Genomic DNA, 115,343 nt, shown 5'->3' on the forward strand with positions numbered 1-115,343 from the left:
AGCCTTGACGGCAGCACACCGGATCAAGCCTACTTCACCCCGCTGCCGCTCCGCACGGCAGCCTAACCCCGGCAGAGGCTCCACTTATCGACGCGGATATTCTGTTCAGACAACCGGGGCCAGCTCAGAGCTTGATGAGCTGTCCTGCCTTTTCACGGCACTCAACCATTCGAGGAAAGAGATCGCCGAAGGGGCATCTAGTGTGAAGGATCTGGTCGCGTCCGCCACATCTCAGATCAAGTTCCGGCACTTTAAACTCGATTTTGTTCGAATCGTCGGCGCTGACGACTTCGAAGACCTGGAGCAAGTCGAGCTCCCTTTCATAATTTTTGGCGCGGCAACGGCTCATGGTCTCAGGATCTTCGATAATATCTACGTTCCAGATCAAGATACTCTCGTGAAGGGTCCTTCGGATATCTGGATCGATCTGCCTGAACAGTCCTAGCCAGGCGACTATTCATCCATGACCTTGAGAAAGCTATCCGTTCCGGCCGTATCCCAAAGCGAGGGTCACTTATGAAGGTGTACTCGGCTTGATGTTGCCTCCAGCGCATAGCCATCTCTAACCAGCACTGAGAGCTCTCACCGATCCTTTGAGTAGATCGACTTGGAAAGTCAATACGATCCTTACTGCCCGACATGGTAGGGCGAGGCTAGCTGCACTGTGAGGTAGCCTGGTCGAGCGTCCCGTCGCAGCCAAGTGCTGCGGCAGCTCGAAGGCGACGAATCCCACCACGCCGTAAACTCTCGAGAGCAGAATCTGCAGAGATATCATGACAAGGCGATCGGAAGATTATAGAGCTGAGAATCCGTGTGTCATCCCGCTGAGCAAGCTGGATGTAAGCGAGGGCAAGCGCTTTCAAGACGACAGCATGTGGGCTTGTTTTGAGCGGTTGCGAAAGGAAGATCCCGTTCACTACTGTCACGACAGCGCTCATGGTCCATATTGGTCCGTGACGAAATACCGGGATATCGTAGCCGTAGACACAAACCACAAAGCGTTCTCGTCCGAACAAGGTGTTACTATTGTCGACGTGCCTGGCGAGCACTGGACCCCGAGCTTCATCAAGATGGGGCCTCCCAAGCACGCCGAGCAGCGCAATTCCGTCGGCCCGATCGTCGGGCCGGAAAGCTTGACGAACCTCGAAAGCTTGATCCGGTCTCGGGTCAGGGCGATTCTCGCAGACTTGCCGCGCAATGAGGCCTTCAACTGGGTGGACATGGTGTCCATAGAGTTGACGACGCAAATGCTCGCCACGCTGTTCGATTTTCCATTTGAGGATCGGCGACTGCTGACCTATTGGTCAGACGTCGCTGTTACAGCTCCGAAAGCAGGCCATGCAATCGACAGCTGGGACAAACGAAGCACCATCTTGTCCGAGTGCCTGGAGTACTTCACCCGGCTTTGGAACGAGCGCATCAAAGCCGAGCCGCGCCTCGACCTGATTTCCCTGATGGCGCATTCGCCTGCCACACGCCAGATGGAGCCGAGTGAGTTTCTCGGAAATCTGATTCTGTTGATCGTTGGCGGGAATGACACCACGCGCAACTCGATTACCGGCGGCCTCCTCTTCATGAGTCAATATCCCTCCGAGCTGCGAAAGCTAAATGACAATCCCAAGCTCGTCTCGAGTGCCGTGTCCGAGATTATTCGGTACCAAACGCCAATCGCACATATGCGCCGTACCGCCGCGATCGACAGCATCGTAGGCGGAAAACAGATCAGGAAAGGCGACAAGGTCGTCATGTGGTACATCTCCGGTAACAGGGACGAAGAGATCATTGAGGACGCCGACAATTTCATGATCGACCGCAAAAATGTGAGGCAGCATCTCTCGTTCGGATTCGGCATCCATCGCTGTCTTGGTCGACATCTTGCGGAACTGCAGTTGAGAGTCCTCTGGGAAGAGATCTTGTCTGCGCAATTGGGGTTCGAGGTTGTCGGCGAACCCGAGCGGATTGCGTCTAACTTCGTGCACGGCTATTCCGCTCTTCCCGTGCAGATTGCAGCCTAGGCAAAAATTGTTCTGCTCACGCAGGCGGCGGAGCGGGCTTGCCCTGAACCATCTTTGGTTTCTGCAAGCAGCGCAGCTGGGGTGATCGACGGAAACAATGCTGCATGTCGGAAGCTAATTACCGGCCCGGCAAACGCTTGGAAAGACCTGCGAAGCGATAGGTGAGGCGCGCGTCTCCGCCAGCGCTTGGCATGCCGAAAATTGAACCTCAACGGCTACTCCGATACAGGTCTCCGGGCCACCCTCGAATCGCCGAAACCATAGAGAGCAATGACCTTGATGTTGAAAATTGTAGCTGTGGCAGCAATTTTCCTTGGAGAAGCTCTTTCGATATTCGCCGAGTTAATTGCCTCAAGGCAATTCGGAAAGGCTGGTGGCGATCTGGCGATGCTTTGGCCGATGTTTCTCCTGGTATGCTTGGGTGGCATCCTGCTCGTTCTCGGATACGCGCTGGGCTACATGCATCTGAAGAATATTTGGATCATTGTCGCGATATCGGTGGGAGCGATCCTGGTCGTGGAACCGATGCTCACGGTTCTGCTCTTCAGAGACGTGCCGACCGCCGGTTCGCTGATTGGGCTGGTTCTCGGTGCGTTTGGTGTGCTCGCTGCGATGTTTCTATGAAGGTGATCTCACCGGACCCGGATGGGCGCCGCACTTTTACGAAATGCAGCCTGAGGATCTGTGGGAGGTCATTTCAGCTGGTTGGGACGAGGAGAAATATCGATGCTGATCGTCCTTCAGCATCTCGTCATCGGTGTACGGCCGCTAGATTGTTAAGCTCTTATGTCGAAGTCCCCTTACCGTTAGTAGGACGCGCGTGGCGAGCGTAGGTTTGCCATATAAGCTGGCCATTTCTGCTTGACCATAATTCGCCGATTAGGCCCCGACTGTTCTCCCGGCTACCAACGTTTGGGGACGACTTGCCTCAGTCGGTGTGGACGGAGCTAACGGCAGAGGGGCGACGCTCGTAGCGGATCGCGTCGAGGCCAGGGCACCTCAGCCGCGGTTACGTCGCGGCTGCTTACACGGACGCAGTTACCCGCATCGCTCTCTTCAGCGACATTGGAGCTGCGATGGAAAGGAACTTCAGGTGACATTGGCCTTCTTGTGCATCCGAAAGAACGGTTTTTGGTCAGCTAGTCGTCAGTCAGGCGGTCTATCCAGACGGGCTGCACATTCATGACTTTCATCGGAGACGAAGTATGACAGGGATTGGCCGAGCTCGCACATCCGAGGTGGAAACCACAGGAGCCGGCAGCAGCGGGGACGTAAGCGGTTCGAGCCCGGAGCCTAGCCTCCTCCTTTCAGGACGCAGTCAGTCCTTCGATGCCGTCATCGAGCGGATGCGCTCTGGGACTCAGGACAGAACCTCGGTGCTTGGCAAGCCAACTTCGGATCTGGCAGCGCCAACGCGCATCGAGATCAAGGCAGCAAGGCAAAAAATGGACAGCCTGCTTGGGGAGCTTGAGGCTAGCCGTCGAGCGGCGACGCACGCCTAGAACCTGCCAGAGGCGCAAGAGCTGATCGATCAAGTCGTCACAGCAGGCTCAACAGTTCTGGAGTACTACGCGGATCTGCCGGCCAATGTGGCGCGTCGCATCCTGCCCGACGATCGGGCTCGTCGGCTCCGCGATGACACGCTGGAGGCGGCCGATCGATGTAACGAAGTGGCCACCCATATTATCTATGGGCTGGAGGAGAACAGAAAGAAAGCACTACGCGTGCTCCCGGGGATTAGAAACATTGGTACGCCTGCGCAGGTGAGCGACGCGTTTGCAAGCGTGGCGAACTACTATGCAGCCTGCATGGAATGGTGGGGAAAGAAGGTTTTGCGCTTGGAGCGGATGCAGTTTGTCTGGGCGGCTACTGCCAACTTGCCAAGTAGCACCCCCGAGATGCGCAAGGCCGAAGAGGCCGCACTAAGACTACAAACCGGCTGGGCTCTCAATATGAAGTGCATGTATCTGCAATCGCGGATCGCGCTCGCGGAGCTCTTGATTGAGGCGCGAGCGAGCGCGCTCGAGCCAGACGTGCGCGATGCTCTCATGGACGAGAGCGGGCGGGTGCGTCTGCTCGGGACCTTCGTTGAGGATGTTTTTCCGGCATTCGTCTCGACGAACCAAGCCGTTCTATACAGCGACGGAGCAGTGCTCGACGCGGGGCATCGCGCCGTTCTGGAAGGAGTCATGGAGCGGCTTTCGGAATTTGCGTCGGGGCTGAGCGGCATCGTTGCCAGTGAGGGGGACCGGAGCGGGAGTTGACCTTCCGCTGCAGTTGCTGGACGAGACTGTCGAAGGTGCGTGGGCGACAGCGAACGAGGTCATGCGGCTGCTGGCATTGCAGCCCACAACGCCGGTGACGATTGAACCGCCGGATTGGGCTGCGCTGCCTGAAAATGCCGGCGTCGTGGGCGAAGTCAATCCGCGTCGCAGAAAGGGCAAAGGAAGGCGCGCAGCGGCTGGAGGCGAGGGGAGCTCAACGGCCAGCTCATCCGAGCCGCAACTAGGCGGGCCCGATACCGCTACGGCTCCGACGCGCAAGGTTATCGTGCGCTCCGATCTCGGGACAAAGAGGATCGCCACCACCGAGGAAGCACGCACCTCTTCCGCAACCGAGCACCTCCAGATGTGGCAGGCGCCGCCGTCCAAGGAGGCACTGGCGGGATTACTTGAGCGATTGGACAAGCTGCTGCAGTTCGATCTGCCGTCTCAGCAAAAGAGCGTCTCGCAAACGCGCCAGATGAAGCCCGGCGCTCGGGCGAGAAGCTAGTCCGCTGAGCATTGCACACCGAAAACATGTACCCGACGCCGGCGGCGATCCGCTCGGATGTAACAGTGCTTTCACCTCTTTGCCCGCGGCAAGCTGGCGCGCAAGCCCTCGGCGGAGCTTCAACGGATCACGGACGGCTCGGTGGCACGGGAGCTGAGCATCACGGCCGCTTTGACGAATCGGATCGGCCGGTCCACAACAAAGTGGCCTGTTTGCTACTCTTGCATAAGGCTACGACGGCCCCTGCATCAAGCCTCCTTGGCCCCCAAAGATGCTGGGGCTGTCGTTCTTCCTCGAGCGTCTCAAGCCAAGTGGCGGCGTAGCTGCTTCGCCTCAACTGCAATGGCCGAGCGTGAAACTCGTCCTCCATGTCGTCGACGAGCCGCTCCTCAATTGCTGCGTGATCTTCGGGAGCACGTTCGCGGGTCAACCCGGCTCTCTCCTCGCGGCGCCATATGTGCGAGACCATGCAGGCCGACTGTCGCCTTGCTCGGACGATACTGTCAGATTCAACTTTAACTCGAGTGCTCCGCAGACATGCATCGACCACTCCGAGCTTCCAGCGTTCGATCAAGCAGATTGCAGGTTCCGCGCGGGCTAACATCGAAGCCCTACGGTGATGTCCGGACTTATCCATTCACTAGATAGATCTGATCAAGAAAATCAATTTTACCGCTTACAGCTTCCTCATATAGACCCGAGGAGGGTTGGGGCCAACCTAGGGAAGTGATTTCTCGGATGAAAAAGTCTGTGTTAGTGACAGCGAGCGCCTTCGCGCTTGCAACGGCGGCCGTGCCTCCTTTTGCTGCAACAGTTGTCGCGCAACCGGTCGCCGCCAGGGTGCATGTAGCCGATACTTCGTATCCTCAGTGCGCGGACGACCCGTTGGATGGTATCTGCGACCTGTTTTTTTGTTTGACCGATCCCTCGTGCGTGCGACACTGAGAACGGAAAACAACTCAAGCAGAGAATGAGGAGCGAGCCTCGTGCGGCCGCTTGCTCCAAGGTGGCCGCGTCCTCATGTCGTACGGTTGCAATGGCAGATGGTGCAGGCGCCATCTTATTCAAAGTGATTGCTCGCTTTCTGCCAGTCGGTGGCTACCGCGCAACCGCTGCATCGGCGAAGGTTGGGTAGACGGGAAAAGCCGGCTAAGAGCGCCACGCTGTGTTCCGCTGGGAGCCCCTGCGCGATCAAAACTGATCGAATCATAAGCATCTATTGCTTTTCCATGCCGCGCACATGGCCCTTCTTTTCGATGGTTCGCATTTCGGACGTCATGGTGTCCATTCTTCCCGCTATGCCAGGGTAGCCGTCGTGGCGTCAGGAAGGATCGTTTTTGGGTCTAAAATTGAGTGGCGCCGTCTCCGGCATCATGAGCATGGCAAAGAGCCCGGCTGCGCTCGCGAAAAGCATGTACCATGCGGGCACGAGTGCGCTCCCCGTAAGGTGGATCAGCCAGGTGACGATTGGTTGAGCTGTGCCTCCGAAAACCACTATCGCAAAAGCGTAGATCGTCGCGAAGGCGCCACCACGAATGTTCCTGGGCAACCCTTCGGCCATGCTCACGTAGAAGGCGCTATACGGAATCGTTCCGATCAGGGTGAGGGCGCCGAGGCCTCCTAGAAGTGCGAAGGCACTGCGGCTCTCCGCAATCCACAAGAATACCGGATAGGTCATCAGCAATGCAGTGACCTGCGGCCATATCATGATGAGACGACGGCCTGCGCGGTCGGCGAGCAGGCCGCCCAGCAGTGCTGCAGCAATTCCGACCGCATTGCTGATGAGCGTGGTACCAAAGGCGACGGGTGCGGAAACGTGGAGAGTGTTCATCGCGTAGGTGGTCATATATCCGGTAACATAAGTCGTGATCGTGCAGCTGGCCAAGATAACAAATCCCAAGCACATGATGCGGCGATCGGCACGCGATTGCCCTCCAGGCTCGGTGACCAGAACAGGCGCCTCGGGCCGGTGCAACGTTTCGGGCAGGACGCTCCGCAACCAAAGTCCAAACGGCAACGTAGCGGCACCGAGCAACAGCGCGATCCGCCATCCGTACGCATTGAGAGCTTCGCTTGTCATGGTGAGCGACAGTATTTCTCCAACCAACGCTCCGGCCGTCGCAGCTATCTGTTGGCTCGCGGGCTGAAAGGAGACAGCAAGACCGCGGGCCTCAGCGGGGGCCGCTTCCATCAAGTAGGCGGTCGTCGGACCCACTTCACCTCCGAGAGCAAAGCCTTGCAGCAAGCGTGCGAAGACGACCAGTGACGGAGCGGCAAGTCCTATTGTCTCATACGATGGCGTGATAGCTAACAATAGGACCGCGGCACTCATCATGGTAAAGCTGGCGGTCATCGCGGGCCGTCGGCCGGCCCGATCCGAATACGAGCCGAGCACGATGGCCCCGATCGGTCTGGTTACAAAACCAACGCCGAAGGTTGCGAGTGAAAGCATGAGGCTAGCGAACGAGTCGGTTGCCGGGAAGAACGCTTGGCCGATCTGTATCGCGAAAAAGCTGTAGGTCCCGAAGTCGTAGAATTCGAGAATATTGCCGATGGTTGCGCCCAACACGGCGCGGCTCGTCAAGCGTTCCTCTGCGGGATCGAGGACCGGCTCCAGCCTCTCTCGAGTAGATTGCCTCGACATCCTCGACCTAATCTGAAGCGCGATTCCGACCCAAAATTTTGGCCAGACAGGACGCACCGTTGCATTGCACTGCCCGCTCCCGTCCCTCACGGCCATTTCGTCATGCAACGTGGAGGCTGAAGCGTGTCACGACGAATCTCATCGTAACGTCTGCAATAAAAATGCCTGCGTCTCCGCCACCATTTAGCCCTTGATCTGATCGCTGGCCCGGCCGGCAAAGGCAAATATGCCAACCTGCTGCATCCGTGAGGTGGATGCAGACTTTTGCGCTGCTGTGGCGAGTGTGCGACAAAATTGACGAGCGTCGCACACGACTGACGACGACTCGAGCCATTCCGCCTCGGCCAGGTTACGTCCACTCCCTAAGGAGCCAATGGGCTAGGCCCTTCATCGTCTAGCATTACAGTTGCATTTTCATGGAGGTTCTGAATCCATGGGCGACCATGATTCGGGATCTGATGATTGGTGGTGCGTCGGTTGAGGATACGCTGACGCTGTGGGCTTCGTCGTTGCGAGATGCCAAGCAACGGATCCGTCGGCTGTTTACGCAGGAGCGGGTCGCGGCCTCGGCGGGGCAGTTTCTCGACGGACTGTTGGGCAACGAGCCGCGCAAGACGGGTTGGATGCGGGCGGAAGCGGCCGGCGATCCGGGCCCGTGGTGCCAGCAAGCGATCCTGGGCCGGGGGCAGTGGGACGCCGATGCGCTGCGCGACATTGTGCGTGAGTACGCGCTGGAAACGCTCGGCGATGAGGACGCGGTTCTGGTCATCGATGAGACCGGCTTTTTGAAACAGGGCAAGGCCTCGTGCGGGGTTGCACGCCAAGTACATCGGCTCGGCGGGCAAGATCACCAATTGACAGATCGGAGTGTTCGCCTCCTATGTGTCGCGACATGGCCATGCCTTCATCGACCGGGCGCTCTATCTGCCAAAGGAATGGATGGACGACCCCGCTCGCCTGAAGGCAGCGCATGTACCGAGCGATGTGGGCTTTGCGACGAAGCCCAAGATCGCGCGTCGAATGATCGCTCGCGCGATCGCCGCACAGGTGCCGTTCTCGTTCGTGGCCGCTGACAGCGTGTATGGCACGGGTGAGATCGAAACCCTGCTGCGCAAGGCGGGCAAAGGCTATGTTCTGGGTGTTGCTTCCAATCACGTGTTCCGTTCCTGGGGCAAGCAGCAGCCTGTCGCCGGCACCGCTTCCGCGATCGCGCAGAGCCTTCCCAAGAAGGCTTGGCGCCGCCTGCCGTCCGGCGAAGGGACCAAAGGCCCGCGCTGGCACGACTGGGCCTATCTTAAGCTGGCTGATCTTGACGCCAGCGAATACAACACGCCCTTGCCGGGGAATGGACGCGGGGTCTTCTGATCCGCCGCAATATTGCCGACGGCAGCTTGGCCTTCTTCTCCACATGGTGCCCCAAGGGCACCTCCATGCAGAAGCTGGTGTCGGTGGAAGGCCATCGCTGGGCCATCGAGGACAGCTTCGAAACCGCCAAGAACGAACTCGGCCTTGATCACAACGAAAGCCGCTACTGGCATGGCTGGCATCGCCATGTCTCACTCGTCATGCTGGCCTTCGCCATGATGGCCGTCATCCGTCACCGGGCCAACACCGGGCCATTGCTCAAAAAAACGCGACCGAAGCATCGTTCTTGATCCGCTGGTCGATCCAGGAAATCCGCCGCATCGCCATGAAGCTTGCCCAGCGGCGCATCTCGCACGCCCACATCCTCGCATGGTCGTCCTGGCGCAGGGCTCATCAGGCCAACGCGCGCAAAGCCCATCTCAGGCAAAAATTGCAACTGTAATGCTAGGGTCTGTACCTAATTAGCGAACTCTGATTCCCTCGGCCGAGTTGATTCGGTGCGAGGGACTTCGATGCGAAAAGGACTGTTCTGGCTCAACGACAAGTAGTGGGTTCGGATAAGACCGCATCTGCCAACGAACCAGACCGGGCCGACGCGCGATGACGATCGACGCATTATCAGCGGTATCATTCACATGCTTCAGTGCGGCGCACGCTGGCGCGATTGCCCGTCCGATTATGGTCCTTACACAACGATCTACAATCGTTTCAATCGCTGGGCCAAGCGCGGGCATTGGCAGGCGATCTTTGAAGCGCTCGCCCGCTGCGGCAAGGACGGCGTGACTTTGTCCATCGACTCCACCTCGATCAAGGCGCACCGCTCGGCGAGCGGCGGAAAAGGGGGGAGCATGGACAGGCGATCGGCCGTTCGCGTGGTGGGCGGACCACGAAAATCCACGCGCTGAGCGACCCTGATTGCAAACCTTGCGCGTTTCATCTCACTCCGGGTCAAGACGCAGATATTTCCGCAGCGTCAGCCCTTTTGAAACTCGCGCCGCCGATGTCTACCCTCATCGGAGACAAAGGCTACGACGGCGACGGCTTTCGCGCCGAAATCGTCAATCGCGGCGCAAAGCCGGTCATTCCAAACAAATCCAACAGGGTGACCCTCCACAGTTTCAGCAAGCGCGCCTATAAAGGGCGCAACGTTATCGAGCGCTGCTTCTGTCGGCTCAAGGATTTCAGGCGTGTCGCAACTCGGTATGACAAACTCGCCAGGAACTTTTTGGCTGCCATCCACCTCGCCGCCATCGTCGCCTATTGGATCAATTGAGTCTGAACCCTAGAGCTTCGTATTGTTCGCGCGTCACCGCAATGTCAACGATCGGGTTGTGAATCCAAAGTAGCGCGCCTTTAGGCAGACGAGTTGCAGAGAAACGTCCAATACCGCCAAACTGGTCTGGCTTCAAAATAGTTTCAACAATCAACATCGAAGAAATCTCCCAAAGTCACTAACACCGAGCAAGCTAACTGACGTGAGCGGCGAAATCTCCTGCACGAATTGGTAGGATCGTCTATCCGCGCCTTCCGAGTTCCTCGGGATTCGTTTCGGCTGCTTGGTCCGGATCGCCCTCCGCGGCACTGCCATCGTGGTGATGCTGGAAGGGGCTGCAGGTCGGTGGGATTCCGGGCAAAGATCCGCGCCGATCAAGCAGTCGAGTGATCGTGACCTGTGGACTCTCAGCGCGGCGGCACGCCGGACTTTCTCGCGACCCTGCAAGCCGCCGACAAGACCTTCATCAAGACCTTCAAGAGCAGGGTATTCCTCCGTTGAGGGCCGCCTTGTTTGACGGACGCGAACGCTGCAGGTCCTAGGGGTAATCCTAGGACAAGCGCTATGACGATTTCGCGGACAGAGGTGATCACATCGGTCGAGCGGCGGCGCCGGTGGTCGCAGGATGAGAAGGAGCGGCTTGTTGCAGCATCGCTCGAGCCCGGCGCATGGCTGGCCTTCATGTAAGCCAGCTGTTCAGGTGGCGCAAAGAGCTTTGCAAGCACGGTGAAGCGAGTATGGCGTCGTTCGTGCCGGTCGAGATTGGGCCGTCTGTGGCGCCCCGGGTGGTGGCCGAAGCGCCCTTGACGACGACGGCGGCGCGTCGACGGAAGAGCCTGGGCATCATCGAGATTGATCTTGGTAGCGGGCACCGCATCCGGGTCGATGGCGACGTTGATGGAGACGCGCTACGTCGCGTTCTCGATGCTTTGGTCCGCCGATGATCCCGGTTCCGACGGGCGCGCGCGTGTGGCTCGCGACAGGCTACACGGATATGCGACGAGGCTTTCCGTCGTTGGCCCTCCAGGTGCAGGAGGTGCTGCGCAAGGACCCGCTCAGCGGTCATCTGTTCGTCTTTCGCGGTCGCCGAAGCGATCTTTTGAAGCTGATCTGGCACGGTGTGCTGCAGAGCATGAAGGAGGTGAATAACCGAATTTAATGCGTACAGCTTTATGAGAGATGGAGGGTGGCCCTCCTGCATCGGCGTTTCAGGCGCAGATGCAAAACCACGACACTGTGGCTTCGCTTAAAAGGCGCGGTCATGAGCAAGTGCTGTAAAAGTTCCGGGTTTACGGGGCAGGTAAGTATCCAGAAGGCGAGCGAAAGCGAATCTTCCGATGACGCGTCGAAAATTACTAAGGCGTCGCCAAAATCAGGGGCGCGTGCCATCCCTGAGATCAATCCGTGAGGCGCCTGGATTACTGCGCGGTTGGTGACCGGCGTTTAGGGGACGCGATCTGGATACAGGCTCTTGTAGAGAACTGAAGGAACCAGTCGTTGTGATGCCAAGGGGAGAAGTTCAAGCGGCGCACACCGCGAGACGAGAGTACCGAAGCACAACACTGGGGCGGATCGGCTCGTAGTAGTGATGAAGGTGCTGTAATGGGACTGGAGCGAAGGGGCCGAAACAAGTGGGTTGCTCCCATATGCAACTGTGATGAGCAGGAGGACATGTGAGTGTAGACCTGACTCGGCTGATAAGCAGCTTAGCTGTCCGTAAGCTGACGCGGGCAAATAAAGGGAGAACTAAATTCGGTGAAACGACGGGGCGAGGCGCGCAGTCCGGCGCCGCGCTCGCCGGGGCGTCTTCATAAGTGTCGTCCGTGAAGAAGTCCAAGCCGTTGAGTGAGATTCGGTTCTTGGCCCCGCTGCGATACGAGATTGCAAGCTTTTCACGGCGGAAGGCCGGAAAGCCTGCAGATTAGCCAGCCGTGATTCCTTCGTAGCGGAGGCGCGCGATGCGACCGAAGAAGCCGGAAACGACGGGGGAAGGCGACCTGTTTCGCGCCAGGTTCGATCGGATCATCCACCTGAAGCACGAGCAAGGGTTTACTCGTTGCTTTCTTGAGGCGTTTCCGTGATCAGGATCTTTTCGATGCGGTGCGGCTTGGCATGGAACGCGACCAAACTCAGTGGCTCTGCTTCGCCACTCAGGGCGGATGAAGCCTGACCACGGGCCGATCTTGAGTAGTCGATTAATTGTAATTGCGAAGTTCGGTGTCATACATCCTCGTGCGCGTTAGACTCAGAGCAGGGGCCGAATGCGTCAATGCTTATTCGTTCCTGTGCCTTGCCAGAAAGAAAGTGGAGACATCGGCAGACATTATAACGACGAGCGGCCCCTGAGGGGTCGGCAGTCACCTCCGATTTTTTCTGCACTATCACCTCGCCGCAATCAGCCCGCAACGTGATGACGCTGTTCACAAACAGGAAGGGGCCGTGGCTGTTCGGCTCAACAAGGAGCCGCTAAGCGATGGCGCCCGCAAGTTCGTTGGGGCCGGCAGTGCTTATCCGCACCGCCCTGAGCCCCACTAAGCTCGCAAGAGTCGCTCAAGCAAGCTATGGTCCATCACCAAGTCCGCTACCTGAGCTATCTGGAGCGGCCCCTGACGTAGCGACTGTTCCGGGTGTCTACATCTGTGGATGGTGGATGAGCCGAACGTCGTTCGGTCCTCCCGGCCCCAAGAGGGCCGTGTAACGCTCGCCGCGAATGTCGTATTGCTTCATCGGCTGCGCTGCGTCCGGCAAGAGGCCCCAGTGGCCGAGCCTCGAGATCATCGTGATTGGGGCGGGTTGTGTGCCGTGCGAAAAGCCCTCAGGAACGGCGAATGATGCGGCGTAAATCTCGCGGGCCGCGGCCGGCGTCGTCTCAGCTCTGACGGACGCCGGAGCGGCTTGCTCCATCGTCTCTGCAAGCGGTGCTGGCGAGGACCGATTCGCCGGCTGTGCGCTCGGCTGCGAAACGCTTTCCGGTCGAGATCCGAAATGAATGGTTGCGCCTGATAGATTGAGTGGAGAGCCGCCCCTCATCGCCGCCGCGGGTACGAACAGCGCCGTGAAGCGGTCGTTATGAACTATGAACGGAGCGCGTGGGCTGTCCTGGCTCGGCGGGACGGTGCTACCCTCATGCGCAGCTGACGTGCGCTGGTCGTCCTGCCGCGAGTTGACGGAACGAACGGCCGCTCCTGAATCCAAGGGGTGGTCATGAGGGGCGGTTGCCTCGAGAGACGACGATGAGCCGGCGTTTCCCAGCATCGCCCACAGCAGATCCTGGTCGTAGTCTTCCGCAGGAAGGATCAACGGACCGCTGGCCCGAAACAGTGTGCCGGCGTCTTCAATCAGCTCGCGAGCGGCTGAATTGCTAGGGTCGGTGGGCTGGCGCTCAATGGCATCGCCTTCCGTCTGGCTTAGTGTCCTCTGCCTCTTCGTAGGCCTCAACTGGCCGGTGTAGCCCTCGCCCATCAGGGCAGCGGCGTCCTCGCGTCCGATGACTGCCTGTTCGGAATGAGAACCGTCGGCCCTCTGGTGCTCAAGTCCCAAGGCCTCGGCGAGCCTGAGGCCTTCTTCAGACAGATGAGGATAGTAGGGATCAGGAGAAACCGGATCCTCTGCGACGGTAGAGGTACCAAGCTGAGGCACTTCATCCAAGTACGGCTCAAACTCCGCTTGCTGCTGTTGCGCTTGCGGCACCGCGGCGTTGTAAGCAGAGAACTCTGGGTCGAATGGGTTGATGCGGTTAAATGGGTCCATGTCCCCCTCGGTTCAAATGTTTCGCTCTCTAGTTCTCGCTCTATTAGGACCAGCTGTCGACAAGCTGACGCACTCAGAGAATTCGGTGAGCCAAATGGGCCTGCCCGATCTCCACACTTTGCTCGAGAAACGCGGCAAGATGCCGGATTGCGCTTTATGTGGCACGCCTTGCCGCAATTCGCGGTATCCTGCTGGATCGAGGCCGGCCTGAACTAAAAGCAGTTCGAAACTTTGCCGGCCATAGCAGTCTTTAGGTCAAGGACCTCTGCGGCCATCTGTTCAAATCGGACGACCACAATACTCGCTGGACATGGTTGCGAGAAGTCCATTTGAGTGAAAGGCATAAGGGGTCTTCGGATCGCTCATCGATATGCCGCACTGGGCGGCGGCATTCACCGGGTGTCTGATCCGCGTGAGTACCTATATCAAACGGATCGATCGCAATGATCAAACACTCATGAACATGGTGAGCGGCTCGGCAACGGCGTCGTGTTCAGCAACTTGGCTTTCTTGCGTAGCGACGTTCGGACGGCGTATCACTTGCCGAACTGTGCCGCACGGCGCACGGCAGGAAATGCGAAGCTTCATCCCGCGCTGGATTATTCGCGCCTCGTCTCAAGATGGCGGCTCTTCATTCCGTCGACCTGGGTTCGCGGAGGCAGACATTAATCGGCAAGCGCCCAATTCTTGCTGTCGCAGGACAGAGCTCGCTCGTTCCGCATGTTGTCGAAAAGGACTGCGTTCTCGGCTGATTTATCGCCGGCGTCCGCGCGCATGAGGAACTCGCCGAAGGCTAGGTCTTCAAGGGCGGTACCTGTCTGAAAACATGCTTATAAAGCGGGTGTTCGCGGAGGTGGCGCCTGGGTCTATGACGAAAGCGGCATCGTGGTCCCGGTGGATCAGCAAGAATTCGAACTCTTCCAAAATCCGCGCGGCAAGCTCTCATGTCAAAGCAAGATCAGCTACAAGGGGCCCGTTTCACGCCCCGTCCACTTCCGCGAAATAAACTTGGTTCGACGGCTGACGAACGCATCCTCTTGCCGCCGGTGCCCGTCGATATCTTTCACCCTTATTCCGACATGCTTGAAGACGGCATCGAGGTCCTGGCCTACGACTACTTGAGGCGTTCGCGTAAACCTCAGCGCTTTGGCCGAGCGAACGCGCCCGCGCGATCTCTACGAGGTCCTGAATCTTTGTCTAACCGCCGGTCGAGCAGACAGAATGTTGTCTCGATCGAGCGACCTCCCCTTAAGGGCGCCATTAAATATCTCAGGCTGATCGCCTGCCTCTTCTATTGTGAGGCAGGGACTTATAGTGGCCGCCTCGCGACGTAACGGCAGGAATCGAATTAGAAGCTTTCACCCGTTCCGTCGGCGTAAGATAATCTGGACTTCGGCCCGCGCTTTCCGAACTGCAAGCGCGTCGAGATCAGATATATTCACTCGACCTCGTGGTATTCGGCCCGGTCGAAATCCGAGCCGAACAGCGCTGCTGCGGCGTCGTAGAGCGCGACCGTATTGACGGTTGACTGCATGGCTTACCAGGTGCGCAATGCCTCGATAGCCGATGCATCGGCTAGCAACTGACGGGATTTGGCAATCGAGCACCTCCAGCTTGGGCGCCTCACGCTTCGTGCCGCTCTCGATGTTCCGGTCGATTGTCATTTCTCTGCCTTCGCCGTCCTAGTTGGTCCGCCAGACTCTATGCGGTCGCTACCAGGCTGCCAGTCTGCGCCGTGTTGACGGATCATTTCGCGATGGGACCGTTTGACGAAGGCGCGCTCGGCGCAAAAGCCGGCGGTGACTGAAGCGGCTACCGCTAGGCCGCAGGCGACGTAGTCATCCAGCAAACTCCAAATTATGTTACTGCCGGCGACCACGACAAAAGTGAGTGCCATGACAGTATTTCGAAATGCTTTAACCATGCTTGTTCCCCCAGCCGATGGGCGAGGGATGCTAACATTGCAACCAGGACGTTCTGCGGCGTTTGAGGGGCATGATCGGTCGTATTTCTGCTAGATCAGCTTGTAGTTGCGCGCGATCTCGCGCGCGACTAGACGGCACTCAGCGGTGCGCCAGTTCGCGAGAGGAGGTCCTTCCCCGGCTTTAACTGCACGATGGTCCCATGTAGCCGCAGGCCAGACGAACGACTTGGAAAGAACTGGTGGCCGACACGGGATGTGATCACCGGCACCAGGGCTATATCGCGCCGAAGCAGCATCTGCAGCTCAGAGCAATTTACTGCAATTGCTGTTGGCGCAGTGGCCTCCGGCTGCGACGTTGGGCGTGGCTTGGTAAGACTCGTGGAAGGACCGGTTGCTCCGACGACATGTTAGGAGAGCCGAATGGTATGAGAGAAGCTTCGTCAATGACAAAGCCTCCGGACGGGGCTGAATTGGACAAAACTACAGGCTAATCTGCTGAAATCCTGCAATGTGAGGCTGCTGACCAAACGATCATAGCGCGCGAATCGCGCTAATATCGTGAGAGCGATGATGTTTTCGCGCGACGTGTAGCGATGATATCGAGGCGCGAACGCAGCGCGGGCGTCCAAAGTTCCGATGAGTTATCAAGGCCGGTGATGATGCGCGAGCAACGAATCCCATTCCGAATTTTATATGACGGCGAGTGCTTCATCTGCTCTCGAACTGTGACTGGCATCAGAAAGTTGCGTCAGACCGTTGCTGTCCCTGGGTTTGGCGTCGAGGTGGACTTGGCCGTTTATAGTGAAAACAACGCTCATCCAATCTCGAGCATGGAGAACGCGGCCATCCTTATCGCTATCCAGATGGTCTCGCGCGCCAGCCATGCTCGTGTTGCGCGGCGCCGCGCCGCCCCAGGCGCGTAGTTGTCTTTTGCTATGCTACCGTGGCCGCCAATGGTCAAAGGATGCGGCTTTTCCAATCTGCGCGAAGTTGGGCTTGGGAGTTTTGAGAGCTACCTAGGCCCAGCCATATTCGTGTGCATTTCTTTTCCGGAACGCCCTTCGAGCGCATCGCACCGTGCGATCATGGCCTTGATTTCCTGGGCGGTAAACGGTGTCATGTTCGCGCGTGCGGCATGGTCATTGAGCTGCTTGGCAGCACGCAAGGATGCGAACGGAAAACTGGCTAGATAGCGGTGAGAAACCTCTTGATCCTGTGTCTGTTGCCATAACATCGCTGGTGAAGCGCCGCGCCTTGTCCCATCGGAACGCCGCATGCAGCGTAGCATGAATGTGCAGGGCGTGAGCGCGTCCCGTTAGAAATTCGAAGAAGGTTCTGTCGCTGATTGGGCAGAAAACCTCACCGTCCTGCACCAGCTGTTGCTTCGAGGAAAGCAGATCAGACACTTCCCCACGCTGCGGGCGCAGCGCTTATCGCACCGCCGTTCGGCCAGTCGAGAGACCAGATCGTCGGTGCGATGGGAGATTGCGAAAGGTTGCGACAATGTGTCGTTATTCTGCAGCGAGTTGTCGTCTCTATTGAGGCAGCCACTCAAGACGCGCCTGTGACGAGCGGCGGGATCAATAGAGCATTTGAACCAGCTACTGATGCAAAAGCGCGAGCAGTTGGCCAGGATCGCCCCTTCGGAGCTGGCTTCGCGGGGCCTGAACATGCGCCTGCATTGATCATCTCCACTATGGCGTCCTGTGATGCTGCTTTCTTGACTTACCCAATGTTACCCAACTTCGATCTGAAGGGGTGCATATGGGCGGAAAATGGCGGTTAGCGTTCCCAACACTCGCGGCCCTGGAAGAGGAGGGGCATGTGAATTGCGGGCCAATGAGCCCAGAGGAGGGACTAATGCCAAGGACGCCAGCCGCTTTGCGCGGCCATTCGGCTCATTATGTCAAAACCGCTCTGATTTGCTCAACGCTCTTGGCCGGTGCGGCCGCATCTTTCGTCCAGGCCAAAGCGGAGGATATCAACTGGCGCCAGTTCGAGGGCTCTTCGATCGTGTGGGCTTACGACATCCATCCATATGCTGACGCCGTTGCAGCACAGCTGCCTGAGTTCGAGAAGTTGACAGGCATCAAAGTGACGCCCGAGCTTTATCCGGACGACGCCTACTGGAATAAGCTGACAATCCAGCTGAGCACGAAGTCGGCCTCGTGGGACGTCGTCGGCACGGGGATTCAGCCGGCTTGGGATCTCGCGCCCGGTCAACTACTCGAGCCGCTCGACCGCTATCTGAACAACCCAAAGCTCACCTCGGCAAGCTATGACTACGAGGACTTCTTCCCCGCATTGCGTGACGCGCTGACGTGGCAAGTCGATGGCGGGCAAATCGAAGCGGGCCGGGGTCAGGTGTGGGCTATCCCGCACGGGTTCGAAAACATCCAATTATTCTACCGTAAGGACATTCTGGACAAGCACGGTATCAAGGTTCCGACAACCCCGCCGGAAATGTCCGCGGCTTGCGAGAAGCTGAAATCTGCGGATCCGGCGATCACACCCCTGGGCGTGCGGGGAGTCCGCTTTTGAAGCAGCATCCACACGGCCGCCATCTCGATTGCCAAGTCTTACGGTGTGCACGACTTCGTGGTTAAGGACGGCAAATTAGAAACTGGTCTCGATTCGCCCGAGTCGGTCGCCTTCCACAAGGATTATGTGGAGATGATCAAGAAGTGCGCGGCTCCATCCTTTGCCAACGACAACTGGTATCAGGTGGTCGATGGCATCAATTCGGGTCGGACAGCGATGGCGATCGATTCCAACATGTTCGGGTTCTGGAACAATGTCGCCGGCAAGCCCGCTTCGGGCAAGATTGCATTCGCTCCCCCTCTGCGCGCTCCAAACGGCAAGAATTTTGAATCGAACATCTGGATCTGGTCCCTCGCCATGAATGCGGCCTCTCAGAAAAAGGGAGCAGCCTGGCTGTTCATCCAGTGGGCGACGTCAAAGCAGGTCGAGCTCAACGGTGCCGTCGCCGGGAAGCTCGTCAACTCTCCGCGCGCCTCCACCTGGAGCGACAAGGTTTGGCTCGACTACGCGGCTAAACCGGAATTCACAAACTTCGTGGATACCTTCAAAATCGTGCAGGACAGGGCTGCATTGGCCTTTACGCCGCGCGCAGGATTTGCCGAGGCAATGAACGCCTGGGCAGTCGCCATGCAGAAAATGGTCAACGGCGCGGACGTGAAGGCGACGTTGACCGACCTCGCCTCCGAGATCCGCTCCTCCATGTAAGGCGGTCGGAGGGCGGCATAAGGGTTTGCCGCCCCACCGCGCCCGAGTAACTTTTGAGAAGTGAGCGATGGACCTTCAAGGCATCGACGCAATCGTGACGCTACAATCATCGGTCGACCAGCTGGCCTCGTCCAAAAACGAGCGGGCGCAAAAGGCCGAGCAGAATGCTCTTGACTGGTGGAGCCTTGCTGCGATTGCCCCCGCAATCATCATCCTCCTTGGATTTCTTTTTCTGTTTTTCTATGGGGTCTTTCAATCACTCACCGATCTCAAGTTTGGCCGTCCCGTGGTTCGCTTCATTGGATTCACCAACTATGAAGTGGCAATCAAGACCCAAGATTTCTGGAATAGCGTGCGGGCGACTATGGCGTATGCCTGCTCCGCCGTGCTCGCCGAAGCGTTCTTTGGGCTTGCGATCGCCAAATTGTTCGCAAGTGGGGTGTTCCTTGCCAGGCTGATGCGGCCCGTCATTCTCCTTCCCCTGGTTCTGCCGCCAATGAGCGTCGCCTTGATGTGGACCACAATGATGGATCCGCAGATTGGGATCTTGAACTATTTGCTTTCGCTCGTTGGGATCGGACGGTTCGCATGGATTTCGGATGCCAGCACGGCGATGGTCTCACTGGTACTCATCGACATATGGACTTACACACCATTTTTTGCGCTCATCATCTTCGCCGGGTTGCAGGGCATCAACGATGAGGTCAGAGAAGCCGCGCGGGTCAATGGCGCGCGGGGTTGGGCAACGTTCCTCCATATCGAGCTTCCGCTCATCGCGCCGTACATTCTGATCGCCGCGGTATTTCGGCTGATCGAATCGCTCAACCAGTTTGATATCATCTTCGGAACAACCCAGGGGGGGCCGGGTGACAGTACTTCCGTGCTCTCGGTTCGCGCCTACATCACGGCCTTTCAAAATCTCGCCTTCGGGCGTGGTGCCGCGCTCATGGTTGTCAATTGGATGATCGTGCTTCTCGGGGCCTTTGCCGTGGTGAGATTGTGGCGGTTGGTCCGTCAGCGCGTAAGCTAGAGGAGGCTGACATGCGTTTCAATCGCTCAACGCCTGCAAGCTTGTTCCTTAATCTCCTGATTGTTGCTTGTACGCTGATCCTGACATTTCCGCTGGTCTGGATCGTGATGATGTCGGTGAAGCAGCAGGCCGAGGTCATGACCTGGCCGCCGCGCTTTATCTTCACTCCAACATTTGAAAACTTCCGCGTTTTGTTCGATGCCGCCCACGCCGGGGCAACAAGCTACGGCACTATCAAGGTTGATTTCTTGACCCCGGTCACCAATAGCGTCGTGATCTCGCTTGGTGCGGTGCTCGTATCGCTCGTTGTCGGGGTACCGGCAGGCTACGTCCTGGCGAGGCGTGATATCCCTATGAAGGAGGACATCGCATTCTTCATTCTGGGCTTCCGCTTCGCGCCGGCACTCCTTGTCGTCATACCGCTGTTCAGCGTGTTTCAGACAATTGGCCTTTATGACACCTATTTCGGTATGATCTGGGTCTATCAAGTCGTCACGCTGCCAATGATCATTTGGCTGAGCCGTTCATATATCGAGGACATCCCAAAGGACGTTGAGGAGGCGGCCGCCATGGATGGCGCAAAGCCAATCCGGGTTGTCTGGCACATCGTTCTTCCGCTTCTAAAGCCCGGCTTGATAGGCGCTTCTTTGCTTATCTTCCTGCTCGCGTGGCACAACTTCGCGCTCGGCCTGATCCTCAGTTCGACGAAAGCACCAGTCACCGTCGCCCTGCTCAAGCTGCTCAATCCGGGCGTTCAGTTCTATCCGGTGATGGCTGCGGGTCTGGTGGTGACCATGATTGTGCCGGTCGTCCTGATCATCCTTGGCCAGCGTCATCTCGAACGTGGTCTTACCTTCGGGGCCGTGAAATGAGCCCCAGACCATTGATGTTCTTCGGCACGACAAATCTCGACCTCTGCTTCAACGTCGAGCGGATTCCAATGCCGGGTGAAAGCTTGATGGGAAGCTTGAAACGGAATGCGGGAGGCAAGGGGGCCAATCAGGCGGTCGCCGCCGCTCGATTGGGCCTTCGGCCGAGCTTCTACACCCGGCTTGGCGGCGACGAGGCCGGTCGATCCTTGCTGCAAGCGCTGCGTGAGGCAGGTGTCCGTCTCGATGCCATAGCGGTGTGCCCAGGGGAGATATCGGGTTCTGCTCTCGTCCTTGTCGGTGACGACGGCTCCAACATCATTGTCATAGACCCGGGAGCCAATGCAAATGTCACACCAAGCATGGTCGAAAAGGCGGCCGAATTCATTGAGCGAGACGCAATCGTCGTTGCCGAGATGGGCATGCCGGTCCCCGCGCTCAATCACCTGTTTGCAATGAAGAGCAGCAAAGGATTCGATCTCATTTTCAATCCAGCCCCCGTGAGGGCAGGCCTGTCCGCGGCGGCGTGGAGGAGTGTCGATTTCCTCACTCCAAACCAGACGGAAGCTTTCGAGCTCACCGGCGTCGAGGTGCACGACTTCGACGGCGCAGCTCAAGCGGCCGGAAAGCTTCTCGATCTCGGGCCGAGAGCTGCCCTGATCACGCTTGGTGCGCAGGGGGCCTACTACGCCGATGCCAGCGCGTCTTTTGCGCTCAGGGCATTTCCTGTGAAGGTCGTTGATACGACCGCCGCGGGCGATGCCTTTAACGGAGCCTTCGCAGCCTCTCTTGCCCACCGGTTGCCGATTCGAGAAGCGATTAAAAAGGCGCTCGCGGTTGCTGCCTTATGCGTGACGCGACGCGGGGCCCAGAGCTCGATGCCCAGCAGTGGGGCCGTCGACGAATTTCTGAATTCTCAAACGATCTTGGAGTTGGAATGACTGAACAGTTCTCAGTTGCAGACAGGACCGTGCTCGTGACCGGTGCGGGCGGGGGCATTGGCTCAGCCATTGCCAATGCTTTCCGTCAAGGCGGTGCGAACGTCCTGGCAACCGACGTAAATGTGGAAAATGTCCGGAACATTCTGACGCGCTTGCCGCACGGCAATGGCATCCTGCCCATGAGCATGGACGTGTCTCGAGAAGATGATGTGGGCAGGGTGCTTGATGAGATCGCCAAGCGCTTCGGCAGGCTCGATGTCCTGATCAATAACGCTGGAATAAAATCGGCTCAGCCGCTTCTAACCGGCAATGCCGACAGAATCGAAAAGACCATACAGATCAACTCCGTCGCGGTGCTTCGCTGTGCCAAGCAAGCGATCGAGCGCTTCATGAAGAGCAAGGGCGGCCGCATCGTCAATGTCGGGTCCTCGTTGTCATCTCAAGGCGCGGTTTTCAACTACCAGGCTGGCGGCGCTGATTATTGCTTGTCAAAGGCGATCGTACACGACGTGACAAAGCTGCTCGCTTATGAATGTGCTCCGCTCAAGATCAACGTCAACGCGATTGCACCCGGAATCATCGATACACCCATGCACGGGCGTCCGCGGGAGGAGACCGAAGCGCGCCACAGTGGCCGAATTCCGCTGGGCCGGGTCGGATTGCCGGAGGATATCGCAGGCCTAGCGGTGTTCCTGGCCAGCCCCGCGGCCTCCTACATGACCGGGCAGGTCGTCCATGTGAATGGCGGGATGCTGATGCATGGTTAGCACCGGCTCAAACGTGAACTGGCCGCCAATAGAAGGGATCATCTCTGACCTGGATGGCGTCGTCTATCGTGGCAGCACCCCAATCGTGGATGCGATAGAAGCATTTAAGCGATGGCAGGAAGCCGGCGTGCCGTTCTGTTTTGTAACGAACAATTCCACGCATGCCCCGGAGGACGTCGTTCGCAAGCTGAGAGGATTTGGTCTTTCCATCGCACCGTCAAAAGTGGTTACAAGCGCCATCACCGTCGCAGACCTCATTCGAGCGAATTATCCGCACTTGACGCGAATCTATGTCATCGGCGCTCCCTCACTTGTCACGGCCATGCGCAATGTTGGGCTGGAGGTCACTGACCGAACGCCCGAAGCCGTTGTAATGGGGCTTGACCGGGATATCACGCACGAGAAGATGCGAATTGCCGTTGAGGCGATCCTCAATGGCGCCGTCTTCATCGGAACCAATCCCGATCTTCTGCTGCCGACGGCCAGCGGGTTTGAGCCTGGGGCTGGCGCGACGATTGCAGCTGTGGCTGCCGCCACGCAAGTGCAGCCATCGATCGCCGGGAAGCCGCAAGTGCCGATGATCGAGACAGCGCTCTCACGCCTCGGCACGAACCGCGCTTCGACCATTATGATCGGAGACCAAGTTCCTACGGATATTCAAGCGGGAAAGAGGGCGGGGCTTGCCACGGTGCTTGTCACAACCGGCGTGCCGATGCGTCAGGATCCCTCCTTGATGGCCCCGGACTTCATCGTATCGAGCTTGCGCGAAATTGAGGTAAGTGCTGCTCGCGCGGCCGAGGTGCGACAGAGGAGGGCATAATGGCCAACGTTCGCCTGGAGAGCATGAAGAAGGCCTATGGGACCATCGAGATCCTGCGTAATATCGATTTGACCATCGATCACGGCGAATTTGTCGTCTTCGTTGGTCCGTCCGGGTCTGGCAAATCCACGCTTCTGCGCATGATTGGCGGGCTCGAGCCCATCAGCGGCGGGCGGCTCTTCATCGACAATGAGCTCGTCAACGACATCGATGCGGCCGATCGTAACCTCGGCATGGTCTTTCAGAGTTACGCTCTCTATCCGCATATGACGGTGAGAGAGAACCTGGCCTTTCCCCTGCGCATGGCCAAAGCCTCAAAAGCCGAGATCGCCGCCAAGATAGCCAAATAGCGTCGCTATTGCAGATCGACCATCTATTGGATCGCAAGCCTCGACAGCTTTCAGGCGGGCAACGCCAGCGCGTCGCAATCGGGCGCGCCATCATGCGAGAACCAAAAGTGTTCCTGTTCGATGAGCCCCTGTCCAACCTCGACACCGAGTTGCGCGTGCAAATGCGGGTTCAGATCGCCAAGCTCCACAGGCAGCTCGGAAATACCATGATCTATGTGACGCATGACCAGGTCGAGGCGATGACCATGGCCGACAAGATCGTCGTCCTCAAGGACGGCAACATCGAACAGGTTGGCAGCCCCCACGATCTCTATCACAATCCGGCCTCGCGTTTTGTGGCAGGATTCATCGGCTCGCCGAAGATGAACTTCCTGGGCGGCAAGGTCGAGGCAGCTCATGAGCAAGGCCTGGACGTCCGACTGGAGGCTGGTTCTACAATCTCCGTTCCGGTCGAGCCGGACCAAATGCTAGTTGGCAAGCCGGTCACTGTCGGAATCCGCCCGGATGACTTCTCCTCGCCGGCACCCGAGCAGCAGGAGATCTCCATTGGACTTGAGATCGATTTCGTTGAGCATCTCGGTAGCGTCACGTACATCTATGGCAACGTTGGAGACGAAACGGTCGTCGCCAGGGCGCCAAAATCCGGCTCGCCCAAAGGCGCCGGAAAGCTTACCCTCACCGCCGCTCCAGCCGATTGCCACTTGTTCATGAGCAATGGAAAGGCGGTTCGGCGGTTGCAAGCGCCTGCGACTTGGAGCTAGTCTTGACGTTGAGCCGTGCGATGATGCCGGCTCCGGATCGACACGCGGACCACTGAGGTGAAGGGAGCCGGCATCAGGCAGTTCTTCCGGAATTCCCGTTCGTTTGTACTTGGTGCGGGGATCGGATCGGGCATGACGGCCAGGGCCGCGGAGCGGGCGGGCGCCGATTTCGTGCTCGCACTCAATGCTGGCCGTTTTCGTGCCATGGGCGGGGCCTCGCCCGCCTCGATTCTTCCAATCCGCAATAGTAACGAGTTCGTAGCGGGGTTCGGACGGACCGAGATCCTGCCAAATACGAAACTGCCGGTCTTCTTCGGCACCTGTACATTCGACCCCGAGCTTGATCTGGATCGATGGCTCGACCGGATCATCAAATGGGGATTTGCTGGCGTGACCAACTTCCCTTCGGTCATACACATCGATGATGATCGCAGGTCGTTGCTCGAGAAGTCCGGCCTTGGCTATTCCCGGGAGATCGAGCTCCTTGTGAAGGCTGCAAAACGCGGCCTGATGACGATTGCCTATACTCGCACTCAATCTGAAGCGCGTCGAATGGTCGAAGCCGGCGCCGAGGCCATTTGCATCAACTTCAATCTAAACCGCGCGGTTGAAAGCGGGTCCGATCCGTCGATCAGCCTGTCTGAACTTGCAGCGCGTACGAATGCCGTTGCGCGCGTTGCTCAATCCGTCAACAAGAGCACCATCTGCTTGCTTGGGGGCGGCCCGATCACAAAGCCGGACGAGCTCCTGGACATCTGCCGCGAAACCGGAATCCAGGGGTTCATCGGAGGCTCTTCGCTGGACCGCGTGCCTCTGGAGATGTCGGTCCTCGAGGTGACGTCGGGCTTCAAGACCATCCACCTGTTGCGCGAGAAGGTGGATCTGCTCGAAAGGAAGCTGCAGTTGAGTGGCTTCAGGCACGGCGTGATCGCGCAGTCCTCGGCAATGAAGCGCGTCCTAGAGATCACCAAACGCGTTGCCGCAACCCCAAGCCCAGTCCTCATCTGGGGAGAGGCCGGCTCCGGCAAGCGTAGAATAGCTAGCCTGGTTCACGCGTTCAGCGACCGCAGGCACGCCAAGGCGACGCTGTTTCATTGCCGACCCGGTCCGGCGATAGATACACTCGGCCCGTTGTTCGGCGCCGAGCGCCTTGAGAGTGGCAGACGCCAATTGTCGCTCCTGGAGGCGTCGAACGAGGGCGCCGTCTTGCTGCTGCATGTTGACCAGCTTTCGCGCGAAGGCCAGGAGCGCCTTGCCGATTACCTGGAGACAGGCGGGTTTACCCCTCTGAACGGGGTAACTGTCATGCGTTCCCACGCCCGGATCATTGCGACCGCGACGGTGGCCCGAGGCGCTGGCCTTGAAACGGTTCTGTGCGCGCGGCTTCTCGACCTTTTTACCGGGTTGGATGTCCAGTTACCTTCGCTAACCGACAGGCTTGAAGATCTGCCGCAACTCGTTCAACACTTCACCGTCGAAGCCAAAGGAGATTCCAGCGCCCAGACGCTCACAATCGAAAACTCTGCTTTCCTTGCGCTAGCCGGGCACGACTGGCCAGGCAATTTGCGCGAGCTGCGGCAGGTCGTGAACCAGCTCGTGACCCTGCCATCAACTCACATCACCGGTGAGATGCTAAAGCCGCTGTTGGAGCCGACTTCAGGCGCACGGCCCGCCGCCTCCCTGTCCGAGAGAGACTGGATTATCGAGGCCCTGAAGAGAAACCGGCTTCACCGCGGCAAGACTGCTCGCTCTCTCGGGCTTTCGCGCAAAACCCTCTACAACAAAATCAAGAAACTGCGGATCCTCGAATAAGGCCTCATGCCCGTCGGAGCGGCTGCTTGGCCGTGGCAGCCTGCTCCAGGGAGAACTTCGGTACCGACGACGATCCATGAGAGCCAAGGCTCACGAGCCCGATGTCAGATCCAATCGGCAGCGCAAGCGCCTCGGGTCGCAGATAGACGGACCCATCCAGCTGCGAGCCTAGGCGTTGCTCCGCTACTGTCATCTTTGCCTCGTCCGCCGCAACAAACAGGACTTTGAACCCTCGGCTTGCAAACCACTCCATACGGCGAAGCTCGAGTTCCTGACCGCGATCGAGCGGCACTCCTGCCGGTGTCCGTTCAATCATGGAGGCAGGCGGAAAGTTCGTCACTCCGGTCATCCTTGCGCCTTCCAACAAATCAACAAGATCTTCCCAGCATGCAAACGGGTCAATCATGACGATCGCTGCATAGCAGGAAGGGGGCACTTTGGGCCCCCCTTGCAAGTCCCGCAGGAGACGGTCGTTCCAGTCGATGACGGGAAGCGTGGCCATGACCAGCATGGCGTTTTGTGGAAGGGTCCGCAGTGACGGCGCATAGATCGTCATCTGATCACCGCGAGACGAAGAGAGACTTACGGCAAGGCGACCTAAGACATTGGCTCTCACGGTTTCTACCCAACCCTACCCAATTGATGCTTCCGCCGATCTTACACGCCGCTTCATCCAGGTCTAGACCACGACGTCAATCGTTATCGGAAGGAATGGTCGTTGGCGCCGTTCCTCCTGGCTGCTTAACTGGGCTCTCGCGCGGTCCTGAGTGCCGGATGCGATTTGCTGCAGGCTACTGAGCGAGCTCGGCTCGCGGTGAAAGAGGGCCATGAAGCGTCTCGGGTAAAAAATTCGGGCGAGCTATCTGCGCCCTACGGATCCGCTAGCAGACCGGCTCGTCTGCTTCCTCCCCGACTGGCGCCGCTGCTGGAAACTCCGGCAGCGGCTCTTTTTGACTCGCACCGCGCTTCGCCGCGCGAGAGAACTGGTGTCGCGGAATTGGACGGCTCGCGACCATGCCGGAGCCTAAATTCATCAAAGATCCGCCAGCTAGCTGAGCAAGGAGAGGCAATCGTTCAATCGCGCAACTTCTTTGCAGTATTCGAGTCAGCGGAGGAGTGGCGACTTACTGTCTCGGGGAGAACCCTGGGGACATTGCCGATATCGTTCCCGGTCCATAAGGATATCCACGCAATCCGCACTTTTGAGCCGGGCAGAAATCGCCCGCTCTTTAGCAAAGAACTGGCTTTGCCACATTGAGCGGTTGAAAGGGCAGTCTTCGATGTTCCTGTTATGTACTCGCGGCCGCCGTCAATTGGTTTCCCATCTGATGCATGTCGGGGATCGGATCAGCGGGCCCATGTTGAGGCGCAAGGTGCACACGGTAAACTCTTAGCCTTTCTAGGGAGCGCTTGGCGTTTTAAGGCGCCAATATGTGGCTTTGCGGTAGCTTAAGGCGCCAAGCAGTTGACTGCAGGGAGGGGGTGCTATATTTCTCGGTGCCATAAGGCGCCAATAAGCCTTTTAAGGGAGCCTTAAGACGCCATGCGATCGACGATGCCGATCACGAGCTTGAAGCGGCTGGCAACGCCATGTGCGCCGTTGGTGTCAATCAGGTGGCGTGGGAAGGGACCGTCAAGGTCGAAGCCGGTGAGGTCCAGGCCGGTCATCTGGCGCAGCTGAGTCAGCGAGAATTCGGGCTGGATCAGCGCATTGAACTCCTCCTGGCAACCGGTCAGCCTCGAGCTGCGTACTGGCGATGAACGGCGAGATGCCGGGCAGGATCTTGATCTGATCGGGATTGCGATCAAACGCGCGTGCCTGACGCTTGATGTCGGCATAGAACTGTTGCGCGCTCGCCAGCGTCTGATGTGCCGTGAAGATGGCCTCGGCGAAGCGCGCCGCGAAAGCGCGTCCATCCTCGGAGGAGCCGGCTTGGACATAGACGGGGCGCCCCTGTGGGGGCCGGGAGACGTTGAGCGGCCCGCGCACACGAAAATGCTTGCCGATGTGATCGATGCTGTGGATTTTGGCCGTATCGGCGAAGATCCCCGAAGCCGGATCGTTGACCAGTGCGTCGTCTTCCCAGCTGTCCCAAAGCCTGGTGATGACATCCAGATACTCGCGTGCGCGCTCATAGCGCTCATGATGAGGCGGATGCTCGGGAAGCCCGAAGTTCTGTGCCGCTTGCGGCGAGCTCGTCGTGACGATGTTCCAGCCGGCTCGGCCTCCGCTGATGTGATCCAGTGAGGCAAACAGACGTGCCAGATTGTATGGCTCGGAGTAAGTCGTCGATGCCGTCGCGATCAGTCCAATTCGTTTCGTAGCGGACGCGATTGCCGCCAGAAGCGTGATCGGCTCGAGCCGGAACCATTGTGCATAGCGAACATTGTCCGCAAGGGCCGGGGCATCGGCGAAGAACACCGCACCGAATTTGTGCGCCTCGGCTCGCTGCGCCAGCTCCTGATAGTAGGTGACATCGAGAATGCGATCCGTCGTCGAAGCCTTATGGCGCCACGCGGCTTCGTGATGGCCGTCGGGATAGATGAAAAAATTGAGAGATAGCTGCCGCTTGCTCATGCCTGCCTCGCCAATGATCCGATGCCGCGTTGTCTCGTGCGCCCGAACAAAACTCTACGTCGGCGATTACAAACCTGTCGATGAAATGAATTTGCTTTGTTGTGTGGCGGGCCAGCACGAACCGCGTGAGATGGCCATCCATCGCAGACGACTGCGTGCGCGCGCACGAGACACAGCATAGATTGAGGTGCTTCCGCGCGTCATTCGGTCCGATTTTGTGGTCCGCGAAGCAATCGAAATTGCGGGCCGGGCGGTCACGATTGCAAATCTTTCAGCGGTTGGGTCACGGGCGAAGCGATCATTGCCTTGCAGCAAAAACAAAGCTGATTTCGTTTCATTGACTGGATTGCGATCGCTTTTACGATCTGCGGTGTCCAAACGAGGTCGTTCATCATGCGGCAATCCGATCAAATCTGCGTCCTTCGCAAAGCGTTGCAGCCGGCTTCGGCTCTGAACGCGCTGCGCTGTGCAGACGCGACGACGGAGAGCTGTATCACCGCGCATCGGCTACAGCGGCCTGTTCGCCGACCGCCGGAGCGCATCGCGGTCCACTAGGATCGAAGCCAGAAAATAACTCCATCCCTAACTCCGCTGTTGCTCGGGCGACCAGCGCGCGGCGGAGCTTTGTTCAGACATCCCAATCGAGAGCACAATCATGAGCAATATTACCATCATCGACAACGTCATTCCCCGTGCGGACATCGTCAAGCGCGCGGCCCGGCTCGGAGCCGAAATCAAGAACGTCAGGTTGTCAGGGGATCTCCCCGACGACGTTGTTCGTGCCATCAATCAGGTGCTGCTCGAGCACAAGGTCATCTTCTTCCGCGATCAGGCACATCTGGATGATGCGGAGCAGGAGCGCTTCGCCGTCAGGCTCGGCAAGCTGGTGCCGCATCCGACCGTGGGCGCAACCAAGGGAACGTCATCGATTCTGGAGCTGGATTCGGAGCGCGGCGGCGGTCGCGCGGACCAATGGCACACGGACGTGACGTTCGTCGATGCTTATCCGAAGATCTCCGTGCTGCGAGGCGTTGTGATTCCGGCCTTCGGCGGCGACACAGTGTGGTCGAACACCGCGGCGGCGTATCTCGATCTACCGGCCCCCTTGCGCAAGCTCGCTGAGGAGCTTTGGGCGGTTCACAGCAATGCCTATGATTACGCGGTGAGGACCCGCGCGAGTGAGGCGGACAGGAAGCATTTCGAGGAAGTCTTCACCGGCACGATCTATGAGACCGAGCATCCGGTGGTGCGGGTTCATCCGGAGACCGGCGAGCGGACGCTGGTGCTCGGCAACTTCGTCCAGCGTTTCGTCGGCCTGCCGAAATATGACGGGCAGAAGTTGTTCAACCTGTTCCAGTCCCACATCACGGCGCCGGAAAACACCGTGCGATGGAGCTGGAAAGCCGGTGACGTCGCGATCTGGGACAATCGCGCGACCCAGCACTATGCGGTCAACGACTACGGTGATCAGCACCGGGTGGTCCGCCGCGCCACGATCGATGGCGACGTTCCGCTCAGCGTCGATGGCCGCCGCAGCGTGACCCGCATCAAGACATCGAAGCCGCAGGCGGCGAAGGCCGCCTGATCCGATCCGAGCAACCACCAGGATGCATGCAATGATCAAATTCCTTCGTGCGGGGCACGACGCCGCGCGGCTTCTGCTCGCAGGTGCATTGAGCCTTGGCCTGATGGCCCCGGCTTTCGCTGAGCCACCGCTTGAGAAGACCGAGATCCGCTACCAGGGTTGGGCCGGGCAGGTGACGTTCATCGAGCTCGCCGAGGACCTCGGCTATCTCGCGCCGCTGAAGCTCAAATGGGTCGGCAACACCATCAGCGGGCCGCAGGATATCCAGGCTGTCGTGACCGGCGATATCGACATCGGGGGCGCCTTCTATGGCGCGATCCTCAAGCTGATCTCGGCGCGGGCACCGATCAAGGCCGTCGTCGGCTACTACGGCTCGGACGCCAACACTTACCAAGGCTACTACGTCAAGGACGACAGCCCGATCAAGACGGCGCGAGACCTGATTGGCAAGAAGGTGGCCGTCAATACGCTGGGCGCCCACTTGGAGTTCGTCCTTCGCGAATATCTCGCGCGGAACGGCCTTAGCGCAAGCGAGGCCAAGCAGGTCACCCTGGTCGCGGTGCCGCCCGTCACGGGCGAGCAGGCGCTGCGTCAGGGACAGGTCGAGGTGAGCACGCTGAGCGGCATCTTGCGCGACAAAGCTCTGGAGCGCGGCGGAATCCACGCGCTCTTCAACGACACTGATCTATTCGGCCAATTCACCGGCGGTTCCTACGTGCTGCGGGAGAAGTTCATCAAGGACAATCCCGAAGCATCCCGCAAGCTCGTGGAGGGCGTCTCCCGCGCCATCGGATGGGCACAGACAGCACCGGCTGAGGAGGTGAGGGCGCGGTTCGAGCGGATCATCGCAGATCGCAAGCGCAATGAAGACGGCTCCTCGATCAAATACTGGAAGAGCACGGGCGTTGCGGCCAAAGGCGGCGTGATCTCGGATGCCGAGATCCAGGTGTGGATCGACTGGCTTGTGGAGGATGGCTTGTTCAAGCCGGGTCAGATCAAGGCGTCAGATACCTATACCAACGCGTTCAACTATTTCCGTCCTGGGAAGACCGCGGAGGCCAGATGACCACGTCCAAGATCCGCTTCGAGCATGTGCGCAAGGAATTCCTTGTCCGCGGCAAGGATGGCAGGCCGGCGCAGGGCTTGGCAGCTCTGGATGACATCACGCTGGACGTCCGTGCCGCCGAATTCCTGGCGCTGGTGGGACCGAGCGGCTGCGGCAAGTCGACCCTGCTGGACCTGCTCGGCGGCCTCACCCGGCCGAGCAGCGGACGGATCCTGCTCGACGGCAAAGTGATCGAGGGGCCTGCGCGCGATCGGGGCATCGTGTTTCAGCAATACGCGTTGTTTCCGTGGCGTACGGCCGCACAGAATGTCGAGTTTGGGCTCGACATCGCTGGTTTAAAGACGAAGGAGCGGCGCGAACGCGCGCTGCATTACCTCGACCTGGTCGGGCTATCCGGCTTCGCCGACCGGTACCCCCACGAGCTCTCCGGTGGCATGAAGCAGCGCGTCGCCATCGCGCGAAGTCTCGCCTACGATCCCGAGGTCCTGCTGATGGATGAGCCCTTTGCTGCATTGGATGCGCAGACGCGCGAGACGCTGCAGGGCGAGCTGTTACGGATCTGGCGGGCGACCGGCAAGACCATCGTGTTCATCACGCATGGGATCGATGAAGCGATTGTGCTCGGACAGCGCGTGGCTGTGATGACGTCGCGTCCGGGGCGTATCAAAAGGATTATCGACGTTTCAGAGGGGCTGCGCAGTGAGCACGAGGATGTGCGTTCTCTGCCGGAGTTCGGGCGCATCCGGCATGAACTGTGGAGCTCGCTGCGCGAGGAGGTCCAGAAGGCACAGCAGGCGGGCGCTGGCGCTGACCGTGTCATGCGCGAAGTGAAGGAGGTTGCCTATGTCTAGCGAAGTGCTGGGGTTGCTCGAGCTGACGCAGGGACGTCAAAGCCAGCGCGCCGGGGCAGGGGCGCCACCGCCGCTACTCCTGCGCCGGGTTGCTGCGGTTAGCCGATCATTAGTCGGCTACGGACAGCGGTCGATCTTGTTGATCGGCCTTTTGATGCTATGGGAGGAGGCTCCGAGATTAGGCCTGATCGACGCAGTATTTTTGCCGCCGTTCTCGGAGGTCATTGCCGCAGGTTGGCAGCTAGCGCAAACTGGAGAGCTCTATGATGATGTCTCCGCGAGCCTGCTACGGGCCTTAAGCGGCTTCCTGATATCAGTCGTGCTGATCGTGCCACTTGGTCTCGCTGTCGGTTGGTATTCGCGCCTCGGCAATCTCCTGAACCAGTTCATCGAGATCTGCCGGAACACGGCCCCGCTCGCGCTGTTGCCGGTGTTCATCTTGCTGCTCGGCATCGGCGAGATGTCGAAGATCACCATGGTGATCTATAGCTGCGCTTGGCCGCTTCTCCTCAACACCGTCGCGGCTGTAAAGCAGGTGGATCCGCTCCTCATCAAATCGGCGCGAACCATGGGGGCGACGCCGCAGCAACTCTTCCGCAAAGTTATTCTTCCCGCCGCGCTTCCGACCATCTTTGTCGGCATCCGCCTTGCGAGCGCGTCCGCGATGCTGGTCTTGGTGGCGTCCGAGATGGTCGGGGCGAAGGCTGGCCTTGGCTACCTCATCATCAACAGTCAGTACAGCTTCCTGATCCCTCAGATGTATTTCGGTATCTTGGGCATCACCGTGATCGGCCTCGCGTTGAATGCCATGCTTCAAGGTCTGGAGCGGCACCTCATGCGATGGAAGCCACAGGCAGCAGCCTGAAGCACCACCAATCGCGATTTCGGGCCGATCATGATCGCCCCAAGCCAGCGCGGAGGGCAGATCTGCGCCGGCCGGAATATTTGAACTTGATGCCGTCGCGTCGTGCTGGTGTTCGACGGCAGACCCGCAGGCATCTGAAAAGCGGTGCGTGCAGCCGATGTCATTCATGCTTGCCACAGGGATTTCGCGGAGCGCCAGTCCGGCGGTTCGGGGTGCCTGATATACGTGTGATCGGTGTTGTGTATCGGCGGTACAGTCGGCTACCTGATCGTGGCTGTCCCTCCTGCCGTTGGACAATCTCCGAGCTTAAGACGATGTCCCGAGAAAGTGCAGGACCTATCTCACACGTCGAGCAGCGTTGCCCAGGGGGCTTTGAAAATAAACTCGCTCCAAACAGGCTTATCAATCCTTGTCCTGGTCCACCTGATTCATTCAGTTTAACGAAAAGGTGCCAAAGTTTCGAATAGACATCTGACTGTAGCGTTTTCGTCAGCCTCCTGGTCCATCGTTGTGTCACCATTGGGAGATCTCGAAAATGCTTGATGCCGCCATAACTGCGCTTCTACGATCCGTCCTCGATGAGGTCTGTGCGAGCCTTCCCCGCGATGAGACCGGCGCTCGCGCTCACGTTGCCGCAAAGATCTTAGAGGCGGCCAATACAGGTGAGAAAGCACGCGAGCGTCTGAAGCACATCGCTCGTGAGGCTCTGTCAGGAACGACTAGAAATGTCAGAGCTGGAAGCAAGAATGTTGTGCAGGTGATCTGATGTATGGTCTGCAGCAGACCAGCGTTCACGGAAGGCAGCCGGACCGCCGAATACGATCGCTGAGCTCTGATAGGTCGGCGCGGATCGACCTTATGCTCAAGCTCGTCTGCTTCGAGATGAGAGTAGACCCAAGTTTGCCGCGTTCGGCGCGCCACTGGCGCTCATGCGCCGGACTGAGCCCGACGCGCTGCTTCGGAGCGCGGACCCTCTGAGAGCAGTTCAGCTCTCGTCCGCCTGCGTTGCTTTAGGGTGGAAAACTACCATACGCGCCTGAATATATCCGCGCCCTTCAGCTTGCGCGGCTTGCCTTTGTTGTCAACGTAGAACAGCGTCCATGACGTTGGCATCTGCGATCCCTTGATTGTACCCACCCAGCGAGTGAAGGAATTGCACTGGGCAAAAGTGACAACAAAATACAAGCCGGTTGGACTAACCGATCCCGATGCAGGATACGGTATGCCCTGGCAGGCGAAACCTTGGGCATGGTTTGTGAAGGTCCCTTGTAGTACCCCGCCATTGGTAGACCAAACAAACAGTTCAGAGCCGCGTTCATTTTTCCAGTAAGAGGGGGCAGGAAGCCCTTGCGCCATGGCCTCGGCGGAGAGCAATACGGATTGAACGAGCAACAAAAATCCTAGAAGTTTCTTCATATTGAAGCTCCCAAACAGACTTGAAACACCGTGCAGTCTGGTACAACCTGAGGTCACGTTCGCGGCTCATATCGTGCATTCGACAACAGAATGCGGCGCGCATGCCCCAACTCACGCTGGATCGCGGCGCAGGGCTCAGTTGAGTCCCACACTCTTACTTGCCACATGGTTTCTGGCGATGACTGCCCCGCTACTCGGCTCGTTGACGTTTGCGCCGAATGAGTTTTGATCGCGAGTTGGAGAGCGACTTTGGCCCGGACTTTTCGTCAAGGCATCGATTGCGTGTCTATACTGCGGCTGAGTTAGGCCGAACAGTCGTCGAGGGCGAGAAGATTGTCGTTCCAGACCCTATCGGCATAAGTCTGAATGAATTTACGTCCCGAGGGGCTTTTTCGCACGGCAACCCAGGCCGTCGAATTGCCGGTTTGCGTATAGAACCGATGGTACTTGTTCTCGATAGAATGGACGACGTTCTCCACCTTGTCCCGCCATCGTCCTCCTTCGGGCTTGGGTCCACCACCTCCGTGATGTGTTCATGCTGGCTCATGCGGTTCGGCTTGCGAACACAATCAACACGGTAAGTCGCCATAGTCTTAGTTTCCTTCCAACCAAGAATATATTCGGCGCGATCAAGCCCTGTGTCGGTACGTGAGGGGCTTACCGGAGCTCCTGCGAATGCGTCGCGCACGTCCTTGATCGTCAATTCAGGTGCCAGCGGCAATACCGAGAACGATGGCGGCTGGGGTGCCACGCAATGCTTTCAGTACTGCGTGATCCGATTTGCATCGATAACACAACGCGATGCAGATATTCGGCAAAAAATCTCTACTGGTCGCCGCGAATCACTATCGAACTGGTATTACGCAGCACGGGAGGCTATTGCTTACCGCGATCAGCAATGTGCGGCGCCAGTCGTGCCCGCTAGTGTCGAAGCTATGGTGAGGCCTTTACTCGACTCCATCGACAGAATTCCTGAGCTTGCGGCTAGAGCTCTAGACATTCAGCGGCGACAATTGATGGCTTTAGTCGGGGAGAAAGAAGCTGAAACATGTAAGTTGGCTTGCGCGGCTTCTACAATCACCGGTAAATGATGATGTTTTGCTTGCCGGTGAAAATAAATGGCTCAATCCCGTATCCTTGCTGTTTACGTCGCGGCGCTAACGGTTCTGTTTCTCTCTGCGCCGGCGAGAGGGCAGCAGGCTCAGCCGGCACAGGGTGACGGACAGAGCCCTGCGCAGTCAGCGGGCGCTAACGCCCCTCAGATCGCGCCGAGCGATCCGCAGAAGCAATGTGTCAAGCCCGGAGAGTTCGCTGTAGAACTTCGATTTGGTCGCAATCCTGTAGGCTCCCCAATCGTCCTGGCCACGAACTTCTTGCCCACCAACCAGCGGGTCGATGTTGGCGTGCGCGCGCCGTTTGTCGATGATGTGCGCTATTTCGCGGGCATCGACTACGGAGACGAGACCTATCTTTTTAAGCGGCAAGACGTCGTCACCCACCGCGCGACGGAATCGGACGCCTTAGTCAAGAAGCATCTGCTCGAGCCCGATCAGACCATCGTCACATTGAATATGGGCGACGATCTGGCCTGGTTTTGGAGTAGGGTCGATCTCTATCTCTACACCTGCAAAGGCCTGAGTCGGCATGCGCTCCCCGTCAATGCGGCCTAGGGCGCGGGTGCGGGTGATGTACCGGATGTGCGCAGCGGCGGTGTAGGGCTCGTCCTGGGTGGACTTGCCAATCGAGCTGTGATGCAGGCTGTAAATCGCCATCAACACCTCGGGTACGGGCGCGGGTTTGCCTGCAAACCCATAAGTGCGCACTACCGAAAGTTTAACCTCGGCTATTCGGTTGGCAAGCGCCTCGGGGGCCCACGGACCGCGACACTTTCGCAGATGTCCCGGCTCCCCCAGCACATTTCCAAACCGCCGAATGGCGCTGCCACGCTCAAGCCGAAGCGCCGGCGCGACGGAATGGCGCGACGCGGCGCGGCCGGGTAGGGTACGCTGGCGGACCGACCGCTAGAGGCTAGTGGCGAGCCGCGAAGAACGCGCCCGGCGGCGCGGGACATGGGGCAGAGGACATGGTGGGCAAGGCGCCTTTGACGCTCGGCGTATTCAAGGAGACCGGTCAGGAATACATCTTCGATGGCGCAGAAAGCCTGATCACGATCGCCCGGCCGGGGCGCGGCAAAACGCAGGCCCATGTAGTCAGGAACCTCCTGCAGTTGGAAGCGCCCGCCATCGTCCTGGATGTCAAGCCGGAGATAGCCGATCTGACCAGCGATTGGCGGAGCCAGAACGTAGGCCCGGTACAGGTGTTCATGCCCGGCAACGCGGCAAGATCAGAGAGCTTTAACCCGCTGGATGCCGTCCCCAATGACCCAATAGCCGCTTACACCGCCATTGGGCGCCTTTTGCCACTGCTCATGGTACCGACAGATTCCCAATCGGCAAAAAGCTTCTGGGAGGGCCGGGCGGCCCAGCTCCTTCAAGGTGCCCTCTATGACATTTGTCTCCGCGGGTTTGATGGCAGACGAGACATGTCAGCGGTGGTGGACTGGTTCTCGGCGTCACCAGAACAGCTCAAGCTACGGATTGAGTCTGAAGCGTTCCGGCGTCAGAAGTCTAATGCGCATCGGCAACCAGCTCGCCGGTGCCGATGAAGAGACCCGCTCGAACCTGTTTGAGACGGTACTCCGGCATGTGGACGTTTGGGGGGCTCCTCAACTTGAGCCGGTGGTTTCGGATACGACGATTAATTTTGACAATTTCAGGCGGAACAACGGCACACTGTACCTCTGCGTCACTACAGAAGAGCTGGTGATGTATCGCTCCCTCATTCGAACCCTGCTTGGCCACATTTTCTACTCCATACGTGAGGCTCGCGATCAGTGGGACCTGGCGCCCGTTACCTTCTTCCTCGATGAGTTCCCCCAACTAGGCTACATGCAGGAGATTGAGCAGATGCTCGCGCTCGGCCGCCAGTCCGGCCTGCGACTTTGGCTCTTCGCGCAGGGTAGATCACAATTGCAGAAAGCTTACGGCGACGCGGAGCGAATTCTGGAGTTGATGGCTGTGCGATGCTTCATGGAGCCGACTGCTACAACAGCACACGAACTTTCGAAGGAGCTAGGAGCGAGACGCGACCTGCTGACGGGCACAATGAAGCCGTTGGCCACGGCCCAGGAACTGATGGGGCCTGAATACGTGGATAAAGTAATTGTCCTGGAGGGCGGACGCCGTCCGGCGCGGCTGCAGGCCATGAAGGCTTATGAAGATCATCGCCTCAAGGGGCGACTAACAGACCAACGCAAAAGCGTTTCCATCGAAAATGATTAGCGAGACGTGGCCCAGCCGTTATCGCTGTCTCGATCTTCCACAAACCATCTGATGAGTTCGCCCCTAGGCCCCTCATCATCAATCCACTTATCCAGTAAGTCGAGGTAGTGCGACCATTCTTTTTCCAAATCGACTTCGCGTCCCTCCTGATATTCCATGTAGTTATCGCAAGCCCAGTCGCTACCTCTGACTTGCACCCGACCGTCACAATTGAGGAGCCAGAAGAGGTAATCTGCGGTTGGACTCGAGATGCCTGCCCTGTTACCCCAGAGAGCAATCTTCAGGCACGCGAGATGCTTCGCGCTCATGGATGCGAAAGACCGAACAGCAGAAAACTCTCGGTCCTTCCATATCATTCGAATTCGGACCCTTCGTGCCTGTTTAAACGCAACCTGCATATTGGTCAGCAACCTCGCACCTCCGCCTCTTTCTAACTTCGGGTAGTCGCGAGGTTGTATGTCGATACATTCTTCTTCGATTTCAAACTTACAATACTCCTCGGCCAGCCGCCTTTGGTACGCCACTAGCTTCGCCGCTTCAGCGGCGGCGGCACGTTCCTTCTCGGCAGCAAGGGTGGCCTGTTCAGCAGCAACGGCAGCTTGCCGAGCGGCATGTTCTTTAACCTTCCACTGCGCGGCCAGCGCTCTTTCCTTCCAACCCGGGCGGTAGAGGATATCGGTATATGGCCAAATTGACGCCGGCTCCCTGCAATCTACGATGCGTCCGATGTCGTCGACTGTTCGCGCAAGGTCGTCATCTGTAAGTGCGGAACAATATTCGATAAGCGTCATCAGCAATGTGTCCCGCAATCTATTGTCGTTAAGATCGATCGGGTCGTATGTCGCCATTTGGCGGCCCAGTGCTATCAAGAAGAGCCAGCAGAACCTGGCCAGCCAAAGACGCGTCGTATCGTCCCCGATGCCTGGCAGAAGTTCGCGGCGGAGCACCTTGCCTGGCTCCGTATTGGAAAACGATTGCGGCCTACACCATTGCTGCCAGTCGGCGTCAATCACGGCGGCAACCTTGCTGAACGTAAGTTTCTCATCCGCACCGAACTTCGTGCGAAAATAGTAGATCGATCGAAGGGCGGCATTCCTTCGCCCTTCGGTAAGGATATAGGCCTTAAGTGCGCGGTCACGGAGCGCGTCCCGGTGTCTTGCCGGGTTGAAGGATTCCAGGTCGCCTATTAGCCCTTGAGGAAGTCCTGCCAGTTCTGAAGGCAGCCGACCCGTCTCGCATTCTCCGGGAAGTAGCTTTCTCGTCGCCCAGCCTTCCAGCACGCTGCGTTGGGCCACTTGTAAAGCTTGTTTTTCGTAATGCGATAATTCGACAATAAACTTCATTGCAGAGCCCCATCAGCCCACGCACACTTTCCACGAGCACATGGCGTGTGGTCAAGCGCCGGCCTCGGCAAAAAACTCGGCCTACCGCCTGCGGCGGTAGGCCGGCGCCCGCGGCATTAGCCAGCCAGCTTACGGGCACCCGCATGAAGCTGCGAATTCAACCGCAGCTCAGCCGTATGGCAGTGCGTGGTCTCCAGCTCAATACCGACGCAACAACGTCCGGCAAGCCGCGCCGCCACCAGCGTCGATCCCGACCCGCAGAACGGGTCGAGCACCTGCCCGTCGGGCGGACAGAACGCTTCAATAAGCGGGCGTAAGACATTGATGGGCTTTTGAGTTGGATGCAGGCGATTGCCGGTGTACTCCCAGTCCATGACGTCTGGCACCGGTGAGCCAGACAGCTCCGGCCGCCCCTTGGCGAGCAGGTAGGCCTGCTCGTGTCGGCTTTCGGTGTAACCCGTGGCCGAAGCGTAGCGCTTCCTGAAGACGATGTGGCCAACCAGATGAAATCCCGTCGTGCGCCAGGCGGCGACGAACTTGTCGACAGCGTTCCAGCCGTAGAAGCTGACGCAGAAGGCGTCGGGCTTGAGCAGTCGGTACATCTCGGCAAACGCTGGCCCCACCCATCCATCGCGATCGTCATTCGCAATGGTCTGGCCTATGCGCGACTTGTACCGGCACAAGTACGGCGGGTCGGTGAGGATGAAATCCACCGACCCGGAGGTCATGCGTTGCATGACCTCCACGCAATCACCGTGAAGCACGGTGTGGCGTATCAGGTGAGTGGGGAGGACGCTCATTAGCACACCTCCTGGATCAACGGCTGCGCGCTCCAGTGAGATTCACTGCGGATGAGCTCAAAACCGTCTATCGAGCCGAGACTGTCGGTGAGATAGATGGCCTCGCCCTTGCGGATGGCGTCCTCGCGGCTCGTGGCCTCGACGATGACGCCCCATTCCTCGTAATCAAAGCACTTGACGAGGAAGCGCCGCGTGGCGGCGGGGCTCATCGCCCCGCCTCCGCGTCGGCTTTCGGTTCGCGAATGACCAGGCGGCCGTTCAAGGGCAGGCAGCTGAGCTGGATGTTGAAGCCCTTGCCGTCTTCGTGCGCCCAGGCTGCGCCGATTTTGGTCCAGAAGGCCTTGTCGCCTTCGCCCTCGACCACAAAGACACTGTGGGGGCGCTGGGTCTTTTCATCGCGTTTCATTTGGTTATCTCCCGTTTGGTTTTGCCGGCTGCGCCAATCGCGGCCGGACGGGAAATTTCGGGAGACGAGGAGATAGCGGGCGCGCAACGGAGGGTCCGGCCGAGGGACCCTTCAGGGATACGGTTGGATGCCTTGCGCGTACGCGCCTCGGCTCCAGTTTCCCCGTCCTCCTGGCCGTGTATTGGGGACAGACGCGCAACGGGAGAGTGGGCGTGACGCAGGAGAACCGCGCCACATTACAGATTAGTGGTCGTTTACGAAGGAGCCGCTGAGGTCCAGTGCGATAGTGTGGAAAAACACTTTGACGAAAGGCATTGCTCCGATGGCCCTGGCGTTACCCCACCTGGCGGCAGAATGATCGGCCAATAGGGTGAAGAGTTTTAGGTGAAGAGAACCCCGACTAGGGCGCGGACTCATTAGCACTCAGCCAAATTCGGATTGATGCGAGTTTGACGAACGCAAGATAGTTCGCTGCGAGTTTGTCGTATCGGGTCGCGATACGCCGACATTGCTTGATCTTGTTGAAGAACCGTTCGATCAAATTGCGTGCGGCAATGCCCCCGTCACCATGTCGCTAATGCTCTGAATTGACTTCCGCTTTCGACGGCGCAACGGAGGTGACCTTACTCGTTCCCGGCTCGCCCCAGTCGCGAATGACCCGCAGCAGACTTCACTATTGAGCCGACCCAACCATGCTGCTATGCTTTAGCCGCATCATGCCTTTTTCGGTTTTGATGGCGGGCGGGTAATCAGGCTTACGGACTGCCGCCTGCGTTTTGAAAATGGGAATACTTCAGCCATAGGCCCCGCCTCCGGACGCATTTTTAAGTCGGCCGGGAAATGTTTATTGGACGTCATTTCCCTCCGTTCTTCCCCAGACTCGGAGGCGGGCCTTTTTCTATCAAGCTTGATTGAAAAAGGATTTCCCCATGTCTCTTTTGACAACCAGTGCGCAATTAAACGCGATTGATCGTCATCTTAGCGCGAATCGGGCCAGCCACTACCTCCTTGTCTTGATAGTTGCAGCTGGCATCGCTCACTTAGCGACCTGTGCGGCGCAAGCTCAGTGCGCGGCTCGCGACGTTTTAGAAAGACAGCTGAAGCTCAAGATGCGCCCTGCCGAAGCGTCTCAACAACTCATTAAGTCCGAGCGCGATGTTGTGACGTGGAGAAGGGTTGCAATAGGCACTTTTGCTGATTCACTGAAGCTTCGCAACGAGCTCGACCGGATAGGCTGCAGTGTCGGTGGGCAAGCCGCAGAAGTTTTCGCTCGGCCGACGTTTCTCATTGCCACTCGCAAGACGAACATCGAGCTTGCACTCGTATCACCAGCGCAGCTTGGGTTCACGTCCGATACTGCGACCTTGGCTGACGTTTACACGCGCGCTCGAAACTTGGGCTTTGAACTTGCAGCAGCCGAAGTCGGGCCGCAATTGCGCATTCAATATTTCGACCAGCCGATTGGTGAGTTTCTCATCATCGGAATGGATCCGATCAAGACGTGGAGCGGCGAGCCGGTTATTCTAAATGTGGCGAATGGCGGTGCCGGATTGATCCTAATCGGCCAAGACGGTAGAGCCGAAGCCGAAATACCGATTATGTCTCGGATCATTTTCGCACGCTCGAGTAAGCCAGCTCCCAGCACCGAACTCACCGATCAAGCTGCAGTTCTTCTACCGGACTGAAAAGGAAAGGGCCGCTATTGGCCCTTCGCGTCATTTAGCTGCGCTGGAGAATTTAGTCGCTATCGAGGCATAGCGGACTCTGGCAAGCCGTGCGCTGGCAGATTTATGGGTTCACGGCCTAAAAAGTACAAGTGTTGCGGGGTGCCGGTTGAAAATGCCGGCACCCATGCATTTCTCAGATATCTACGCCAGTTCTATATAAAAAAGAAAAAAGCCATCCGACGGGCCGCGTATGGTCGATACGGCCCACGCAATTGTGCGATACCGCTGGTGGTGCTTCCGTATTGAAGAGCGGGCCTACTCGGCAAAGATACTGTCGAGCAAATTCGCGAGCCGAACGCCCGCCTTCTGAAGCTGCTCCCTCACGATAGGTTCGTTTGCGGCGAGATATTCGGTGTTGACGGTCACGCTGCCCTCGGGCTGGTCGCAGTAGGAGCCGTGCATCACGCAATAGCCCGTCTTCGCGGCTTCCGAGATAGCAAAAGACTCGTTGGCCCAATCGCTCGGGTCCGACGAAGTCCACTTGGTCTTCATCGCAGGAGTGATCGCATCGATGAGGTCTGAAGCCGCTTCATCGACATCGGGCCCGACTGCATGATTCACAAGACAGCTGTCCCAGGCGCCGTGCAGATTGCCCGAGCACTCGCCCTTCACCCTGATATTGTTTCCTCCCCGGTCGTCCTCAAAGGACACGTGGAGAGGCTGATGTATGTCGCCAACCCAGTGTCCAAGCGACTTGAGCGCAATAAGCCTGTCGGCCCGCTTGGCGTGCTTCGAGTTCACAATCTTCGAGTCGTTGAGGATGGCCGTGAGCACACATTCCGGAGCGTTCGGGCAGGTGTCCCCTGTTACCCCCCGCGCGTCGCGGGGCAGATTGATGAAGTGCTCCGATCGGCGAATGCGCGGATGGTCGGGAAACACGCAGGAGTCGGCGAACGTGTCGAACCTTTGGTCCGCCTGGATCAGCTTGCGTATGGCTGCGCGCGTATCCGGCTGAGCGAGCCGGTAGGCAATCTCGCAGACGATCTTGTGGCCTTCGTCGCCCCATGCCGAGGCGCTGGTGCAGAAAGCGAGAAGGAGAACAGCGGCTAAATAAAAACGGCGCATGCGGCTACCTCACGCCAAGACAATATGGCTGGAGCTTATCACCCCAAGTTGCGGTAGAGAAGAAGCTCGCGGCTGAGAAATGACAGGCTTCCGAGCAACGTAAAGTTGAACGCCGGCTCAGAGTGTGCATCAATAGGGATCGGGAAGGAGATCTGGGGAGGCTGCCCTTTTGCGGGCGGACTCTCGTCATCCGCCCGGTCATTTTCATTCAGCGATTTCAGGGGCATCCATGAGAGAGAACAGGACGAGGAACGGCCTGAAGGTCAACGCCGTTTCGGGCACCTACGTCGTCATGCTGGGTATCAACCTGCCGAAGCAGTCGTGCACCGGGCTGCGCGGCTTCGCGATACACCGCGTAGATCAGACATCCGAAGAGGCCGGATATATGACCGGCATGAAGGCGTTTGCAGAGACCGACCCCGGCTTCCCGGCCCCGGCGCACTACTCGACGCGGCAGCATCCCATTCAGAGCTTCCAGTGGGCTGACTACACGGCGGAGCCAGGCCACGACTATACCTACACTGTGTCGGCACTGAAGGGAGACCCGAAGGATCTTGAGGTCTTCCGGGAGGTCAGCGTCGACATCTCCACCGAAAGCCCCGAGGGCGGCGACGAGGACGTTTACTTCAACCGGGGCGTTGCCGGCTCCCAGGCCTATGTCGCGAGGTTCGGCGACAAAAGTCCCAAGAACGTCCCCAATGGGCAGGCCTGGATTTGGCTGTCCCGCGGGCTGTACGAGGCAATTGAGGCGTTCGTCAATTCCTGCAAGAAGGGCGACGGACTTCGCATCGCAGCATACGAATTCCACTACCCCGACTTCCTCAAGCTTCTTAAGGCCGCGAAGAAGCGCGGGGTCGACGTCAAGGTGGTTTACGACAAGCGGGGAGCAAAGCCCGGCAGGAAGAACCAGCAAGCGATCAAGACGGCAGGGATAGGTTCGTTCTGCATCCCGCGCACCGAGGGCAAGTCATACATCTCGCACAACAAGTTCATGGTGCGGATGCACAACAAGAAGCCGGTCTCTGTGTGGACCGGCGGCACCAATTTCTCGGACGGCGGCATCTTCGGCCATTCGAACGTAGGCCACCTGGTCGAGGACAAGGACGTCGCGGCCAAATTCCTGGAGTATTGGGAGTTGCTGGCGAAAGACCCGGAAACGCCGGCCGAGCGGAACGAGGTCGAGTTGATGACCCCGCTTCCGAAGGGAAAACTGCCCAAGGGCGTGACGCCTGTGTTCAGTCCCCGAAACGACCTGGCGGCGCTTCAGTGGTATGCCACACTGGCAAAAGGGGCAAAGGAAGGGCTCATGATGACCTTTGCCTTCGGCATGAACAAGATCTGGAAGGAGGTTTACCGCGAGAACAATGCTCAGTTCAGGCTCGCGTTGCTGGAGAAAGCCACGCGGCCTATGAAGGATGGCCCCGAGAAAACCAAGGAGCTGAAGGACATCCAGGCGCTGAGGGCGATGCCGGAGAACACGTTCGCCATCGGCGATTTCATCCGTTCCAACAAATACGATGGCTGGGTGAAGGAGCGGCTGACCGGCCTCAACACCAACGTTCGCTACGTGCACAACAAGTTCATGCTCGTCGATCCTTTGACCGACGATCCCATCGTGGTCGCGGGTTCTGCCAACTTCAGCGACGCCTCCACGACGGACAACGACGAGAACATGCTGGTGATCCGGGGCAATACGCGCGTGGCCGACATCTATCTCGGAGAGTTCATGCGGCTGTACACGCACCACACCTTCCGGGAGTCGCTCAAGTGGCGCAAGACGCCGCCGAAACCGCTTGAGACCGGTGACTGGTGGCGCGACTACTTTGGCAACACCGAACGTTCCATCCGTCGAAGGTTCTTCGCCCGGACGTCGGACTAGCCAACACTGTGGGGTCTGATTGCCTCACAACAATTTCACGGTCACCTTGGCTTTGCCTCCGTTGTTCGGGTAAAACGTGTCGCTGAGCCATGGCAGGCCGATCACCGCGTCGTTGACGTACAGAAAGAGCTCACCGCTGCGTGCAGCCTTGAACGTTGCCTTGTACGTTTGCGGAGTCGTGTTCGGAAGCGGGATGGGGTCAAGGAAATACTCGTCCACGCCGGTCTCGCCCACCCGCGCGATGATGCGGTACCAGGGTCTGAACAGGATGCGACGGAGGAATATCGCACCGCGAAACTTCCACCGGTTGGCAAGCTCTATGGTGGAGGTCCGGAAGCCACCTGGTGTGGTCGGCCGCTCGGCGTCGGTCCAAGGCTCTGTGACCGCGATCCTGATCTCATACGAGCGGCCGGAAAAGACCTTCAGGCCTGTTGGCGCACAGATCGCCGACGTCGCGAAGTCCGCGCTGTCCTGGTCGATGCCCTTGTTGACCGGGATAAGCCTGGCCTCTGCCGTGCCTATGCAGAATGCACCCATCGAGTCCGCGACGTTGAACAGGAAATGGCTCGCGACCGTCGCGCCGAACCAGACCATCACCACCACCAAAAACAGGGGCAGGACGTGCCGCTTCGCGGCGCGGATGACAAACTGATAGAGCGGGTGGGTCCTGAACGCGTAGATGGCGTCGTGCATCAGGCCAGAGAGCGGCACCGGCGCCGCCCGGTCTCGCCAGAGCAGGCGCATCCGGTCCTTGATTTTGCTGCTAAGGCTGCCGCCAAGAACCATAAGGATGATCACGGCGACGACGCCGCCGGCGAACCATTCGGGGTTCGCGGCGTACCAGTCCGTCCACCAGTGAAATGATTTCGGCAGGAAAGACTCGATGAACCGCACGGCTTCGGAGACCATCCGGATCGGTGACTCGAACTCATGCTCCTTGATGCGGTCGTGGAAAAGCCAGAACGCCGCAAGATGCAGCGTGGCGGCCAGGGTGGCGAAATACGCCAGCCGACGCATCCAGACGAAATTCCAGAGCTTTTCCTGTGCCGCAAAGCGGGCGGTCGCACCTGCTGGCGTCTCGAATGTCGTCGGCCCGAGCGGCGTGAGCTTGCCGTTGCGGGAAACCATGAGGTACTCCGGCGGCAAGCCGATCGGAGCATAGGCATTGCAGCCGCTGTCGATACGGTCGAACACACTTTCGTGGATCTTCGGCAACTTGACGCTGACGCCGACATACGGGTCATTGCACAGGTCAGAGACCTTCCGCGGGCCATAGCGATAGTAGGAGCCGAGGCCGGAACGCGAGTCATAGAGGCGGCCGTCCTTATCCTGCGCTGAACTGATCAGCTTAATGGAGTCGGGGTCTGCGAAGGGGGCCTCCTTGAAAACGAGACCACGCTTGATCGACTCGTCGACAAGCCAGGACAGCGGTACGAACGATACGGCATCGTCGGGATAACCTCCGCCCACGTTCGCGTGCATGCCGACGAACCAGACCTGGACCAGGCGCTCGTCGTCAATGGTGGTGGGGACCGCTGGCTTGGATTCGCCTTCCTCGGTCCAGAGCACGGGATGGAAGGTCGTCCGCTCATCGTCGAGCGCAAGCGCGTGCCTTGCGCATTTGACGCGTTGGCTCAAGACCCGGTTCGGAAGCTCAAGGGGCCAGATCCAGTTGCTGACGCCGCGCGTCATCTCGTCCATGGGCAGGCCGTAGGCCGCGACCGTGTCCCACACACCGACGAACTCTATGGATGGGATGTCCTTGCGGACGATCTTGGCGTAGGGCTTGTTGCCTTGCAAAAGGTCGAGCACCGGCACCAGGACGTAGTCGCGCAAGGCGCGGAAGAGCACCTCGATCCGCAAGATCGAGTGGTAGCCCTTTGCCCGGTAGGCCCTGTAAGCCTCGACCGCGCCGTTGTGCAGCTCCGCTTCGGTATCCGCCACAACCAAGCCCTGCTGAAGAATGAGCGCGCCGAGGACGCGCACGGTGAACGCGCCACGGCTGAAGCCGAAGAGGTAGATCTTTGAATGGCTCTGGTGATCGTAGTTGCGGCAGATGAACTTGTAGGCGTCGAGGATGTTGCGCTTGAGGCCGTATCCGAATGCGCCGCCCAGCACAGCGAGCGGAACGAAGGACGAGGTGCCCACGCCATCGTCGTATTTCGCGGCCTGGCTGTTGCCTTGCAGGTCGAGCGCCTGGAACATCCGCCAGACGTTCGTGCGCCAGACGCTTGAGGCGGCATTCCCGGTGCCGTCGGACAGGATAATGATCTTGGGGCTGGCCATGCGAGCGCCCTCCCTGAAAAGATAAAGTGAATGCGTAAGCGTAACAGGTGCCGGGAAGATTTCAACCTCTGATAGTCGTTCTATCAAATTCCGGACGCGCCTTCTCGCAGTGCTTTGGGGACAGACGCGCAACTGGAGATGGGCCTGAGACGAAATAGGACGGCGCCAGAATGCTTTTCTTTGGTCGGATGGACTTGGTGATCTGGACGAATAGGAGGCGCTGGCCCTCGGCGCTCCGCGGCTATTGCAGAGCACAACGTCAGCGGGTGTGCTATACGGACGCTCCCATTCAGGAGCGGCAGAGCACATGGCGAAAAAGAGGGAGATCGGAAAGTGCGTCCACTGCGTGAAGGAAGGCGTTGAACTTACGTCGGACCATATGTTTCCGAAGGCCTGGTATCCTTATGCAACGCCAGAAACCCTGGAGAGGTGGACATTTCCAAGCTGCTTCGGCTGCAACCAGCGCTTCAGCAAGATCGAAGGTGATCTGCTGAATCGCGTCGCTCTTGCGCTCGACACCAAGCACGAAGCATCGCAAGGCCTGGCCGACGCCGCTTTGAGGGCAATGGACCCCAAGGCCGGTCGGGATGAGAAGGACGCGGCCGCGCGAGCGGCCCGAGGCAAGAAGATGCTTGCAGAGATGTTCAAGGGGGAGGCAATCCCGGAAGGCCAGATCATGCCAGGGCTCGGCGAACGTTGGGGGCGGCCGAAGACCGAACAGCTTGCTATCAATATTCCCCGCGCGAGCTTTGACGCGATGACCGAGAAGATAGTGCGAGGGCTGGCTTATCGCGAGGATGGGCAGTTCATTGAAGCTCCCTACAAGATTGAAACCTTCATCGCTGAGGACGAGGCAGCGAAGGTAGTCAAGGAGTTGCTTGACAAGGCGGGCAAAGAATCAAACGCGAGAAGGGTCTAGAAATACGCCGCGCCGTGCTCGACGGAGACAAGCGGTCTGCACTGTATGAAATAACGTTCTGGCAGCAGTTCAAAACGTACGCGACGGTCGGATATGATTTCCTGCCGGGCTATCGTCTTCTAGACAGAAATGAGGCCGTCAAAGTCGGCGATCTCTGGTGTCACCAAGGTAAGGTGCACAGGTTTTGGCTACCCGCCAAGCTTATTGGGAAACAGCAACCCAATAACGACTATTGCAGAAAGATTGGTGTTTGAGTTCGCCTTGGGTTGCGGACGGTTCACTTGGTCAGAAATCAACGCTTCGCATGGCGCACTTCAGGCCCAGTTTCCCAAACTTGCCGTGCATCGAGGCAGGCCTGCAGTGATAATCGGCCGACCAACAATTTCGGTCGTTTGCCGCTTAACTCGTCGGTTGCTCGTTGGACTCATTCAAGCAACCTATGAGCGCCGAATCCTCTGGATATTTCAGTCGTGTCGGCCTTGAACCTCGCCGTACACGAGAATATCGACGTAGTGCTTGCCGGCGATGCGTGCGGCTGCCCATCTCACGACGTATTCCGCGCAACCGGGTTCGTTATAAATAAAGTGACGAAATCCACCGGGTGACCTGAGTTCATTGCGGGTTAAGGTGTGTATGGCAATCGGCCCTGGACAATCGGGGGCAGAGTTGGTGCTTACCTGTGGATTGGCAGAACTCATGAACAGTTCCTTTCCGTAGACGGCAAGGCACATGGCCGCTATCGCGTTTGACAGGAGAATGGCTAGTGAGACAACAGCTATGACGCCAAAGAATATGTAAGATGCGGGCAGGAAGAAGCTGTGCATAAAGCTGTCCACCAACGCCTTCGGAAAGGCGAAGATTCCTAGCACCGGAAGACACACAAGAAAAAAGATCCACCGTACGCCTTCACCGATAGCCTCCATCAGATTCGAATTGAATGAGGCGAGCCTCCGGCCCAATGCGCCAGCAGCGATTGATAGGGTGGCCTCGTCATCGATGCCTCGCAGTATGAGAAGGTCAGACTTGTGTTGGGGTTAGTCCCTCGTGAGATGTGTGCTGTACGAGCTGCTTACCCAGCCTGTCTCTCTTTTTCTTCTGGCGAGTGGAGTTAAAAAAGAAGTGGGCGACAATGGCGATGAGCGCCAGCGGACCATAAAGCACCAGCCAGAATTGCGTCAGGGGCTTAATGATGCCTGTCAGGAAAAGGAACGGGAAGACGCCAAGCATTACATTGGCAGCAAGATAGACAAACGTCAGAACTGGACTCGGCGAAAGTATGCTTGAGCGCGGAAAAATCTCGATAAACGGTGTCGCAAGCGTCGCGACCAGAATGTGCTTATCGGTACTCTTGAGATGCGTGGTCGCACGCACCGCAACGTTACCGCCGTGGCTATGTGCGATGACAAGCTGCCTCCTGCCTGGATTCAACCGCTGTTGCGATTCGAGCTGGTCCGCGAGCTGGCGCGCTGCGCTTTCTCTCGCAGCAATCGAGTTCGAACCGGACCATTTGCAGACTTCAAAATGCGGGGCAGGAATGCCCAGGGTTTCCAACTCAATGCTTAGGTGATGCCGGAATTCCGAACCCGCCTCAAACCAACGTGGAGACTTGGTCGGCTTATCCAGACTGAAGAACCCGCGTCCCCAGGTGCCGTGAACGAGAGTGATGATCCAAGCAGGATCGGCGGATGGTGCAACCATTGTGCCCCCCAATGCGGCATCCAATGTCATCTTGTATGGTCACCTGGATATTGGCAAGAGGCTGGCACGATGGCGGCGAGCCTCGTCAAAGGTCAAGCGGCTCGCGGACGAGGACCGGCAAGTACACGTATCCCGCTGCTACTGAACCGTAGAACCGATGGAAGCCATTGTGGACCGTGAAGCGGTATGGGCCCGACCTGGCGTGGTAGACCTCGACCGGAGGGAGCGCGCACTCGGGAGATTGGAATGCGAGGAGTATCGGGACCAGCTTGAACTTCTTAAGCATGGGTACGCCGGGATTGCGTTGAGGCGGCGCCACGTCGGCGAGAGGTACCACGTCCACGTCATTCCCGGCTCGCACCTGGTACGGGTAGTAGCCTCCCGGACCGGGCTGGAAGCGTTCCATTTCGGCGAATTGCCACCAATCGTCCGGTATCTCGAACGTGTCTGTATTTGCTGGAAGGCCGAAGCGCATGACTGGGGTTAACTTATCAGCCGATGAAAAGGCGTTTGGCTGCGCGAGAGATTCGCTGGAACAGGCTCGGGCTTGGCACCCGCTCAGGCAACTTCTCTGGGACATGGTCTCTGTTCGCAGGAGGTGCGCCAGTCACCTCAAACCCGCAGTGATCCCCCAGTGCGACGATATCGGCAAAGAGACATTCGGGGCTGCATTTCCCGTGTTGGCTCGGCTCCATGAAGCTGCCTACGAAATGATAGAGCTGCTGACCGGGGTTCGATCGGCCAAGAGGATCGAGAACCATCGCCAGCATCTGAAGCGTCTGAAGACTCGCGCAGGACATCGAGAAGGCGAAAACGTTTTCGCGAGCTTTCAGCGGGTGGCCCTTGTCCAATCCCTGGATGTAGGTCGGGTCGTCCAGGTAACCCTCCCGTTCCAGCTGAACAAGCCCAGCATCGTACTGGCCGATGCACTGCATACATTGATGTCCCACGGTGACTGTATGTGCGCGCCAGTCAGCGGCGGCCAATTCCTCCTGTCGGTTCGTGCGCACTGATATTCCGCCATCAATGACAGGAATCAGGTGAGCATAGGCAATCAAATTGAGGACATGCCTTCCCCAAGGGCGGTCGACGCAGGAGAACAGGACATTGCAATCCAGCGCGGCGCGAAAGCCGGCGTCCTCATAGACAGCCGCCACGACCGGCAGGGCGTTGAATCGTGCTGCCGTTGCGCATTCGCCTAAGTGTCCCGCCAATGCTTCCGCCTTCAGCACCCCGACATTGCTTCGCTTCGCGTAGAGGAGGCGGTCCAGATTCTTGGCCTCGATCCTGTCGAAATCAACCACCGTAACGTCTTCAATTCCGGTACGGGCCATGCCCTCGGCGATGAAGGCGCCCACACTGCCCGCTCCGACGATGCCAACCCGAAGCCGCGCGAGATCGGCCTGCTTCTTCCTGCCCCACGCAGAGATCGTTCGTATCTGCGCATCTGTCCCGCGTGGGACCGGCGCGAGAGCCTCCATGAACGTTGAGCGAAGTTTTTCTCCAACCACGCGGACGGTGGTGCAGTCCTGCCTTGCGTACTGGCGCGGTGCCGTGCGTTCCCAGAATCTGGCGCTCCAGGCTCCATCGCTTGCGACCGTGAAGCCCACGAAGGGAAACTTCGTGGCGCCGTAGACGGCGGCTGCATGACCCTGCTCGGTGTTGATGTCATCCGGACTCATGCCCTGCCATGCCAGGCCGCCCGGGTGACTGTGCATGAGCGCGAGACCTGCGCCAGCCTCCGCGGCTTCCGAAAGGGCTCGGGTGAAATAGTGGGATTCGAAGCTGGCGTTGCCGTGGACGTTCCGTTCGCCTTCGCGCGGTAAGATCAGCCGTTCAACCAGAGCGGTCGTCCGCGTCTGCCCTGTGCTCGGGTGCCAGAGCGCGAAGCAGAGATCTTCCTGGCGGTCGGCGCGTAACAGGTGACGTCGCGCTAACGCGTCGACCGCCTCGGACATGGCCGCACTCCGGACGGCCCTTGTCATTGCGTGTCCAATAGTTTCCAGACGTGGCTCATGTAGGTAGCCACCGCCTTCTTCGCGGCGCCCCAGTTCTTGTAAGGGCGAGACCAGTATTGCCATTCACCACCCAACGCGTTCTGAAAGTCGGCGCTGTCGTGAATGCCGCCCCTCGGATGTTCGCCTCCGCCCTGGTTGGGATAAAACCTGGGGGATACGTGGACTCCCCTAGGCGATGTCATCGGGAAGTCCCCCGGTACCACCAGACCCAGCTTGATCTGCTGCCCGGCGAATTTGCCGGTCGGAATTTCGTAGTCGAAGTAAACATGTTCGGTCTTGCCGGGTGCAATCGCGGGATTGAAACCGAGCGATTTCAGACCCGCGATGAAGCAGGGCACCCCGGTTCTTGCAGTCCCATCGGAAACTGGAGCGGGACCGACCGAGATCACCTGGAAGCTGGCGTGATCGTGCAATCTGAACGGGACGTCGCCCTTGCCTTGAAAGTTGGCCTGGTGGTGGGGATCGGTCTCGACGAGATAGTGCGTCGCGACATCCAGACCCGAGAACTCCTTGATGATCTCGTTCGGAGTCCACTTGCGTTGCTCTGTCTCGTAATCCTCACCGTCCACCGAGAAATGGATGATTTTCGGATGGTGGTGGGCCTCTTCAAGCTCCTCCTCGGCAGCTTCGAGCTTGTGCTCGGCCGCGTCCAGGTCCTGCATGCCGTGCTGGATCTCGTCCTTGGCCTTGTCGATGTCAGCCTTGGCCTCCTCGATATCGTGCAGGGCTTTGACTTCATCGTGCCCGCAGGCCTCGTGGCCCTTGGGCCCCGCCTCAATGGGCTCCTTATGACCTTCCTGGTTCGCTTCGCTCATCTTGCCGTCTCCTTTATCAATTAGTCAGCGGATATGCTGATTAGCGTATTTTACGCCGAACGACGCCCGAGTCAACTGGGCGCCAAGTTATTGATTTCAGGAGAAAAGATTACCGGAGGCTAGTTCCTGGCCGAGAATCCCCAGAATCTTCAGGCGCACGGTGGCCGCCTCGCGTGAGACGGCAAAGCCATTCACGACTGCATCGATCAGTGCGACGCCATTCTCGCTGGTTGGTGACGAGGGCCCGTAAATGTTCCGCTGCTGCTGGATGTCGCCCACGACTCTCTTGAGGTAAGTCCTTGGCATAAGGGCCGCGCCAGATACATAGCCGGCCTGCCATTCCATCCAGTCAGTCTTGCTCGCGGAGACCATCGTATCCCGCTTGCAATAGATGGCATTGGGCTTCCGATTGCCGTCCACGGCTAGCTGGCGCTGCTCGAGCGCGAAAAGGTAGGCGTGCAGGATCACATGCCCGTATTCATGGGTAAGGGTGGTGCGCAGCCGGTTCTCGAACCTGTGGACGTCATTGGAGATCGAGACCCTTGGCTTTCCGGCGCGGGCAAACTCAGTGACGCCTTCAACGCCGGCGCCATACATGGTCAGGTCGGCATGCTGGTCCAGATCCGTAACGTCCCGCTCGATCAAGGTCGTGATATCGTCAGTCGAAATAGGAAACTCGACCTTGCCGTGCTTGCTCCGCAGGTGGTCCGCCACGAGCTTTTCGAACATGGAATCAAGTTCGGCAGGCTCGTAGTGAGGCCTCTCCCGAAAACCATGCATCGTGTCGCGGACGTACCTCAAGCGCTATCCTTTCAGGTGTCTCCGAAACGCAACGAATGCCTGGTTGACCTGGTCAGGAGTGGATTTTCTTATCAGTTTTCTGTCCTGCTCGGGCAGCATTCCGATCACGCCGTACAAAGCCAGCGGGTCTATCTTTAGGACCTTCGCAAACTCGCTCACCAAATGGTCTGAGGACGGGCTTCTGCGATCGTGCTCGATGTCGTTCAAGTACTGCGGAGTTATTGCCTCGCCGTCCTCCTTCACGATCTTAGTGGCGAGTTCCTTTTGGCTCATGCCCTTCTCCTTGCGCGCGGAGGCAATTGCACGTCCAAAGGACGACATATCCAGACCCATACCGTAGACCTCTCCTATTTTCTGGAAGCTTATCAGCTAATTAGCTGATTGTCACTCGTGAAATGCCATTCGGTGCCGCAGATGCTATCGCCAGAGTGACATTTTAGACGGGAAGAAAGTGCCCCGCATCGTTTCCGACGCGGGCCAGGTAGCTCTGCACGTTGCGGGTCATCAGCTCTCAACGGGCTTCGACCATTTCCAAGTCTTGGAGGATGGTTTCCCTTGCCGCGCCAGCGTAGCCCAGTCGGTCAGTCGCCCTGGCGCGTATCATCCGTAAGCGTCCGCCTCAGTCCCTACTGGTTCAGTATTGGGACCGTCCTTGTCGAGGTGCTGGTTCTCTACCTCTGGATAGCCTTTGCACTCCGCAAGAAGGATCACACGTTGGGATCTTTCTTGCGCGCGTTGAACCCCGCACAGGTCTCCGCGGGCCCGGACGGCAAAGGAAGTCTGTCGACCTTCCAGACACTGGCTTTCTCTCTGGCGGTTGCTGCCCTGATTTCGCTGCTTCTCCTTCAGACCGGAACGTTGGTTGATCTGTCCGGATCGATCCTGACGCTCTTGGGCATTAGCGGCATTGGCGCAACCATAGCAAAGGGCACTGACAGCCAACGGAATACGTTGTCGGCAGACAATCGGGCATGGCTCCTGCGCCGCAATTGGCTTCCGATGGCAAAGACGTCAGTCGATCCGTCGAATGCGAGCTGGCGTGACTTCTTCTCCACTGACGGTGCCTTCGATGTGTACCGCTACCAAAGCTTTATATTCGGCTGGTCGTGATCGGTGGGCTGATCGCGGCGGGCGTAAACCAGCTTTCGACCTTCGTCGTTCCGGACACGATCCTGGGCATCGTCGGACTTAGCCAGCTCGTCTACATCGGCGGCAAGCTGGTGACACCCACGAACATTTCCGACCTCAATGCGGCCATTGCCAGTCTCCGCTCTGAAGAGCAGAAGCTCAAGGCCGCCGCGATCGCCGCTAAGCAGGGCCAGGTGATAAGCCTGGCAGAGGCGATCCCGCTCGTGGGCCAAAGCACCTACGACGCATACCGTCAGACAGCCAGGGATGTAGCCGCCATCTTCACCGATGCGACCGGCATTACCGTCGCTGATGCATCCCTCGAACCTCTCGTCACATGATAAAGGCAGACTGACATGGCTAAGAACATCTTGGTGTTCGCGGACGGCACGGGCAACGAAGGCGGTCTCCTGCCTGACGAGAGCCGCACGGTCTATAAGCTATACCGCGCTACGCGTACCGGGCCGGATTCGATCATCGACCCAGAGAGGCAATTAGCACTCTACATTCCCGGATTGGGACGCCTGTGCCTGGACACACCAACGCTTGGGGCAGGTTGAAAGAGACTGTCCAGCAGATGTTCGGATCGGCATCACGAAGAAGATCATCGATTGCTATGTCGCGATTATCGGCGTCGGGAGCCTGAAGATCGTATCTACCTGTTCGGCTTCAGCCGCGGCGCCTATACGGCAAGGTGCCTCGCGCACGTGCTCGAGCTCTGCGGTATTCCGACGAAGGAGGGGGACGGTCAGCCGATCAGTCTTGATCCGGCTTCCTTGAGGAAAGTTACCAAGGAGGCGGTCTCCTCGATCTACTGGCTTGGAATGCCAAGGGCAGCCGCGGAAGCCGACAAGCGGGCGGCGCAGTTTCGCAATGCCTACAGCTCACAGGTCGGACGTCGTGCAGGGGCTTCCGCCTATTTTATCGGAATTTGGGACGCTGTCGCCGCGATCGGTTGGCAACGCTTCTTTCCAGACTGGGCTTACGATCGACATTTTCCATCGGATATCCAGTACGCACGGCATCTGCAATCAATCGATGAGGGCCGGAGGGACTTCAAGCGGGTACCCTGGGGAGGAAGCGGTACTGTGAAGTGGCCAGACCGAGAGGGTGAGCCCGAGCAGTTCGACCAGATCTGGTTTGCCGGCAATCACGCCGACATCGGTGGAAGCTATCCCGAGAACGAATCTCGCCTGTCAGATGTCACGCTGGCCTGGATGGTGGAATTCATCACCCAGAAGATTCCGGAGGCCGGTCGCGTCTTGGTCGATAGTGACCGGTTAAGATTATATCCGTCGGCGGACGGCATGATGCACGATGAATGCATGGTGGGTATGGGTGGCACCGCGCTCAAATGGTCAAAGGCAGTGCGACAGGTGCCCGACACGGCGCAGCTTCACCCAACCGTCTATGAGCGGCTGTCAATGAAGGCGGTGCGCAATTTTACGAGCTTTGCACCGTACAGGCCCCTCGCTTTGCAGAACCATCTTAAGGCCAAGGCATATTACGAGGTCGCTAGCAGCGGAGGCGGTGGCACGGCCGCAACCAGCAGCTAAAAGAAGCAGGAGGCTACCGTGAATGGTACTTTTCCCACTTGATTCCAGCGCGGCTGCTACCTGCATTTCCGGATGGCGATCGAATGCGGGCGCCTTATGGATCGTCTCTGGTCAACCAAAGGATAAAGGAAAATTGCTGCCACAGCGGAGCTGAGTCCGATAGTCCAGCCCCACAAACAATCGCCGGCGCGGAACTATGCAATGTGCCAATGTGCGGGTATCCACCACATGGACAGAGTAGCCCTGTATCGCTGCGGGCAGGATTCGGTGAGTGTTCCTCGCTTTGAATAGGCTTGCCCCCGTCGGGCAGGTCGCAATGCGCTGACGCCCTGCCGCGGAATGAACCAGCATCCGAACTCCTCGAGGTGCCACTCACTTGGCGCGATCGGCCAGTGAGAGCGCCGCTCGGCAAGCACCCGGTCAATTTACCGTACGAGGCCGCCCATCCTCAACGCGGCCAATTCGGGCGTTTCATCGGATAGCGACCACGAAAGATGGCCGTCTCCTATCGAGTCGATGAACGCTTCCCGCGCCTTCTCGATCCGCCTTTCCGTCAGATTTCGGTAGGCCTTGTGGGCGCTGCCGGGAGCACTGCGAAACAGCGCGTCAAGATCAACCAGAGCTTTCCTGAGCTCGTCGCGACTTGCATTCGCAATCGCCTCGTTCCCGTGAGCAAGCTCTTGGGCTGCCTTTTTCCAGGCAGCAAAGGCCTCTCTCTCGGTTCGGTTGTCGACGGGTCCGGGCAAAATCTTGGTCCAAATCACGCAAGCAATATGTCTCTTCGATAAGCGCGCGTTAGCCTGTTTGCAATCGGCTCGACGCGTTGCTCACACCTCTTGGTCTCGATGTTGTCCGGTGATTCGGCTCGGCTTTCGATGACGCGTCGCGGCTCGCGGAAAATCTGCGCCAAGAACTCGGGGGGCAACGAAAAGCTGCAATGTGGTCACGATGCTATTGACGAACTGATGCGACTGTTTTTCAATCTAGCGGGAGATCCGCGCGTGGTCAGCGACGCGGACGGGGGCGATCATGTGGAAATTCAGCCGCGCCGCGGCATGCGCTGGCATTTGCCTTGCCATGGGCGGGTGCACGAGCCTGTACCATATTCATGATCCGCAGACCGGCGTGATCACGGCCGGCGAGCTGCCGTATTTTCTCAAGTCAATCAGGTGTGAGGTCGTGACCTTCTACCAAATCGAGCGCGAGAGGCGGAAGGAATACCTTAAAATCTACAAAACCCGGCCAGAAGAAGCGTTCGACAGGTACGCCCATTTTGACATCGACCCCTTCCTGTATGGCACCTTCTTCCTGGAGTTGAAAGTGACCGATACCGGCGGACTCGGGTCAGGGACAGCATTCGACTACAAGCGGATTCTAAGCGCGACGAGCAGCGATATCACTCATGTAGGCCCCACCGCTTCGGCCCAGGACACTTATGACCTGATCTGGTCATTCCTCATGAAGCAGAACGCCCAGCTTGCGTCCGATACCACTCCTGCCACTGCCGGTTCTGGGACCTATGAACGTGGTTGCTATCGTGGAACGCCGACTGATCTGGCCGAGCTCGAGGCCCTCGCCGAGAATAAATTTCCGGAGCGGGTCGCCTATAAGCGCATCATTGTCGATGCTTCGAAGCCGTTTGCGACGTGGTTGCGGGACAACGCTGTTCTCATCTCGGCCAACAATCTGACGCCGGCCATGCCTTCGGAGAGCGCGGAGCCAGCGCAAATGACCTACACGTTCTCGGTTCAGGTGACCGGCGGCGTCGAGGCAAAGTACTCGCTCACTTCGGTGCGTTGGACCCCCGCTGCAGTCCAGGCTTCTGCCTCCGCGCAGCAGTTCAGCAATCTCGGGATTTATATCAATGGTCCGAATGCCGTGCTTGCCAATGGAGCCAAGTCCGGCTCGGCTGGCTATGCGGCAAAAACGCCGCCGCTCGGATCAAAAGATAACCCCATTTATACAGCCCCTTTGCCAGGGGGAGAGAAATCGCAGGAACTCCCGGGAGGAGCGGGAGCTGGCGGTCGCCGCACTGGGGGCGGACCTCGGACCAATGGTTTCATTGTGGCGCCGGTGCCAGTCTTCCCGCCGAGCCCAACTCCGACCCAGTAAGAAGCGTGTTTCGCCTTTGGTTGCCCAGACTCGTACTGCTGCTCGCGCTCTCTCTGTCTTGGAGCGCGAATGCTCAGCCTGCGCTTCCTTCCGGCGTGTCCGAAATGGAGTTATACGGCACGGTCATCCGCGGTTCGAAATGGGACATCAAGGAAATCCCGGTCTGCTGGGAAAACCTCAAAGCGCAGGACAGCAAGTATGCCGACCTCGTCCGGAAAGCGGTTGCGGAGACTTGGGAGACGGCAGCGCAAGGGGGCGTCCGGTTTTCGAAGACGTGGCCCGCCTGTACCGACGGCGCGTCGGGCATTCATGTGCGGATCGCCGACGAGGGTGCTCACACGGACGTTGTCGGAAAATACCTGGACGGCAAATCCTCGGGCATGACTCTCAATTTCAGTTTCAATCATTGGAGCAAAGGCTGCCAAGACAAACGCGAATTTTGCATTCGCGCGGTCGCGGTCCATGAATTCGGACACGCGCTCGGCTTCACGCATGAGCAGAATCGTGATGATGCTCCAGAGCAGTGCCGCAAAGAAAAAGCGTCAGGCTCGGTCGGCGATTACAAAGTCACCAAATACGATCCCGATTCAATAATGAACTATTGTAATTCAGCATGGAACGGAAACGGACAATTAAGCCCACTCGATATCGCCGCTGTCAGGACATTCTATCCGTCCTGACATTTGGCGTCGTTACGTTGATGTGCGCGCCGGCGCGAGCGGACCGCGCGGCGGTGCAGATTGCCGCGCGCTACAACGTCAGGACGGTTCACGTCCAGTTCGTTGGCGTGATGTTCAACGGCAAGCAGGAAGTCGGTGGTGGTTCCGGGCTACTGATCGGCGATAGCCTCGTGCTGACCAACAGCCATGTGATCGGACGCGAGGAGAATTACCAGACCTTCGAGGTTGATGCCCGGCTCGGATCGCGCAATGCGAACCCGATCAAGGTCACTGCCGTGCATCGCGACGATACCCGGGACCTGGCACTCCTCGAATTGGCGCAGCCAGCGGGAAGCAGCGGCGGAGCCTCGCGGTGCCCGATGCCTGTGATCGACGATAACCAGCAGGCCCCGATGGGCACCCAGCTGTATCTGCTCGGCTACCCACTCGATCTGGATCTCAGCATATCGAGCGGCCTGATCAGCAACCAAACCAGCCCCAACGGCCGGTGGCAGACCGATACGGTGATGAACGTCGGCAACAGCGGCGGGCCGGCTTTCAACGAGTTCGGCGCACTGCTCGGGATCGCGGTCGGCGGTATCGTCAAGTGGAATGAGGCCCAGGTTTCGGGTGTCAACTTCATCATCCCCGCGACTGTGATCACGGCAAGCCCACTCTACAACATGATCGCCGCCATTCCCCAGCCGTCCGTTTGCTGGACGAAATGGGTGGACACAACGATCTCATTCGAGAACTGGAGCAAGCTAAACTCCACGCATGTGCAGACCCAGGCCAACGCTGGCGTGAAGATCCCCGAGATTCTAGCTGGAGCAATCCACACCCTCGTGCCCGAAGACCGTCGCCTCATCGTGAACGTGCCAGCATCGCAGCTCGTCGAGCCGAAGCAGATCGATCGCTCGTATACGGTCAACAAAACCAAGGACGATCACCCGGTCGTGTTTGCCGAGCATTCGGCGGATTATACCGAAAACTTCCCGGCTGAGCCCGGCTACCGCATCACAGGATGCAAATGGCATGTCGAGACGGCAAATGGCGCAAGCAATATCGCTTGCGCGATCAACGACGGCGGAGCGCAGGCGCGCTTCACCTATAAGCTCACCAGCGGGCCCGCCGTGGACAGGTACCGCGGATGGTTGGGGGCTACGGTCAATGTGTCTCAGGTCCTTGCGAAGTAGGTGTCTATAGAATGGTCATGCTTGCATCGCAAATTCGGGCCTCGAACCGTCTGCAACGGATCGGAGAGGTTTGCCGACGTCTCCGGACAGTGCTCATTGTTTTGTTCTGCGCGCTCGCGACCGGTTGCGCCCATCAGGGGCCGGCCTCACAGCCGCTCAAGCCACATGTCCACAAGGCCCCCAAGAAACATGGGAGCGCGTTGAAGAGATACGGCTACCGCTACGGCCCTGGATACTACCACCATGTTCGACACTATCATGGCTATCGGCCATGGCGGCCGGCGACGGGTGAGGCAAGCGAGGAGGCACCTCCCAACAAGAGCACCACCGGAGCCGAGGTGGTGGTCAACAAGTCTGCGATCAAGGGCTTGGTACCGGTCTACTTTGCCACCAATCGCGTTGTGACGGGCGGGCCCGGTCTAGAATTGAGCCAGATCTCGTATGGCCGGGCCGCTTCCAACACCTTGGGCTATGTGACGGTCAGCATTCCTGTTATTCACAAGATGGGCGAAGTAGAAGTACCTGGAACGACCTGGTTGGGAATCAAAGAGGCGGAGCAGGACGGTAAACATTTCCGTATTCAGAAGCTGAATCGGCTCTCACGCGAGGAGTTCGCGGCTGCTATAGCTAATCCGGCAGATAGCCTGATGCTCTTTGTCCATGGCTATAACGTTGCGTTTAATGACGCGGCTTTCAAGGCAGCCCAAATCGCTTTTGACGCCAACTACAAAGGCCGCGTCATGATGTATTCCTGGCCGTCCAAGGGCGGATGGAAGGACTACGACTACGACCGCGAGAGTGCTCTGTTCGCGCCGGATGGCCTCTTCGACCTTCTCCAGCTGATCAAGCAGGAGGGCAAGGTCTCCAGAATCATCGTCATTGCACATAGCCTCGGTAGCGAAGTCGTCCTTGGCGCCTTGCAGCAAGCTGCCTTAAGCCAGACGGCGCTTGGTATTACCGAGTTGATTTTTGCTGCCCCGGACGTGGACCGCGATCTTTATCTGCAACGTGCAAATCAAATTAAGGCAGCCGCAGGGGCCGTGACTCTCTATGCCTCTTCGACGGATCTGGCACTGCTAGCTTCGTTGAAGAAAGCACAGTCCAAGTCTCGAATGGGGTTCGTGACGAACAGCGGGCCAACTCTCGTGCCCGGTATCGAAACAATCGATGTTTCGGCCGTCGGAAGCGAAATGTTTGCTCTCAACCATAGTACGTATTCTACGAGCCGCGCAGTTCTCGATGACATTGGCCGGATTATCTCTTCTTCAGCGCATCTTAAACCGCCGCAGCGGACTCCGACCTTGCGATCGATGCCCGACGATTCCAACACGACTTATTGGATGTATCCCTACTAAGGCCTGGCTATTCGGCTGTTTGCAGACGCGTTTGTGGCGGCCGAAAAGAGACAGCAAGTGTGAGCGCGCTCAGCACGAAATGTTGAGCGCGCGGAACCGAGAGTGTTTGATTATATGACAGTCACGCCATCTGCCCGGAGTTGTGCTCCCCTCATCATCCGAAATTTACGATATGCAGGCTTTCTGTGTCGGGCTGCTTGCCGCGAATCATGCCTTCATCGCGCCGAAAGGCTGCGTTGATTGCTCTAAACGGCACGTACAGCACACCAGAAGCCGAATAAGAACGAAGCGTTGTCGATTCACTGCGGCCTCCGATTGTAATCGAACAATCTGAGGGCTTGGGGCCATAAGGAACGGGTGGGGCTACGACGGCTGCTGCATTGCTTGCGTTGTCGTATCCAAGAGGCTCTTGGGAGCTATGTCGGCTTCGATAAACGTCGGGCTGTATGGGAGGGGAAATGAAGCGTTTCGTGAAAATTGTAGAGAGGGCCGTCAGCTATTCGAATTATCGGACGATTGGCTAAGAGTCGGACGTTCGAGACGGCGGCGCCCCGTGAATGTGAACGAGACGATCGACGAGTCGGTATTCGAACGCTGGCGGGCGGATGCGTCATACCGTCTCAGGAATCTTGTCGGATGGCCGATCGGAAGCACGTGAATCCGGCAAGCTTGAACAAATCTGTTCGCGCAGACGACCCGGCCGTCAGCGCTTCGTATCGAGAGCATCGACATTTAGGTGTGATCGCCGCATCGGAATTAAAACTAATTGGGTTTCGTTCAAGAAAAACTAACTGGAAGGATTGCAGGTATGTTTGCGAGGGGCTCCGAATGGCGCGAGTGGGATCTGCATGTCCACTCGCCAGCCTCATTTCATTGGGACGGCGAGCGCTTCGGTACGGACAAGGTGCGAAACCGTCGCCTCGTCGACGAGATGATCGGTGCCCTAAATGACGCTGCTCCAGTGGCGTTCGGGCTCATGGACTACTGGACGTTCGATGGCCGGTTCGCGCTAAAGGCGCGACAGAGCGAACAAGGCGCTCCGGCACTTCTGAAAACAGTCTTTCCTGGTATCGAACTGCGGTTGGCAGCGCCAATGCAGGGCCGGCTTAATGCCCACGTCCTCTTCTCCGATGAAATCAGCGATCAGCACCTCAGAGACTTTCTCTCGCGGCTCAAGCTTGAACTCATCAATCAACCGCTATCTCGTGATGCGTTGATGGAGTACGCCCGCTATGTGGGCGCGGACAAACTGGCCAAACATGGAATTGACAAGAGCAGGGTTGTTTCAGAAGACGAGGAGGCCTTCGCCGCTGGATGCAGGATCGCGGAGTTGAAGGTCGACTCGTACAAGGAGGCGATACGCGAGGTTCCCAGTGGTCGCGCAGTTGGCTTCATGCCGTTCTCGACCTACGACGGACTTGATTCAATAAATTGGACGGATCACTACGCGTATGCGCTGGGTCTGTTCGAATCTTCTCCCATTTTTGAAACGAGAAGCACGGATTATTGGGCCGCCTTTTGCGGTGTTGAAACAGAAGGAAACAAAAAATGGCTCGATAATTTCCAGGCGGCATTGAAGGGCGTTGCTCGACTCGCGGTCTCCGGCAGCGATGCCCACAGCTTCCGAGGTAGCGGGACCAACGACAAGCGCGGATACGGTCAATTTCCCTCCGGCAAGCGTACGTGGATCAAGGCCGATCCCACCTGGAAGGGGCTGTTACAGGTGCTGAAAGAACCTGCGAAACGCTCGTTCTTAGGCGAGCTGCCGCCGAAGCTAGAGCGGATCAATGGCCACAAAACATTCTACATAGACCGGATTAGCGTCTACAAAAAACCTGACAGTGCGCTTCCCGACACTTGGTTGCACGGAACCGAAATCCTTCTGAACCCAGAACTCATCGCGATCATTGGTAACAAAGGAAGCGGCAAGAGCGCCCTTGCGGACATCGTGGCGTTGCTAGGAAACTCGCAGCAGAATGCTCACTTCTCGTTTCTCAAACGCGACCGATTTCGCGGGAAGGCGGGTGAACCGGCGCGTCAGTTCATCGGCAAGCTATACTGGCTAGCTGGCGATCCATGTGTGATGAGCCTTGCCGATGATCCATCGCCCGAACGGGTTGAACTTGTTCGGTACATACCTCAGGGACGATTCGAAGCCCTTTGCAATGATCACGTGTCAGGCAAGACAAACGAGTTCGAGAAGGAACTGCGCGAGGTGATTTTTTCACACGTTCCGAACAGCGTCCGTCTGGAGGCTCTCAGTTTCGATCAGCTTATTGAGAAACAGGAGAATGTCTTCCGAGCTCAAACGAGCGAGCTTCGCAAAACGTTGAGGGCGCTCAACGAGCAGATCGTTGAAACTGAGGATCAACTCCATCCCAACGTCCAGAAAAATATCGAGGAGCAGGTCAGGCTCAAGGCGAAGCAGATCGAGGAACACGTGACAGTTAGACCTGCACAGGTCGAACAACCTACGGCGGCTCTTACTGCCGATCAGCAAGCGGCAAGTGCAAGGCTCGCGGAGATCGGCGCGGCGCTGGAGCAGCTCAAGACTGAGGCCAAGAAGGTTGCCGATGCTAAGCGACTGATCGGCAAAAAGCAGAGATCGCTCCGCAACATCGGCGAGCGTATTAGTCTGTTTGAGAAGCAATTCGCGTCCTTCGTATCAGAGATCGCGGATGACCTCGCCGCAGTCGACCTGACAGCGGAGAAGATGATTAGCTTGACAGTCAACCGCCACGTACTGATTCAGCTTGAGCAAACGATCCTTGCGAGCGACGCAGAGATGGCAGAAAGGATCGACAGCGCCGCTAAGAGGGAAGCGGCTCTGGTCGCTGAGCAGAAGCAGCTCTCGCAGACATTGAACGACCCGCAGCAAAAGTACCAAGCGTACACGGAAGCCTTGAAGAGTTGGCAGGTCGCCCTGGAGGCAATTGAAGGATCCGAAACGGAGCCGGAAAGCCTTAAGGGATTGCAACGACGGCTCGCTCAGTTAAATGAACTTCCGACGGTACTGGCACAAAGGCGGGCGGCGCGCCGGGAGATTACCAGCCAGATTTTTGCAGTACTCGAAGAACAGCGCGCAGCGCGGGAGGCATTGTTCGCCCCATTGCAGCAGTTGATTCAGAATAATTCGCTGATCCGAGACGACTACAAGCTTCAGTTTCAAGCCAAGCTGCTCGGCTCGCCTGACGCCATAGCGACGAATCTTTTTGGAGCCATCAAGCAAAACATTGGAGAGCTGCGGGGCGAAGACGAGAGCTTCGTCGCGATCCGTAGCAGATTTGAGAAGTATGCCTTTGAAGATGCGGCCGATGCGGTTGGCTTTGCCGAAGAGGTCACTTCCCTGCTGACCGAGAGCGCCGATAAGGCGGCGCCCAATGTCCCGGGGATCAGGGCACTGATGAGGAAGGACAAGGCCCCGTCGGAGGTCTACAACTATGTATTCGGACTTCAGTATTTGGAACCGAAGTATACGCTGCTGTTCCAAGACACACACATCGAACGGCTGTCGCCCGGGCAGCGCGGTGCTCTTCTATTGATCTTTTATCTCTTGGTCGACAAGGGACGAAATCCGATCGTCCTCGATCAGCCGGAGGAGAATCTGGACAACGAGACGGTTGTGAGCTTGCTCGTTCCGGTTCTCAACGAAGCAAAGAAATCGCGACAGATTATCATGGTAACGCATAATCCAAACTTGGCCGTCGTGTGCGATGCCGAGCAGATCATACACGCAACATTCGACAGAAAGAATGGCGCCCGCATCTCGTATCAATCAGGTTCTATCGAGGATGGAATAATCAACAGGGCTGTCGTTGATGTGCTGGAAGGCACGAAGATCGCCTTTGACAATAGAGGTCAGAAGTACCACTGAGCTCTAGCGTGAGGTCGCCGATAGCGACTTATGATGACGCTGCCTAGCAGCAGTGCATACGGCTATCACACATTCCTCCGTATCGTCATTTCCGCTTAATCCGAAGTCCTAACCGCGTGTCGCCTTCAAGGGCGATCGGTCGCCTGGGCCGTTGCGTTTGGCTGTTTGGTTTGATGGAGATTCAGGCGTCCTCGCATGCTCTTCGCGATGCGCGGTTTTGGGGCGCTGCTTGGAACGGTGTTCCTGCCGGGACTCTGGCGACAGGTAAGGCCATTCGTCTTGCCTGTAGAACTCCGACCAGACTTGAACGGCGCGGAAGCATTCAACGCCATTGCGCGAAACAGCAGGCACGCAAAACGGTTACTACGAAGCGGGCGCTAACGACCCCTCTTAGGTATGCATCTCATCTGACTCCGTCCGGCATTATCGAGGGTAGGCTGTGAAAGCGGATCGAAGATGAACTACATGATTTGCTGCGGCTGGGAGAAATAACCGCCTTCGGCACGCCGGATGGAAAAAAGCCATACGAGAAAATTGCACCGGAAAGCTGGTCACTTTTGGAGTTAGATCTTTCGGACATAGACAGGAAGCCAAGCCCGGCCCTGCACGCTGTCAAAATAGGTCGGCAGACAACGGGCACCGCATACGGATATGTCTGGATCAAGTTCTGTCGGAGAGAGCTGTATCGGGAGTACCCATTGTCGTGGCGCTCCCGCAAGATGAGCAAGGAGCCGCTTCACAAGTCGGATGAACCGCCTCCCAAAGAAGAGGTGGCCGATGAGTCAGTCGGTGAAATCGCTCCAAGTGGAATTGCTCGTTCAATTCGAACCAGGGGGAGATTCACTCTAGTTGAGTCAGCCTGTTTGCTGGCGGAGACTGAGATTAGGCAAGACAACCTCACCGGCGCTGCCGCGATTCACCTTCATGATTTGAAGAGGAAGCTGCTAGAGGGGGAAATTCAGCCGCTGAAAGATAAAGGGGCAGCGCTCGCACTTGCTCGGTTGTCGAGCCAGATGGGGATATCTCTAAGGGCACCTTGAAACAACTCGCAGAAAGTATCTCTGTAAATATCCCTGGGCTTGATTGAGGGCGTACTATGGTCCAATGACGCGAAATCCAAAAAGCGCTCCGACCCGCTTCCGCAAGCGATGGTTAATCGATCGCCCTAAAGTGAGGACGCCCCAGTTGGCGGCGTCTTTCATTTGGATTTGTCGGCGAGCCTTTGGTCTGCATGAGTATTGCCCTATGGCTTCAAGAATGGTTCGCCTTGACCCGTGATATTGTTCCAACCGGTGAGCAGCTCACGCGTCGACGAAAGCATTTCGAGCACAGTCGTCACTTCGCGCGGTTTGCCGTCGGGGGCATTCGGACAATCGTCGCGGAAATGGTAGTAGGCTCGCTCAAGGATCGCTAGGAAGCGCTCTTCGAACTGAGGATCTGATTGCTCTTGCGCTCTCACCAAACATCGCTATGAGCGCCGCTGAAGCCGTTTTGACCTGCCATATCTCTTCGTCGCGCGTTGCCATCAGACGGATCCTTTCGTGAATGGAAACTCAACGAGCGACAACCATTTGCCGTCCCTCACAAGACCTGCGCTCCAGCGGGCATAATGGAAAATCGGACCCAGAGACGGAGGATCATCTAGAAGGCCGCTAGCGAGGTTGATTGAGACCGTCTCCATCTTCCGCAGAGCTGCTCTCATATAGAAATTACCGGCAGCGCTCGTGATTTCGCCAATTTGAGATGCCGCACTTATCGCGGCGCTTGTCCAATCAGCCCTGATCTGCACCTTGTCGACGACAAGCACGTTTTGCGGCAGTCCTCCGGTGATGACCCAAGGTGCACGGCCATCATCCGATTTTGCAAATACGAGAAAGCCTTTCTGATTGCCGTCCTTGGTGAGCATTCCGAATCGCATTCCGTTGCTGGAATCGAAAAAGATACATTCACCCGGCTGCACGTTACTCAGTTGCTCGGGTCTTCCAATTGTGTCCACTTGCATTGGTGAAATCTCGGCTGATTCGTCCTCAGCAACATCATGACACGCAAAGCGAGCGGCGCCTTCAAAGTTCGTGCCTGTCGCGCGCCATGGAAAACTGCCCCTCAGCGTCACGAGGAATTGCCCCCTCCTCGGATAGCTGGGGAGAGAGTGAATGAAGCAGGAACGAATCACTGAAGGCTCGTCATGGATTGATCCATGGGGGCAGGTGATGAAGACGCCGGATGACGTGGCGGAGATGTTGCGCCTGAGGGCGTGTGGGTGCCCGACGATTCCAACACGACTTATTGGATGTATCCCTATTAAGACATGGCTACATGCGTGGCTGGCGGAAGGTGTGTCCCTGTACGACCTGTTCGGGTTCGAATGGACGGGATCTCCTAGCTCATTCCGCGGCAGCGCCGATGTGCGCGTTGCCGATTACCTGGCAGGCTAGATCGGATCGAGGACGTCTGGACGATCGAGCCTGAGTTGCGAGTAGTGGAAGTTTTGTACTCGAGACGTACGAAGCCCTTTCTGTTTGCGGGTCTGGACCCCCAATAACCGTTCGAAGCTCGGGACGTCGCGTTATTGGAGGGCGATCCAGTTGCGCAAGCCGTCGATGCTGCGGAACCCGTCGGCGGCATAGCAGCGGATCGATGGAAAGACGCCTTTCATCATTTCGGCCAGTGCGTGTCCTGGGCCGAGGTCCAGCACACGATCGGCTCCTTGCTCGGCAAGAGCCTCCAGCGTTGCGGCGAGGTCGATAGGGCGCGCGACCTGGCTGGCGAGCTTTGCCATGGCATTCGATGCGGAGAACAGGCGCGGGCCCCCATCACCGGCAAGGAGGATCTTTCGCTCGGCGATGGGCGCGCGCGTGCTTGCCGCGAGCGCCTGTTGTAGGGGATCGCAGGCCGCCTCAAGTCGCGAAGTGTGCGAGCCGATCCTGACGGCGATCAGGCCGGCGCGCGTGGCGCCCAGCGATGGCGCCTCCTCGCAGAGCTTGAAAACGTCCTGCTCAGCGCCGCCGACGGCGTAGAGAAGGTCGGGATTTCTGATTGCAATCTCGCAGCGATGCTTCGCAAGTAAGGACTCGAGCGTGGTCTGAGCGAGCCCGCGGACATAGCCGAGCCGTCCGCCAGGTCCTGCCGCGCCATCCATCAATCGTGCACGGATGTCTGTCAGCCGCAAAGCCTCGTTCGCCGTCCAAACTCCTGCTACGCCCCAGGCCGCCTTCTCGCCGACGCTATAGCCGGCGATGGCGGTCGGCTCGGTTGGCAAATCGGCAATGCAGGCGTGGATCGCGAGCGCCGATGTGACGGTCAGGATTTGGCTGACTTGGTTGGCCGACAGCGCATCGGCGCTGCGCGTCCTGGTGAACTCCCGCGAGTCTTCGCCGAGACAAGCGGTTGCTGCGGCGAAAACCGGCTCTGCGGCAGGCTGGTCCGCGACAAGATGGCCAGCTGATTAGTCTCGATCCGAATTCGTTGAGGAGAGTCGCCAAGGACGCGGTGTCCTCCATCTACTGGCTTGGAATGCCAGGAAAGCGCAGCAATCGAAGCGCAGTATGGCCGAAAGCTTTGATTGGCAAGCTCGTCAAACGCTCACGTAATAGGACTCACCCCGATCGTTACGTGTAACAACCACGCAAGTTGTACCCCGTAGTGGAGGCTGAGCACTCGCTAGGTCATTTGCTAGACGCTGTGCCGCACGAAAGGCTTGGAGCTCGCTCTCGAATGCCAGCCCGCCGGGATCAGCGACATTGTGCTTGCATTCCAGGTTGAAGTAAAAACGAGCCATTTGTTCGCTCGGTTCGTTGCTTCGGACGCAATGACATTACTATGCAAGTAAAGCGGAATTCCCTGATCTCGGACCTTATGCTGCCGAAATCCGGCGCCTTATTGGAAAGATACGAAGCGGTTCACGTGCGAGCTTCCGAACTGCCAGCTCCCGCCGAACTCAACCGGCGCCGATAACACCTCATTTAAGCGTTCAGCCGCGTCCGGCGGGCACTCGCCATACAGCCTCGCTTGAGGTGGATTTCACCGCGAAATGCTCGGGCGATGCAGGAAAGTATCCAAGTGCAGGGGGAGTACGCCGCAAATAGGTTTGCAACAAGGATATGCTGAAGTTTCAACGCGCGCAGGAGCCAAATCTATGGCGGCCACCGTGCTTTCAGACCCGCTGGAAATACTTGCTGAGGACTTCAAGGAAGCCCTCCTGAGACACTACTCGTTCGGGCAGCGCAAGGCTGCGGTTTCCATCGGCAAGACCAATGGCGACTGCCCCGTGTTATCTGTTCTCCTGGAGAACGGGCAGAGGCTTCACCTCACCGTGACGAGGGCGCAGTCGTGATCATGTCGTCTCCAGTCCCGCGATCATGCGCTGAGGAAGTCAGATCGTTGTTGGGCGTCTGAACTGCGGCGTTTCAGGGACCGGAGCTTTGCCTCGCGGTTGAGGCCTGTGTGCACGCGGCGCAATGGATGCTTCTGTAAGCGCGCTGCACCTGCAGTTCCGCCAACGGCAAAAAGGCGCAGCGGCTTGATCGCCGACGTCGGGCGCGAGATTGCGGCTGCGCGCGTGAATGGTAGAGGGGAAGCCTCACAGAGCGGCGTGCCAAGATGCTGGCGACCACCGGGATCGGGACCTCGGGCTCAGGTCCTGCGGCCCGGAGGAGATTTCTCCGTGGGGCGCAATGGCTCTCGTCGCGGCACTTGGATCGGCTTTGCCGATGCAGCGGCGGTGTGCGTATCCCCCGAGGACGACAACGTGAGGTCCAACCTGGCCACAGTGAATGCAACGCCTCGACTTGTGGCCCCTAGAGGATCTCGGTGCCATTGGCCTGGCTCCTAGCGGTTTTGGGGCGGGCTGCGGCGAACGATCTCGCTGCTGGCCGGAAGCCTGATTGTCTGGACGGTCAGCCGGTCGAGATCTTCCGATTGCTCCAGAACTATCTTGCTTGCGCCCCTCGCTTCAAGGTCTAGCCCGTCCTCGGCCAATGTCCGCGATTCTCGCCCAGCTTCAGCGTCCGGGCCCTCAATGGTCCCTTGCTCGATCGCTTGCTGAGCCGGGCGGGAGAGGGTCTTCCCTCGGTGATTTTCAGCCGGCTCCGGGACCGGAGCTATTTCTGCGAGGATCACGGGGCTCGCTGAGTTGATCGCGAGCAGCTCCCGCAGGCGCTCCATGCGGGCAATCTGGAAAGGATAGGCGTGCTTACCCAACTTTACCCAGTTGCGCTCGTATCCGGGCTTATGGGCCATTTTACTTCGATCTAGACCTCCAAATGTCCAGAAACGTCTAGGAGGAAGATCGTGTCTCACCATTGCGCGGGCGACCTGAGGTCGGTCCGGGATGGTCACGCCTCCGATCATGCGGGCAAGGTCGCGATTATTGCAACCTTGGACACAAAGGGCCGCGAAAGCGCTTATCTTGCGCGCGTCATCGAACAGTGGGGCCGCAAGACTCTTACGATTGATGTAGGCACATCAAACAGGAGGTGCAGAAGCGAGGCGGATAGCAGCGATGAACGGATGGCTGCACCCGCTGAGCTCTTACGGGAAATAGCCGCAAGCGCGCGTGAAGAAGTCAAGGAGCTCCTGCGATCAGGTGCGATCGACGCCGCCGTCGGAGTGGCGGGCGGCAAAGGTAGCGCAGTCTTCGGTGAAGTTGTATCGGATTTGCCGTATGGATTCCCAAAGCTGCTGGTGAGCAGCGCGAGGCCAGCCCTCCTGGCCGAACTCGCCCTCCACCATGACATCATCCTCTATCCGACCCTGGTCGATCTGTTCGGAATCAACGCGTTCACCGAACGCGTTCTGGGCAATGCAGGGCGCGCCATTGCGGCGATGCGCTATGTGCCTGCTCGAGAGCGGCGGAAGAGAAAGACTGTTGCGATCACGGCCTTTGGGGTCACGACGCCGGCGGCAAATCGCTGTGTAGCGCGGCTGGCAGAGGCCGGCTTCGACGCGATTGTCTTTCCGGCCAATGGCGCTGGGGGCCGCAAGATGGAGCAGCTCGTGTCCGCCGGTGAGTTCGATGCGGTGATCGATTTGACCACAACCGAGCTCGCTGACGAGCTGGTCGGCGGTACGGCCAGTGCAGGTCCGGATCGGCTCAAAGCAGCTTCTCACCGCATGATTCCTCAGCTTATCGCGCCGGGAGCTGTCGACATGGTGAACTTTGGCCCTCCCTCGAGCGTGCCTGCCGAGTTCAAGGGGCGCCAATTCTATTCGCATACTCCCTTCACGACGCTCATGCGCACGACCGCCTCGGAGAACGAGCGCATAGGCACGCTCACAGCAGAGCGCCTCTCGCAAGCAAAGGCGCCCGCCCTCGTGTTGTGGCCGGCCAAGGGGGTGTCTGACTATGACCGGGACGGTGGAATCTTTCGAAATCCTGAAGCCGATAGAGCCTGGTTCGACGCTGTCAGGCAAAACCTACCGCCCTCGATCATCGCCCGCGAGCTGGATTGTCACATCAACGATCCGGAATTTGCGGACGCGGCCGCATCGTGGATCGTTGAACGACTGACGCCAGGAGGGTCGTCCCGTGCGGATGTTTGATCGGTCCGAAATACTCGCAAAGATCATAGCTCAAGTTGCGGCGGGAAAGGCAGTGCTTGCCGCGGCGAGCAGTTGCGGGCTCGTCGCAAAATGCGCAGCTCTGGGCGGGGCTGACATGCTCGTGGTCTACAGTACTGGGTTATCGCGGTTGATGGGGCTGCCGACGAGCCGGATCGGCGATTCCAATGCGCGGACGCTTGAGCTGGCGGCGGAGATCCGCAATGTCGTGTCCTCCGTTCCTGTTATAGGCGGTGTCGAGGCCTGGGATCCCCTCCGGCTCGACCTCGATGATCTTCTGGACAAGTTCTGGGCTGCCGGCTTCTCCGGCGTGATCAACTATCCGACCATTTCAACGATGGGTGAGAAATGGCGTGAGCGTCGAGGCCGCGTGGGGCTCGGCTTTGAGCGTGAAGTTGAGATGATCGCGGCGGCCCGTAAGAAGAACATCTTCTCGCTCGCGTATGTGGCAAGCCCGCACGACGCCAAAGCGATGGCAAGCGCTGGAGCCGATTGCATCGTCCCACATGTTGGCGCAACGCGCGGCGGGCTTGTGGGACATGAGGAGGGAAAGTCGATTGAAGAGGCCATCAGGCGCATCAACGATATCAATGATGCAGCTCAAGCCGTCCGCCCGGACGTCACGCTTCTTTGCCATGGCGGGGAAATCGCTGAGCCCCAGGATACCTCGGAAGTCTACCGCTCGACCGGTTGTGTTGGCTTCGTTGGCGCCTCCTCCATCGAACGGATCCCGATCGAGCGGGCGGTGAAGGCTGCAGCCGAAGAATTCAAGGCCGTTCCCCTCCCGCGAGAGCGCCAGCATTCACTGCAGAATCTGCACCGAGGCACGAATGAATAGCCCAATCACCGAATTGAAACCCAATGCAGCTTCCTTCTCCAAAGCGAGCAAGCCAACGCACGATTTGGAGACGGACGTGCTCGTGATCGGCAGCGGCGCCGCTGGACTGTCCGCAGCGCTCTATGCGGCAAAGGCCGGACTTCGCGTCACGGTGTGCGAGAAGTCTGACCGGCTCGGTGGCACGACCGCCCTGTCGAACGGCATGATCTGGGTTCCATGCTCAATGCAGGCCCGAGCCGCGAAAATCGATGATTCGATTGCGAATGCGAAGATCTATCTGCAACAAGAACTTGGCAACTACTATCGCCCCGAGTTCGTGGACGCCTATCTTGAAGACGGCCCAACGGCGCTCGCCAGCTTGGAGAATGGGAGTGAAGTGAAGTTCACACTGGCCTCCGCTCCGGATTATCATTCCAGCCAAATCGGCGGGGTCGACAAGGGGCGGGCGCTGAGCCCAGCACCTTACGACGGACGGCTTCTCGGCAAGGATTTCGACCTGATAGGTGATCCGATTCGCGTCGTGCTCGGCGGCATGATGATTTCGTCTGGCGAGGTCAGAAGCTTCCTCAACCCCTTCCAGTCGGTTGCCTCGCTCAAGCACGTCCTGCGCCGGGTCAGCCGCTACGCAGGCGACCGGCTGCGCTACAGGAGGGGCACTGAACTCAGTGGCGGCAATGCGCTGATCGCGCAATTATTGGTAAGCCTGCGCAGATATGGCGTTGAAATCTGGCCACGCTGCCCGGCGGTAGATCTGACGAGGGAGGGAGGGAGAGTTACTGGCGCACTCCTCAAGCGGGATAGTGCCGATCTCCGCATGCGCGCCGCGCACGCAGTGATCCTGGCAACTGGTGGCTTTGCGCGGAACGGAAAATTGCGAGCCCAGCTCAGCGGAGCCCACCAGCACAATGATACGCTGGCCCACAGCGATGTCACTGGTGATGGTATTGCGCTCGCAGGCAAGCTCGGAGCGGCAATTGATAATGACGTGGCATCGAGCGGCTTCTGGACGCCCGTCTCGATCCTCAGGAGCGGGCGCTCCTCGCAAGTGGTCCCCTACGGCTGGCTCGATCGTGGCCGTCCAGGCGTCATCGCGGTGGGGCCAAACGCCAAGCGATTCGTCAACGAATCCAATTCGTATCATGATATCTGCCTTGCCATGTTCAACAACGGTTATCCGGCGGACAAGCGGTTCTATTTCATCTGCGACAAGGAATTCGTCCGCCTCAGGGGCATGGGACATCTGCTCCCCTGGCCATGGACATTGAGTATCAACAAGTATGCCCGGTTGGGCTACATCGAGATCGGCCGGACTATTGCGGAGCTTGCAGCGGAATTGGGCCTCGACCCCGACGAGCTCCAAAAGACCGTTGAAGAACACAATGCCCACGCAGCTGAAGGACGCGATCCGCTCTTCAACCGGGGTGAATCGGCTTTCAACCGTACGCTGGGAGATCCGGCGGTCGCAAAGAAAAACCCGAACCTTGGGGCTATCAAAAGCGGCCCATTCATCGCACTCCCAATTGTCCCGGCAACCCTTGGGACGGCGACCGGCCTCTCAACAGATGCAGAGGGACAGGTCCTGAATGGACATGGGGCGCCGATCGCAGGTCTTTATGCCTGCGGCAATGACATGACCTCGCCAATGCGTGGATTCTATCCTGGCGCAGGCATTACGATCGGGCCGGCGATTGTGTTCGCCTATCGCGCGATCGACCGCATCGTGCGGTCGGCGCGACAGGGGCAGCCCGCGGCGGCATCCAGAGTATAAGCCGAGTGTTCTCTCCTGTTCGCCCCGCGACGACGGACCAGCGGTGCGCATGGCCTACCAGCACCGCTATAAACACCTTATGAGCCCTGCCGGGTTTTCATGCAGCTATGATCTCATGATTTGGAGGGCACGATGCGCCGCTCACGCAACACCAAGATCGTCGCAACCGTCGGCCCGCATCAAAGCTCACCGGGACGCAGTTGCGAGCCCCCGGTGATGCTGAACTGGTCGGTGAAGGAATTCGCTGACCGAAGCGGGTTGTCATGCGCCGTCATCAGGCGGCTCGAAGAGTATAATGACACGCCTCCGGCGTCCGACGAGTTGCTCCAAACCTCGTAAAACACGTGTGCGGGGGAACTGAATCTACCTTTCCGCTGGTTGGCAAGGCAGGTGTTCGGCCGCAATGAGCTTTTCAGTACTGAACAAACAGCCTGCGGCATAGTCAAGTAGTGCGTCATTTCACCTGATTTCTTCCAATGCTTCGACATCGTTCGCCGCGGAACGCGTTTGCGCCCCCTGCGACTCGGTTAGGACATGCGGGTAGCTCTCCTATCGTTTTGGCTGAATTGAAATTGGCCTGGCGAGAACGTTTGCGGCCCGCAGGCGGCTCTCTTTACGCGGGCGCAATGTCGGTTGCCCGGCGAACATTACCCAAAATTACTCAGATCTCCCTACCTTTCTCTAGGCAATCTCGCGCAGCATGTCGTGAATGAAGCGCCGACAGGCGGGCCGCCCAAGAAGCCCACCATCGCCTGCAACTCCCATTGCCGGGATGACCTTCTAGGAGCGCTCTCGTGCCAGCAGCCCTTCGTTTCCAACGAGTAGCTCACCCCTTCAAACGATCGGGGTGAAGAAGATGTGCTCGCAATCTCAAGGAATGTGAGGCAGCGGCATGAATACGCTACTTATCGCCATGTTCGAAATCTTGAGCTTCGGCGCGATCGTTGTCCTGGTCGTGCTCGGCCTCGGTATCATTGCCAGCATGATGGGTATCTTCAACTTCGCCCAGGGCGAGTTCGTCCTGCTCGGCGCCTACGTCACTTATCTCGTGCACAGCCTCGGTTTGCCGGTCCCGCTCGGCATGCTTGTCGCGCCCGTCGCGGTCGGCGCGCTTGGTTTCGTGCTGGAAAAAGTCGTGGTGCGACGGTTCTACGCCGCTCCAATCGTCGCCATGCTTGGCACCTATGCGCTCGGGCTGATCATTCGTGAAGCCGTGCGCGGCCTGACCGGCGGACTCTATCTCTCCGTGCCGGAGCCAATCAGTGGCTCTATCACGATCGGTAGTCTGCATTTCGCTGCCTGGCGCGGCGTCATCGTCATCATCACTTTGCTGGTGATGGCCGCGAGCCATGCACTGCTCGCCTACACCTCGTTTGGGCTGCGGGTCCGCGCCTCGCTGGAGAACCCACAGCTAGCGCGTGCCTCGGGCATCTCCACGGGCATGATCTACAGCGTCACCTTTGCGTTTGGCGCGGCGCTCGCGGGCCTCGCCGGCGCGCTGATCGTGCCGGTCTTTTCGCTGTTCGCCGATCTCGGCATCCGATTTCTTATCCAGGGTTTTGTTGCCGTGATGGTCGGCGGTGTCGGGTCCTTCGCGGGCCCGGTCGCTGGCGCCAGCGTCATCGGCACGTTCAGTGCCTGGTTGCCTTGGCTGATGTCGCCGGTGATCGCCGACGTTCTGGTGTTCGTGCTCGCCATCATTTTCATCAAGTTCCGGCCGCAAGGCCTAATTTCGGGAAGAGGGGTCAACCGATGATCAACGCCAGCCGTGAACTGAGCCGCCGCCGCTTTCTCGGCAATTTTGCCTTCGCTTCGGCTGCCATCGCGGCGGGCCCAGGCAGCTGGGTGATCCGCCCGGACTGGGCAAATGCTGCGGAAGGCCCGATCAGGCTCGGCATTGCTACCGATCTTACGGGGTCACTCGGCTTTGCCGGCAACACCGACGCCAATGTCGCTCGCATGCTGGTCAAGGAGATCAACGATTCCGGCGGCCTATTGGGACGCCCGATCGAGCTCCTGATTGAGGATACTGCCTCCGACGAATCCGTCGCCGTGGGAAATGTGCGCAAGCTGATTCAGCGAGATAAGGTCGACTTGGTGATCGGGGGTATCTCGAGTTCGATGCGCAATGCGATCAAGGACGTCATTATCTCTCGCGGCAAGACGCTCTATATCTATCCGGAAGGTTACGAAGGCAAAGAGTGCACGCCCTCTCTGTTCTGCACCGGGCCGGTACCGGCTCAGAATTGCGACCAGTTCATTCCCTGGTTGATCAAAAATGGTGGCAAACGCTTTGCCCTGCCTGGCTCCAATTATGTTTGGCCGCAAACAATTAATGCCTATGCGCGCAAGGTGATTGAGAGCAGCGGTGGCGAAGTCGTCTTTGAAGAATACTACCCGCTCGACCAGATTGACTTTTCCTCTACGGTTAGCCGCATCATATCCAACAAAGTAGACGTGGTTTTCAACGCTATTGTTCCGCCCGGCGTTAGCCCGTTCTTCAAACAGCTCTACCAGGCCGGCTTCTCCAAAAACGGCGGGCGGCTGGGCTGCGTCTATTACGACGAAAACTTCCTGGAAATGAACCAGGCTCACGAGATTGAAGGGCTCGCGAGCAGCCTCGACTACTACAAGGTGCTGGCGGCGGAGGATGCAGTGAGCGCCAGGATCCAATCGGCGTACGACAAACAATTCCCTGCCAAGTTCCGGTTCTCGGCAGGCAGCGCCGCTACCGGCACCTATCGCGGACTGAAGCTATGGGAGGCGGCGGTGAAGGAGGCTGGTACAATTGACCGCGACTCGGTAGCTGCCGCCCTCGACCACGCCAAGATCGCAGAAGGGCCGGGCGGGCCTGCCGAGATGGCGCCCGGCAAGCGCCACTGCAAGATGAATATGTACATCGGAGTGGCGAAGGGCGGCCAGTACGAGATTGTCGCGCGTAGCGCCGGCCTTGTCGATCCGAAGGAGTGCTGATGTCATCGACCGGCACTGGCATACAGCCTCCGCCACGCGTCATTGAAGCTGCTCGTTCGCTCCCCTTGGCATCTGCCTTCGCAGGGCGAACGAAGGTGCTTCCGATTCTCGAACTAGCATTGCTGATTGCGGCTTCGATCGCACCTCTCGTCCTGCGGGATTACATCACTGTTTATGCGACGCGAGTGCTAATACTGTGCCTCTTCGCGTTGTCGTTCGACCTGGTGTGGGGCTATGCCGGGATATTGAGCTTGGGCCAGTCGTTGTTCTTCGGCATGGCCGGCTACGGTGTGGCGCTGCTTTCACGCGACTTCGGGGTCGGATCGATTTTTGCCGTTCTTCCGGCCGGAGCCCTGATAGGCTTTGTGGCGGCATTGCTGCTGGCAGGCTTCCTGCTGCTCGGCCGTCATCCCTCCAGTGTAGTCTTCGTTTCCCTTGGTACTATGACCGGAGCTTACGCAGCTGACCGCCTGGCGAGAGGGTCACATTATCTTGGCGGCCAGAACGGTATCCCTTCGATCCAACCGATGACCATCGGCTCGCACGAATTGAGCGAGGGACCAGGTTTCTACTACCTGGTGCTCGCCATTCTAGTTCTGATCTATCTTCTGTCGCGCTTTTTGCTGCGATCCCAGTTCGGCCTGGCGCTCGCGGGATTGCGAGAGAACGAACAGCGGATCGCCTTCTTCGGGTACAAAGTGCAACATTTGAAGGCGATCATATTCGCAATCAGCGGCGCGATTGCAGGTACTTCCGGAAGCCTTTATGCGTTTCACGAGGGGTTCGTCTGGCCAAACATGCTGGGCGTGGTCATGTCGACCCAGGTCGTTCTCTACGTCTTGTTCGGCGGCTCCGGGACATTGATCGGTGCGGTCGTCGGCACCGCGATTGTCGAGGGGCTCAGCTTCTGGCTTTCCGACAACTATCGCGATATCTGGCCGATCATTCTCGGCGTTCTGCTGTTGCTCGTCATTCTGTTCCGGCCCCTCGGCTTGATCAGCCTCGTGCTAGGTGAGCGAGAACGTGTCGGTCGTTTCGGCCCGAGCCTGAAGGAGAAGCGCAATGCCGCTCCTTGAAGCCGCCGGCGTCTCCAAGGTTTTTGGCAAGCTCACGGCGCTAGACGGAGCGGCGCTCACGGTCGGCGACAGAGAGTTTCATGGCCTGATCGGACCGAACGGCTCGGGCAAGAGCACGCTGATGAAGTGTCTTGCAGGTGCGCTCGTGCCAACCCGAGGCAAGGTGACGTTCATCAACACTGACGTCACCTCGCTTACGCCGCCAGAGCGTGCGCGAGCTGGCATGAGCTTGAAATTCCAGATCACCGCCGTCCTACCGACCCTCACGCTTTACGACAACATCCTGCTCGCGCTGCAGGCCAGGTCCTCACTGCTGGACCTGGCGTTCTCGCGCACTCGAGGACGACTGCACGAGGAGGTCATGACGATGCTGCTCCAGTTCCGGCTCGCCGATCGCGCCTTTGATGCTGCGGCGACCTTATCTCACGGGCAGCAGCAATGGTTGGAGATCGCGATGGCGCTCGCATGCCGACCCCGCCTGCTGCTGTTGGACGAGCCCACCGGCGGCATGAGCCTGGAAGAGCGCCGCGTCACCGGCGAATTGCTGCAGCCGATCAAACAGCATTGCTCGCTCGTCATCGTGGAGCACGACCTGGATTTCATCCGCGACATCTGCGACCGCTTGACGGTGCTTGATCAGGGCAAGGTGCTGGCGTCAGGAACGGTTGCCGAGATCCAAGCCAACAGAAGCGTCCAGGAGATTTATCTGCGCCGTGCCTGAATTCCTCAATATCAAGCATCTCGATGCCGGCTATGGACGTAGCCAAGTCTTGTTCGGCGTCAATATGGCCATCCCGCCGCATGGCGGGGTCGCCGTCCTCGGCCGCAACGGCGCCGGAAAGAGCACGCTCATGAAAGCGATTGTCGGCGAACTGCCGGCATGGAAGGGCGGCGTGCAGTTCAACGGCCAAGACATCGATCGCCGGCGGACCGAAGTGCGGGTGCGGGCCGGCATTGGATATGTGCCGCAAGAGCATTCAGTGTTCGCGCGCCTCTCCGTGCGTGACAATCTCGCCGTCGGATCGCTTTTGCACCCCGATGGATCGGCAGTGGAGCGGGTGATGAAGATGTTTCCGAAACTCGGCCAGCGCCTCGATCAGCCGGCCGGAACGCTCTCCGGTGGCGAGCGCAAGATGCTCGCAATAGGGCGCGCGATCCTCGGAAACCCGAAACTCCTCCTGCTGGACGAGCCGACCGAGGGTGTCTGGATCGGTGTCATCGAGGAGATCACCGAGCGGTTGGTCGAGCTAGCCAGAGAGATCGCCATCATCATCGTCGAGCAACACCTCGACCTCGCAATGCGCGTAGCGGAGCAGGCCTATGTGCTCGATCGCGGCCGTGTCGCGCTTTCGGGCGCGTCGCAGCAGCTGCGCAACGACCCGCGGCTGTTGTCGTATCTAGCGCCGTAGAGGCGTTCGCCGGAGGCTATCTCCATGTCGAAGGTGGCGCATTTGAGTTTCTTGCGATGGCTGAACGGAGAGGGGCAATGTCCGAAACCATGAGCGATTTTGTCAATTCGTGCCAAGTCGTCGATGTCCATGAACATCACATGGCCGAGGTCGCACATAGCGCGGACGTAAATCTGTTGAAACTGTTCCAACAGAGCTATGCGGCTTGGACGAGTCACGTGCTGCCATCCGAGCCTAAGGCAACCATCGAAATGGTATCTATCCCTCCCGAGCCGACCACCTGGGAGGCCCTTGCGCCGTTCCTCGAGAGGAGCGGATCGAACGCATTCGTCCGTAACCTCGTCCGCGGAGTCGCCGAGCTTTACGGCGTCGCCGACACTGGAATCACTCGCGACAACTGGGAGGCGGTAGATGCGTCAGTGCGCTTGCGTCACAAGGAGGCGACATGGCCAAGTGAGGTGATCGGGCGGGCCGCCATCGGAAGGATCGTAACAGACCCTTTTCTCGATCCGTTGATGGATCCGCGGCCGGTCCTTGGGCAAAGTTACGATGCGGTCCTGCGGATTAACGCATTCGCCCTCGGCTGGCACCCCGAATCTCGCGATCATAATGGAAATTGCGGGCATACGTTGCTGCGGCGCCTCGGCCTCGAGGTGAAAACCTTCGATGATTATTGCGACGCAATCCGTGAGCTCGTTGCCGGCTGCTCACGGCGCAATCACATCGCGCTCAAGAACGCACTCGCCTATGACCGGGATCTAAGCTTTGACGAACCGGACGAGGAACTGGCTCGGCAGGCTTGGGGACAAAGGTCTCCATCCCCTGCGGCGCGCAAGGCGTTCTGCGACTTTGTCGTCGACTTGTTTTGCCAACTCGCAGGCGAGGCCGACCTGCCAGTCCAAACTCATCTTGGAACGGCAATCATAAGCGGCTCCCACCCCCTACGCATGACCGGGTTGATTGAGCGTCATCCTCGGACCCGCTTTCTGTTGATGCATTTGGCCTATCCATGGAGCCGGGACCTGTTGGGAATGGCCTTTGTGTACCGAAATGTCTGGCTTGATTTGTGCTGGTCTTTTCTATTGAGCCCGTCACATTTCAAGCTTGCCCTCCACGAATCCATTGAAGTCCTGCCAGATGAATCGCGAATGATGATCGGAGGAGATTGTCTTCACGTTGAGGAGACGTTTGCCGCGATACAGGGCGCACGCCGGTTGATCGGTGAGGTTCTGAACGAAAAAGTCGCGAACGGTTACTTTCAGTCGCGAGACGCAGAGCGTTTGGCGATCAGAATCCTTGGCGGGAACGCGAAGGAGTTTTTCAGACTGTCCTGAAGGCTGCCCTTTGTTACGCGATTTTACCCAAACGCGAGCGGAAGAGGCTGCTTGAAACCTAAAATGACAGATAGCTTTCAGGCTGCCGGTCCCGGGGAAAGAGCAAGGCACGTGGATTTAAGGCTATGGGTCAGTTCGATGTTGAATGATCGCCGACAACTCAGCCGCCGCCGCTTTCTCTACAATTTCGCCTTTGCGTCGGCGGCCATTGCGGCCGGCCCGGCCAGCTGGGTGATCCGTCCTGACTGGGCCAACGCCGCCGAAGGCCCGATCAGGATAGGCATTGCCACCGACCTTACGGGGGCACTCGGGTTTGCCGGGAATACCGACGCCAATGTCGCTCGCATGGTGGTCAACGAGATCAACGAGACCGGTGGTCTACTGGGGCGCCCCATCGAGCTCCTGATCGAGGACACCGCGTCCAACGAGTCCGTCGCTGTCGGCAATGTCCGCAAGCTGATTCAGCGAGACAAGGTCGACCTGGTGCTCGGTGGCATTGCGAGCTCGATGCGTAACGCCATCAAGGACATCATCATCTCTCGTGGCAAGACGCTCTACATCTATCCGCAGGCCTACGAAGGCAAGGAGTGCACGCCCAATCTGTTCTGCACCGGCCCGGTTCCGGCGCAGAATTGCGACCGGTTCATCCCCTGGCTGATCAAGAACGGGGGCAGACGCTTCGCGCTGCCTGGCTCCAACTACGTCTGGCCGCAAACAATCAACGCCTATGCGCGCAAGGTGATCGAGAGCAGCGGCGGGGAGGTGGTGTTCGAGGAGTACTATCCCCTTGACCAGATCGATTTTTCATCGACCGTGAGCCGCATCACGTCCAACAAAGTAGACGTGGTCTTCAACAGCGTCATCCCCCCGGGCGTCGGCTCCTTCTTCAAACAGCTTTATGAAGCGGGCTTTTCCAGGAATGGGGGACGGCTTGGCTGCGTCTACTATGACGAGAACACGCTCGAAATGAATCAGGCTCACGAGATCGAAGGCCTCGCCAGCAGCCTGGACTACTACAGGGCGTTCGCGGTGGAAGATCCGGTGAGCGCCAAAATTCAGTCGGCCTACGAAAAGCAGTTTCCTGGCAAGTTCCGGTTCTCAGCAGGCAGCGCCGCGACCGGCACTTATCGAGGATTGAAGCTGTGGGAAGCCGCAGTCAAGGAAGCTGGTACGCTTGACCGCGAGGCGGTCGCCGCCGCTCTCGACCACGCAAAGCTTGCGGAAGGGCCTGGCGGGCCGGCGGAGATGGTGCCGGGCAAGCGCCACTGTAGGATGAACATGTACGTTGGTGTGGCAAGGGCCGGCCAATACGAAATCGTCGCCCGTAGCGCCGGCCTGGTCGACCCAAAGGAGTGTTGAAAGGCCCATGTTACGCGGTCCAGCTTTGCTGGCGCCGCATGCGAGCAGATCGCGGTAGCTAGTTTCCGCGATAGTTTGGCGGCCTCTTCTCAAAGAAGGCGTTCATGCCTTCCTGCTGGTCAGCTGTGCTGAAGGCAAACCGGATCGCTTGCCGTTCAAACTCGAGCCCGGCGTCCAGCGTGGTCTGAAACGCGGCGAGAACTGCAGCTTTGGCAAGTTCAGCCGAACGGGGAGGCTTTTGCGCAATCAGATCGGCTAGTTCGACCGCACGAATCTGCGCCCTGCCGCTTTCGACAACTTCCGCCACAAGGCCGGCCTGCATCGCGATCCGCGCCGTGATGGATTGGCCGCTCAGGATCATCAGCATGGCCAGCGATTTGCCAGCAACGCGTGTCAGCCTTTGCGTCGCGCCGTCGCCCGGCAATATCCCGATGTTAATCTCAGGCTGTCCAAATACCGCCCCTTCGCCTGCTATCACGATGTCCGCGAGCAGTGCCAATTCGTGGCCGCCGCCGAAGCAAATGCCCTCGACTGCGGCAATGAGAGGCTTGGGGAAATTGGCGACATCCCGCCAGGCAGAACGTCGCGCGGGATTGTCGATTGCCTCAAAGCCGCGCTCTCGCATCTCCTTGATATCGGCGCCGGCAGAGAAGAACGCATCGCTGCCACAAATCACGACACAGCGGACATCTTCGTCAATTGCGGCATCCCGCAAGGTCGCGCCTAGATCCACAATCAGTTCGTTGCTCAAGGCGTTTCGTTTCGATGTCCTATTCAGCGTCAAAAGGCGCACGTGGGGCGCGACAGATGTCGACTGGATGAGATCGGACGTCTTGGTCATGGAGCGGTTCTCCTGAAGGAATATGAGAACCAGCGCATAAACTGAAATCGATTTCTTGGCAACGACGGTTCTTAGGGCCTGTTTTTGGGCTGAATCAGTCCCCGCGCCGCTGGCACCGGTCGCTCAAGCGGGCTGACGGCGCCCCATGAGGCGCGCCTTAGCCTTGAAAAGCGGCTTGACTCCACAGTTCTGAATTCTTATTGATCTTGAAATCGATTTCAGGAATGGTGTAGAAAAAGGCTGACAAATGCGGGAAACCGGAAGCGTGCGGCCAGCGAGAGCGGGCGCATCTGAAGGATCTCATTGACGCTGCGGCGCTCTTTGACGCCGCGCCGTCCAACAAGAACATCAGCTTCTTCAGAAGCGCGCTAAGAGCAACAGGAGGAGGGTTAGCCATGGGAATGGCACGGAATGTCGCGCGCGCTTTATGCGAGCCGCCGCGCAAGTCGGAGGCAACGATGGAGGCGTCCTGCGCCGTTAGGATCGTGCAATGGCCGCTCCTGAGGCGAGGCCCGCAAATACGCGAAGGGAGGCGGGCTTTCCACCGGCATCCCGGGCACCCTTTGCGCCTGCGCTTCCGCGGTCCGGCCTCCTCAAGGCCGCCGCTCTCATAGACCCCGCCGCTGCGGGCGCAGTTGGGCCGACGAGCGGCTGCTCGTTCTCGCGCGACCCTTAAAATTATTAACGACATCAATAGAGCCCGAGGACCCATGAACATCATTGCTCAGCCCAGCGCAGTACCCATCCAGCTTGACAAGCAAACTGCCAACAAGCGGATGACCGCCGGCCTTGGAGGAGGGGTGGCGCTGGAGTGGTACGACTGGAATGTCTACGGCGTAATGGCAGCGTTTCTCTCGCCGCACTTCTTCCCTTCCGATGATCCCACCACCTCGCTGCTAGCGGGACTGGCCGTGTACGGGGCGGGTTTTTGCGCTCGGCCGCTGGGCGCGGCTTTGCTGGGGCCGGTCGCAGATCGCATCAGCCACAAGCGCGTGATGTTGATCTCGGTTACGGCCATGGCGGTTTGCTCGCTTTTGATATCCTTGCTGCCCACCTACAAGGATCTCGGCGTCACGGCGGCGATAGCGCTGCTGATCATGCGGCTCATTCAGGGGCTTGCTACTGGCGCTGAGGCTGGTGTCGCCAACGCCATTGCAATTGAATTGGCGCCACCTGGCAAAGAGGGGCACTACCTCGGTCTGATTGGTGGCACATTTATCCAGTTGGGAAACCTTGGATCGAGCCTGGTTGCCTTCCTGGTGAGCGCCTCGGTCGCACCTGAAGCCATGCGCGAGTGGGCCTGGCGCATACCCTTTGCGGTCGGTGGCCTGCTGGGCCTTTTGATCATCTATTTGCGCACCACGGTGCCGGAAACCTTGATCAATCGAGCCATGCATCGGCAAGACGAGTCTTCGCGTATTCAGGAAACGACTGGCGGTGTGTGGAAAACGCTATGGAGCGTCCGCCTTTCGCTGCTCGCCGTCATCCTGGTGATCGGCTCGGTGCAGATCGCCAACTATGCGTGGAACACCGGCCTGCCCAACATGGCCAACACGGTCTTCAAGGAGAACAGCACGTATGTGTACGGGATCATGACGCTGATGGTCCTGATCTGGATGTCAACGGCGCCCCTTATCGGCGCTTTCGCGGACAAGGTGCGACCCTCGCGCGCGTTCACGCTGCTGCGCCTGTTGCTCATTCCATGCTTCTTCCTGACACTGCTCTATTCGGAAAAAGGCATCGTCACGTTCTTCTTTGTCACGGTGTTCGGCGGCGCGATCGTGGGCTTCAACATGGCCCTCTATAATTTCATCGCCACCACGCTGATGCCGCGCGCCGTGCGGACCACCGGAGTGGCTCTCGGCTATGCGCTCGGCGTCTCTCTGTTTGGCGGGACGTCACCCTATCTGCTGGTCTGGTTGCAACGCGAGCACATCGCCTGGATGTTTCCCGTTTACGGATCGTTGATCGCGCTCCTAAGCGTGCTGGTCTACCACATCGCCAAGAAGCGGGGTCGCCTCTACATCGGTGAATGAACACTCTGCCCCTGCGCTTCGCCGCGACAGACGCAAAGTGTTCGCATCAAGTGCAAAACATAACGGTTCGCGCGTATCCCTTCATGCTGGGCATGGGCATAGGCATGGGATTGGCGCAAGCCTCCTTGCGCGAGCAGTCATTCACAAGACAAAGACTGCTTGCGCGGCACCAGAGTTGCTGAAACTGGAGTCCTCAGCATGAAAACACCTTCATCGCCACACTTCACGCCTGTCGACTTGACGCGATATTTCAACGCTAGGCGCGCAAATACCGGTGAGGGTTTCGCCAACCGCCCGGGTGACACCGGGTGGATCGATTCGCTTCGCGGGCTCCAGACTCATCGCGGCATGCCCTTTCTCTTCGGCAGCGAAACAGGGCCGGATGTGCTGGAGCTGCGCCCCGGGGCCCCTCCTGCCGTAATTGCGTTGCCGCGGGCAATGACGAGCTATGTGCTGTTCGTGCAAGTGGTCGCAGACCGCCCCAGTATAAGCCCCGATGGTTTCGGAGAGATCGGCCCGGCTACGCTACCTGTAGAAGGCAATCCACTCGGCGAGCGGGTGGCGACATACGGGCTCCGCTATGCCGACGGCAGCGAGACCGACGTGCCGGTGCTGCGCCGCTTCGCGATCCAGCAGAACCACATCTCCTGGAGTGCGAGTGCGTTCGCCGCCCTGCCGCTACGCGGCCCCATCGTGCATGCAAGCACGGGCGAGGACTTTATACTCGGCAGAGCGCCGGGGGCGAGCTTCTTCCAGGGCGAGGCCCGCACCCAATCGGGACGCATGGATCGACAAGGTGAGAACCTGTGGCTTTACGCGCTCCCGAACCCCTATCCGGACAAGGAGCTTTCGGCGCTAAGCTTGCGCGCGGAACAGGAAATCTCGCTTGTCTTTGCGGTGACGACGACAACGCTCACCCAGCACCCGCTGCGCCTCCAGGGCCGTCGCAAGCTGAAGGTGAGGCTGCCGCCCGGGGTTCATCTCAATAAGCTTGGCGAGCTCGATGTCGACGATCGAGGCGAGCAGATCGGCATGGACCTCGGAACGGTTATCTCGGCCCGCGCAGTGCTCGAGTACTCCAGAGCGGATTGGCTGGGCGCCAAAGTTGATGTGCAACCCGTGCGCTCCGCCAACGATGTCATCGTCGAGTACTCCGCGCATCCCGACGCAAGGCTCTATCTGTGCTCCGACGATGGCCGCTCGCACATATTCGATCTTCGATCGTTGGAAGGTTGCGCTAACGCAGGCGGCGCCTCGCTCACCGTGGCAAGAGTCGAACCGGCCACAAGACCGGTCAAGATCCGCATCGTTGAGAAGGGCAGCGGGGTGCGTGTTGCCGCGCGGCTGCATCTCCATGGTGAGCACGGGGAGTATCTGCCACCCAAGGGACATCACCGCAAGGTCAATACCGGCAGGTTCGAGGACTTCTCGGGCGAATTTGCCAATGGGCTGAACCAGTACGCCTACGTGGACGGCAGCTGCGAGGCGGACCTGCCGCTCGGGCCCGTGTTCGTTGAGATCTGCAGGGGTTTTGAGGTGCGTCCGTTGCGCGCCATCGTCGAAATCACTGCAACGACGGACAATCTCACCTTTGCGCTCGACCGTGTGCTGCGCTGGCGCGAACAGGGATGGGTCAGCTCTGATACGCACGTCCATTTCCTGAGCCCGCAGACAGCGCTGCTTGAGGGCAAGGCGGAGGGTGTCAACGTCGTCAACCTGCTCGCCGCACAGTGGGGCGAGCTATTCACCAACGTCGCCGATTTCGACGGACGCACGACGATCGGGGCAAAGGATTTCGGCGGGGACGGGGAATTCCTGGTTCGGGTCGGCACGGAGAACCGGATGCAGGTTCTGGGGCACATATCGCTACTCGGCTACGAAGGTGAGATGATCAATCCGCTCTCTTGCGGCGGGTCCAACGAAGCTGCGATCGGCCATGTTCTGGAAGCGACCATGGCCGACTGGGCGGAGCGCTGCCGTCAGCAAGGGGGCCTGGTCGTAATGCCGCATGCGCCGAACCCGCAGGCGGAACGTGCGGCCGACATCGTGCTCGGCCTTGTCGACGCCATCGAAATGATGTCGTTCAACCCGCGGACCGCGCAGATCAGCGCATTTGGTCTTGCCGACTGGTATCGCTACCTCAATATCGGGTACCATCTGCCGCTGGTAGCCGGCTCCGACAAGATGGACGCTGCCGCACTCCTCGGGGGCTCGCGGACCTATGTGCGGCTTGGCGAAAACGACTTCACGTATCGCAACTGGATGGATGCCGTACGTAGGGGGGACACGTTCATCACTGTCGGGCCTCTGGTTGAGATGATCGTTGAAGGACGGCGCCCTGGAGGAACGGTCGCGCTTCCCCATTCAGGCGGCACCCTCACGATCGACTGGCGGATCGAATCGGTCAGCGTTCCGTCAGCGCGGGTGGAGCTGATCCGCAACGGCCGCGTCGTCGAGGAGATTCGATGTGGGGGCTTGTCGTGCAAGGGACAGCTTTCGCTGCCGATCAGCGAGTCATGCTGGATCGCGCTGCGCGTTCGGGGCAGTGTCGCCGGACGCGAGGCCGACATTGCGGCGCACACCAGTGCGGTATATGTCAAAGTAGGCGAGATGCCCATCTTTGCCACCGCAGATGCAGTCTCGGTCCTTGCACAAATCGAGGGATCGATCGCCTATATGGACACGCTCGCTCCCAAGTCCGACGAAGCGCGACACTCGCGGCTGCGAGCTGCCCTGGAACTTGCGCATCATCGCCTGCATCATAGACTGCACGAATTGGGCGCCAGCCACCACCATGCGCCCGTTCACTCCGTTCACGTTGAACGCGAGCATTGAGAAGATCTTGTGCCATTGACGATCGCGCAGGCGGCGCATCGCATCTCAGCCGCCTCTACTTACGGCCGAATAATGTTATGGGGCGAGCAGCTTCCGTCACCGGGTCTTGGGACGCGAAGGCCAGGCTACGGTTCTGAATAGTTTTCAGGAACCGTGGCCCGATCAATGATCTCGATTGCGCCCGCGACGGGCGGGACGGGCGCTGGAGCGCGGCGGCGCGCTCGATGAGCGCATGACCAGCCGATAAGGCAACACGACACTTCTCGGGACAGGACTTCCAGCAATGGCATTGATGAGATAATCGGCGGCTCCCCGGCCGATTTCTGCTGCCGGAACACTGACCGTTGTGAGCGGCGGGTCCATTTGCGCCGCCAGCTCCACATCGTCAAATCCTGTGATGGAAAGCGTGGCCGGTACGGCCAGACCCATCTTGCGAGCCTCTGCCATTGCACCGATGGCAAGCGTGTCGGTGGTGCAGATGACTGCTGTCGTGTCCGGGTGATCGGTGAGGAGTTGACGAAGGGCACTACGGCCTTGGGCAAGTGAATAATCGGCCTTGACGATCTGGGTTGGCTTGAGCGGGAGGCCGGCGTCCGAGAGCGCGCGCTGAATTCCCTCAAGCCTGGCACGGGATCTGTCGTTTGACGCAGCAACAACGTTGGCAATTGCGCCGAAACGGACGTGTCCAAGCCTTAGCAGATACTCCGTCATCTCGCGGGTGGCGCTTTCGTTGTCGATTCCGATCGCGGGGATGCCGCCGCCGGCCTTGGCAACATAGGTGGTGATGACGGGTACGCTTGCCTGTTCGATCAGACTCCTCAGCTCCCGTCCGTGGGAAGCTCCGACCAGCACAATTCCATCGATGCCACGTTCAATGAGACTTTGCAGTTCCTGAAGTTCACGCCGCTGGTCATATTGCGAATTCGCAATGAACAGCGTGTAGCCGCTTTCGCTGAGGCGGTTCTGGAGCGCTTCGACCCCTTCTGCAAAGATACCGAGCGCCAGCGTCGGAACGATGACGCCGACGGTCCGCATGCGTCCCGATTTTAATGCTCTGGCTGCGCTATCGCGTGTGTAGGCGAGGTCATTGATATGCCGCATGACCCTGTCGCGAAGCTCCGGCCGTACGATATCGGGGTGATTGAGCACTCGCGATACCGTCGCCGGCGACACATTCGCCTTCCGGGCAACGTCCTCGATCTTCACGCGCGGCTGCAGGCGGCCTTTTGGCGCGATTACAGGTTTCTTGTCCATTTGCGTTGGTCAACCAGAAGAAGGAGAGGGGCACCCTCTCAAAAGGGTTAAACCATCATGAGCGCCACCTTCTCAAGCCCTGTATACGGGCTGTCGGCGCTATTTCTGGCCCTCTCATGCGCACATCGAGCGGGGGAAGCGAATCTCATTCGAAAGTTGGTTGATTTGCTTGACTCCGGTTCTTGCGCGGCCTAAGTCTGAAATCGATTTCAGAAATCGAGAGCCAAGCAGCTCGATTTCAGGCAAAACCGAAAGCAAGGACGTATGGTCGATCTCTTGAAGGGCATTCGTGTCCTCAGCCTCAATCACTTTCTGATGGGTCCGGTCGGCGTGCAGTTTCTCGCCGACCTCGGTGCGGACGTGATCGCCGTGGAACCGCCCGGAGGGGCCTTTCAGAGGAAATGGGGCGGGGCGGACAAGCGGGTTGATGGCCAGTCAATGTTGCTTCTCACGGGCAACCGCAACAAGCGCAGCCTCACGCTCGATCTGAAAAAACCCGAAGCCGTCGTCATCGCCAGGCAACTGATCGCGAAATCGGATGTAATCGCAGAGAACTTCCGTCCGGGTGTGCTCGACAAGCTTGGTCTCGGCTACGAGGATGCAAAGAAGATCAATCCGCAGATCATCTATGCGGCTGCCTCCGGCTACGGTCCTGACGGGCCCTACGTCAACCGCCCCGGCCAGGATCTCTTGATCCAGGCCCTATCAGGACTTGCGATGATCACCGGAAGTCGCGAGCAGGGGCCGCGGGCTGTGGGCGTTTCCGCCATCGATCATCACGGCGCCGCCTTGTTTGCCGCGGGCATTCTAGCTGCCCTGGTGAGGAAAGCGCGCACGGGGCAGGGCTGCCGCGTCGATGTTAGCCTACTGTCGGCTGCGCTCGACCTGCAGATGGAATCCTTTACCTGCTACCTGAACGGCCAAAGGCCTGACGACGTCCGTCAGCCGGGTCCGGTGGCGGGCTGGTACTACGGCGCGCCCTACGGCATCTATGCGACACGCGATGGACACATTGCGATCTCTTTGGGATCGCTGGAGGCGCTCTCAGACGCGCTTGGCCTTCCGCTCGACCAGCGAATTCCTGACGGGGAGGCGTATCGCCGGCGGGACGAAGCCTCAGCCATGATTGCGCCCAGTGTCGCCAAACGCACAACCACCGAATGCATCGCCTTGTTCGAGGCGCGTGGAATTTGGCACGCTGCGGTGAACGATTATGCTGACGTCGTTGAGGATCCGCAGATTGTGCACAACAGAAATTTTCAGGTCGTGACCGGCGCGACCGGAACTCCCATCACCCTCGTCAGCCATCCCGTGCGCTACGACGGCGAGCAGCCGGACGTGCGTTTGCCCCCGCAAAAGCTCGGTGCGCAAACGGAAGAGATTCTGAAAGAGCTGGGCTATGACGCCAGGACATTGAAGCATCTTTACGATACGGGCGCCATCGGCGCTGCGGACTCGCATCACTAAACGACCAAAGTGACTTCTCGAAAGTAGCGCGCTTACGTCAGGAGGGCATGGTGATCGGCATAAACTTGCGCGCGGCTTTCCCTGCGGTGTTGCTGACGAGGCGTGCTCCTCGGCAGCGATGCAACCAAGCGCACGCTTGGAAGTCTGGTGAACATTAACCGTTCACCCCAGTCCAGGACCTGTTGGTAAAGAGCTTTAAGTTGCCGCCAGGCCAAAGCCGCGCGGCAAGTTTTATGTTGGATCAGAGCCATGTCGGAAAGCCAATATCTGCCCGCGCGCGAGCGTATGTTGAAGCGCATTGCCGAGACCAGGGACACTGCACGCACGGGCTTGCCACACTGGGCGAGTGCCGCCGACGGAACATGGACGTTTACGCCCGATGGTGATTGGACCGGCGGGGCCTTTGTCGGCGAGCTTTGGCTCGCGCATCTCGCTAATCCCAGGCAGTTCCCAATCGAAGACGCGCGTGCTGCGCTAAGCCGAATGTTGCCGCGTGCCGAGCGGCTTACGGCCTTCAAGGGTTTCGGCTTCTATCATGCTGGCGCCCTCGGCAGCATCCTGTTCGAGGACGAAAACGCGCGCGAGGTGGCTCTGACAGCTGCAAGGTCGCTTCGTGATATGTTCGATCCACACCTCGGACTGATACCGTTGGGCAGGGATGCCGAGGAGGCGAGCGCAGTCGGAGCCTCCGAGAGCAGCATCGACTCGCTCCAGGCGACAGGCCTGCTCTTTTGGGCCGCGGACGAGCTTTCCGATGCCCGGATGGAGGAGGTCGCCAATGCACATATGCGGCGTGTCCTCGAGATCCACGTACGGCAGGACAATTCAGTTATCCAGTCTTCCACCCTTGATCCACAGACCGGCGAGGTGCTCAGAACGCACACGCACAAGGGCTATAGCGATATCAGCACTTGGGGCCGGGCGCAGGGATGGGCGATGCTCTACACCGCTCACGCCGCCATGGTCCGCCCGGACGAACCACTATGGCGCGACTACGCCGTGCGCCTTCTTGACTGGTGGATCGACCATGTCCCTGCGGATCTCATTGCCTTCTGGGATTTCGACGATCCGGCGATCCCCAATACCAGCAGGGATACTGCGGCCACTGCTATCGCTGCTGCCGCGGCGCTGCGCCTCGCATCCGCACTTGGTCCTGAGCGGGGCGCCAGATATCGATCATTTGCGGAGCGCACAGTTACTCAGCTGAGCTCGAAATACCTGACGCCGACTGCTCCCGATGACCCGCGCCCGCCTGGAATGCTCACCGGCGGCTGCTTCACCCGAAAGGCGATTGTGCGCGATATCGATGCGGCTCAGAACGTCGAGCTGATCTTCGGAAGCTACTTCCTGTTTGAATGTCTTGCCGTCCTCACGGACCTGGTGCCGCCTGGCTGGATTTAATGGGGAGGCACGAAAGGCGTCCAACGCGAGCAAAGCCTCAAACCAATCTCGTTTGTGACGCCATGCTAGTCAATCTGTCAAAAAAGTGCGCCGGTATCGGCGCCATTCCTTAGATGTTTGCGATGGCTGACCCCGTTCGACAGCAACTGACCGCCTCCTGTCTGGAATCCTCTACATGAGAAGTGCGAAGACTCCCATCTATCGCGGCTTGTTCCCGGTGGCTCCGACGCCGTTCACGGAGGCTGGAGATCTCGATCTTGAAGGGCAGCGGCGCGTTATCGATTGCATGATTGATCAAGGCGTGGACGGGATCTGCATTCTGGCCAACTATTCCGAGCAGTTCCTGCTGTCTGATCAAGAACGCGACATTCTGGTCGAGCTCTGTCTTTCGCATGTCGCGGGCCGCAAGCCAGTCATGGTGACCTGCAGCCATTTCAGCACCCAGATTGCGGTGCAACGCGCCCGCTATGCGGCCGAACGTGGCGCAAGCCTCCTCATGCTGATGCCGCCTTATCATGGTGCAAGCCTCAAGGCGGATGACGGGGCCATGATTGGCCATTTCGGCCGGGTCGCAGACGCGGCAGGGATCCCAATCATGGTCCAGGACGCGCCGCTCTCCGGCGTTACATTGACGGTCCCGTTTCTCGTCCGCCTCGCTTGCGAGGTGCCGCTCGCCAGATATTTCAAGATCGAGGTCCCGTTTGCTGCTGCCAAGTTGCGCAGTCTGATCGAGCTCGGCGGTGAGGCCATCATTGGTCCTTTTGACGGGGAGGAGGCCATCACCATGATGGCAGACCTCGACGCCGGTGCGACCGGAACGATGTCGAGTGCGCTGCTGCCCGATCTGCTTCGCCCGGTGCTCGATCACCACAAAGCGGGACGCAGGCAAGAAGCCGCTCTTGCCTATGCAAAGGTGCTGCCGCTCATCAATTTCGAGAACCGCCAGTGCGGCCTGCGCGCTGCCAAGAGCGTGATGGCTGAAGGTGGTGTGATCAAATACGAAGCGGTGCGGCATCCGCTCGATGGGCTCCATCCGGCGACGAGAGCTGGATTGATCGAGCTTGCGCACGAGCTCAACCCGCTGGCTCTTCGCTGGGGACATTGAGGCATGAACAATCCGGAACAAGCGGTGCAGGCACAACCTGTGTACCCCCAGATCAAGATGTTCATTGCCGGGGAATGGACGGAAGGGGAGGCAGAGCGCTCGGAAGAGATCCTCAACCCCGCGACCGGACAGCCCATTGGCGAAACGCCTTACGCATCCCGCGGTGATCTTGATCGTGCCCTCGCGGCGGCGGCGGACGGCTTCGAGATCTGGCGAAAGGTTTCTGCCTTCGACCGGTACAGGACCATGCGCAAGGCCGCCGAGCTCATGCGCTCGCGCGCAGCCGACATCGCTGCAATCATGACCCTCGAACAGGGTAAGCCGCTGAGCGAGTCGAGTGCTGAAACGCTCCTCGCTGCCGATATCATCGACTGGCTCGCCGAAGAAGGGCGGCGCGCTTATGGGCGGATCGTGCCGGCGCGCTTTGGCAATATTGCCCAGCTCGTGACCAAGGAGCCTGTCGGGCCGGTTGCGGCATTTACGCCCTGGAATTTTCCGATCAACCAGGCCGTGCGGAAGATCTCGGCGAGCCTTGCAGCCGGCTGCTCCATCATCGTCAAGGGACCTGAAGAGACGCCAGCGAGCTGCATGGAGCTGGTGCGTAGTTTCGCGGATGCGGGCTCGCCGGCGGGCGTGATCAATCTCGTCTTCGGCGTGCCATCCGAAGTTTCAGACCATCTCATACGCCATCCTATCGTCCGTAAAGTCTCCTTCACCGGTTCGACCGTAGTCGGAAAGCATCTCGCAGCCCTTGCCGGCGCCCACATGAAGCGCACCACCATGGAACTCGGCGGGCACGCGCCTGCCATCGTTTTCCCAGATGCCGACGTCGAGAAAGCCGCAAGAATTTTGTCGGCGAACAAGTTCCGCAATGCCGGCCAAGTCTGCGTCTCGCCGACGCGGTTTCTGGTGCATGAGAGTGTCTATGAAGATTTCGTCAAGAGGTTTGTTGCCGAGGCCAGCGCGATCAAGGTTGGCAATGGCCTTGAGAGAGACAGCCGCATGGGACCGCTCGCCAATTCGCGGCGGATCGACGCAATGGAGAGCTTTGTCGCGGACGCTCTCGATTGCGGCGCCCAGTTGCGCACCGGCGGCAAGCGTATCGGCAATGCGGGGTACTTCTTCGAGCCGACGGTCCTGACCGATCTTCCACCTCAAGCGCGCATCATGAATGAAGAGCCGTTCGGCCCTGTCGCCCCGATTGCGCGGTTTAAGACCTATGACGACGTTGTCACGGAGGCCAATCGACTGCCTTACGGGCTCGCCGCCTATGCCTACACGCGATCCGCCGCAACCATGGCCGCGATCGGGGCCGATCTCCAATGCGGGATGGTATCGATCAATCATCATGGGCTTGGGCTTCCCGAAGTGCCCTTCGGAGGAACGAAGGAGTCCGGCTTCGGCTCGGAAGGTGGCCTCGAGGCAATCGAGGGCTATCTCGACACCAAATTTGTGAGCCAGGCGAGCTAGAACCGGAATCCCAGGTGCCAAACCGGAGCAGAACGATTGTTCGACGGTGCCGCCGGATAGCTTCAAGCGCTCTCCCCTTCTCCGCTGGCAGACCGGTACGTCTGCCTTCTCCCCGGACTTGAGCCGCTGTCGGAGAAATCCGGCAGCGGTTCTTTTTCCTTGCGGGACTGACACCTTATTGTTCATTCAGGCGGAAGCAGAAGTAAGATACTTTGTCCGGCAAATCGGCGCGGACGGATAACAGCTGCGTGTGCCAAAGCCCCCAAACTTCCGCGCCAATGATAGCCCGCGAGCACCACGAATATTGGCGCGGCCCAGCATGACCATCGCCTGGAATTTCTCGGCGATGACCATCTCACGCGCATAAGCGCGCAGATGCGGAGCAGGAAGATCGTGGAGAACCGACAAGTCCATTTCCAGTAGACCCGGTTCGACCGCATCATCAACGGCCATATCGATAACGATACGGGCCTTGGCGGAACAATGCGTCGGCGGTGATGCGCAGTCCGCCATACTCGGTTTCCTCGCGAATGCGATTGACCTTGAGGCTGTTTGGATCGAACTCCGCCCATCGTTGTATGAAACGCCGCTGACTTCTTTGAAGATGCGGACCGTCTCGTCCTAATCATCGTTCTCGATGACGAGGGAGTCGAGGGGCGCCACGGACTCGTGGAAAAATGGCCCGCTTGGAGCCATACCAAGCATTTACGATAGGGCCAAATGTGGTAGGGTCAGTTCACCTTTGCCTGCGACAACTGAGAGGTTGAGTTCCTGCGCGGCAGCATCCAGGACCGGCACGGAAACGGCACTCTCGCGCGCTAGGCGCACAGCACACTCGATGTCCTTTGCAGCATTTGCAATCGAGATTGCCAGTGCATCCGGTTTCTCTCCCAACAAAAAGGCGGCGAAGGCTTGGAATATTCCACTGTTCGTAGAGCCCCGACTGACCAAAGACCGTAGTGTTACAAGATCTATCTGAAGACTATCCGCGAATTGGCAGACCTCAGCGGCGACCGCAGCTATGCCCATAGTCATGCTGTTGTAAACAAGCTTGAGCTTGTGGCCGTGTCCGACATCTCCAACATGCATCACGGTCTCGCAAAACGCAGCAAGAATGCGTTCAGCGACGGGAAAGAGTGTTGTATCCGACCCAACCATCGCATTGAGGAGGCCGAGCTCTGCTTGCTCGGGGCTTCGTGTTACTGGAGCATCAATAAAGCTTAGACCTCGTCCTTGCGCCGTTTTCGCCAATGCAATAGTCGAGGCAGGATACGAGGTTGTGCAATCAATTATCAAGCCTCCTCGGCACATGTGGACAAATAGTCCATCGTCATCAAGGCACACCATCTCAACTTCGCGGCTGGACGGTAAGGACAACACCACCACACTTACATGCTGCGCCAACTCAGCGATCGACGTATGTTCGCGGGCCCCTGCACTTATCAGGCGATCGGCACCGAACCGCTCCTTGTTGACTTTGATGTGGAGTTCGCGTTGCTGACGCAGCAGGCTGATGCCTATACCTGTTCCCATGCGCCCCGCTCCGATAAGCCCTACGCTCTGCTTGATCAGTCTGGGAGCCGCGCTCGCTGATGATCCCTTACTCATGGCTTAGCATTCCGAAAAGTAGCCACGGCTTTGCAGGATGGGCAGCAGCTCGTGATGGTTGTTGATCGTGTAATCTGGACGCGCGGCTTGCAGGCGCGAGGTCGAAACAAATCCTCCGGTAATGGATATGCTCGTCAGACCGAGATTACGTGCAATATCAGTCTCCACGGGCATATCGCCGATGATGAAGGTTGATGCGGGCTTCAGGTCGTACCTTTGCATGTAAAGCCGAAGCCGCTCTCCTTTGCTCATTGATTTGTATTGCGTGGCGCGGCTTTCAAAAGCGAGCACATCGGTAATGTAGTGATCTACTCCAAGCCTCCTCAGCTGGGACTGTAGAGGCGCCACTATGTGGTTGCTGAGGATGATGAGTAGAGCGGATTGTCGTCGCGCTATCTCGAGCACTCTGCGCGCGCCCTCACGTAGATCGGCCTTGGCCGCAAGAGGCTCGTATAAGTCGTGAAATAGTGCGCCATCATCACGCTCCATTGCCTCAATCTCTTCGCGCGACATTCCAAGGCTAAGGTAGAGAAGAGAGAGGGGAACATCACAACGATCCCGAAAGGTCTTTATATCGATGCTCGGACGACCAAAGCGGTCCAAAATGACATTGGTCGTTTCGAGCAGCGCATAGGTGTCATCGAGCAGTGTTCCGTTCCAGTCAAATACGAGAGCGGGTTTCATGATTCTGACCTCAGAGGGGTATTGACAGGAAAAGCGGCCAGCAACGCTTCCAAGTGTCTACGCGCGCGCTGCCGTCCAGCGGGGGTCGGCATGTCGAACGTGAACGGTGATAGATCGATGCCCTCTAGCCTGTCGGCCAAAACGGATACAAGGGCGCGGAAAGGCAGATAAGTTATCGATGCTGCTTGGATCGCCGTCGCAATGTTGCTCTCAACGATTCTGAGTGCTGGCGGCTCCATCCTATGGAAGCGAAGGCATTGGGCGCGCAGCTCGGACGGCAGCCGCTTCAATGCCTGCCAGAATGCGAGCTCATCTAGCGTATCAATACCCATGCCGTAGTAGTTTGGCGCAACTATAGGGGGAGAACCTATCGCCCAATGTACGTCTTTGGCTCCAGCGGCAAGGAGCATCATTGTGACGGCTTGGCTGGTATCGCCTCGAATGAGGGCTTCGTCGACAACTATTAAGGTCCGTTCGGCTATGGCCGGTTCCGAAACTCGATACTTCTGGGCAATGCGAGATTGCCGGGCGCTGGTTCTGCCGAGGAGCGTTCGCTCTTGAAATTGCGTTGCAACTACGTCACTACGCTCGGCAAGCACGCCCTGTTCGGCGAAAGAGTCAAATAGACCATCGGCGTACGGGCCCCCAGTATTTGGCATTGAGGACACGATTGGCGGCATCAAGAGTGGCTCTGCTTGAAGTCGCTCCGCAACAATTCTTCCCAAAGAGAGCCCGATGTTGTAACGGGTTTGGCGATGTGAATGGCCCTCGACCGACGTGTTTGGACTTCCCAAATAGAGGGCTTCGTACGCGCAGAGCTTGGCCTTATGTCCTCGGCAGTTCAGGGCATGGTCAACGCTGGCGCCGGTCTTGGCGTCCACGCGCTGTATGCTCCCAGGCAAGAGCTGGCTGATCTCACCTTCCAAGCCTGCGAAGGCACAATTTTCAGAAGCAAAGAGCAACAAGCCATTACTTGCTCGCATAGTCTCCAATGGTCGCAAACCGCTTCGACTGCGGTATGCAACAAGATCTCCGTCCTTATCTAGCAAAAGCGCACTTAGGGCACCATCGATACGATCATCAAGCTCGCGAAAGATAGCTTCGTAGTTTACGGGCCGGCCGTGACGCCAATATTCTCGTTCGCAAGAGTGTTCAATCCACCTCAGCAGGAGCTTGGCGTCTGTGTTCGTATCTATCAGTTGGCCTCGAGCGAGTAATTCGCTCTTGAGTTCATGAGCGTTCACCAAGGCGCCGTCCAGAGCAATGGCAAAATGGCGGTTAGGCATTGACTGCACGTCGTCGCCATCTCCAGTTCCACAGGATCCGCCACGGATCTGCGCGATTGCAACATGAGGCCGAAAGCACGGGTCCCGTTCGATGCAGTCAATGAGCACAGAGCTATCGTTCGATCGAAAGGTTCCATGTCGGAGTCCACGCTCTTGCATAAAAGCAGAGACGACGACACCCGCTTGCCCACGGAGTGCAAGTGTCGGAATCATTTTGTTTAGCTGATCAAGGACACGCGGCGATGGTTCGCTTGAAGCGCAGAAAAATGCACCGGCGACACCGGACATATAGTCACCCACTTGTTAAGGAGTCGCTCTGGCGGGGCGCCTCGATGGCACTTCGATTCATCCTTAAGCAAGCGTCGTACCAGCCCTTTGCATGTGCTGGCTGGCATTTCCGGAGCGAGTAGGGTTGGAAGACAGGCCATTCTAGCCATCGAGTGGGTATTGTGCGTCGTTTCAGCACCCACGCGATGTTCAGGATGCTACGACCATGTGCGAAACGCTCCACACCGGAGCGAGCAGGAAGTGGGGGCTTAAGGTCGACGAAAGCCTTCTGCACTTTCACTCATGTCTTTCATTTTTGCGTCCAGCCACCAAACCGGTTCTTTAAAGACAACCAGCCTACGAAAAGGAGCTCTAAGCAGGCCAGAGAGTGGCGTTCGACGCTCGCCTGATCAACTACTAACAGTGGTGATTGATCAGGACCATGAACCTTGGCCAGAACGAATCGTGTCGCTTGCGCGGACCAACCCATGACGATCCACCTTCAAACGGTGTGGTCAGGAACTGCAATATGTCACCTTCAACGACTCTGGCGCTGCGCGCGCGGCCAAATTATCTTGTATCCGACATTCTTCGAGCCCGAGGGGGCTCAGGTGTCCACGTCCTTGGCGGCAAAACGCGGCTCGATCGACGGCGCTGAGATAACAGGTGGGTAGGCGGATATACCAAGCCGCCATGATCCCGGATCCTGTACTGCCGAGTCCTAGCTGTGGAGGGCATCCTCGTCCCTGTGTCTTCACGCAATACAGACGACGGTGCAACGATCAGGGGCTGTTCGCGACCTTGAGCGAGACACCACTTAAAAAAGGAGCATCTGTTTGTTTTCTCAAAGTGCCGTCACTCCCAAGCCGGTACAGACTAGCGCATCGGTGTTGCCGACACTCCCGGAATCTCGGCACATGGCACCTGTGAGATGCGCAGTCGCCACGATTCATAATGTCGTCCTAGCGCGAATGCCTAGGCGCTAACTGAATTACGAAGCGCGTTCGTCTCACGGTGAGCCATTTCGTGGCAGCGCGGCCATGATCTCGTTTAGCCGGCAGAAAATTTCGCTGCACCCGTTCGCTCGACCTCGCAGAAGGCATAACGGGGGCCCCGGGTCGCGCGCATGGAAATTGTTGCTGTAGGCCCGAGTGCTTGGTCCGAAACCGAACGCGTTCGGTGTCACGAATCGGTCAAGCAGCCTCCAATCTCGACTTTAATCAGACAATTGCCGGCGATTCCTCTGATTGGAACTGGCCCAGAGCGTGCATCGTGAAAGATGGGAGCCCATCTGAGTCTCGCAACGTGAGCAGCAGTTGGGGGAGCGTTCAAATCGAGTGTATCTGACATTAGGTTCGGAGACTGTATGCGAATCTGCGGTATCAAACTGACTCATGACGGAGCAGTCGCCCTTGTCGAGGACGGAAGGCTGGTCTTTTGTGTGGAGCAGGAGAAGCGGGACAATAATCCGCGATATCAAAAACTCCACAATCTCGATGCGGTTGTTGTCGCCTTGGCAGAACACGGTTTGGATCCGCGGGACGTTGACCGGTTCGTCATCGATGGATGGTGGGGCGAGAGTGAGTCACAATTTCAGGTTCTCAGCGGGACTGCACCCATTACCCTTAAAGGGGCGCCGTATGTTGAGGGCGATGCCGACGGCCTCCTCATAGCGCGCGACGGCGCTGGGCTGATGCTCAAGGGGAGCGCCTTCCCTTATAAAAGCTATCCGCATGTCACAGGTCACGTGGCTTCCGCTTTTTGTACCAGTCCTTTCGCCAAGGCCGGGCAACCCGCGTTCTGTCTGGTTTGGGACGGCGCCTCCTTTCCACGGCTCTACCATGTAGAGCGCCACGCAGCCAGGTTCGTCGAGTGCCTCTTTCCGCTGATCGGGCATGCTTATGCTGCCGCAGGCTATCACTTCGGACCATACAAGCAGGCTAACCGCATCAAGTGGGACCTCGGTGTTGCGGGCAAGTTGATGGCCTACATCGCGCTCGGTTCGGCCGATGAAAGCATCGTCGAGGTGTTTCAGGAGCTCTATGAAAAGCACTTTAGCATGTTCACGGAGCCAGTCGGTCGTTGCAGCGAGGACGCCGCGCTTGAGCCTGTCCATGCGTTCTTCGATGCCTGCGTGCTACGGTTAAAGGCCAAAGCCCCCGCAGATGTGCTTGCATCCTTTCATTGCTTCCAAGAGCGTCTGCTCGTTAGCAAACTGGCGAGTGCTATACAGAGGCATTCGAGGTTTTCCGCGCGCAATCTGTGCATAGTCGGTGGCTGCGGTCTCAACATAAAATGGAATAGTGCACTACGAGCTGCCGGCTTGTTCGATGCTATCTGGGTGCCACCCTTTCCGAATGACAGTGGCTCGGCAATAGGTGCTGCTTGCTCCGCATTGGCGGCGGACCAAGGTTTTGTACCATTGGAATGGTCCGTCTATAGTGGTCCAGCCGTGGAACGAGGCGACATGCCGCCCGGATGGGGCGGCTCACCATGCAGCATGCGTGAACTTGCAACCATTCTCGCCAGCAACAAACCCGTCATTTTTCTTGCCGGCCGCGCGGAGCTTGGACCTCGGGCTCTCGGTAGCAGAAGCATACTGGCCGCGGCGACATCGCCGCAAATGAAGGACCGTCTCAACGACATCAAACTTCGCGAGCACTTCCGGCCTGTAGCGCCAATATGCCTGGAGGATCGGGCGCCGGATATTTTTAGTCCCGGAACGCCAGACCCTTACATGCTTTTCGAGCACCTAACACGAGCAGAATGGCGGGATAAGATCCCCGCTGTTGTGCATCTGGACGGATCTGCGCGATTGCAGACCATTTGCAGGACCTCTCGGCACAAGATCGCCGAACTTCTCGTCGAATACGAAGGCCTCACAGGCATTCCGCTACTATGTAACACCAGCGCCAATCACAATGGACGCGGCTTTTTCCCGAATGCGGCATCTGCCTGCCAGTGGAACCGCGTTGACCACGTGTGGTGCGATGGCATGCTGTGGACGAGACGCGAGGGCGGCGACTGAGCGCTGGTCAAAGGCATCTTTCTGTGGACGTGAGATTTGAGAACGGAACGCCGACCGTTCAGAGCCATTTGGGCGGCGGATAGTTCTCATCCAGCCCACGCAGACGTCCGCTAGAATACCCTCTCTTTCCGAGGACCCGATGACCGTGAACGGACCGCGGCGGATGTCGGACGTCTGAGTCAGTAGATGTCGTCGATTGGCGACATTCGACGATGTCGGCGAACGGCAACATCTTGATTGTCAGCGAATGGCGACATATGATAATGTAAGCGAACGCTGACATTCGGATTTGCCATGCTCACACGTACCGCAGCCGATCTTGGCGCCGTCATCCGCGACCGGCGCAAACGCCTCAAGCTCGATCAGTCGACGCTGGCCAAAAAGGTTGGTGTCAGTCGCCAATGGCTCATTGAAGTCGAGCATGGACATCCGCGCGCAGAACTCGGGCTAATCCGCCGCGTCCTCGATGCTCTTGGCATTAAGCTCGATGCAGACAGCAATCCCTCCGCGGGCCGCGGCGTCCCGAAAACCGCCGTCGATCTGGACGCCATCGTGGCGAAAGCCAAAAAAGGCAAGCCTTAATGGCCGAGCTCATTGCGGACGGCAACGAAGTCGGTCGTGTCCGAAGTGATGCACGCGGCCGGCTGACCTTTGTCTATGACAATGCATGGCGCAACGCTGAGGGAGCCTATCCTCTCTCGCTTTCGATGCCGCTTGCCGCTGAGGAGCATGGTCCAGCCGCCATTCAGGCCTTCCTGTGGGGGCTGCTTCCCGACAATGAGCAGGTGCTCGAGCGTTGGGCCAAGAAATTTCAGGTATCAGCGCGCAACGTGTTTGCTTTCATCTCGAACGTCGGTCAGGATTGCGCAGGCGCCGTTCAGTTTGTCACCCCCGATCGACTGGAGGCCTGAAAACGGGCCGAGATGACAAGATCGAATGGCTTGACGAGCCGGAAATAGCAAACCGGCTTCAAGCCTTACGCGAGGATCATGCTGCCTGGCGTCTGCCCGGCGATACGGGTCAATTCAGCCTTGCGGGCGCCCAGCCTAAAACTGCTCTTGTCCTCAAAGACGGCAAATGGGGCATTCCGTCCGGCCGCATACCGACCACCCACATTTTGAAACCGCCGACAGGCCACTTCGATGGTCACGCCGAGAACGAGCATATCTGCCTGCAGCTCGCGCGAGAAGTCGGGCTGCCGGCCGCTGAAACCAAGGTGATGCGCTTCGAAAAGGAAATCGCAATCGTCGTTGAACGCTACGACCAGCAAGTTAGTGGGAACGACATCATTCGGATTCACCAGGAAGATATTTGCCAGGCCATGGGCATCCTGCCGACCAAGAAATACCAGAACGAGGGAGGACCAACGTCTGCTGACGTGATCGAGCCCTTACGGACATACTCGACGGACCGCGACGCTGACCTTGAGACGTTCGTCAGCGCTTTGGGCTTCAACTGGCTCATTGGGGGGGCCGACGCTCACGCCAAGAACTATTCCTTGCTTTTGGCTAGCGGCCCGCACGTACGGCTTGCGCCGCTCTACGACATAGCTAGCATTCTTCCTTACGATCACGTCGACCCGCGGAAGGTCAAGCTCGCCATGAAAGTCGGGGGCGCGTACAAGCTCGACCAAATTGGCTTGCGTCAATGGCAGAAGTTCTCGCGCGAAACGCGGGCTGATGCGGATTTGGTCACTGCTACTCTTATCTCCATGGCTGGGCAGATCCCCGACCTCGTTAACGAAATCCGCGCGCGCGCGCAAAAGGAGGGATTGGAGAACGCCGTTATCGAGCGATTGGCAGCGGCTTTGACCAAACGAGCTCGGGACTGCGAACGCGTTCTGAAGGGAACCTAGTTTTGGGGCCAGCAGATCAATCCGCACCGGCAGCACCAGCAGCAGCATGTTGATCGCCGGCATCGATGTCGACAGCGCGATCATCGCGGCCATGATGGCCGTCGGCGGCACCGGCGCCGGAATTGCCGGACCGCGATCATCGGCGCCGATGATCAGCAGCAGCGGCAGCAACACCAAGCCGGCGCCAGCCATGACGTGCCTCCGTATTGGCCTGATAGCTCTGGGGGGTGATACGGCCCGCACTTGAAACTCGAGAAACGGGCTGAGTCTCGCTATTAGGGACCCGCTTCCCGAACTCCAAATAGGCCGAACCCAGGACAAAAGGGAAGGTTTCGGCAGGCTTGGGAATCTCTGGGAGCGATCTCAACGCGACATGAGGGCGCTTTCGGAAGATCATTGCGATTCGGGCGCGCAGCGACTATACGCAACCTCCTAAAAGCACTGAACTTGTCGCTCGCATCGTTGCTTATCCGGGTACATCCAAGGGCAGATGCAAACGTTGCAGTCTGCTCATAGAGATCAATCGCCTTACGCCGCTCATTCAGAGACGAGGCATCGTCCGCCAGCGGAATTGAGGCAGAGTCAAACGGCAGTTGCCAAAATGGCTTTCCGCAGCTCCTGTGGTGTAGCTTGGACGAGGTGTGCACCTGCTGACAGATAGGCGAGTACGGGCGTCTTTTCGTAATCGCTGGGCTTAAATGTCGGAACGAGGTTGAGAGCGTCGAGTGACCACGCCAGAGGGTGGGGGCGGAGTCGTACTCGATGCTCCAAATGCCGAGTTCGGCGATATCTTTCGAGAGCCGCAGTGGCCAAAACTCTTGAGGCGCCCCTGACGACATCCAGGGAGCGTGACCAATTCCCTTGAGTCCGTGGATGAACACCACATGATGGCTGATTGTTGCGGTCGTTGATTTTAGAAGAATGTCCGTCAGGGGCCCGGGCCGCTCCGTGTATGGCGGCGCGATCTATGCTGAAATCGAGTGGGGATCGGCCGATTCTTCAACCCACAATAGCGAGTCACATCTTAGTAGAGTAGACGCTCGCTATGCGGCATTTGAGGGCGGGGTGAAGCCATTGCGTTGGCCAAATCCGAATAGAACTCTCCCAGCGCCAGAACTATAGCTTCTCAACCCACTCGCTAATCTCGTCGAGTATCTGCTCAAAGCCAGGCGGGGCCGCGTAATACAGCGCGCGGCTGCGGTCATAAGCATCGGTGTATAGCGCTCGAACCTTCTTATCGTTTAGGAGGAAAGCTTCATTCTGGGCGATAATCGGGTTGTCGCCCTGCCGGAAGCGCTTTTGTTTGTGTTCTGCGTATTCCTTCGTGCCGATGAAATTCTGAACCTCCTTATTCTGGAGCAGTTCGTAGACGTCGTAGTAGTGCCGCATGAACCCGACAGGGTCGCTGTTGTCGGTTTGTTGTTTGCGGAATTTCGTTGAGATGGTTTGTAGCTTCTCCACGAACGTGTATCCAGGATCGTAGCAAGGCACCGCCTTAGCGCGGTTGTCGATAATATCGACGTTGCTTGCACTGGCCCGATCGTAAAGCCAGGAGCTGATGTCTTTCGGTGCGTTCGGGGCTATAGTGTCGAAACCCACCTCGAGCAATACGCCTTCGCGAAGGCCTTCCATCGCCTCGCTCACACTAGCGTAGTTAAGTCTGATGCCGGCACCTCGGTAGTTGGGAACATCGTCAAACGTGGTATCGCGTTCCACTTTCGTGACGCCATCAATCTTGATGGTCTTGGCAAGCCAATCGAAGAAGTCTTTGCGCGACTGGATGTGCGCCGGCTTGTCGTGGTTCTTGTGAGTCTTCACGTTTTGGCCGGCCGGAGGTTCGATCAGAATATCGATATCTTCCGAAAAACGACGGACGATGTCGTTCCCTTTGGAAAGGGATGTGCCACCTTTTAGTTGGAAGGTGAATTTCTGCTGCTGTAGGCCATATAGGCAATGCATGATCCAGTAATCTTTCTCCACCAATGCTGGATCAATGCCTTTTTCTTCCGCCACAATCCGGATCAGATCTGCGAACTGCTCATGATTGTGGATAAAGTCAGCCGACATGCAATTCGTTGGCTCTCAGCGCGCGTTCGAAGAACTTCTTGGCGCGCTCGCTCCCATACGCGCGCACCGCATGACGCAAGCGCTTCGGATCGGACTCAGCAGCACGCTCCGCCACGCGTTTGAGAACCTGATCCTTGGCTTCGGCAAGGTGATTGACATTGTTGACCAGATCGACGAGCAGGAATTCCTTTGTCAGCGCCTTGGGAAAGCGCGGCTTCACGCGAAACGCAAAGGTGCGGTTGCCGAGCCGAAACTCTCCATGCCGTTTGTGATTGTAGACCACGGTCTTGTCATAGAGCTGCGTCGTGCCCACACCCAGGCTGTTGTAGGCGTTTGGCGAAGCCAGCAGGAACGTGTCGTCCTTCAGGAAGGCGCGCACGACCTCCTTGTCGGATGCCGGTGCCGGGCCGAACGCCGTTTCCTTCGGATACACGTACAATCCGCCCGAAACTTTCTTAAGAGTGCCGTTCTCGACCAACTCTCTGGCATGCCGGTCGACAGACCTGGACCAGCGGGCCAGATCGGCGAGCCGATAGGCCTGGCCCGGCTTCAAATGCCGCTTGAGTTCATCGAGCTTCGTCACGCTGAGCATATAAGTCAGAACTGACTTATATGCAAGTTTTTTCATTGAAAAATCATGCAAATTTAGGTGTATCTATTTGATAGAGAATGTATAAATTGTTGTCGTTATTGGTCAGCTGTAGATCGCAGTGAACTAGCCCTGTTCATGTGGGGACGGCGTCAATCTAAAGACGTAAGATGGCGTACCCTCCACGCGAGGCGAGTCCTTTTCGCGTTCTGATTTCCGGTATTGATGAAATTCATTGAGGCCAGCCCCGATATTCCGAATAGATCCGCGAGGTCAATGACGGAGAGGCCGTATTTCTCTGCGGCGCGGGTGTTTCGCGGGGCGCCAATCTGTCTTTGTTTCAGGAACTGACTGACAGGGTCTAGGAGAAGATCGGCGAGACTTTCGATAATGAGCCTGCGGAGCGCATAGCGTACGGTCGCCGTCAATCAGGCGATCGTTTTCCGGGTCGAGACCTTCGAGCCGACCGCGGACTTCAATCCTGCGAAGCTCTACAAGACCCGGCTCAAATGGCGCCACCTGGCTGGACGGGAACAGAGCAAGCTGCTGCTGACTGACCCGCAAGCCGTGATCCAGGGCCTTCTGAAGACTAAGGTCGCGACGCGCCCGGTTGGGACAATCAAGCCTCGACGCCCAGCGCGCGATCGCCACGGATCCCGCCGCATGGAAGGATTCCAGAGCTGAAGTATCGGAGAGTTGGACAGGAAGCCCTGCCGGCATTCAACCGGCAGAGTTTTTCTATGCCGGATCAAAGATGAAATCCGCGCCGCAGCATCGTGCGCCAGATGTTGCCGAGGCTCATAAGAAGATTCAGCCGGCGACCGTACCAGCCTCGAAGAGACCAAGCTCCCCTTCGAAGCCCTCAGTTAGGCAAAGCTCCCGAATGGCACGCGCGTTGACGAGGCACGCGTGACGTCGGCGGAAGGTCGAAGGTGGCGGCGCCGACACACAGGTCGACGGGTAACCCATCGCTCATAAAGTCTTGAGATACTCAACAAGCGCTCGGCGCTCGGCTTCGGTCAATTCTGGTCCGATGACGCCAGGCGGCAGCTTCGTTAAGTCGGTTTCCTTGCCCTCGAACGAATGTCCACGATTGCTGTTGCCAAGCAGCGACACATTAAAGTTCGTCAGGCCGGCCGCACAGCTCTCGGTCGCCTTTACTTTCGTAACAAGCCCGACCTTGACCGGGTCGAACGCACGACTGCCGACGCAAAACGACCTCGGCCGTTCGGCTTGCGGCACCAACATGTCTCTGAGTGTCGGAACGGACCCATTGTGAAGATAAGGAGCTGTTGCCCAAACGCCGTCCAACGGGCGGGCCCGGTACTGAGGCTCAAGGGCGAGTACTGTTTCGTCCTTGCCGTTGCGGCTCGCACGCGCCCCGACATAGACTCGCTGATTTTGGCAGTTCTTCCGGGGCCCCCACATTTGCCGCTTGGTCTCTTCAGAAGTGCCGTTCGCAATGACCCATTCTTCGATCGTTTTGCCGACCACGTCCATGAGCGCGAGTACAAACAGAGGATCTACGCCTTTATCAGCCAGAAGGCCACAACCTCCGGCTTTGTTGAGGTCATCTGCGGGATTTAATCCGAGTGACTCGGGTAGGTGAACGCGCCGCGTCGTGAGGACGTTAGATTGTTGGCGGTCGGTGCCGATCGCCGAGACCGGCATCTGGACGACGTTAAAATAATGCCGTCCCCCGACCTCTACCCAATTCTTCTCGTTCTTGGCTGAGCGATCGGGGTTCTCTGCGCGCCAGAATGAGTCTTCCGGCCACTTTTTGTCGAAGGCAGCATCGTTCACCGGGCCTCGGTGGCATTCAAAGCAGTGAGCACGATAAAGATCGCGACCCTGTTCAACGAGCTTTTCATCGATCGCCCAGGCCGGGTCACCGCGGAATTTCTGCTGCGCGTCCTTCCATCGGGGGGCTACGAGCCCGGTGAACTTTCTGCCTCCTGCATCTTCGGACGAAAAGGGATCGGTGCCGCGCAGAAGCTCTTCGAACCGCGCGATGTCGGAGAGATGTATGGATGAGGCAAAAAGCGGCCTTCCGGGCGCGGCAGCGATCATATTAATTTTTGCGCTGACACCGAGCGCTTCGCCTGCATTGCGAACGAGTTCGTTGAGAACAGATGCGTCATACTGTGCCCAAAGGAAATACGGCGTGTCCCAGATCGGTGGAAAGCTCACGGGGGCATCGTGGCGCGTGAAGTTGCCCTTGAGGAGTGGCTCGGACAGTTCGCCGGTCAAGGGATCGAGCAGATTGCTATAGAAAACCTGGTTCCCGATCCGATTCAGCGCGTCAAGTCGACCGAACCCTTCATCGAGATCCGCCACTCCCTGACCCGTCAAAAGTCTGTCGGTCTCTGCCTTTTGGTTCTTGATCTTTTGGAGTGCTAGCTCAAGATCGCGTCGAAGCTGATTTCGATCGACACTCTGCCCTTTGATCTGCTCCAGCTTGCTAGCAAAACGCTCGAAACGCCATGGCAAGATCAGCGTGTAGCCGATAGACAGCCCGACGGCTCTTTCAACCTCGCCAAGATTGACCATCGCCGGCCCGCCGTCGAACCGTATGCTAACATTCTTGTATTCGAGATGGCCCGTATGACAGGCGGCGCAGGTTAGCCCGATCTGATCTTCATACGGGACGCCAGTCGCCGGATCGACACCGCCCTTGAGGATGGCAAAGCCGACCGGCAAAGCATTCGGGTTCGCGGGCGCGCTTGGAGTCCAACCGGGGTCGGCTATGTCCCCATTCGGCGCATCGTCGTGATAACCGTATGCGGGCGCAATACCGGCGAAGTCCTTTGAGCTAGGACTGGGAATGAAGCCGAGGCGGCGCAGGTAGTTCTCGTCCGTTAAGCTCGTGTAAGAGAAGGACAGCTCCGGGCGTTCCAGGGCCAAAAACCACTGATAAGGGACAGGGATGGTCGCTGTCCCCTGCGATGTGTGGTGAAACCAGTAACGCTGGCGAGCGCTCCAATTTTGCGGGAGCCAATAAGCGCTTTGTACTCTTGATGGCTCGGGCAGGGTCGCAGGCAGTAATTGAGCGACGAGATTGGCATCGTTCTTGATCTTAAGGGCTGCGTCGCGAACCTTCTCCGGGGCGAAATACACCAGGCCGGCCGCCACGATCACGACAACGACGGTCGCTAATAACAGGCTGGTGATATGAGGCCAGCGCATCAACCAGGAATAAAGACGAGAGCCAAAAGAAGGTCTGCCCATAGCAAGGACTCCATCCATCTTTTTCATGCGTCCAGCCGACCCGGCAGGCTACCGGAAACGGCTACGGCGTCTGTTACTTGTTCAGCAATTGGCTATTGATGAAGGCGACAACGTCGGACGTCTCGGCTGCCGCGCGCCTGGTTATCGTCGCGGCTGCCGGGCCGCCGCGCAAAAAGGATGGGAACCAACCGAAGTTGCGAACATTCCAGTTTTCTTTCGGCCACACCGCGCGGTTGACGCCCAGCACTGCGAAATTTGGAATTTTCCTGGCGAGTGGCTGTGCCGTCTCGGTGTGACAGCTCACGCAATCGGTATTGAAGAAGTGGCTCTTCTTCGTATCGGCAATGGTATTGACGATCTCGATGATGCGGCTGTTGGGCACGTTACCATCGATGAACTCGGAGGTCGAAACACCCTTACGATCGCCTTGAGGCAAGGGCGGATTTTGCAATGCCGCGTGTCGACAGGTGACCGGGTTTTGATTGTTCGTGCCCGGCTCCGGGACCACGTGCTTTCCGCCGACGGCGCTGAACATTTGTGCCACGTGCATACCATCAAGCGTCGGGGCGGGGACTGGGATTAGGCCTGCTTGCGGGACCCTTAACATCGATACGAAAATCCAGGGTTCTGGCGGGGCGATGCCCATCACGGCCATGGTATTGAGGCGCTGCGGCGAGAGGTGCTTCTCAATCAAAGCCTTGAGGGCATCGCGGAACGCCTTTGCCGATGCTCCTACAAGACCCGGATGCACATTCAGATCACCCGCAGTCGAGACTTTGACATTGCCAAACTGTCCGGCCCCAAGCTGATCGCGCAAGGTCGCGACGTCACGAAGGATCGCCTTGAATGCTTCGTCGTCCGGTTTGAATCGCGGGAACGGCCCGCAACCATCCAGAGGCGGGTCCGGGGCGAGAGTGAAGCTGAAGATAAGGTGGCCTGCAGTGTCATGAACCTTGAAGCCGTCCGGCCCGTTGGTCACCGGCTGAATGATGAGCCGGATCTGTGGTTGTCGGCCAAACTGCGCGATGATCTCCGGCGACAATCCCGGCGCGCCCGGATCGATGCGGATGCCGGCCACAAACCAGGCGCCGACCTTTTTCACGGCATCGGGAAACTGAATGTGCCGTGCACCCGAATCCGGCACGCCCGGATGCTCCGGATTTTCGGCGTTGGCGATAAAATGCGCGAAATCCGCGTCGGAAAACAGCCGCTGCGGCGATCCCGAAGGGCCCGCAAGATCGGACACGGCGATCAGATTGGCGAGGTCGGCCGCCGACTTCGGCGGAGGAAAGAGAATGGATACATCATTGGGCGCAAGCGGCCTCGACGCGGCTTGCGCGGAAGCCGTTCCTACCTCCCAAGCTGCGACGAACATCAACCCCGCCGCTAACAAGCTTGCGAGCCGTCGCGGAAACAGAGATCCGTTGATTTGACCCCTCGCGATCATTGGAAAATCCCCCTGTAAGAGCAAAAATTTAAACATCAGCTGTCGAACAACTACATCTCGCCGCTACGCGCCTCGCCAAGGCAATGCGGGCGACCGGTTCAAACCCTTCATTCCTCACCGTAGAATTGGCTTTGCAACGTCTTGAGCTTCGTCGGATGCAACGCCTCCTCTATACAGCCGAGGAACATCTCACTGCGTGCATTGACCCGCGCGTGATCGGCTGGATGCGTCATATCCGTTTGCAACGCGCGAACCGTTGTCCAGTCGTTCGCACGATCCTTGAGCAATTCGAACAGCGTTCGGCGGTTGTCCGGCGGAGATAACTGGCCGTCCTTATACCGGTGCAGTCGGAAGTGAGCGAAGGTAACCTTAGCCGAGATCTTCGCATCAAATAGCGCGTCGGGTAGCGTTAGCAGATCAAGTCCTTGCAGCTCGCGTAGCTGCACCATCTGATCCTGCGCTTCCTGATACTGCTCACGGCCGACCAATTGATACATTCCTCGCGGGCGAAACAGCCAGCCGTCGTCCGTTCCGGGCCGGTTGCCAAAGTCGTTGTCATCGTAAGCGAGCACGAAATTGGCCAGTTCCTTGGGACGATTAAGCAAAGAGTTCACGTCGACCGCGGGCTTGTTTGCGGCCAGGAGCCTTGAGTTGTTCTTGTCAATGCGATCGCGCCATTTCTGCGGGAGTTGAGAAAACGCGCTGTAAGAAAAGTTCTCGCTGCTGCGAGTAAAATCGGCGCTGTCGTAAGAGACGGATCCTAGAATATAGGCAAGGATACGGGGATCCGTTTCCTCGACGCGATCCCATTCCTGCAACAAGGCTTTGACCTGCTCGGCCTGATAGTAGGCCATATAGCTCTTGCGATATGGCGGAACGGGTTGAGGGGCCGGGGAATGATCTTTGCGCGATTCACTCAGCTGTTGCTCGTAGGCGGCGACTTTTTCCTGATATTCCTCATAACCGCGCTGTTGCAACCAATTGCTCTCATAACAAGCAAGTAATGGCTGCGGCTTGATCTTTGGAGTTGGTTGATATTCCTTCGCTAGCTCGTCGGCGTAGGCAGCCCGTGCAAGTTTGGCATCCTTCAGCGTTTCAAATGCGGTCGCGACCGATCCATTCAGAAGATGGAACAACTTCACCTGCAGGCAATCTGCATTGCTCTGCCTTTCGCGGGACTGATCGAAGTCGTCCTTCGGCACGCAGTCCCAAAAGCGGCCGCTGCTCAATGAGATGATATCCTCGGTCTTCTGGGACAGTGTCCAGCCGAGTGGAAGGCTATAAAACAATCCTGTTATGTCCGTCCGGCCGAACGTTGGAAAGCGCTGAACACTGGACGTCATTTCGGCGTCCGGCCGACGGTCGATGCTGGTTGCATGATTGAGGGCCACATAGGTACGGGAGGTCCGCGTGCTTAGAAGCGCGCGTACCGGCTCCATGAGCTCTCCGAACATGAATGAACCATGATCGCCGAACTGCCCGCTGACGAGGGACAGCAGGTAAATCCTGAATTTCGGCGCATCGGAGGTGCCCTTGATGGCGTTAAGCTTCTCAATCAGGTCGAGCGCGGTCTCAATCCCAGAGTTCTCCACATATCCGCCGTCCACCAAGCGCGCCTGCGGATGAGAGGTTATGCAGTCATTTTTGACTGAGATGGTCGCCGCTGGCGTCACCCACGGAAAACGTGCGCTCGTGAAAGCGGCCGTGCTGAGCGGAATACGCAGCGAGTGGCTCTTGACCGTTTGGTCCGTCCCAGTGCCCGCACGTTCAAGCGCTGCAAGAACACACAGGTCCGTGTCTCTGGGGTGCAGCGAATCGAAATCAAAGGGAGAGATGACGGCCCGTTTGCCGCTGCCGGCATCCGTCGTGTTGAACAACAGGGCGGGCATGTTGTTGTCGGGCGCCCAATGGGACTGGAAGTCAGCCCTTAGCAGATTGGATTGATTGCCGCTGCCCTCCCTGCTGCCGAGGACTCTGTCACCGGCGTTCTCCAACGTGTATTCGAGGAAGCGCGCGCGATCGAAGCCCGGGATCGCGAACGGTGAAAACATCTGAGTGAAGTCAGTAAACAGAAAGCCGGCAACCAAAGGCGACAGAAAATCTGTTGTCAGGACGTTTGCTACGCGCTGCTCGACCGGCCCAGGAGCATCAATATCTTGGACCCGTCCAACCCCTGCCAGAAAATCCGCGATTTTGGGGCATGTTTTTGCGTCGACGGCATTCGGATCAAGGGACGCATTTTCGGCGTGGAGCGCAGCGGCGAAGATTGCCGAACCGACGCTGCCCCCGGACACACCGCTTATCGCAAACAGATGTTGGCGAAATGCCGGACAGAGATCCTGCATCCGCGCAAGAAACCGCGCCGCATTATTGGCGGCATAGATTCCTCCCCCTTGAGCCGCCACAATGAAGACGGGATACTCGCCGAGCCTCTTGGCGTCCTCTACCCGCGGTTTTTGTAAAAGCCACTCGCGGAATGCGGCGGCTGCGGACATGCGCGCCTTTTCCGGGGAGCTGTTTGCTTCAGAGACGTTACGCAGTTCGTGGTCGTCACCTCCCAACAAGGAGGCAAGCAAAAACAACCCACCGAACACAACCGGAATAAACGGAAACGCAAATCTGATGGTCAGGAGAGAAAAATGGACCGTAAGACCAAGGACGCAAACCGCAAAGAGGGCGATCACGCCGAACGATCCGACAAATTGTGCGAGCCTATCAGGCACCATAAGGAATGCTGTTGTCAGCAGCACGATGCCGCCGATCGAGAGCGCGAGAAACCTGTAACGGATGAAGTAAGCATTATTAGCGCGGCTCGCGAGATCAATCGAACGATCTCTTGATCCCATTCGCCAAGTAAATGCTACGAAACAGACGAGCATGATTAGCATGGCGATCGCGAGGATGAACAGCACGTTCCTCTCAAACGCGAGCGCCTGGTCTTGAATGCGGAAGATACTTCCGACTTCCTCGACCTCGCCAACCTTGCGCGTCGGCCGCGAGGCAAATTGACCTGCTGTGGCGGCGATGATCGGCAGTGCTCCAAGCAGCACAGGAGCGAGTCTTATATAGAAAGCCAGGCGTGCGGAAGGCTGGGGGATTTGCGGCAGGGATGCAGTCGTGAGCTGAAACGCGCTTGCCCAAATCGCTATCGCAATCACGCCCAAGGCAGCGAACTCCTTGAACGTTACCCAACCAAGGTCATCGGCGGCTATCCGGTAGAGCTCCTGGATCTGATCTGGCAGGTAGAGCAACACCGAGATAGCTACCGACAGAACAATTATCCATCGAAGGTTGCGCAACAAAGTAAACAATTGCTCGCGCACAGTCATTGCGTCATCTCCTCACATATTTATGGAGGTCGCTGGCAAGCCACAGAAAGGGGCTCGGGTACCAGGCATTCGCGCCAGCTCACATTGAAAGCAGCGAGCCCAAGCATACGGGCGACTTGAAACAGATTGAATTATCGTCGCGCTCTTAAGTAGCACTGCTGATATTGTACACTTCCCTACAGGAGTGTTCCGCGTTTGTCGATATCTTCTACGGGGCGATCGCAGAGTTTTCCTCCGGATGACTTCTTACCACTTTGCATCGCTCTGAAAATAGCTCGCCGACGTATGTCCCGTGCGGACGGCTGACAAAGCCTGATGCGAACGCTCAGCACGAACTGCACCGTTGCGTGTAGGAGAATGCGCTTGCAGGGCACAGCTGCGAGATTGTCCGCGACGAAGGTACGATCGAGTGGCGTTCGAGAGCGACGTCTTGCGGCTTGAAACCAAGACCCTGCGCTCTTGTTCATCGTGACTCCCTGTGAAAACGCAAAAAGCCGGCGCCGCCGCTGCTCTAGTCTTGGGGGGGCGCGAAGTTTGGTCATTGCGCTGTGTT

Annotated in this window: 92 protein-coding genes and 7 pseudogenes; 62 read left to right on the forward strand and 37 right to left on the reverse strand. The window is 58.4% G+C overall.

Annotated elements, in window-relative coordinates:
• From AC066S_RS30475 to AC066S_RS30495, 5 genes and pseudogenes are all read left to right on the forward strand, one after another.
• Positions 1-445 (forward strand): annotated as a pseudogene (locus AC066S_RS30475) (hypothetical protein); the annotation flags it as partial.
• Between the two features lie 328 nt (positions 446-773).
• A complete protein-coding gene (locus AC066S_RS30480; protein ID WP_126262007.1) occupies positions 774-2,015 on the forward strand; it encodes a cytochrome P450 in 1,242 nt (413 codons plus the stop codon).
• A 270-nt stretch (positions 2,016-2,285) separates the two neighbouring features.
• Positions 2,286-2,639 carry a hypothetical protein gene (locus AC066S_RS30485; RefSeq protein ID WP_126262006.1) on the forward strand — a complete coding sequence of 118 codons (354 nt, stop codon included), beginning with the start codon at positions 2,286-2,288 and terminating at the stop codon, positions 2,637-2,639.
• A gap of 965 nt (positions 2,640-3,604) precedes the next feature.
• Complete coding sequence (locus tag AC066S_RS30490; RefSeq protein ID WP_205680566.1) at positions 3,605-4,279, forward strand: hypothetical protein; 675 nt, start codon at positions 3,605-3,607, stop codon at positions 4,277-4,279.
• 61 nt (positions 4,280-4,340) lie between these two features.
• Positions 4,341-4,787, forward strand: a complete 447-nt coding sequence (locus tag AC066S_RS30495) for a hypothetical protein (protein WP_205680565.1) — start codon at positions 4,341-4,343, stop codon at positions 4,785-4,787.
• Positions 4,788-6,108: 1,321 nt separating this feature from the next.
• Here the strand turns inward: AC066S_RS30495 and AC066S_RS30500 are convergent.
• A complete protein-coding gene (locus AC066S_RS30500; protein ID WP_164719133.1) occupies positions 6,109-7,431 on the reverse strand; it encodes an MFS transporter in 1,323 nt (440 codons plus the stop codon).
• A gap of 443 nt (positions 7,432-7,874) precedes the next feature.
• On the opposite strand from AC066S_RS30500, the pseudogene AC066S_RS30505 reads away from it, so the two are divergent.
• Together AC066S_RS30505 and AC066S_RS30510 are read left to right on the forward strand one after the other, a co-directional pair.
• Positions 7,875-9,086 (forward strand): annotated as a pseudogene (locus AC066S_RS30505) (IS701 family transposase).
• A gap of 267 nt (positions 9,087-9,353) precedes the next feature.
• A protein-coding gene (locus AC066S_RS30510; protein WP_235884843.1) for an IS5 family transposase occupies positions 9,354-10,069 on the forward strand; the annotation gives its coding sequence in 2 pieces (ribosomal slippage) (positions 9,354-9,635 and positions 9,638-10,069; 714 coding nt in all).
• On the opposite strand, the gene AC066S_RS30515 is transcribed toward AC066S_RS30510, so the two are convergent.
• Positions 10,062-10,226 (reverse strand): hypothetical protein, encoded by a 165-nt coding sequence (locus tag AC066S_RS30515; protein ID WP_235884838.1) that lies wholly within the window; start codon positions 10,224-10,226, stop codon positions 10,062-10,064. The two genes, AC066S_RS30510 and AC066S_RS30515, sit on opposite strands and share 8 nt — an antisense overlap.
• A gap of 407 nt (positions 10,227-10,633) precedes the next feature.
• Between AC066S_RS30515 and AC066S_RS30520 the strand changes: the two genes are divergently transcribed.
• From AC066S_RS30520 to tnpB, 3 genes are read left to right on the forward strand one after another with little or no spacing between them, the layout of a single operon-like run.
• Positions 10,634-10,756 (forward strand): transposase, encoded by a 123-nt coding sequence (locus AC066S_RS30520; RefSeq protein ID WP_164719131.1) that lies wholly within the window; start codon positions 10,634-10,636, stop codon positions 10,754-10,756.
• Positions 10,757-10,806: 50 nt separating this feature from the next.
• Complete coding sequence (locus AC066S_RS30525) at positions 10,807-11,013, forward strand: hypothetical protein (RefSeq protein WP_126262003.1); 207 nt, start codon at positions 10,807-10,809, stop codon at positions 11,011-11,013.
• The gene (gene tnpB, locus AC066S_RS30530) at positions 11,010-11,228 is read left to right on the forward strand and encodes an IS66 family insertion sequence element accessory protein TnpB (protein WP_126262002.1); all 219 of its coding nucleotides are present in this window, start codon (positions 11,010-11,012) and stop codon (positions 11,226-11,228) included. Before AC066S_RS30525 ends, tnpB begins: the two co-directional genes overlap by 4 nt.
• 1,472 nt (positions 11,229-12,700) lie before the next feature.
• Here tnpB and AC066S_RS30535 read toward each other — a convergent pair.
• A complete protein-coding gene (locus AC066S_RS30535) occupies positions 12,701-13,819 on the reverse strand; it encodes a hypothetical protein (protein WP_126262001.1) in 1,119 nt (372 codons plus the stop codon).
• Positions 13,820-17,603: 3,784 nt separating this feature from the next.
• Between AC066S_RS30535 and AC066S_RS30540 the strand changes: the two are divergent.
• From AC066S_RS30540 to AC066S_RS30575, 8 genes and pseudogenes are all read left to right on the forward strand, one after another.
• Positions 17,604-18,989 (forward strand): annotated as a pseudogene (locus AC066S_RS30540) (ABC transporter substrate-binding protein).
• Positions 18,990-19,056: 67 nt separating this feature from the next.
• Positions 19,057-20,019 (forward strand): carbohydrate ABC transporter permease, encoded by a 963-nt coding sequence (locus AC066S_RS30545; protein ID WP_126261687.1) that lies wholly within the window; start codon positions 19,057-19,059, stop codon positions 20,017-20,019.
• Positions 20,020-20,030: 11 nt separating this feature from the next.
• Positions 20,031-20,891, forward strand: a complete 861-nt coding sequence (locus AC066S_RS30550) for a carbohydrate ABC transporter permease (protein ID WP_126261688.1) — start codon at positions 20,031-20,033, stop codon at positions 20,889-20,891.
• A 14-nt stretch (positions 20,892-20,905) separates the two neighbouring features.
• The gene (locus tag AC066S_RS30555) at positions 20,906-21,829 is read left to right on the forward strand and encodes a ribokinase (protein WP_235884837.1); all 924 of its coding nucleotides are present in this window, start codon (positions 20,906-20,908) and stop codon (positions 21,827-21,829) included.
• Positions 21,826-22,596, forward strand: coding sequence for an SDR family NAD(P)-dependent oxidoreductase (locus AC066S_RS30560; protein WP_126261690.1), 771 nt, complete (start codon positions 21,826-21,828; stop codon positions 22,594-22,596). Before AC066S_RS30555 ends, AC066S_RS30560 begins: the two co-directional genes overlap by 4 nt.
• A complete protein-coding gene (locus tag AC066S_RS30565) occupies positions 22,589-23,416 on the forward strand; it encodes an HAD-IIA family hydrolase (RefSeq protein ID WP_126261691.1) in 828 nt (275 codons plus the stop codon). Before AC066S_RS30560 ends, AC066S_RS30565 begins: the two co-directional genes overlap by 8 nt.
• Positions 23,416-24,527, forward strand: a pseudogene (locus AC066S_RS30570) (ABC transporter ATP-binding protein). The gene AC066S_RS30565 and the pseudogene AC066S_RS30570 overlap by 1 nt, the downstream one beginning before the upstream one ends.
• A gap of 132 nt (positions 24,528-24,659) precedes the next feature.
• Positions 24,660-26,339: a phosphoenolpyruvate hydrolase family protein gene (locus AC066S_RS30575; protein ID WP_235884836.1), complete on the forward strand. Its 1,680-nt coding sequence runs from the start codon at positions 24,660-24,662 to the stop codon at positions 26,337-26,339.
• Positions 26,340-26,343: 4 nt separating this feature from the next.
• On the opposite strand, the gene AC066S_RS30580 is transcribed toward AC066S_RS30575, so the two are convergent.
• From AC066S_RS30580 to AC066S_RS30590, 3 genes and pseudogenes are all read right to left on the reverse strand, one after another.
• Entirely contained in the window at positions 26,344-26,895 is a 552-nt protein-coding gene (locus AC066S_RS30580) for a hypothetical protein (RefSeq protein ID WP_235884835.1), read from the reverse strand.
• 989 nt (positions 26,896-27,884) lie between these two features.
• Positions 27,885-28,917: pseudogene (locus AC066S_RS30585) on the reverse strand (NtaA/DmoA family FMN-dependent monooxygenase); the annotation flags it as partial.
• Between the two features lie 254 nt (positions 28,918-29,171).
• Positions 29,172-29,312 carry a hypothetical protein gene (locus tag AC066S_RS30590; RefSeq protein WP_164719086.1) on the reverse strand — a complete coding sequence of 47 codons (141 nt, stop codon included), beginning with the start codon at positions 29,310-29,312 and terminating at the stop codon, positions 29,172-29,174.
• Between the two features lie 260 nt (positions 29,313-29,572).
• On the opposite strand from AC066S_RS30590, the gene AC066S_RS30595 reads away from it, so the two are divergent.
• From AC066S_RS30595 to AC066S_RS30610, 4 genes are read left to right on the forward strand one after another with little or no spacing between them, the layout of a single operon-like run.
• Positions 29,573-30,502, forward strand: coding sequence for a TauD/TfdA dioxygenase family protein (locus AC066S_RS30595; protein ID WP_126261694.1), 930 nt, complete (start codon positions 29,573-29,575; stop codon positions 30,500-30,502).
• Positions 30,503-30,533: 31 nt separating this feature from the next.
• Entirely contained in the window at positions 30,534-31,568 is a 1,035-nt protein-coding gene (locus tag AC066S_RS30600) for an ABC transporter substrate-binding protein (protein ID WP_235884834.1), read from the forward strand.
• Positions 31,565-32,419 (forward strand): ABC transporter ATP-binding protein, encoded by an 855-nt coding sequence (locus tag AC066S_RS30605; protein ID WP_126261696.1) that lies wholly within the window; start codon positions 31,565-31,567, stop codon positions 32,417-32,419. Before AC066S_RS30600 ends, AC066S_RS30605 begins: the two co-directional genes overlap by 4 nt.
• The gene (locus AC066S_RS30610) at positions 32,412-33,284 is read left to right on the forward strand and encodes an ABC transporter permease (protein ID WP_126261697.1); all 873 of its coding nucleotides are present in this window, start codon (positions 32,412-32,414) and stop codon (positions 33,282-33,284) included. Before AC066S_RS30605 ends, AC066S_RS30610 begins: the two co-directional genes overlap by 8 nt.
• 1,023 nt (positions 33,285-34,307) lie before the next feature.
• On the opposite strand, the gene AC066S_RS30615 is transcribed toward AC066S_RS30610, so the two are convergent.
• Positions 34,308-34,700, reverse strand: coding sequence for an avidin/streptavidin family protein (locus tag AC066S_RS30615; protein ID WP_126261699.1), 393 nt, complete (start codon positions 34,698-34,700; stop codon positions 34,308-34,310).
• Between the two features lie 302 nt (positions 34,701-35,002).
• Positions 35,003-35,188, reverse strand: a pseudogene (locus tag AC066S_RS30620) (DUF3892 domain-containing protein); the annotation flags it as partial.
• Between the two features lie 204 nt (positions 35,189-35,392).
• Here AC066S_RS30620 and AC066S_RS30625 point away from each other — a divergent pair.
• From AC066S_RS30625 to AC066S_RS30640, 4 genes are all read left to right on the forward strand, one after another.
• Positions 35,393-35,791 carry a hypothetical protein gene (locus AC066S_RS30625; RefSeq protein ID WP_126261700.1) on the forward strand — a complete coding sequence of 133 codons (399 nt, stop codon included), beginning with the start codon at positions 35,393-35,395 and terminating at the stop codon, positions 35,789-35,791.
• A 27-nt stretch (positions 35,792-35,818) separates the two neighbouring features.
• Positions 35,819-36,370 carry a hypothetical protein gene (locus AC066S_RS30630; RefSeq protein WP_126261701.1) on the forward strand — a complete coding sequence of 184 codons (552 nt, stop codon included), beginning with the start codon at positions 35,819-35,821 and terminating at the stop codon, positions 36,368-36,370.
• A gap of 413 nt (positions 36,371-36,783) precedes the next feature.
• Positions 36,784-37,365 carry a type IV secretory system conjugative DNA transfer family protein gene (locus AC066S_RS30635; protein ID WP_126261702.1) on the forward strand — a complete coding sequence of 194 codons (582 nt, stop codon included), beginning with the start codon at positions 36,784-36,786 and terminating at the stop codon, positions 37,363-37,365.
• A complete protein-coding gene (locus AC066S_RS30640) occupies positions 37,331-38,041 on the forward strand; it encodes a type IV secretory system conjugative DNA transfer family protein (RefSeq protein WP_164719087.1) in 711 nt (236 codons plus the stop codon). Before AC066S_RS30635 ends, AC066S_RS30640 begins: the two co-directional genes overlap by 35 nt.
• Here the strand turns inward: AC066S_RS30640 and AC066S_RS30645 are convergent.
• From AC066S_RS30645 to AC066S_RS30665, 5 genes and pseudogenes are all read right to left on the reverse strand, one after another.
• Positions 38,038-39,384 (reverse strand): hypothetical protein, encoded by a 1,347-nt coding sequence (locus AC066S_RS30645; protein WP_126261704.1) that lies wholly within the window; start codon positions 39,382-39,384, stop codon positions 38,038-38,040. The two genes, AC066S_RS30640 and AC066S_RS30645, sit on opposite strands and share 4 nt — an antisense overlap.
• Positions 39,385-39,500: 116 nt before the next feature.
• The gene (locus AC066S_RS30650) at positions 39,501-40,184 is read right to left on the reverse strand and encodes a DNA methyltransferase (RefSeq protein WP_126261705.1); all 684 of its coding nucleotides are present in this window, start codon (positions 40,182-40,184) and stop codon (positions 39,501-39,503) included.
• Complete coding sequence (locus AC066S_RS30655) at positions 40,184-40,393, reverse strand: response regulator transcription factor KdpE (protein ID WP_126261706.1); 210 nt, start codon at positions 40,391-40,393, stop codon at positions 40,184-40,186. Before AC066S_RS30655 ends, AC066S_RS30650 begins: the two co-directional genes overlap by 1 nt.
• Positions 40,390-40,590 (reverse strand): hypothetical protein, encoded by a 201-nt coding sequence (locus AC066S_RS30660; RefSeq protein WP_478271377.1) that lies wholly within the window; start codon positions 40,588-40,590, stop codon positions 40,390-40,392. Before AC066S_RS30660 ends, AC066S_RS30655 begins: the two co-directional genes overlap by 4 nt.
• A gap of 400 nt (positions 40,591-40,990) precedes the next feature.
• Positions 40,991-41,137 (reverse strand): annotated as a pseudogene (locus tag AC066S_RS30665) (IS5/IS1182 family transposase); the annotation flags it as partial.
• Positions 41,138-41,519: 382 nt separating this feature from the next.
• Between AC066S_RS30665 and AC066S_RS30670 the strand changes: the two are divergent.
• Entirely contained in the window at positions 41,520-42,275 is a 756-nt protein-coding gene (locus AC066S_RS30670) for a hypothetical protein (protein WP_126261708.1), read from the forward strand.
• 297 nt (positions 42,276-42,572) lie between these two features.
• On the opposite strand, the gene AC066S_RS30675 is transcribed toward AC066S_RS30670, so the two are convergent.
• The gene (locus tag AC066S_RS30675; RefSeq protein WP_126261709.1) at positions 42,573-43,382 is read right to left on the reverse strand and encodes a S1/P1 nuclease; all 810 of its coding nucleotides are present in this window, start codon (positions 43,380-43,382) and stop codon (positions 42,573-42,575) included.
• A gap of 229 nt (positions 43,383-43,611) precedes the next feature.
• Here AC066S_RS30675 and AC066S_RS30680 point away from each other — a divergent pair, with 229 nt between their 5' ends.
• On the forward strand, positions 43,612-45,261 hold the full coding sequence (locus AC066S_RS30680) for a phospholipase D-like domain-containing protein (RefSeq protein ID WP_126261710.1): 1,650 nt from the start codon (positions 43,612-43,614) through the stop codon (positions 45,259-45,261).
• 24 nt (positions 45,262-45,285) lie between these two features.
• Here AC066S_RS30680 and AC066S_RS30685 read toward each other — a convergent pair whose 3' ends face one another.
• Positions 45,286-47,547 (reverse strand): DUF2235 domain-containing protein, encoded by a 2,262-nt coding sequence (locus AC066S_RS30685; protein WP_135166772.1) that lies wholly within the window; start codon positions 47,545-47,547, stop codon positions 45,286-45,288.
• Positions 47,548-47,854: 307 nt separating this feature from the next.
• On the opposite strand from AC066S_RS30685, the gene AC066S_RS30690 reads away from it, so the two are divergent.
• Entirely contained in the window at positions 47,855-48,466 is a 612-nt protein-coding gene (locus AC066S_RS30690; RefSeq protein WP_126261712.1) for a hypothetical protein, read from the forward strand.
• Between the two features lie 464 nt (positions 48,467-48,930).
• Here AC066S_RS30690 and AC066S_RS30695 read toward each other — a convergent pair whose 3' ends face one another.
• From AC066S_RS30695 to AC066S_RS30720, 6 genes are all read right to left on the reverse strand, one after another.
• Complete coding sequence (locus AC066S_RS30695) at positions 48,931-49,389, reverse strand: hypothetical protein (protein ID WP_126261713.1); 459 nt, start codon at positions 49,387-49,389, stop codon at positions 48,931-48,933.
• Positions 49,390-49,483: 94 nt separating this feature from the next.
• Positions 49,484-50,194 carry a lipase family protein gene (locus tag AC066S_RS30700; RefSeq protein ID WP_126261714.1) on the reverse strand — a complete coding sequence of 237 codons (711 nt, stop codon included), beginning with the start codon at positions 50,192-50,194 and terminating at the stop codon, positions 49,484-49,486.
• A gap of 461 nt (positions 50,195-50,655) precedes the next feature.
• Complete coding sequence (locus AC066S_RS30705; RefSeq protein ID WP_164719088.1) at positions 50,656-52,122, reverse strand: ThiF family adenylyltransferase; 1,467 nt, start codon at positions 52,120-52,122, stop codon at positions 50,656-50,658.
• 23 nt (positions 52,123-52,145) lie between these two features.
• Positions 52,146-52,997, reverse strand: coding sequence for an E2/UBC family protein (locus AC066S_RS30710; RefSeq protein WP_478271378.1), 852 nt, complete (start codon positions 52,995-52,997; stop codon positions 52,146-52,148).
• A gap of 96 nt (positions 52,998-53,093) precedes the next feature.
• Positions 53,094-53,726 carry an ImmA/IrrE family metallo-endopeptidase gene (locus AC066S_RS30715; RefSeq protein ID WP_126261717.1) on the reverse strand — a complete coding sequence of 211 codons (633 nt, stop codon included), beginning with the start codon at positions 53,724-53,726 and terminating at the stop codon, positions 53,094-53,096.
• Positions 53,727-53,801: 75 nt separating this feature from the next.
• Positions 53,802-54,131, reverse strand: a complete 330-nt coding sequence (locus tag AC066S_RS30720) for a helix-turn-helix domain-containing protein (RefSeq protein WP_126261718.1) — start codon at positions 54,129-54,131, stop codon at positions 53,802-53,804.
• Between the two features lie 327 nt (positions 54,132-54,458).
• Here AC066S_RS30720 and AC066S_RS30725 point away from each other — a divergent pair, with 327 nt between their 5' ends.
• Genes AC066S_RS30725 through AC066S_RS30740 form a run of 4 tightly spaced genes read left to right on the forward strand, consistent with a single transcriptional unit; the run spans position 54,459 to position 56,482 of the window.
• A complete protein-coding gene (locus AC066S_RS30725; RefSeq protein WP_126261719.1) occupies positions 54,459-54,908 on the forward strand; it encodes a hypothetical protein in 450 nt (149 codons plus the stop codon).
• Positions 54,905-55,267, forward strand: a complete 363-nt coding sequence (locus AC066S_RS30730; protein ID WP_126261720.1) for a hypothetical protein — start codon at positions 54,905-54,907, stop codon at positions 55,265-55,267. The genes AC066S_RS30725 and AC066S_RS30730 overlap by 4 nt, the downstream gene beginning before the upstream one ends.
• Before the next feature lie 15 nt (positions 55,268-55,282).
• Positions 55,283-55,486, forward strand: coding sequence for a DUF2235 domain-containing protein (locus AC066S_RS30735; RefSeq protein WP_126261721.1), 204 nt, complete (start codon positions 55,283-55,285; stop codon positions 55,484-55,486).
• A 6-nt stretch (positions 55,487-55,492) separates the two neighbouring features.
• Entirely contained in the window at positions 55,493-56,482 is a 990-nt protein-coding gene (locus tag AC066S_RS30740; protein ID WP_126261722.1) for a phospholipase effector Tle1 domain-containing protein, read from the forward strand.
• A 425-nt stretch (positions 56,483-56,907) separates the two neighbouring features.
• Here AC066S_RS30740 and AC066S_RS30745 read toward each other — a convergent pair whose 3' ends face one another.
• On the reverse strand, positions 56,908-57,246 hold the full coding sequence (locus AC066S_RS30745; protein WP_126261723.1) for a hypothetical protein: 339 nt from the start codon (positions 57,244-57,246) through the stop codon (positions 56,908-56,910).
• Positions 57,247-57,511: 265 nt separating this feature from the next.
• Between AC066S_RS30745 and AC066S_RS30750 the strand changes: the two genes are divergently transcribed.
• The 6 genes from AC066S_RS30750 (at position 57,512) to AC066S_RS30775 (ending at position 66,718) form a co-directional block, all read left to right on the forward strand.
• Entirely contained in the window at positions 57,512-58,594 is a 1,083-nt protein-coding gene (locus AC066S_RS30750) for a hypothetical protein (RefSeq protein ID WP_126261724.1), read from the forward strand.
• A 104-nt stretch (positions 58,595-58,698) separates the two neighbouring features.
• Entirely contained in the window at positions 58,699-59,274 is a 576-nt protein-coding gene (locus AC066S_RS30755) for a matrixin family metalloprotease (protein ID WP_235884832.1), read from the forward strand.
• Positions 59,275-59,294: 20 nt separating this feature from the next.
• Entirely contained in the window at positions 59,295-60,449 is a 1,155-nt protein-coding gene (locus AC066S_RS30760; RefSeq protein ID WP_235885263.1) for a S1 family peptidase, read from the forward strand.
• An 11-nt stretch (positions 60,450-60,460) separates the two neighbouring features.
• A complete protein-coding gene (locus tag AC066S_RS30765) occupies positions 60,461-61,804 on the forward strand; it encodes an alpha/beta hydrolase (protein ID WP_235884830.1) in 1,344 nt (447 codons plus the stop codon).
• 808 nt (positions 61,805-62,612) lie between these two features.
• Positions 62,613-65,678 carry a TrlF family AAA-like ATPase gene (locus tag AC066S_RS30770; protein ID WP_126261727.1) on the forward strand — a complete coding sequence of 1,022 codons (3,066 nt, stop codon included), beginning with the start codon at positions 62,613-62,615 and terminating at the stop codon, positions 65,676-65,678.
• A 470-nt stretch (positions 65,679-66,148) separates the two neighbouring features.
• Positions 66,149-66,718 (forward strand): hypothetical protein, encoded by a 570-nt coding sequence (locus AC066S_RS30775; RefSeq protein WP_126261786.1) that lies wholly within the window; start codon positions 66,149-66,151, stop codon positions 66,716-66,718.
• 485 nt (positions 66,719-67,203) lie between these two features.
• Here the strand turns inward: AC066S_RS30775 and AC066S_RS30780 are convergent, their stop codons facing one another.
• Positions 67,204-67,791, reverse strand: a complete 588-nt coding sequence (locus AC066S_RS30780) for a hypothetical protein (protein ID WP_164719094.1) — start codon at positions 67,789-67,791, stop codon at positions 67,204-67,206.
• Positions 67,792-67,831: 40 nt separating this feature from the next.
• Here AC066S_RS30780 and AC066S_RS30785 point away from each other — a divergent pair, with 40 nt between their 5' ends.
• Positions 67,832-68,113 carry a hypothetical protein gene (locus AC066S_RS30785; protein WP_126261784.1) on the forward strand — a complete coding sequence of 94 codons (282 nt, stop codon included), beginning with the start codon at positions 67,832-67,834 and terminating at the stop codon, positions 68,111-68,113.
• A 131-nt stretch (positions 68,114-68,244) separates the two neighbouring features.
• Here AC066S_RS30785 and AC066S_RS30790 read toward each other — a convergent pair whose 3' ends face one another.
• Positions 68,245-69,009 carry an acyltransferase domain-containing protein gene (locus tag AC066S_RS30790; protein ID WP_478271380.1) on the reverse strand — a complete coding sequence of 255 codons (765 nt, stop codon included), beginning with the start codon at positions 69,007-69,009 and terminating at the stop codon, positions 68,245-68,247.
• 243 nt (positions 69,010-69,252) lie between these two features.
• A complete protein-coding gene (locus AC066S_RS30795) occupies positions 69,253-69,456 on the reverse strand; it encodes a DUF6894 family protein (protein WP_430642541.1) in 204 nt (67 codons plus the stop codon).
• 357 nt (positions 69,457-69,813) lie between these two features.
• Here AC066S_RS30795 and AC066S_RS30800 point away from each other — a divergent pair, with 357 nt between their 5' ends.
• Entirely contained in the window at positions 69,814-70,011 is a 198-nt protein-coding gene (locus AC066S_RS30800; RefSeq protein WP_126261783.1) for a hypothetical protein, read from the forward strand.
• Positions 70,012-70,505: 494 nt separating this feature from the next.
• Here AC066S_RS30800 and AC066S_RS30805 read toward each other — a convergent pair whose 3' ends face one another.
• Complete coding sequence (locus tag AC066S_RS30805) at positions 70,506-70,916, reverse strand: hypothetical protein (protein ID WP_126261782.1); 411 nt, start codon at positions 70,914-70,916, stop codon at positions 70,506-70,508.
• A gap of 51 nt (positions 70,917-70,967) precedes the next feature.
• On the opposite strand from AC066S_RS30805, the gene AC066S_RS30810 reads away from it, so the two are divergent.
• From AC066S_RS30810 to AC066S_RS30855, 10 genes are all read left to right on the forward strand, one after another.
• On the forward strand, positions 70,968-72,218 hold the full coding sequence (locus AC066S_RS30810) for a Tm-1-like ATP-binding domain-containing protein (protein ID WP_235884828.1): 1,251 nt from the start codon (positions 70,968-70,970) through the stop codon (positions 72,216-72,218).
• Entirely contained in the window at positions 72,211-73,074 is an 864-nt protein-coding gene (locus AC066S_RS30815) for a phosphoenolpyruvate hydrolase family protein (RefSeq protein WP_126261781.1), read from the forward strand. Before AC066S_RS30810 ends, AC066S_RS30815 begins: the two co-directional genes overlap by 8 nt.
• Positions 73,067-74,842, forward strand: a complete 1,776-nt coding sequence (locus AC066S_RS30820; protein ID WP_126261780.1) for an FAD-dependent oxidoreductase — start codon at positions 73,067-73,069, stop codon at positions 74,840-74,842. The genes AC066S_RS30815 and AC066S_RS30820 overlap by 8 nt, the downstream gene beginning before the upstream one ends.
• Before the next feature lie 892 nt (positions 74,843-75,734).
• Positions 75,735-76,598, forward strand: coding sequence for a branched-chain amino acid ABC transporter permease (locus AC066S_RS30825; RefSeq protein WP_126261779.1), 864 nt, complete (start codon positions 75,735-75,737; stop codon positions 76,596-76,598).
• Positions 76,595-77,815: a substrate-binding protein gene (locus AC066S_RS30830; protein ID WP_126261778.1), complete on the forward strand. Its 1,221-nt coding sequence runs from the start codon at positions 76,595-76,597 to the stop codon at positions 77,813-77,815. Before AC066S_RS30825 ends, AC066S_RS30830 begins: the two co-directional genes overlap by 4 nt.
• A 65-nt stretch (positions 77,816-77,880) precedes the next feature.
• Positions 77,881-78,891: a branched-chain amino acid ABC transporter permease gene (locus AC066S_RS30835; protein WP_126261792.1), complete on the forward strand. Its 1,011-nt coding sequence runs from the start codon at positions 77,881-77,883 to the stop codon at positions 78,889-78,891.
• The gene (locus AC066S_RS30840; RefSeq protein ID WP_126261777.1) at positions 78,878-79,612 is read left to right on the forward strand and encodes an ABC transporter ATP-binding protein; all 735 of its coding nucleotides are present in this window, start codon (positions 78,878-78,880) and stop codon (positions 79,610-79,612) included. The genes AC066S_RS30835 and AC066S_RS30840 overlap by 14 nt, the downstream gene beginning before the upstream one ends.
• Entirely contained in the window at positions 79,605-80,300 is a 696-nt protein-coding gene (locus tag AC066S_RS30845; protein WP_135166771.1) for an ABC transporter ATP-binding protein, read from the forward strand. Before AC066S_RS30840 ends, AC066S_RS30845 begins: the two co-directional genes overlap by 8 nt.
• 77 nt (positions 80,301-80,377) lie before the next feature.
• Complete coding sequence (locus tag AC066S_RS30850; protein ID WP_164719093.1) at positions 80,378-81,634, forward strand: amidohydrolase family protein; 1,257 nt, start codon at positions 80,378-80,380, stop codon at positions 81,632-81,634.
• A 141-nt stretch (positions 81,635-81,775) separates the two neighbouring features.
• Positions 81,776-82,993 (forward strand): substrate-binding protein, encoded by a 1,218-nt coding sequence (locus AC066S_RS30855; protein WP_126261791.1) that lies wholly within the window; start codon positions 81,776-81,778, stop codon positions 82,991-82,993.
• Between the two features lie 58 nt (positions 82,994-83,051).
• Here the strand turns inward: AC066S_RS30855 and AC066S_RS30860 are convergent, their stop codons facing one another.
• Entirely contained in the window at positions 83,052-83,834 is a 783-nt protein-coding gene (locus tag AC066S_RS30860; protein WP_126261774.1) for an enoyl-CoA hydratase-related protein, read from the reverse strand.
• Between the two features lie 710 nt (positions 83,835-84,544).
• Here AC066S_RS30860 and AC066S_RS30865 point away from each other — a divergent pair.
• Together AC066S_RS30865 and AC066S_RS30870 are read left to right on the forward strand one after the other, a co-directional pair.
• Complete coding sequence (locus AC066S_RS30865) at positions 84,545-85,870, forward strand: MFS transporter (RefSeq protein WP_126261773.1); 1,326 nt, start codon at positions 84,545-84,547, stop codon at positions 85,868-85,870.
• A gap of 198 nt (positions 85,871-86,068) precedes the next feature.
• Positions 86,069-88,705: a CehA/McbA family metallohydrolase gene (locus tag AC066S_RS30870; RefSeq protein WP_126261772.1), complete on the forward strand. Its 2,637-nt coding sequence runs from the start codon at positions 86,069-86,071 to the stop codon at positions 88,703-88,705.
• Between the two features lie 162 nt (positions 88,706-88,867).
• Here the strand turns inward: AC066S_RS30870 and AC066S_RS30875 are convergent, their stop codons facing one another.
• Positions 88,868-89,959, reverse strand: a complete 1,092-nt coding sequence (locus AC066S_RS30875; protein WP_126261771.1) for a LacI family DNA-binding transcriptional regulator — start codon at positions 89,957-89,959, stop codon at positions 88,868-88,870.
• 264 nt (positions 89,960-90,223) lie between these two features.
• Here AC066S_RS30875 and AC066S_RS30880 point away from each other — a divergent pair, with 264 nt between their 5' ends.
• The 4 genes from AC066S_RS30880 (at position 90,224) to AC066S_RS30895 (ending at position 95,402) form a co-directional block, all read left to right on the forward strand.
• On the forward strand, positions 90,224-91,426 hold the full coding sequence (locus AC066S_RS30880; RefSeq protein WP_126261770.1) for a CaiB/BaiF CoA transferase family protein: 1,203 nt from the start codon (positions 90,224-90,226) through the stop codon (positions 91,424-91,426).
• A gap of 249 nt (positions 91,427-91,675) precedes the next feature.
• Complete coding sequence (locus tag AC066S_RS30885) at positions 91,676-92,827, forward strand: glycoside hydrolase family 88 protein (RefSeq protein WP_126261769.1); 1,152 nt, start codon at positions 91,676-91,678, stop codon at positions 92,825-92,827.
• A gap of 175 nt (positions 92,828-93,002) precedes the next feature.
• Entirely contained in the window at positions 93,003-93,932 is a 930-nt protein-coding gene (locus AC066S_RS30890) for a dihydrodipicolinate synthase family protein (RefSeq protein ID WP_126261768.1), read from the forward strand.
• A 3-nt stretch (positions 93,933-93,935) separates the two neighbouring features.
• Positions 93,936-95,402, forward strand: a complete 1,467-nt coding sequence (locus AC066S_RS30895; protein ID WP_126261767.1) for an NAD-dependent succinate-semialdehyde dehydrogenase — start codon at positions 93,936-93,938, stop codon at positions 95,400-95,402.
• Between the two features lie 186 nt (positions 95,403-95,588).
• Here AC066S_RS30895 and AC066S_RS30900 read toward each other — a convergent pair whose 3' ends face one another.
• The 4 genes from AC066S_RS30900 to AC066S_RS30915 all read right to left on the reverse strand — a co-directional run bounded on the left by AC066S_RS30900 (position 95,589) and on the right by AC066S_RS30915 (position 99,268).
• A complete protein-coding gene (locus tag AC066S_RS30900; protein WP_126261766.1) occupies positions 95,589-95,915 on the reverse strand; it encodes a nucleotidyl transferase AbiEii/AbiGii toxin family protein in 327 nt (108 codons plus the stop codon).
• A gap of 192 nt (positions 95,916-96,107) precedes the next feature.
• Positions 96,108-97,010 (reverse strand): NAD(P)-dependent oxidoreductase, encoded by a 903-nt coding sequence (locus tag AC066S_RS30905; protein WP_126261765.1) that lies wholly within the window; start codon positions 97,008-97,010, stop codon positions 96,108-96,110.
• A gap of 3 nt (positions 97,011-97,013) precedes the next feature.
• Positions 97,014-97,694, reverse strand: coding sequence for an HAD family hydrolase (locus AC066S_RS30910; RefSeq protein ID WP_126261764.1), 681 nt, complete (start codon positions 97,692-97,694; stop codon positions 97,014-97,016).
• Positions 97,691-99,268 carry an amidophosphoribosyltransferase gene (locus AC066S_RS30915; protein WP_235884827.1) on the reverse strand — a complete coding sequence of 526 codons (1,578 nt, stop codon included), beginning with the start codon at positions 99,266-99,268 and terminating at the stop codon, positions 97,691-97,693. Before AC066S_RS30915 ends, AC066S_RS30910 begins: the two co-directional genes overlap by 4 nt.
• A gap of 1,345 nt (positions 99,269-100,613) precedes the next feature.
• Between AC066S_RS30915 and nodU the strand changes: the two genes are divergently transcribed.
• From nodU to AC066S_RS30940, 5 genes are all read left to right on the forward strand, one after another.
• Positions 100,614-102,275 (forward strand): nodulation protein NodU, encoded by a 1,662-nt coding sequence (gene nodU, locus AC066S_RS30920; protein WP_126261763.1) that lies wholly within the window; start codon positions 100,614-100,616, stop codon positions 102,273-102,275.
• Between the two features lie 294 nt (positions 102,276-102,569).
• Positions 102,570-102,857 (forward strand): helix-turn-helix domain-containing protein, encoded by a 288-nt coding sequence (locus AC066S_RS30925; protein ID WP_126261762.1) that lies wholly within the window; start codon positions 102,570-102,572, stop codon positions 102,855-102,857.
• Positions 102,857-103,186 carry a HipA N-terminal domain-containing protein gene (locus AC066S_RS30930; RefSeq protein ID WP_235884826.1) on the forward strand — a complete coding sequence of 110 codons (330 nt, stop codon included), beginning with the start codon at positions 102,857-102,859 and terminating at the stop codon, positions 103,184-103,186. The genes AC066S_RS30925 and AC066S_RS30930 overlap by 1 nt, the downstream gene beginning before the upstream one ends.
• Positions 103,138-104,130 (forward strand): HipA domain-containing protein, encoded by a 993-nt coding sequence (locus tag AC066S_RS30935; RefSeq protein WP_235884825.1) that lies wholly within the window; start codon positions 103,138-103,140, stop codon positions 104,128-104,130. The genes AC066S_RS30930 and AC066S_RS30935 overlap by 49 nt, the downstream gene beginning before the upstream one ends.
• 46 nt (positions 104,131-104,176) lie before the next feature.
• Complete coding sequence (locus AC066S_RS30940; RefSeq protein WP_126261761.1) at positions 104,177-104,377, forward strand: hypothetical protein; 201 nt, start codon at positions 104,177-104,179, stop codon at positions 104,375-104,377.
• Positions 104,378-105,246: 869 nt separating this feature from the next.
• Here the strand turns inward: AC066S_RS30940 and AC066S_RS30945 are convergent.
• The 5 genes from AC066S_RS30945 to AC066S_RS30965 form a co-directional block, all read right to left on the reverse strand.
• A complete protein-coding gene (locus tag AC066S_RS30945) occupies positions 105,247-106,197 on the reverse strand; it encodes a nucleotidyl transferase AbiEii/AbiGii toxin family protein (protein WP_126261760.1) in 951 nt (316 codons plus the stop codon).
• Entirely contained in the window at positions 106,187-106,825 is a 639-nt protein-coding gene (locus AC066S_RS30950) for a hypothetical protein (protein ID WP_235884824.1), read from the reverse strand. Before AC066S_RS30950 ends, AC066S_RS30945 begins: the two co-directional genes overlap by 11 nt.
• Positions 106,826-107,758: 933 nt before the next feature.
• A complete protein-coding gene (locus tag AC066S_RS30955; protein WP_283810189.1) occupies positions 107,759-110,041 on the reverse strand; it encodes a di-heme-cytochrome C peroxidase in 2,283 nt (760 codons plus the stop codon).
• Between the two features lie 46 nt (positions 110,042-110,087).
• On the reverse strand, positions 110,088-111,389 hold the full coding sequence (locus tag AC066S_RS30960) for a hypothetical protein (protein WP_478271379.1): 1,302 nt from the start codon (positions 111,387-111,389) through the stop codon (positions 110,088-110,090).
• Between the two features lie 179 nt (positions 111,390-111,568).
• A complete protein-coding gene (locus AC066S_RS30965; RefSeq protein WP_235884822.1) occupies positions 111,569-114,790 on the reverse strand; it encodes a hypothetical protein in 3,222 nt (1,073 codons plus the stop codon).
• Positions 114,791-115,343 lie beyond the last annotated feature (553 nt).

This window comes from Bradyrhizobium sp. CFUWI, assembly GCF_056429085.1.

Coding starts and splice junctions, on each gene's coding strand:
- AC066S_RS30480 (WP_126262007.1), top strand. CDS start 774: ATGACAAGGCGATCGGAAGATTATAGAGCTGAGAATCCGTGTGTCATC.
- AC066S_RS30485 (WP_126262006.1), top strand. CDS start 2,286: ATGACCTTGATGTTGAAAATTGTAGCTGTGGCAGCAATTTTCCTTGGA.
- AC066S_RS30495 (WP_205680565.1), top strand. CDS start 4,341: ATGCGGCTGCTGGCATTGCAGCCCACAACGCCGGTGACGATTGAACCG.
- AC066S_RS30500 (WP_164719133.1), bottom strand. CDS start 7,431: ATGTCGAGGCAATCTACTCGAGAGAGGCTGGAGCCGGTCCTCGATCCC.
- AC066S_RS30515 (WP_235884838.1), bottom strand. CDS start 10,226: ATGTTGATTGTTGAAACTATTTTGAAGCCAGACCAGTTTGGCGGTATT.
- AC066S_RS30520 (WP_164719131.1), top strand. CDS start 10,634: ATGACGATTTCGCGGACAGAGGTGATCACATCGGTCGAGCGGCGGCGC.
- AC066S_RS30525 (WP_126262003.1), top strand. CDS start 10,807: ATGGCGTCGTTCGTGCCGGTCGAGATTGGGCCGTCTGTGGCGCCCCGG.
- tnpB (WP_126262002.1), top strand. CDS start 11,010: ATGATCCCGGTTCCGACGGGCGCGCGCGTGTGGCTCGCGACAGGCTAC.
- AC066S_RS30535 (WP_126262001.1), bottom strand. CDS start 13,819: ATGGACCCATTTAACCGCATCAACCCATTCGACCCAGAGTTCTCTGCT.
- AC066S_RS30545 (WP_126261687.1), top strand. CDS start 19,057: ATGGACCTTCAAGGCATCGACGCAATCGTGACGCTACAATCATCGGTC.
- AC066S_RS30550 (WP_126261688.1), top strand. CDS start 20,031: ATGCGTTTCAATCGCTCAACGCCTGCAAGCTTGTTCCTTAATCTCCTG.
- AC066S_RS30555 (WP_235884837.1), top strand. CDS start 20,906: ATGTTCTTCGGCACGACAAATCTCGACCTCTGCTTCAACGTCGAGCGG.
- AC066S_RS30560 (WP_126261690.1), top strand. CDS start 21,826: ATGACTGAACAGTTCTCAGTTGCAGACAGGACCGTGCTCGTGACCGGT.
- AC066S_RS30565 (WP_126261691.1), top strand. CDS start 22,589: ATGGTTAGCACCGGCTCAAACGTGAACTGGCCGCCAATAGAAGGGATC.
- AC066S_RS30575 (WP_235884836.1), top strand. CDS start 24,660: ATGACGGCCAGGGCCGCGGAGCGGGCGGGCGCCGATTTCGTGCTCGCA.
- AC066S_RS30580 (WP_235884835.1), bottom strand. CDS start 26,895: ATGACGATCTATGCGCCGTCACTGCGGACCCTTCCACAAAACGCCATG.
- AC066S_RS30590 (WP_164719086.1), bottom strand. CDS start 29,312: ATGATGAACGACCTCGTTTGGACACCGCAGATCGTAAAAGCGATCGCA.
- AC066S_RS30595 (WP_126261694.1), top strand. CDS start 29,573: ATGAGCAATATTACCATCATCGACAACGTCATTCCCCGTGCGGACATC.
- AC066S_RS30600 (WP_235884834.1), top strand. CDS start 30,534: ATGATCAAATTCCTTCGTGCGGGGCACGACGCCGCGCGGCTTCTGCTC.
- AC066S_RS30605 (WP_126261696.1), top strand. CDS start 31,565: ATGACCACGTCCAAGATCCGCTTCGAGCATGTGCGCAAGGAATTCCTT.
- AC066S_RS30610 (WP_126261697.1), top strand. CDS start 32,412: ATGTCTAGCGAAGTGCTGGGGTTGCTCGAGCTGACGCAGGGACGTCAA.
- AC066S_RS30615 (WP_126261699.1), bottom strand. CDS start 34,700: ATGAAGAAACTTCTAGGATTTTTGTTGCTCGTTCAATCCGTATTGCTC.
- AC066S_RS30630 (WP_126261701.1), top strand. CDS start 35,819: ATGGCTCAATCCCGTATCCTTGCTGTTTACGTCGCGGCGCTAACGGTT.
- AC066S_RS30635 (WP_126261702.1), top strand. CDS start 36,784: ATGGTGGGCAAGGCGCCTTTGACGCTCGGCGTATTCAAGGAGACCGGT.
- AC066S_RS30640 (WP_164719087.1), top strand. CDS start 37,331: ATGCGCATCGGCAACCAGCTCGCCGGTGCCGATGAAGAGACCCGCTCG.
- AC066S_RS30645 (WP_126261704.1), bottom strand. CDS start 39,384: ATGAAGTTTATTGTCGAATTATCGCATTACGAAAAACAAGCTTTACAA.
- AC066S_RS30650 (WP_126261705.1), bottom strand. CDS start 40,184: ATGAGCGTCCTCCCCACTCACCTGATACGCCACACCGTGCTTCACGGT.
- AC066S_RS30655 (WP_126261706.1), bottom strand. CDS start 40,393: ATGAGCCCCGCCGCCACGCGGCGCTTCCTCGTCAAGTGCTTTGATTAC.
- AC066S_RS30660 (WP_478271377.1), bottom strand. CDS start 40,590: ATGAAACGCGATGAAAAGACCCAGCGCCCCCACAGTGTCTTTGTGGTC.
- AC066S_RS30670 (WP_126261708.1), top strand. CDS start 41,520: ATGTCTCTTTTGACAACCAGTGCGCAATTAAACGCGATTGATCGTCAT.
- AC066S_RS30675 (WP_126261709.1), bottom strand. CDS start 43,382: ATGCGCCGTTTTTATTTAGCCGCTGTTCTCCTTCTCGCTTTCTGCACC.
- AC066S_RS30680 (WP_126261710.1), top strand. CDS start 43,612: ATGAGAGAGAACAGGACGAGGAACGGCCTGAAGGTCAACGCCGTTTCG.
- AC066S_RS30685 (WP_135166772.1), bottom strand. CDS start 47,547: ATGGCCAGCCCCAAGATCATTATCCTGTCCGACGGCACCGGGAATGCC.
- AC066S_RS30690 (WP_126261712.1), top strand. CDS start 47,855: ATGGCGAAAAAGAGGGAGATCGGAAAGTGCGTCCACTGCGTGAAGGAA.
- AC066S_RS30695 (WP_126261713.1), bottom strand. CDS start 49,389: ATGGAGGCTATCGGTGAAGGCGTACGGTGGATCTTTTTTCTTGTGTGT.
- AC066S_RS30700 (WP_126261714.1), bottom strand. CDS start 50,194: ATGACATTGGATGCCGCATTGGGGGGCACAATGGTTGCACCATCCGCC.
- AC066S_RS30705 (WP_164719088.1), bottom strand. CDS start 52,122: ATGTCCGAGGCGGTCGACGCGTTAGCGCGACGTCACCTGTTACGCGCC.
- AC066S_RS30710 (WP_478271378.1), bottom strand. CDS start 52,997: ATGAGCGAAGCGAACCAGGAAGGTCATAAGGAGCCCATTGAGGCGGGG.
- AC066S_RS30715 (WP_126261717.1), bottom strand. CDS start 53,726: ATGTTCGAAAAGCTCGTGGCGGACCACCTGCGGAGCAAGCACGGCAAG.
- AC066S_RS30720 (WP_126261718.1), bottom strand. CDS start 54,131: ATGGGTCTGGATATGTCGTCCTTTGGACGTGCAATTGCCTCCGCGCGC.
- AC066S_RS30735 (WP_126261721.1), top strand. CDS start 55,283: ATGGCTAAGAACATCTTGGTGTTCGCGGACGGCACGGGCAACGAAGGC.
- AC066S_RS30750 (WP_126261724.1), top strand. CDS start 57,512: ATGTGGAAATTCAGCCGCGCCGCGGCATGCGCTGGCATTTGCCTTGCC.
- AC066S_RS30755 (WP_235884832.1), top strand. CDS start 58,699: ATGGAGTTATACGGCACGGTCATCCGCGGTTCGAAATGGGACATCAAG.
- AC066S_RS30760 (WP_235885263.1), top strand. CDS start 59,295: ATGTGCGCGCCGGCGCGAGCGGACCGCGCGGCGGTGCAGATTGCCGCG.
- AC066S_RS30765 (WP_235884830.1), top strand. CDS start 60,461: ATGGTCATGCTTGCATCGCAAATTCGGGCCTCGAACCGTCTGCAACGG.
- AC066S_RS30770 (WP_126261727.1), top strand. CDS start 62,613: ATGTTTGCGAGGGGCTCCGAATGGCGCGAGTGGGATCTGCATGTCCAC.
- AC066S_RS30785 (WP_126261784.1), top strand. CDS start 67,832: ATGAAGCAGGAACGAATCACTGAAGGCTCGTCATGGATTGATCCATGG.
- AC066S_RS30795 (WP_430642541.1), bottom strand. CDS start 69,456: ATGGCTCGTTTTTACTTCAACCTGGAATGCAAGCACAATGTCGCTGAT.
- AC066S_RS30800 (WP_126261783.1), top strand. CDS start 69,814: ATGGCGGCCACCGTGCTTTCAGACCCGCTGGAAATACTTGCTGAGGAC.
- AC066S_RS30805 (WP_126261782.1), bottom strand. CDS start 70,916: ATGGCCCATAAGCCCGGATACGAGCGCAACTGGGTAAAGTTGGGTAAG.
- AC066S_RS30815 (WP_126261781.1), top strand. CDS start 72,211: ATGTTTGATCGGTCCGAAATACTCGCAAAGATCATAGCTCAAGTTGCG.
- AC066S_RS30820 (WP_126261780.1), top strand. CDS start 73,067: ATGAATAGCCCAATCACCGAATTGAAACCCAATGCAGCTTCCTTCTCC.
- AC066S_RS30825 (WP_126261779.1), top strand. CDS start 75,735: ATGAATACGCTACTTATCGCCATGTTCGAAATCTTGAGCTTCGGCGCG.
- AC066S_RS30830 (WP_126261778.1), top strand. CDS start 76,595: ATGATCAACGCCAGCCGTGAACTGAGCCGCCGCCGCTTTCTCGGCAAT.
- AC066S_RS30840 (WP_126261777.1), top strand. CDS start 78,878: ATGCCGCTCCTTGAAGCCGCCGGCGTCTCCAAGGTTTTTGGCAAGCTC.
- AC066S_RS30850 (WP_164719093.1), top strand. CDS start 80,378: ATGTCCGAAACCATGAGCGATTTTGTCAATTCGTGCCAAGTCGTCGAT.
- AC066S_RS30860 (WP_126261774.1), bottom strand. CDS start 83,834: ATGACCAAGACGTCCGATCTCATCCAGTCGACATCTGTCGCGCCCCAC.
- AC066S_RS30865 (WP_126261773.1), top strand. CDS start 84,545: ATGAACATCATTGCTCAGCCCAGCGCAGTACCCATCCAGCTTGACAAG.
- AC066S_RS30870 (WP_126261772.1), top strand. CDS start 86,069: ATGAAAACACCTTCATCGCCACACTTCACGCCTGTCGACTTGACGCGA.
- AC066S_RS30875 (WP_126261771.1), bottom strand. CDS start 89,959: ATGGACAAGAAACCTGTAATCGCGCCAAAAGGCCGCCTGCAGCCGCGC.
- AC066S_RS30880 (WP_126261770.1), top strand. CDS start 90,224: ATGGTCGATCTCTTGAAGGGCATTCGTGTCCTCAGCCTCAATCACTTT.
- AC066S_RS30885 (WP_126261769.1), top strand. CDS start 91,676: ATGTCGGAAAGCCAATATCTGCCCGCGCGCGAGCGTATGTTGAAGCGC.
- AC066S_RS30890 (WP_126261768.1), top strand. CDS start 93,003: ATGAGAAGTGCGAAGACTCCCATCTATCGCGGCTTGTTCCCGGTGGCT.
- AC066S_RS30895 (WP_126261767.1), top strand. CDS start 93,936: ATGAACAATCCGGAACAAGCGGTGCAGGCACAACCTGTGTACCCCCAG.
- AC066S_RS30900 (WP_126261766.1), bottom strand. CDS start 95,915: ATGGCGGACTGCGCATCACCGCCGACGCATTGTTCCGCCAAGGCCCGT.
- AC066S_RS30905 (WP_126261765.1), bottom strand. CDS start 97,010: ATGAGTAAGGGATCATCAGCGAGCGCGGCTCCCAGACTGATCAAGCAG.
- AC066S_RS30910 (WP_126261764.1), bottom strand. CDS start 97,694: ATGAAACCCGCTCTCGTATTTGACTGGAACGGAACACTGCTCGATGAC.
- AC066S_RS30915 (WP_235884827.1), bottom strand. CDS start 99,268: ATGTCCGGTGTCGCCGGTGCATTTTTCTGCGCTTCAAGCGAACCATCG.
- nodU (WP_126261763.1), top strand. CDS start 100,614: ATGCGAATCTGCGGTATCAAACTGACTCATGACGGAGCAGTCGCCCTT.
- AC066S_RS30925 (WP_126261762.1), top strand. CDS start 102,570: ATGCTCACACGTACCGCAGCCGATCTTGGCGCCGTCATCCGCGACCGG.
- AC066S_RS30930 (WP_235884826.1), top strand. CDS start 102,857: ATGGCCGAGCTCATTGCGGACGGCAACGAAGTCGGTCGTGTCCGAAGT.
- AC066S_RS30940 (WP_126261761.1), top strand. CDS start 104,177: ATGTTGATCGCCGGCATCGATGTCGACAGCGCGATCATCGCGGCCATG.
- AC066S_RS30945 (WP_126261760.1), bottom strand. CDS start 106,197: ATGTCGGCTGACTTTATCCACAATCATGAGCAGTTCGCAGATCTGATC.
- AC066S_RS30950 (WP_235884824.1), bottom strand. CDS start 106,825: ATGAAAAAACTTGCATATAAGTCAGTTCTGACTTATATGCTCAGCGTG.
- AC066S_RS30955 (WP_283810189.1), bottom strand. CDS start 110,041: ATGAAAAAGATGGATGGAGTCCTTGCTATGGGCAGACCTTCTTTTGGC.
- AC066S_RS30960 (WP_478271379.1), bottom strand. CDS start 111,389: ATGTTCGTCGCAGCTTGGGAGGTAGGAACGGCTTCCGCGCAAGCCGCG.
- AC066S_RS30965 (WP_235884822.1), bottom strand. CDS start 114,790: ATGACTGTGCGCGAGCAATTGTTTACTTTGTTGCGCAACCTTCGATGG.